This window comes from Streptomyces sp. NPDC102278, from assembly GCF_044766345.1.
GTDB lineage: Bacteria > Actinomycetota > Actinomycetes > Streptomycetales > Streptomycetaceae > Streptomyces.
In genome coordinates this window covers 1-99,987 of the sequence record NZ_JBIWLV010000019.1, presented here as the reverse complement: position 1 = coordinate 99,987, position 99,987 = coordinate 1, and the positions used below count along the sequence as shown (strand labels likewise).

The window sequence follows — 99,987 nt, the reverse complement described above, 5'->3', positions numbered from 1 at the left end:
GCGGGGCGGGGCCCCCCCCCCCCCCGCGGCGGCCGGGGCGGGGGGGGGGGGGCGGCCCCCCCCTGCCCGGCGGAGCCGGGGTTCCCTGGGGCTCCGCCCCAGACCCCGCGCCTCAAACGCCGACGGGGCTGGATTGGCCCGGCAAGGCGGGACGGCCCGGGGAAACCCCCGGTAGGGGTCAGGCGAAGACGACCGTGCGGGTGCCGTTCAGGAGGACGCGGTGCTCGCTGTGCCACTTCACGGCCCGGGCCAGCGCCTGGCACTCCACGTCCCGTCCGATGGCCACCAGCTGGTCGGGCGTGACCTCGTGGCCGACCCGCTCGACCTCCTGCTCGATGATCGGCCCCTCGTCGAGGTCGGCCGTCACGTAGTGCGCGGTCGCGCCGATCAGCTTCACGCCCCGGGCGTGCGCCTGGTGGTACGGCTTGGCGCCCTTGAAGCTCGGCAGGAACGAGTGGTGGATGTTGATGATCCGCCCGCTCAGTTCCTTGCACAGGGTGTCCGACAGCACCTGCATGTACCGCGCGAGGACGACGAGGTCGACGCGCTCGGCACGCACCAGCTCCAGCAGTTCCGCCTCGGCGGCCGCCTTCGTGTCCTTCGTCACCGGGATGTGCACGAACGGCACGTTGTACGAGCCGACCAGCTCGGCGAAGTCGGTGTGGTTCGACACGACGGCCGCGATCTCGACCGGCAGCGCCCCGATGCTGGACCGGAAGAGCAGGTCGTTGAGGCAGTGGCCGAACTTCGACACCATCAGGACGATCCGCATGCGCTCGTCGGAGCGGTGGATCTGCCAGTCCATCCGGAAGGAGTCGCCGATCGCGGTGAAACTGGCCCGCAGCTTCTCCACCGTGACCGGCGAGTCCGCAGTGAAGTGCACCCGCATGAAAAAGAGACCGGTGTCACGGTCGCCGAACTGCCGGCTGTCCTCGATGTTGCACCCGGTCATGAAGAGGTAGCTGGACACGGCGTGCACGATGCCCTGCTTGTCCGGGCAGGACAGGGTCAGGACGTACTGCTGGGGCTGCTGCTGCGGGTCTGCGCTCATGACCCCACAGCCTTTCACACCGCGCGGGTGAGGATCCTCAGCACGTCGAGCGACGTCGGAGGCACGTCGGGGTCGTCCGCGTCCGCCGCGGCGAGCCGTACGTGGGCCTCGCGCGCAGCGCGCACGGCCTCGGGCCAGGCGTGGTGTTCCAGGTACGCCGACACCGGCGCGTCCGGTCCGACCTGGTGCAGGATCCGCAGCACGCGCAGTACCGCGAGGTCCACGACGGCCGCCTCGGCGGAGTCGCGGAAGATCGTGCCGACGTACTTCTCGGCGGACCAGCTGTCGAGCCAGGTGTCCTCGACGAGCCGGTACACGGCGTCGGTGACGTCGCCGTACCCGTCGACGCCGGTCGACCAGACCTCCTCCTGGAAGGCCGGGTCGGAGAGCATGTGCAGCGCCGAGCGCACATTGGCGCGCCAGCGCCACCACGGCATGTCGTTGAGGGGCATGCCGCCCATGGTGGAGGAGCGGCCGCCGCGGCGGGAAGAGTTCTTCGAACCTTGGGCGAATGTCACGCTTTCGATCGTACGTTCCCCCCACCTGCGATCTTGAGGCGCCCGGGGGCGCGGGAGCCCCCCGGCAATTCACCCGGGCGTCACCGAATGTTGTGTACACCTCACTCTCCAGTTCCCCGTGGGGCGGAATGGTGCGTGGACATGACCAATTGGCGACGCACGGCGACCCTGACCCGCACCTTCCTGGCCACGGCGATGGGCGCGTGTCTCGTCGCGGGGTGCGGGACGCTCCCCGGGGACCCGGGCGAATCCGGGGGCACCCTCACGGTCATGACGTTCGCCCCGATGGGCACCAAGGCGACCAACATGCCGGGCATGCCGGGCATGGCCAAGGCGTACGAGCGCTGGGTGAACGCCAAGGGCGGCATCAACGGCCACAAACTGCGCGTCCTGACCTGCAACGAGAAGAACACCCCCACCGGCGCCGCCGACTGCGCGCGCGAGGCCGTCGCCGAGAAGGCCGTCGCGGTCGTCGGCTCGTACAGTCAGCACGGCCGCGCCTACATGGCCCCCTTGGAAGCCGAGGGCATTCCCTTCATCGGCGGCTACGGGGTCTCCTCGGAGGAGTTCCAGAGCCCCCTGTCCTACCCCGTCAACGGCGGGCAGCCCGTCCTGCTCGCCGGCGCCGGCCACCAACTGGGCCGCGCCTGCTCCAAGGTGTCCCTGGTGCGTCCCGACACCCTCGCCGGCGACGTCCTACCGGTGCTGCTCAACGCCGGGCTCAAGGCCAACAACGTGCCCGCGGCCGTCGACATCCGGGCCGCCGAGGACTCCGCCGACTTCGCCCCGCAGGCCCGCGAGGCGCTCGCGAACGTCTCCACCGGCAAGGACCGCAGCTGCGTGGCGGCCGTGCTCGGCGAGCGCACCGAGACCTTCTTCGACGCCTTCCGCCGCTCCGACGGCCGGCACGCCAAGGCGCAGATCTCCTCCGTGCTCGGCAGTGTCAGTCAGTCCCTGGTGGACCGCACCGGCGGCAAGGAGAGCCCCTTCGAGGGCGCCTACCTCACCAGCTGGTACCCGGTGTCCACCGACCCGCTGTGGGAGCCCATGCGCAAGGTCATCTCCGAGCGGGCCTTCGGCGAGGACGCCCTCGACCCCGACGACAGCGGCGCGCAGACCACCTGGATCGCGTACTCCGTGCTGAACGAGATGGTGCGGCGGCTCGACCCGGGCGAGGACATCACCGCGCGCAAGCTCACCCACGCCCTCAACCAGGCCGAGCACGTCGAGACCGGCGGCCTCACCCCCGACCTGAGCTGGCGCTACCAGGACCTGCGGGCCGTCGCCGGCTTCCCCCGGATCTCGAACGGCCGGGTCACCTTCCAGATCGTCCGGTCGGGCCGGCTCGTCGCCCAGCCCGGCGAGCAGACCCTGGACATGACCTCGACGCTGGAGCAGGCCCCCCGGGCGACCTGATCCCGGTGCGGGGGGCCGGGCTCAGAGCTGGGACTTGTCCCGCTTGGTGAGCTCGTACTTGCCCGCGATCGAGTTCCACATGCTTGCGGCCGACTGCTTGGCCTTCGTCGCCTCACCGCTCGACGCGTTGCCCTTGCCGGCGTTGGGGGTGGTCTTGGCCTTGCCGTCCTTGCAGTTGCCCTTGTCGCGGCCCACGTCGTCCGCCCAGGCCGCGTAGCTGTTGTCGGCCTCCGCCGATGCCTGCCAGGCCTTGGTGAGGGAAGCGGCGAGCTTCACGTGGTTCGGCAGCTTGTCCAGCTTGAGGTCCTGGAGCTTGGTGACCAGCTGCTCGCGCTGGAGGGCCGCGGCGCGCAGGTCGTCGGCGGCCTGCCCGAGGTTGGCGCAGCCCTTGATGTCCTCGACCGCCTTGATCACGGCGGCCCGGCTGTCGTTGCTCTCGGCGAGCAGCTTGTCGAGTTGTACGGCCTGGGGGCGGGCCGGGTCGACCGGCGCCTCCCCGGCGGCCGCGGCCGACCCTCCCGCAGTGCCGGTCGGGGCGGCGGGCTCCGCGCCCGGGTCCGTGTTCTGCGCCTTGCCGTCCGACAGCAACGCGCCGACGCCGAGGCCGACCACCACGAGGCCCGTGATCACGGCGGCGATCACCACCGGCGACACCTTGCGACCGGCCGGCGGCGGCGGGGGCGGCGCGTACTGGGCCTGCGGCGGGTGCGGCTGTTGCTGCTGCTGGTACTGCGGCGGCATCGGACGGCCGGGACCCGCCGGGCCCTGCCCGTGCGGCGTACGGGGCCGGGGCGGCTGCCGACGCAGCACCGGCTCCTGGATCGGCGGCATGTGCTGCGTGTGCCCGGCGCTCTCGTCGTCGCCGCGGAACAGCCCGTCGAAGCCCTCGGCGGCGTTGGGCGCCGGGCCGGCCGGGACGGGCGGGATGAACTGGGTCGCCGCCTCGGCGTGCGGGGGCGCGGTCGGCCCCGACGGAACGGGCGGAATGTACTGCGTCGCGTCCTCGCCCGAAGCGGGCACGGGCGGGATGAACCGGGTCTCCGCCTCGGCGTGCGCGGGCGCGGTCGGCCCCGACGGAACGGGCGGAATGTACTGCGTCGCGTCCTCACCGGAAGCGGGCACGGGCGGAATGTACTGCGTCGCGTCCTCGCCGGAGGGGGGAACCGGCGCCATGTACTGCGTCGCGGCCTCGTGCAGCGGCGGCGGATAGCCGTAGCCGGGCTCCCCGGCCCGCTGCCCCGGCTCCTCCTGCGGCGGATACCCGTAGGCAGGCCCGGGCTGCTGCTGCTCGTACTGCCGCGGATACGGCTCCTGCCCGTACGGCTGCTCCTGCGGGTACCCCTGATACTGCTGGGGCTGCTGGGGCTGCTGGGGCTGCTGGTAGCCCTGGTAGTCCTGGTACGGCTGCTCGGGCTGCTGTTGGGGCTGCCGGGGCTGCTGTCGGGGGTCCTGCCCCGGTTGCGGCTCCGGGTCCTGGAGCGCGTAGTCGTCCTGCTCGCGGTACTCCGGCTGCCCCGGATATGCCGGATCCGGACCCCACGGCGCCCCTGACCGGGGGGCGCCCCCTCGTCCGTTCTGCGTCACCGGGAGACTCCTTCTCCGACTTGTCCGAACCTACGGAACCGTCGGGTCACGCTACCCGGTCATCCGCCGTCGCCGGCAGGCCCACCCGAACCTTCCGCGTCACCCGCCCCGCCCGGGGCCGGTCCGTCAGGCCGGTTGCACCGCCGGCCGGGCCCCGAACTCCCGCACCGACGCCTCGTCGCGGTACGGCTCCAGCCTCGTCCGGAAGTCCTCCAGGTACTCCATCCCGCGCCGCGACCGCAGCGACCCCAGGAGGTCGGCGGCCTTCGCCGCCGTCTGGCAGGCCTGTTCCACCTCCCGCTGCTGCACCTGCGCCGCGGCCAGCAGCAGCATGCCGATGGCCCGGCGCCGGGCCTTGGTCTCCGGAAGGCCCCGCAGCGCCTCCTCCGCCCGCCTGACCGCCGCGTCGGCCTGCCCCAGGTCCCGGTGGCAGTGCGCCAGTTCGTCCGCCAGATAGGCCTGGTCGAAGTGCCGGATCCACGAAGGGTCGTCGCCCGTCTCCGGCTCCGCCCGTTCCAGCGCCGTCACCGCCCGCCCGGACAGCACCGCCGTGGCCCGGGTGTCGCCCATCAGCGCGTGCCCGCGCGCCTCGGCCGCGTAGAACATGGCCTCCACCCTCGGGGTGACCTGCCCCCGCGTGCCCTCCTGGGCGGCCCGCGCCAACTGCGCGATCTCCCGGGGGTTGCCCAGCTCGGCGGCGAGGTGGCTCATCGAGGCGGCCAGCACGTACCCGCCGTACGCGCGGTCGCCCGCGGCCTGGGCGAGGCGCAGCGCCTGGATGTAGTACCGCTGGGCCAGGCCGGGCTGGCCGGTGTCCACCGCCATGTAGCCCGCGAGTTCCGTCAGCCGCGCCACCTCCGCGAACAGCGCCCGCCCGACCGGTTCCCGGTAGGAGCCGCCGATCAGCCCCGACACCACGGAGTTGAGGTAGTGCACGACGACGGGCCGCACGTGCCCGCTGCCGAAGCGGTGGTCGAGTTCCTTGAGGGCCTCGGTGGTCGCCCGTACGGCGTCCACGTCGGACATCCCGACGCGCGAGCCGCCGCTGCGGGCCACCTGCGGGTCGGCGCCGGTGATCAGCCAGTCGCGGCTGGGTTCGACGAGCGCGGACGCCGCCACGCTCGATCCGGAGAGGAAGTCGCGCCGGCCCACGTCGCTGCGCCACAGCTCGCAGACCTGCTCGATGGCACCGATCACGGTCGGGGAGAACTGGAGGCCGACGCCGGAGGCGAGGTTCTTGCCGTTGGCCATGCCGATCTCGTCGATGGTGACGGTCCGGCCGAGTTTGCGCCCGAGCGCCTCGGCGATGATGCCGGGCGCCCGGCCGCGCGGTTGCTGGCCGCGCAGCCACCGGGCCACGGAGGTCTTGTCGTAGCGGAGATCGAGGCCGTGCTCGGCCCCGCACATGTTCACGCGCCGGGCGAGCCCGGCGTTGGAGCACCCGGCTTCCTGGATGAGCGCCTGCAACCGTTCGTTCGGTTGACGGGCGACGAGAGGCCTGGCTGCCATGAAAAACCCCCTGAAGCCGCGGGAGAGCGTAGGAATGATCACTTCCCGCCTGATGTGCGGAGAATCTTCCCCTCTGCGTTGCGTGGCTACCCGCGGACCGCGCCCCGACCTCCTACGCGCCCCCGCCCGTGCACCGGTGCGCCCCGTATGCAGGATCGATGCTCCGTCCACGGGCCGGTTTACGCCCGTAACCCCCGGTGACCGCAAGAGTTGTGATGGGCGTGGAAGAGACCATCGGAGTCACGGAGACCGCACCCATCCCCAAGCAGCGCGGCGAGCAGCTGCTGGACCATGCCGTGCGGTACGCGGAAGAACGGCACTGGGATGTCTTCGCCGGCACCTGGTTGGAGGCGGCCGACGGCCGGGAGATCTGCTCCTGCGGGGCCTCGGACTGCACGGCGCCCGGCGCCCACCCGACGGTGAAGGACTGGGCCGCACAGGCCACCGGGAGCGCGGTGCAGGTCCGGCGGATCTGGGCGAAGCAGCCGTTGGCCTCGATCCTGATGCCGACGGGGCGCACCTTCGACGCGCTGGACGTGCCGGACGCCGCCGGCTTCCTGGCCCTGGCCCGGCTGGAGCGCATGCAGCGCACCCTCGGGCCGGTCGCCCTCACCCCCGACCACCGGATGCTCTTCTTCGTCCTGCCGGGCGCCGGCGCGAAGATGCCGGACCTCGTACGGAAGTCGGGCTGGTCGCCCGCCGCGATCGACCTGGCCGCGCGGGGCGAGGGCGAGTACGTGGCCGCGCCGCCCACCCGCTTCGGCGGCCGGGGCTCGGTGCAGTGGGCCCGCAAGCCCACGCCCGCCAACCGGTGGCTGCCGGACACCGAGGAGCTGATCGACGCCCTCGCGTACGCGTGCGGCAGCCACGCCCGGGACCTGCGCACCGTCTGAGGGACCGCCGCGGGTCCGGCGCGCCGGCCGTTGGGCCGGTCCGGCAGGACGGATCCGCCGAGAAGTCCATGACATAAGTAACTGCCGGCGCCTCTCCCCCTCCTCCTATGGTGAGGAACGTACGACCACGGGGAACGGACGAGAGGCAGGCGCATGCCCGACCAGGCTGACGCTATGACGAGCATGACGGACGGCGGGACGGGTGGCGCGCGACCCGCGCCGTCCGCCGCCGTACGCATCGAGGGACTGTGGAAGCGGTTCGGCGAGCAGGTGGCCGTCTCGGGCATCGACCTGGAGATCCCGGCGGGCCGGTTCATCGGGCTCGTCGGCCCCAACGGCGCGGGCAAGACCACCACCCTGTCGATGATCACGGGCCTGCTCCGTCCCGACGCGGGTCGCGTCCTCGTCGCCGGGCACGACGTCTGGGCCGACCCCGTCGAGGTGAAGTCGCGGATCGGCGTCCTGCCCGAGGGGCTGCGCCTGTTCGAGCGCCTCTCCGGGCGCGAACTCCTCGGCTACATGGGCCGGTTGCGCGGGCTGCCCGGCGAGGAGACCGACAAGCGGGCGACGCAGCTGCTGGAGGTCCTGGACCTCGCCGGCTCCCAGCACAAACTGGTCGTGGACTACTCGACGGGCATGCGCAAGAAGATCGGTCTGGCGGCCGCGCTGCTGCACAACCCCGAAGTGCTCTTCCTGGACGAGCCGTTCGAGGGGGTGGACCCGGTGTCGGCGCAGACCATCCGCGGGGTCTTGGAGCGCTACACCGGCTCCGGCGCCACCGTGATCTTCTCCTCCCACGTGATGGAACTCGTCGAGTCGCTGTGCGACTGGGTGGCCGTCATGGTCGCGGGCCGGATCCGCGCCGCGGGTCCGCTGGCCGAGGTACGGGGCGACGCGCCGTCCCTCCAGAGCGCCTTCCTCGGACTCGTCGGCGCCCAGGACCGTGCCGCCGGCGATTCCCTGGACTGGCTCGGCGGCGCCCGATGACCGCCATCGCCTCCGTCACCGCGCCCACCGCCGCGGCGGCCCCGACCGTCTCCCTGACCCCGGTGTTCGTGCGGCTGAAGCTGTCCCTGCTGAAGAACGGCCTCAAGGGCTCCTCGAAGCGCAAGGCCGTCTGGATCTCCAGCCTCGTCTTCGCGCTGGTGGTCGCCTTCTTCATGACGCTGGGTCTGTCCCTGCTGCACGGACACGCGCACGCCGGCACCGTCGTGGTGCTGCTCGCCGCGATCCTGGCGCTCGGCTGGGCCTTCATGCCGCTGTTCTTCCCGACCGGTGACGAGACCCTCGACCCGAGCCGGCTGGTGATGCTGCCGCTGCGCCCGCGTCCGCTCGTACGGGCCCTGCTGGCCTCCTCGCTGGTGGGCATCGGGCCCCTGTTCACGCTCTGCCTGGCCATCGGTTCGGTGGTCGCGGTCGCGCGGGGAGCCGCGGGAGTGGTGGCCGCCGTGGTGGCCGTCCCGCTGCTGCTCGTGGTCTGCGTCGCGCTGGCCCGCGCGGTGGCGACGGCCAACGTGCGGCTCCTGTCCAGCCGCAAGGGCCGCGACCTGGCCCTGCTCAGCGGCCTGCTGATCGCGATCGGGGCGCAGTTGGCGAACTTCGCGAGCCAGCGGCTGTTCCAGGCCGGTGGGCTGACGCAGTTGGAGCCGGCCGAGGCCGTGGTGCGCTGGCTGCCGCCGGCGACGGCCGTCGGCATGGTCGACTCGGTGAGCGACGGCGACTACGCGGTCGCCGCCGCCCAACTGGCCCTCACCCTGGTCGCCCTGGCCGCGCTGCTGTGGTTCTGGGAGCGCAGCCTGACCGGGCTGATGGTGACCCCGGACGGCTCCACGATCGCGGCGGCCAAGCCGCGGAAGGACCGCGGCGACGGCGGAGTCCGGGCGTTCTTCCCGGCGGGCCGCACGGGCGCGGTCATGCAGCGCAGCCTGCGCTACGCGGTCCGCGACCCGAAGACGAAGGCGTCGTGGGCGTCGGCGCTGGCCATCGGCCTGATCGTGCCGGTGTTCAACGCCCTCCAGGGCACCGGATCCGTGTACCTCTCCTGCTTCGGCGCGGGCATGCTCGGCGTCCAGATGTACAACCAGTTCGGTCAGGACACCTCCGCGTTCTGGATGGTCGCCCAGACCATCTCCTCGCCGCGTGACGCGTTCGTCGAACTCCGGGCCCGCGCCTACGCGCTGGCCCTGATCACCGTCCCGTACACGGCGCTGGTCACGGCCGTCACCGCCGCGCTGCTCGACGACTGGGCCGCTTTCCCGGCCGGTCTGGGCATGTGCCTGGCCCTGGTGGGTTCGATGATGTGCACGGGCTCGCTGGCCTCGGCGCACTTCGCGTACTCCATCCCGACGGACGGCGCCTTCAAGAACGTCGTCCCCGGCCAGGCCGGGCTGGCCTGGATGGGGATCTTCGTCGGCATGCTGGTCTCGGCCGTGATCTGTGCGCCGATGATCGCCCTGACGATCTACCTCGGGGCGACGGACCAGCAGTCCCTGACCTGGATCCTGCTGCCGCTGGGCATCGCCTGGGGCACCCTGGCCACATGGGCGGGCCTGCGCATCGCCGCCCCCGCGGTGTCCCGCAAGCTCCCGGAGATCCTCGTCGCGGTCAGCAAGGGCTGACGCGCCGCTCCACACTTCGAAGGCCCCGCCCGGTCCGCCGTCGGGGCCTTCGGCGTGCGGGAGGCGGGGCGGGTGGCGAGGCACCGGGGCTTGTCGGCCTAGGGTCCGCACTCGACCCAGAGCAGCTTGCCGCGGTGCGCGCCGTCGAGCCGGTACGCGCCGTAGCGCTCCGCGCAGAGCCGTACCAGGAGCAGCCCGCGGCCGTCCTCGGCGGCGGTGTCGGTGTCGTCGGCGTCGGGCGGGCCGGGCGCCTCCGTGAAGGGCGCCGGGATGGCCGGGTTGGTGTCCCAGACGCCGACCCGGACCCGTTCGGGGGCCATCGCGCGGAGCCGGAGCGCGCAGGGGCCGCGGGAGTGCCGGTAGGCGTTGGAAACCAGCTCGCTGGTCAACAGCTCGGCGGTGTCGGTCAGCCGGTCCATCCCGTGGCCCCGCAGCACGGCGCGCAGGGTACTGCGGGCGATGCCGGCGGACCGCGGATCGTGGGGAAGTCGGAGGGTGTAGGCCCAGGACGGAGTTACGGTGGTGTACATGGAAGTCTCCGATCAGGGAGGACAGTTGGACCGTGTACGTGCGGTGCCCGGTGACCAGGTCGCTCCGTCGAGCGGGGTACTTCCGGGCGGCGGCCTGAGGCCCAAAGTATCGGTCCGCCGTCATGTGTTTCACGGATTCCACGTAATGCATGTCATCGCCACTCCTGTGGGTGACACGACCCGCGAGGAGGCGCGTTGAGCGCCGTGACGGCCCGCCAGATCCGATTCGGGAGCGAGCTGCGCAAACTGCGCGAGAAAGCCGGTCTGAACGCGACCGAAGCCGCCAGGCGACTGGGCATCCGACAGACCCAGATCAGCAACCTGGAGGCCGGCCGCATCGGCGCGAGCCCCGAGCGGGTGCACGCGCTCGCCGGGCTCTACGAATGCAAGAACCAGCCGTACATCGAGGCGTTGATCGGCATGACCGGCGAGCGTAGGGGCGGAGGGTGGTGGGAGGGCTACCGCGACCTGGTGCCCGCGTCCTGGCTGGACCTGGCCGAATTGGAGCACCACGCCCGTGAGCTGCGCGACGCGTTCATCGTGCACATCCCGGGACTGTTGCAGACCGCCGAGCATGCCCGCGAGATCTTCCGACAGGCCGTCCCCGCCCTGCCGCCGCCCGACATCGAACATCGCGTCTCGTTCCGCGTGAAGCGGCAGGCGATCCTGTTCCAGGACAGCCCGACCCCCTACCAGGCGATCATTCATGAGGCGGCGCTCCGCATCACCGTCGGGGGACCGACCATCGCCGGAGCCCAGTTGAAGCACCTGCTGGCCATGAGCGAGCGGGACGGCGTGAGCATCCGGGCCGTCCCGTTCTCGGCGGGCGCGTTCCCGGGTTCCGGGCAGTCGATCTTCTACGCTCGCGGGCCGGTGCCGGCGCTCGATTCGGTCCAGCTCGACCAGTCGCACGGCGTCGTCTTCCTGGACGCGGAGGCACAGTTGGCGAAGTACCGCACCTTGCTCGATCGACTCGAAGCGGTCTCAATGTCCCCGGAACGCACACGCGACTTGATCGCGACAGTCGCCCGGAACCTGTGAAGGGAACAGCCATGCCCCACCACACCTGGCACCGGTCCTCCTACTGCGCCGAGGGCAATGCCTGCGTGTACGTCGCCGTCGCCCCCGACGGCCGGGTCCTCGTCGCGGAGCGCGGAGACCCCGGCGAACCGGGCGATCCCGGCCACCGCGTCCTGCGGACCAGCGCCGCCGCGTGGACGGCGCTGGTCGCGGAGGTCAGGACGACGCCTTGACCCCCGCCAGGAACGGCTCCAGGACTGCCCGCCAGGCGTCCGGCTGGTCGTAGTGGAGGTAGTGGCCGGCGTCCGGGATCTCCGCGTACTGGCCCTCCGGGAGGACCCGGACCATCTCCTGGGCCTCGGCGCGGCCCAGTTCGCCGTCCAGCCCGCGGACGACCAGGGTCGGGCAGCGGACCTGGGCCAGTTCCTCCCAGTGCGCGTCGTGGACCCACGTCTCGCGGGCCGTCAGCATCTGGCGGCGGGAGAAGACCGGGCGCCAGCCGTCGGAGGCCTGCTGCATGACTTCGGCGAAGAACGCGCCGCGCCCCGGATCGGGGCGTTCCACCCGGGGGTCGTCCTCGCCGAACCAGCGGCGGGCGGCGTCCTGGGTGGGGAACGGCAGGGGCCAGCGGCGGAACCAGTCCTCCCACTCCTGCTGCGAGGCCTCCCCCAGCGCCGAGGCGCGCATGTCGCAGATGACCAGGGCCGCCACCAGGTCGGGCCGGCGGGCGGCGAGCTGCCAGGCGGTGAGCGCTCCCATGGAGTGGCCGATCAGGGTCACGGGGGCGAGGCCGAGCCGTTGGACGACGGCCTCGGCGTCGGCCACGAAGGCCTCGCGCCCGAAGGGGGTCGGGTTGCCGGGGTCGGCCGCGGGGCCGGCGCTCTGGCCGTGGCCGCGCTGGTCGAGGGCGATCACTCGGTGGCGTTCCGCGAGCCAGCGGGCGGTACCGGCCCAGTGCAGGGCGCGGCCCATCAGTCCGTGGAGTAACAGGACCCCGGGCCGCTCCCGGTCGGTGGGCGCGTGGGGGTCCGCACCCGGCTCGCGGGCCGGCTCGCGGAACTCCCAGGCGGCCAGGCGTACGCCGTCGGCCCCAGTCACATCGATGCGCTGTACCACCGCAGATGCACCCCCTTCGCTCCCGGCCAGAGTATCGAACCCGTATTCGAGAACGGGTCTCTCGCCGACAACACCGCTCTTTCGAGTGACCTTGCTCAAGGATTGGCCGCCACTGCCGATGGAGATCCTTTCAACAGGGAGGCGGGCCGCTCGGGGAAGACGGTCCGAAGGGGATGACCTTGAGAGCTCGGGGCTCCAGGTCAGCAAGGGGAGGATCGGTCCCGGCGCCGCAAGGCGCCGGGACCGCCCACGTCCAAGGTCATCACAGACTCGTCGCGTCCGGGCGGTCATGCGGTCAGAGCGCGGCCACGGTCACGCCCATGGCTCTGTCCTACCTCGTACCGACCAGTACTACGCCCGTTCGGAGGTCCCGCCAAGGGTTCGCGCCGAAGGTCGGCGCCGACGGATCAGCGCTTCGCCACGAAGACGTGGGAGGCGACCTCGGAGTCGAGCTCCGCCGCCTCGCCGCCGCTGCCGACCAGCACCCCGCCCGGGGACTCCGTCACGCTGACCACGGAGCCGGGCTGCACGCCGGCGCGCCGCAGCGTGTACATCAGCTGGGCGTCCGTCTGGATCGGCTCGCCGATCCGGCGCACGACCACCGTCTTGCCCTCGGTGCCCGGGTCCAGTTCGGCGAGGCTGACCATGCCGTCCTCCAGGAACGGGTCGGCCTCGGCCTTCTCGCCCAGTTCCTCCAGCCCCGGGATCGGGTTGCCGTACGGCGACTCGGTCGGGTGACGCAGCAGTTCCAGCACCCGCCGCTCCACCGCCTCGCTCATCACGTGCTCCCAGCGACAGGCCTCGGCGTGCACCTGCTCCCACTCCAGGCCGATGACGTCGACGAGGAGGCACTCGGCGAGCCGGTGCTTGCGCATCACGCGCGTCGCCAGCCGGCGCCCCTCCTCGGTCAGCTCCAGGTGCCGGTCGCTGGCGACCGCCACCAGGCCGTCGCGTTCCATCCTCGCGACCGTCTGGCTCACCGTCGGGCCGCTCTGATCGAGCCGCTCGGCGATACGGGCGCGCATGGGGACAACACCTTCCTCTTCCAGTTCGAGGATGGTGCGGAGATACATCTCCGTGGTATCGATCAGTCCGGACATTCGTGCCCCTCGGATTGCGTGCGCTGGCCCTGCCCCCAATTCTGACGCATCGCGCCGACAACCGTCCCGTCCCGAGCGTCAAGGGCCGTACTGGACATCTCGGGGCGCGGTCCCGTACCCCACTCGGGAGCGCTTTCGTCCCTCCATTGACGTTCGTATTGACACGCCCTTGGTCCAGACCGCACGGTGAGCGGCGAACACGGACGCACCTCACCCCTGGAAGGGCCTTCGGCGTATGAGCGAGAGCAAGTTGGCCGGGCAGTTCTTCGACGCGGCCATCGGCCTGCTGGAGCGGGTGCGCGACGAGGAGGCGGGGCGGATCGCCGAGGCCGGCGTGATCATCGCCGACGCCGTCGCCCACGGGAAGCGCCTCTTCGCCTTCGGGGCCGGGCACTCCTCGCTGCCCGCCCAGGACGTGGTCTACCGGGCCGGCGGACTCGCCCTGATGAACTTCCTCGCCGTCCCCGGCACTGCCGGCATCGACGTCATGCCCGCCACCCTCGGCAGTGCCCTGGAACGCGTGGACGGCCTCGCCGGCGCGGTCCTCGACAGCAGCCCGGCCTCCGACGGCGACGTCCTCGTGATCATCTCCCTCTCCGGGCGCAACGCCCTGCCCGTGGAGATGGCCATGAACGCCCGCGCCATCGGGCTGAAGGTCATCGGGGTGACCTCGGTGGCGTACGCGACCGAGACCAAGTCGCGGCACGTCTCGGGCACCTTCCTCAAGGACCACTGCGACATCGTCCTGGACAGCAAGATCGCGGTCGGGGACGCCGAGTTGAGCATCGACGGCATCGACGCGCCCTTCGCCCCCGCCTCCACCGTCGTGACCAGCGCGATCATGCAGGCCGTGATGGCGGCAGCCGCCGGCGAACTCGCCGCGCGCGGGGTCGAACCCCCGCTGCTGCGCTCGGGCAACGTGGACGGCGGGCACGAGTGGAACGGCCGCGTCATGCAGGAGTACGGCGACCGGATCTTCTTCCGGCACTGAGGGCGCGGCGCGCCCCGGATCACGCCGCCCTGACCGTCCTGATCCGAAGACAGGCCCTCAGCCGCCGGTCTCGGAGAAGTGCTGGTAGTCCGGGTTGCTCCAGCGTCCGCCCCAGTGCCAGCCGACCTCCCGGAAGGCGCGGGTGACGACGTCGCCCGCGCGGATCACGCCCGGGGCGGGGTGGTCGCGGTCGAGGTGGGCGCTGGCCGCGGGCGGGTGGACGTCGCCGTCGCGGTCGACGTACGGGTTCTCGACGGGGTTGATGTCGACGGCGTCGCCGTAGGAGTGCCGGGAGAGCCGGCCCGGGTCGCCGGTGACCCGGCGACAGTTGAAGGCGGAGGTGTTGTCGGCGGCCATCGACGCGTCGTCGTCGCCGGCGTACGCGGCCGTCACCCGCATCCGCCGGATCGGGAACTTGGCCTCGAAGGCCTTGTCGAAGACGTGCAGCAGCGGGCGGACGACCCGCTCGTGGGCGACCATTTCGCCTCGGTGGACCTTGCCGTCGAAGCCCCAGTGGTTCATCCGGATCAGCCGCAGCCGGTCGACCGGCACGGGACAACCGGCCCGGTGGGTGACGCCGAGCGCGCCCGGCGGGACGGCCGTGACGCGCGCGCCGAGTTCCGGGCTCGGGGCCTTCGGCCGCGGGGCGGGCGCCGGCCCCGGTGAGGTGCAGGACAGGGCGGTGGCGCACAGTACGGCGACCGCTGCCGGGACGGGCACGGTGGAGGTGTGGCGCACCGGATCACGGTAGGCGGGCCCTCCGCTCGGCGCCGTCCGCCACGCGGACGCGGGCGGCCCGGGGCCGGGAGTGCCTCAGTACCGGTCGCGGGCCCGCCCCGCCAGGTCCAGGTCCGCGGCCACCCGGGCCGCGACCTCCTCCGCGTACAGCGCGTCGGCCCGCTCGAAGGCGGCCCGGGACGCCCCGCGCAGGAAGGTCAGCGCGCCCAGGGTGCGGCCCCTGCTGCGCAGTACGGTGCACAGCGCGTGCGCGGCGTCCTCGGGCCAGTGGCGCGCCTTGGCCCAACCGTCGACCGGCTCCCCGCCGGGGGCGCTGGTCCGTACCGGGCCGATCCGGTCCAGGGCCTGGAGCGCCGGGTGCATGGGCGCGTACCGCAGGGGGATCGCACCGGGTCCCGGCAGCAGCAGGGTCTGGCCGGACGCCGATGCCGCAGCCCGGACGAGTCTGCGGCGGCGACCGGGGTCCGCGCCCGGCTCTTCGAGCACGTCGACCAGGGCGTGTTCGGCGAAGCCGGCGAGGGCGAAGTCCAGTCGGATCGCGGCGGCCTCGGCGGGGTCCTCGCATTCGGCGGCGGCCCGGCCGGCCCGGTAGAGCTGGTTGGAGCGGAACCGCGACTGTCCGGTGTCCAGCGCGGCCCGTCGGGCCTCGGTGACGTCCTGGAACAGCCAGCCCACCCCGAGCGGCACGGGCTCCTCCGCGAGCGGCGAGGCCAGCCGCAGGAACCCGCAGCGCCAGCAGCGTCGGCGCACCCCCTCGGGCGTGCGGACCGACACCCACAGCTCGACGGGGGACGGCGGCGCCCCCTCGGCCAGGACGTGCTGAAGGGCGCCCTCCAGTTCCTCGACGCCCTGGGTGAGCAGTTCGCCGAGCGGCCGGCCGAGGAGCGCGGTGCGACCGGATCCGAACGCGCGCGCGGCGTGGGTGTTCACCACGGCCGGGCGCAGGTCCACGTCCACCAGGACGACGCCCCAGGAGGCGTCCTCCATCAGGGCCTCGCTGAGGGCGATGGAACGTTCCAGGTCGATCTGCGCGTGGACCTCGCTGAACGCGCAGTAGACGCCGGCGGGTTTGCCGTCCGCGCCCGGGACCCCGGCGGACTGGGTGCGGACGAGGACCCGGCCGCCGTCCTTGGTCAGCAGCGCGAACTCGTTCACCTGCCGTCCCGGCGCGTCCTGGGCGGACATGAGCCGGTCCTCCACGTCGTGCGCGTCGGCGGCGCGCACCGCCCAGCCCGCGAACCCGCGCCGGCCCACGGCCTCGGCGGCCGACCAGCCGAGGATCCGTTCGGCCTCGCGGTTCCAGTGGGTGATCACGCCGTCGGAGTCGAACGCGCAGAGCGCGGCGTCCATCCCGTCGAGCAGCGCTGCGAGCAGATCGTCGGTGGTCTCGTCACGTCCGGAAGCACTCACCTGGCACCCCCTGCAGGTGTTCGCGTGTGCGGCACGTCGGATCATTCAACTGGAACGTGACGCACCCCACACCCGCTTCCCCGAATTACCCGGGTATGTACCTGTGAGGCGGGCCGCTCAGTCGGCGACCAGCGACACCATCGCGACCACGAAGACCACCACGATGACCATGACGGTCCAGAAGTAGGTCTTCCGTACGCGTCGGTCGCGGACGTCGTGCCGGGCGATGCGGCGCAGCGCCTGCGGGTCCTGCGCCCAGTCCGGCCCGCGCAGCTCCTCCCAGGCGGCGCGCAGGGCGTCGACCTCGCGGGCGACGTCGACGTGGTTGTCGTCGACGTACATCAGCCGGACGCGGCGGCCGGCGTCGTCGTAGGCGTAGGAGACGACCGTGGGCTGGTTCTTCGCGGTGTGCGCGCTCGGGTTCGGGGCGGCGCGGATGTCCTGGACCTCCTCCCAGGCCAGCGTGCGGGTCCCGGTGAAGCGGCGGACCCGGATCCCCTTGAGGTCGGCGGAGGTGGAACAGCGTTTCGCGGCCACGACCAGCCAGCCGAAGAAGACCAGCACCACGCCGATGACCAGGGCTTTCACCCACGCCGGGGTGTCCTGCATGTTCAGCACGGTCAGCAGGACGCCCGGCGCGCCGATGCCGACGGCGATGTAGACGCCCGTCATCTGCTCGGACCGGACGCGATAGTCCCTGGGCAGCGGTCGCGCGCTCATGACACCCTCCCCCGATTCCCGGTGCGGGACGGCCAGTGTAAGGAGCAACTCGCACCCCAGTAAGGGGAGTTGTGAGGCCCGAATTAATAAGTTGAGGGACCCGGGAAGGGGTCGTAGGCTCTGCGGTACACGAGAAGGGAGGTGGTTCCCGCAATGTACGGAAACCGGACGCGTGAGGTGGCTGCGGGCTAAAGCGCCCGTCGTCGCACGCACCCAGTGCGGTGCCCGGCGGGAACGCCAGGCGCCAATCCCAAGCAGTCACCCGACCCGCGGGCTCGCCGGTACGTCCGGCCGGCTCCTCTCACTGCAGGAGAGGAACCAGAGCCCGCGGGTCGCCTGCGTTCTCGGCCCGCTCGCGCCGGGCCCCGGCGGCTACGGGCAGAGCCGCTCGACCCGCCACTTCCCGCCCTCGCGGACGTAGCGCAGCCGGTCGTGCAGCCGGTTCTCGTGGCCCTGCCAGAACTCCACCGCGTCCGGGACCACCCGCAGGCCGCCCCACTCCGGCGGCACCGGGACCTGCTCCCCCTCCGGATATCGCTCCGCCAGCTCCGCGTAGCGCCGGTCCAGCTCGGCGCGGGAGCCGATGACGCGGGACTGCTCGCTCGCCCAGGCGCCCAGCTGGGAGCCGTGCGGGCGGGAACGGAAGTAGGCGGCCGTCTCGTCCCGGCCGATGCGCGCGGCCGTGCCCGTCACGATCACCTGGCGGGCGATGGGGTGCCAGGGGAACAGCAGCGAGGCGTACGGGTTCGCGTCGAGCTCGCGGCCCTTGCGGGAGCCGTGGTTGGTGAAGAAGACGAAGCCCCGCTCGTCGAACTGCTTCAGCAGCACCGTGCGGGAGCTGGGCCGTCCGTCGGGGGTCGCCGTCGAGACGACCATCGCGTTGGGTTCGAAGAGGTTCGCGTCGGCGGCCTCCTGGAACCACAGGGAGAACTGCGCCATCGGGTCGTCGGCGAGGCCGTCCACGTCGACGAGCTGCGAGCGGTACTGCTTGCGCATGGCGGCGGGGTCAAGGTCCTGATCGGTCACGCCGGCCATCCTGCCGCAGTACTCCCCCGCCGGCTCCCCCGTCGACCGTCGGGAGGCGTCCTCCCGACGGAGGTGTGCCGTATGTCACGCTTCCGAACGACAAGCGGAACGGACAAAATCTTGGGGCCGGTCCGAGGGTCCCCGTGAGGGTGACCGACGACCGTGCCGGGCATCAACGGGGATGACCGCGCCGGACCGCGAATCACGCCGGGAGCCGCGCGTGTTCGCACTATCTGAGGAGCCGCCTGATGTCCGACTTCGTACCCGGGCTCGAAGGGGTCGTCGCGTTCGAGACGGAGATCGCCGAGCCCGACAAGGAGGGCGGATCGCTCCGCTACCGGGGGGTGGACATCGAAGACCTGGTCGGCCACGTCTCCTTCGGGAACGTCTGGGGCCTGCTGGTCGACGGTGCGTTCAACCCCGGCCTGCCGGCCGCCGAACCGTTCCCGATCCCGGTCCACTCCGGTGACATCCGTGTCGACGTGCAGTCCGCGCTCGCCATGCTCGCCCCCGTGTGGGGCCTGAAACCGCTGCTCGACATCGACGAGCGCACCGCCCGCGACGACCTGGCGCGCGCGGCCGTGATGGCCCTGTCGTACGTCGCCCAGTCCGCCCGCGGACAGGGCCTGCCGATGGTCCCGCAGAAGGAGATCGACAAGGCCGGATCCGTCGTCGAACGGTTCATGATCCGCTGGCGGGGCGAGCCGGACCCGCGGCACGTCAAGGCCGTCGACGCGTACTGGACCTCGGCCGCCGAGCACGGCATGAACGCCTCCACCTTCACCGCGCGCGTCATCGCCTCCACCGGCGCCGACGTCGCGGCGGCGCTGTCGGGCGCGGTCGGCGCCATGTCGGGCCCGCTGCACGGTGGGGCGCCCTCGCGCGTCCTCGGCATGATCGAGGAGATCGAGCGCACCGGCGACGCCGAGGCGTACGTGAAGAAGGCCCTGGACAAGGGCGAGCGCCTGATGGGCTTCGGGCACCGCGTCTACCGCGCCGAGGACCCGCGTGCCCGTGTGCTGCGGCGCACCGCCAAGGAGCTGGACGCCCCGCGCTACGAGGTGGCCGCCGCGCTGGAGAAGGCCGCGCTGGAGGAACTGCACGCGCGCCGTCCCGACCGGGTGCTCGCGACGAACGTGGAGTTCTGGGCCGCGATCATGCTGGACTTCGCGGAGGTGCCGGCGCACATGTTCACCTCGATGTTCTCCTGTGCCCGCACGGCCGGCTGGTCGGCGCACATCCTGGAGCAGAAGCGCACGGGTCGCCTCGTGCGTCCGTCGGCCCGCTACACCGGTCCGGGCGCGCGCAACCCGCGCGAGATCGCCGGTTACGCGGACATGGCCGAGACGGCCTGATCCGAGGAGGACCGACGCGACGGCGCCGCCGCACCCGGGACGGGGTGCGGCGGCGCCTTCGTGTTCGAGGTGGCGGCGCGCGGCCGCCTCAGGCGAGCGCGGAATCCAGGATCCGGGCCCACTGGGCGACGACGCGGGCCCGGCGGGCCGTGTCGTCGGTCAGCACGTTCGCCAGCCCGAGGCCGCGCGCCATGTCCAGGAGCCCCTGCACGGTCTCCCGTACGCCCGGTACCGACTCGTCCGCGCCCAGCAGTTCGACGGCGATGCGGTGGGTCTCGCGGCCGACCCGGGCTTCCAGCTCGCTCACCCGGGGGCGCAGCTGCTCCTCGTTGGAGGCGGCGACCCACAGTTGGAGCGCGGCCCGGAAGAGGGTGCCGGTGTACATGTCCACCAGGGCCTCGACCACCACGGGCCGGGCCGCCGGTCCGGCCTGGAAGAGGGTCCGCACGGCGGTGGAACGCTCCTCGGCCACGTACTCGACGGCGGCCGTGAACAGGTCCTCGCGGGTCGGGAAGTGGTGCTGGGCCGCGCCCCGCGAGACGCCGGCGCGCTCGGCGACGACCGCGACGGTGGAACCCGCCCAGCCGTGCTCGGCCAGGCAGGAGACGGCGGCCTCCAGGAGGTGGCGGCGGGTCACCCGGCTGCGGGCCTGCTTGGGGCCGGTCACAGTGCCCACGAGGGGTCCCGGCGTTCGAAGCGGGCTCCGATGCCCTCGCGGGCCTCGGCGGAGCCGAAGTGGCGGGCGGACAGCTCGGTGAGCGCCGCCCCGTCCCGGGCCAGGGCGGCCCGGACCGGGGCCGTGACCAGTTCCTTGGTCGCGGCGAGGGCCTCCGGGCCGGCCTTGCGCAGCCCCGCGAGCACGGGGGCGAGCAGCTCGTCGACGTCCTCGCCGGCCGCGCCGTGCAGGCTCAGCAGGCCGATCCGGGCGGCTTCGGCCGCGTCGAACGCCTCGGCGGTCAGGAAGTAGCGGGAGGCGGCGCGCGGGTCCAGGCGCGGCAGCAGCGGCGCCGAGATGACGGCCGGGACCACGCCGAGGTGCGTCTCGGTGAAGGCGTACGTGGAGCCCGGTCCGGCCGCCGCGATGTCGCAGGCGCCGAGCAGGCCCAGGCCGCCCGCCCGGACGTGTCCGGTGACGCGGGCGACGACCGGCTTGGCCAGCTCGGTCAGCTCGGTGAGCAGGGCCACGAAGTCCGCCGGGTCGCACGGGGACCGCAGGTCGGCGCCGGCGCAGAAGGTGGTGCCGGTGTGGGTGAGGACGACGGCCCGGGTCGCGGGGTCGGCGCCCGCCTCGGCGAGGGCCGCGCGCAGAGCGGCGACGAGGTCCGCGGAGAGCGCGTTGCGGTTGGCCGGGGAGTCGAGCGTGAGCGTGGTGATGCCACGGTCGTGGGCTGCGCCGACGAGGGGGGTCATGCCGTTCCTCCGGTGGGGCTCGTGCCGGTCCTGGCGCCGACCCTCCCGCGGGGGGCCGGCGCCCGGTGCGGTCCTAGTACGACTTGGGCAGGCCGAGGGTCTGGTGGGAGACGAAGTTGAGGATCATCTCCCGGCTGACGGGGGCTATGCGGGCGACCCTGGAGGCGGTGATCAGGGAGGCCAGGCCGTACTCCCGGGTGAGGCCGTTGCCGCCCAGGGTGTGCACGGACTGGTCGACCGCCCGTACGCAGGCCTCGGCGGCAGCGTACTTGGCCATGTTGGCGGCCTCTCCGGCGCCCATGTCGTCGCCGGTGTCGTAGAGCCGGGCGGCCTTCTGCATCATCAGGCGGGCCAGTTCCAGTTCGATGTGGGACTGGGCCAGCGGGTGGGCGATGGCCTGGTGGGCGCCGATGGCCTCCTTCCACACCCGGCGGGTCTTGGCGTAGTCCACGGCCTTGGCGAGCGCGTACCGGCCCATGCCGATCGCGAAGGCGGCGGTCATGATCCGTTCGGGGTTGAGTCCGGCGAAGAGTTGGAGGAGTCCGGCGTCCTCGTCGCCGACCAGGGCGTCGGCGGGCAGCCGCACCTCGTCCAGGACCAGTTCCCACTGCTTCTCGGCGGCCTGGAGTTCCATGTCGATGAGGGAGCGGGAGAAGCCGGGGGTCTCGCGCGGGACGATGAACAGGCAGGGCTTGAGGCTGCCGGTCCGCGCGTCCTCGGTGCGGCCCACGATGAGCGTGGCGTCGGCGATGTCCACCCCGGAGATGAACACCTTGCGGCCGCTGAGCACCCAGTCGTCGCCGTCGCGGCGGGCGGTGGTGGTGATGCGGTGGGAGTTGGAGCCCGCGTCGGGTTCGGTGATGCCGAAGGCCATGGTGCGGGTGCCGTCGGCGAGGCCGGGGAGCCAGGTCCGCTTCTGGGCCTCGGTGCCGAAGCGGGAGATCACCGTGCCGCAGATGGCGGGTGAGACGACCATCATCAGCAGCGGACAGCCGGCGGCGCCGAGTTCTTCCAGGACGATGGAGAGTTCGGCGATGCCGCCGCCTCCGCCGCCGTACTCCTCGGGGAGGTTGACCCCGAGGTAGCCGAGCTTGGCGGCGTCGGCCCACAGTTCGTCGGGGTGGCCGCCCTCACGGGCGACCCGGGCCAGGTACTCGCGGCCGTACCGCTTTCCGAGGGCGGCGACGGCGGAGCGCAGGGCCTGGTGTTCTTCGGTCTCTACGACGGTGCTCATGCGGGTGTTTCCTCCTGGACTACGGCGAGCAGGGCGCCGAACTCGACCTGTTGGCCGGTGGCGGCGTGGAGCGCGGTGAGCGTGCCGGAGGCGGGCGCGACGATGCGGTGTTCCATCTTCATCGCCTCCAGCCAGAGCAGGGGCTGCCCGGCGGTGACGGGCGAGCCGGGGGCCAGGCCCTCGGCGACGCGGACGACGGTGCCGGGCATGGGGGCGAGCAGGGAGCCCGGTTCGGTGTGGTCCCGGGGATCGGAGAACCGGGGCAGGCGGGTCAGGGTGTGGGCGCCGAGCGGGGAGTCCACCCAGATCTCGGCGGGCCCCACACCCCCCTTGTTCGATTTGTGTTTCACGTGGAACACCCGCCGGACCCCGTCGACTTCGAGGGTGACCAGCTCGGGCGCGGCGGCCAGGACGCGGACGCCGGGATGGCCCACGGGGACCGGGGGGCCGCTGCGGGCCGGGTGGTAGCCGACCTCGTACGGGGCGCCGGCGATCTCGTAGCGGCGGGTCTGCGGCTGGGAGACGAGGTTGCGCCAGCCGCCGAGGCGGGCGGCGAGCGGGGCCCCGGCCGCCGGCGCCGCGTCGGCGAGGGCCGCGGCGAGCGCGGCCAGGGCCGGGGCGTCGTCGTCGGGGTCCTCGGCGGTGAGGGCGGCGAGGTGGCGTCCGTAGAAGCCGGTGTCAAGCCGGCCGGCGGTGAACTCGGGGTGGCGCAGGGACCGTACGAGGAGATCGCGGTTGGTGGTCAGGCCGTGGACCCGGGCGCCGGCCAGGGCGTGGGCCAGGATCCGTACGGCCTCGGCGCGGGTCGGGGCGTGGGCGATCACCTTGGCGAGCATCGGGTCGTAGTGCACGCCGACGGTGTCCCCGTCGGTGAAACCGGTGTCCACGCGGATGTCGCCCGGGACGGCCAGGGTGTGCAGGACGCCGGTCTGCGGGCGCCAGTCCCGGCCCGGGTCCTCGGCGTACAGCCGGGCCTCGACGGCGTGACCGGCCGCCGCCGGGGGCTCCGCGGGCAGGGCCGCGCCCTCGGCGACGCGCAGTTGCAGGGCGACCAGGTCGAGATCGAAGACGGCCTCGGTGACCGGGTGTTCCACCTGGAGGCGGGTGTTCATCTCCAGGAAGTACGGGCGGCCGTCGGCGGTGACGAGGAACTCGACCGTGCCCGCGCCCTGGTAGGAGACGGCCCGGGCGGCGGCCACGGCGGCCTGGTGCAGGCTCTCGCGCAGTGGCGCCGGGAGTCCCGGGGCCGGGGCCTCCTCGATGACCTTCTGGTGGCGGCGTTGCAGGGAGCAGTCGCGGGTGCCCAGGGCCCAGACGGCGCCGTGGGCGTCCGCGAGGATCTGTACCTCGACGTGCCGGCCGCGCTCCACGTAGGGCTCGGCGAAGACCTCGTCGTCCCCGAAGGCGGACCGGGCCTCGGCGCGGGCGCCCTCCAGTTCCTCCTTGAGCAGGTCGAGGTCCCGTACGACGCGCATCCCGCGGCCGCCGCCGCCCGCGGCGGCCTTCAACAGCAGGGGCAGGTCGGCGGGGCCGGCCTGCGCCGGGTCGACGGGTTCCAGGAGCGGCACCCCGGCGGCCCGCATGAGGTCCTTGGCCCGGGTCTTGGAGGCCATGGCCTCGATGGCCTCGGGCGGCGGGCCGATCCAGGTCAGCCCGGCGGCCCCCACCGCGCGGGCGAAGTCGGCGTTCTCGGAGAGGAATCCGTAGCCGGGGTGGACGGCGTCGGCGCCCGCCGCGAGGGCGGCCCCGATGACCAGGTCGCCCCGCAGATAGGTGTCGGCGGGGGCCGCGCCCGGCAGCCGGACCGCCGCGTCGGCGGACCGGACGTGCAGGGCGTCGGCGTCGGGGTCGGAGTGCACGGCCACGGTGGCCAGGCCCAGGGCGCGCGCGGTGCGGAAGATCCGTACGGCGATCTCGCCCCGGTTGGCGACGAGCAGGGAGGTGATGGTCATCTGCGGGCTCACATCCGGAAGACGCCGAAGCCGCCACGGGCGCCCTCGACGGGGGCGTTGTGGACGGCCGACAGGCACAGGCCGAGGACGGTACGGGTGTCGCGCGGGTCGATGACCCCGTCGTCGTACAGCCGACCGGACAGGAACATCGGCAGGGACTCGGACTCGATCTGCGCCTCGACGAAGGCGCGCATCCCCGCGTCGGCCTCCTCGTCGTAGGGCTGCCCCTTGGCGGCGGCCGACTGGCGGGAGACGATCGACAGCACCCCGGCGAGCTGTTGGGCGCCCATGACGGCGGACTTGGCGCTCGGCCACGCGAAGAGGAAGCGCGGTTCGAAGGCGCGACCGCACATCCCGTAGTGGCCGGCGCCGTAACTGGCGCCGACGAGGACGGACAGGTGCGGTACGCGGGAGTTGGAGACCGCGTTGATCATCATCGAGCCGTGCTTGACGATGCCGCCCTGCTCGTACTCCTTGCCGACCATGTAGCCGGTGGTGTTGTGGAGGAAGAGCAGCGGGATGTCCCGCTGGTTGGCGAGCTGGATGAACTGGGTGGCCTTCTGCGACTCGGCGCTGAACAGGACGCCCTGGGCGTTGGCGAGGATGCCGATCGGATACCCGTGCAGGGTCGCCCACCCGGTGACCAGGCTGGTGCCGTACAGGGGCTTGAACTCGTCGAAGTCGGAGCCGTCGACGAGGCGGGCGATGACCTCGCGGGGGTCGAAGGGGGTCTTCAGGTCGGCCGGGACGATGCCGAGGAGTTCCTCCGGGTCGTGGAGGGGCTCCTCGGCGCGGGGCGGATCGAGGTGCGGCTTGCGGTGGTTGAGGCGGGCCACGACCCGGCGGGCCTGCCGGATCGCGTCGTACTCGTCGAGGGCGTAGTGGTCGGCGAGGCCCGAGGTCCGGGCGTGCATGTCGGCCCCGCCGAGGGACTCGTCGTCGCTCTCCTCGCCGGTGGCCATCTTGACCAGCGGCGGACCGCCGAGGAACACCTTCGACCGGTCTTTGATCATGATGGTGTGGTCGGACATGCCGGGGACGTACGCGCCCCCGGCGGTGGAGTTGCCGAAGACGACGGCGATGGTCGGAATGCCCTCGGCCGAGAGCCGGGTGATGTCACGGAAGATCGCGCCGCCCGGAATGAAGATCTCCTTCTGCGACGGGAGATCGGCGCCACCGGACTCGACGAGGCTGATGCAGGGCAACCGGTTCTGCCGGGCGATCTCGTTGGCCCGCAGGGCCTTCCTGAGCGTCCAGGGATTGCTGGCACCGCCGCGCACGGTCGGGTCGTTGGCGGTGACCAGGCACTCGACGCCCTCGACGGTCCCGATGCCGGTGATCATCGAGGCGCCGACGGGATGATCGCTGCCCCAGGCGGCGAGCGGGGACAGCTCCAGGAACGGGGTGTCCGGATCGAGGAGCAGCTCGATGCGCTCCCGGGCGGGCAGTTTGCCGCGGGTCCGGTGCCGGTCGGTGTACTTCTCCCCGCCGCCGAGCAGGGCCTTGTGGTGCTCGGCGTCGAGTTCGGCGAGGCGGGCGAGGGCGGCGGTACGGGCGGCCGTGTGCTCGGGGGCGTACGGATCCACGGTGGTGCCGAGGCGGGTCATGGGCGGGTCCCCTCCGGGGCGGGGTCGGACGACAGGAGGTGCGTCGGGATGTCGACGTGGCGGGCGCGCAGCCATTCGCCGAGGGCCTTGGCCTGCGGGTCGAAGCGGTGGCCCGAGGCGACGCCGGCGCCGAGGATGCCGGTGACGGTGAAGTTCAGGGCCCTCAGGTGCGGGAGTTCGTGCCGGGCGACGGGCAGGCCGGCGGTCTCGGGGAGCAGCGTGGTGAGGGCGTCGGCCGTGAGGGTGTCGTGGAGCCACTGCCAGGCGGCGTCGCTCTCGGCCCAGACGCCGATGTTGGCGTCGCCGCCCTTGTCGCCGCTGCGGGCGCCGAACAGGGCGCCGAGCGGGGCGCGGGTGGTGGGCGGGTGCGTGGGTGGGTGCGTGGGTGGGTGCGTGGGTGGGGCCGGTGCGGGGGGTTCTGCGGGGCTGTTCCCGGCGCCGGCCCCGGCCGTTCCCGGGGCCGGGGTCGCGCCCCGGGCCCCTTCGGGAGCTCCGCCCCCGGACCCCCGCGCCTCAAACGCCGGCGGGGCTGCAATGGGCGGGGCCGGGACGGGCGGGGCCGCGATGGACGGAGCCGGGACGGGCGGGGCTGCAATGGGCGGGGCCGGGACGGGTGGGGCTGAGATCGACGGGCCCGGGACGATCGGGGCCGCGATGGGCGGGGCCGGGACGATCGGGTGGCGGGTGGTGTCGGGGAGGACCGCCACGTGGGGGACCGTCGCTGCCGGGACCAGGGACGAGGTGAAGACCCCGTACGGCTGGGCCGGGCCGGGAGGGGTGCTCACGTGGAAGCCGGGGTAGCTGCCCAGGGCCAGTTCGATCGCGGCGGCGGTCAGGCCCCGGCCGACCCGGTCCGGGGACGGGTCGCGGACCACCAGGCGGAGCAGGGCGCTCGCGCTCTCCTCCGTGTCCGGGTCGGCGTGGTCGGTGCGGGCCAGGGTCCACGTCACGGTGGCCACTCCCGAAAGGGCCTGCGCGAGTTGCGCCTTGACCAGGTCGGCCTTGGCCTCGACGTCGAGGCCGGTGAGGACGAAGACCACCTCGTTGCGCCAGCCCCCGATCCGGGTCACGCCCACTTTGAGGGTGTCGGGCGGGGCTTCGCCTCGGACGTCGGAGATCGCGACCCGGTCCGGGCCGGTCTGGGCGAGCCGCACGGTGTCGAGGCGGGCCGTCACGTCCGGGCCCAGGTAGCGGACGCCCTGTGTCTCGTAGAGGAGTTGGGCGGTCACGGTGCCGACGGTGATCGCCCCGCCCGTGCCCGGGTGTTTGGTGACGACCGAGGAACCGTCCTCGGCGATCTCGGCGAGCGGGAAGCCGGGGGTGCGGACGTCGTGCCGGGTGAAGAAGGCGTAGTTGCCGCCGGTGGCCTGGGTGCCGCACTCCAGGACGTGGCCGGCGACCACCGCCCCGGCCAGGCGGTCGTACGCGTCCGGCGCCCAGTCGAACCACCAGGCCGCCGACCCGCTGACCAGCGCCGCGTCGGTGACCCGGCCCGTGACCACCACGTCCGCGCCCGCCCGCAGGCAGGCGGTGATCCCCGCGCCGCCGAGGTAGGCGTTGGCCGTCAGCGCGCCTTCCGAGAAGGGCATCAAGTCGTCGCCCTCGACGTGCGCCACCGAGACGGGGACACCCAGCTTGTCCGCCAACTCCCGCAGGGCGTCGGCGAGTCCCGCCGGGTTCAGACCGCCGGCGTTCGCGACGATCCGTACGCCCCGCTCGTGCGCGAGCGCGAGGTTCTCCTCCAGTTGGCGCAGGAAGGTCTTGGCGTAGCCGAGGTCCGGGTTCTTCAGGCGGTCGCGGCCCAGGATCAGCATGGTCAGTTCGGCCAGGTAGTCCCCGGTCAGCACGTCGATCGGGCCGCCGGTGAGCATCTCGCGCACGGCGGCGAACCGGTCCCCGTAAAAGCCGGAGGCGTTGGCGATCCGCAGCGGGCGGCGGGTCACCGGGAGCCCTCCGGCGCGCGCCCGGGACCCGCCGGGCCCGCGAAGGCCTGGGCGATGTCCAGCCAGCGGTCGGCGTCGGGGCCGGTCGCCGTCAGGGCGGTGTCCGCGCGGTGTACGCGCTGGGTCACCAACAGGCAGAAGTCGAGGGCGGATCCGGTGATCCGCTGGAGGGCGTCGGCGGGCCCGTACGTCCACGGCTGCGCCCCGTCGGGGGCGGTGAGTTCCACCCGGAACTCCTCCTCGGGCGCCGGCAGGCCCCGGACCGCGTACGCGTAGTCGCGCGCCCGGATCCCGATCCGGGCGACGTGCCGCAGTCGGGCCGTCGGGGTCCGGCGGACGCCGAGGGCGTCGGCGACGTCCTGCCCGTGGGCCCAGGTCTCCATCAGGCGGGCGCTCGCCATGGAGGCGGCCTTCATGGGCGGCCCGTACCAGGGGAAGCGGGTGTCGGGCGAGGCCACCGCGAGCGCTTCGTCGAGGGCGGTGCGGGTGGTCCGCCAGCGGGCGAGCAGTTCGGCGGGCGCCAGCGCGGCGCCTTCGTCGGCGCCCTCGTCCACGAAGGAGTCGGGGGCGGCGAGGGCCTCCTCGATCATCCGTCCGAAGCCGGCCTGGTCGGTGAGGGACAGCAGCGCGACGCGGTCGGTCCAGTACAGGTGGGCGATCTGGTGGGCGACGGTCCAGCCGCTCGCGGGGGTGGCCTTCGCCCAACCGGGCTCGGACAGCTCCCCGACCAGGCGATCGAGGTCCCGACTCTCCTCTCGGAGATCGGCGAAGACGGCGACGGCGGACGGATCGGGCACGGTGCGCTCCCCTCTCGGCGTGGGGGAAGCCTGGCAGGGCTCCTCAAAACAATCAAGCACGCTTGCATGATTTTCTCGTCGACTGACGCGTTCCCGCCGGCCCCGTCAACTCGCCGGATGCGCAGTGGACTTGGCGCCCGCCTGGTCCGGCGAGGGACACGTCGGGGGCGAGCGACGCACCGGCCGGGGGGCGAATCCGGCCGTACGCCGGCAACGCGCGGAAACTCTCCGCTGTCGTGTCGATACTGAGTGCTTCGCTCCGGGCCCAGAGCGCGCATCCGTTCATGTCATGCCACTCGACGAAGAGGATGAACTGACGTGACGTACGTGACCTCAGCCGACTTCTCGCTCTACCCCGAACTCGACGCGCACGCCCTGCACGCCTTCGTCACCGCCCTCGAAACCGGTGACGTCACCGGCCTGTCCCCGGCCCGCGCCGCCGACGTCGTGGAGGTCCGGTCCGTCGCCGTGTTCAGCCGCGGCAAGGTGACCGGCGCCGACGGGGACCTGCTCGACGCCGCGCTGTGGCGCCACACCGGGTCCGAACCCCGGCCGGTGATCGTGATGCCCTCGCCGTGGACGAACCTGGGCTGGCTCGCGTACGCCGTCCAGGGCGCGCTCTTCGCGGCGCGCGGCTACGACGTCCTCGCCTACACCGCCCGCGGTTTCGGAGGGTCCGAGGGACAGGTCGACGTGGCGGGACCGCTCGACGTCGCCGACGGCAGTCACGCCCTGGACCACCTGGTCGAGCGGACCGCGGGGCCCGTCACGAGGATCGGGTTCCTCGGCGACTCCTACGGCTCCGGCATCAGCCAGCTCGTCGCCGCGCACGACACCCGCGTGGACGCGGTCGTCGCGCTCAGCACCTGGGGCGACCTCGGGGAGGCCTTCTTCGAGAACTCGACCCGGCACGTCGCCGCCGTGCGAGCCCTGCTGAGCGCGGCCGCGCAGGCCCGACTGAGCCCCCGGACGCGGAGCGTCTTCGAGAACGTGCTCGCCGACCGCGACATCGAGGGGACCCTGCGGTGGGCGGAGCGGCGCTCGCCCCTCACCCACGTCAAGGAGCTCAACCGGCGCCGGGTCCCGATCCTCTTCGCGCAGGCCTGGCACGAGACGCTCTTCCCGGGCAACCAGAGCGTGCGGATGTTCAACGAACTGACCGGCCCCAAGCGCCTGGACCTCTCCATCGGGGACCACTCCGGGCCCGAGGCGTCCGGCATGCTCGGTCTGCCCAACCGGATCTGGACGGACGCCCACCGCTGGTTCGACCACCACCTGAAGGGCCTCGACAACGGCGTCGCCGACGAGGGCGAGGTGGTCAGCGAGGTGATGTGGGGCAAGGGCCTGGAGCCGCGCGCCACGTGGTCGGCGCTCACCGAGCGGACCCGCCGCGTCCACCTGACGGGCGGCGGGGAGCTGGCGCACGAGCCCGAGGCCGGGTGGACGGCCGGCGTGGTGTGCGGGGTGGACACCCCGGCGACCGTCGCCGACGCGATCGTGACGTCCGGCCACGCGGAGATGGCCGGCCGGCCGAAGGTCTACCCGACCGGCGCCATCGACCGCGGCGTGGCCGCCGTCTGGGCCGCGCCGCCCGAGGAGGAGACCGCCCGACTGCGGGGCACGCCCCGCCTGCGGGTGACGTACCGGGCGGCGAACCCCGGGTCCACCTTCGTCGCGTACCTCCTGGACTCGGCGCCCGACGGGAGCGCCCACCTCGTCACCCACGCCCCGTTCAGCGACCTCGACTCGCCCCCGGACAGCCTGATCCGCGCGGACGTCGAACTCCAGGCGACGGCGTACGACGTCCCGGCCGGGCACCGTCTGCTCCTGGTGATCGACGGCCGCGACCCCTTCTACGGCGACGCGAACCTGCCGCGCGCCACGCTGGCCTTCACCTCCCCGGAGGCCACCCCGTCCTTCCTGGACCTGCCGCTCGGCTGAGCCGGAGCGGCGCGAGACCGTCCGCCTCCCCGCGGGTACGGAACCGCCCCGCCGCCCTCTCGTGGGGCGGCGGGGCGGGAGGCGTCCCGGGAAGGGGTGAGGGGGAGACGGCTCAGGAGGTCGTCAGGGCCCGCTTGCCGATCTGGGAGCGGACCGCGCCCATGCTCGCCGCGATCACCAGGGCGATGGCGAGGGCGTCCAGCGCGGACAGGGCCTGGTGCAGCACCAGGAAGCCGGCCGTCGCGGCGATCGCCGGTTCCAGGCTCATCAGGATCGCGAAGGTGGGGGCGGGCAGCTTGCGCAGGGCCAGCAGTTCCAGGGTGTAGGGCAGGACCGAGGACATCACCGCGACGCCCAGACCGAGCGCCAGCGTGCTCGGGACCAGGAGGTCGGAGCCCGCCTCGACGATGCCCAGGGGCAGGCAGAGGACCGCGGCGACCGCCATGGCCAGGGCCAGGCCGTCCGCCTGCGGGAACCGGCGCCCGGTACGCGCGCTGAAGACGATGTACGCGGCCCACATCCCGCCGGCTCCGAGCGCGAAGGCGGCGCCCAGCGGATCGAGGCCGCCGAAGCCGCCGCCGCCGTGGCCGGCGAGGAGCACGACCCCCGCCAGGGCCAGGCCGGCCCACAGGACGTTGACCAGGCGGCGGGAGACGACCACCGAGAGGGCGAGGGGGCCGAGGACCTCCAGGGTCACGGCCGGGCCGAGCGGGATGCGGTCGATGGCCTGGTAGAAGAGGCCGTTCATGCCGGCCATGGTCACGCCGAACCACAGGACGGTGGTCCAGTCGGCGCGCTTGTACCCGCGCACCTTGGGGCGGCACAGGACCAGCAGGACCAGCGCCGCGGCCGCCAACCGGAGCGTGACCACGCCCGCCGCCCCGGCCCTCGGCATGATCATGACCGCGAGGGCCGCGCCGAACTGCACCGAGACCCCGGCCGAGACCACCAGCGCGACCGGTCCCAGACGGGCGCGGGCACCACCGGACGCGGCCGTCTCGGCGGGGTTCGGGGCGGGCGCGGTCGCGGGCTGGGAGGCGCGTGGGGACACGGGCGGAGTGGACGCGGTCATCTCCCCAGGCTAAGGCGTCTGTAACGGGTGGCAAGCCGTGCTCCGCCTTACACGGGTCACACCACCGCACCGCCCGACCGAAGCCCCGGGCCGCGCGTTCCCCGAGGTGGTGGGCCCCGCGGCCACCCCGGACACCGTCCGGACCGAACGCCCGGCCCCGCACCCGCCCTCCGGGACACCGCGTCTCACCGAATGGACGCGCCTCCGAGACGGCGTCCGGGACCCGATACGCTCCGCTCGTGGCTGAGATCCAGATTCCCGCTGACATCAAGCCCGCCGACGGACGCTTCGGCGCGGGCCCCTCCAAGGTGCGGACCGAGGCGCTCGACGCCCTGGCCGCCACCGGTACCTCCCTGCTCGGAACCTCCCACCGCCAGGCCCCGGTCAAGAACCTGGTCGGCTCGGTGCGACAGGGACTCCGGGACCTCTTCTCCCTCCCCGAGGGCTACGAGGTGATCCTGGGCAACGGCGGCTCCACCGCCTTCTGGGACATCGCGACCGCCGGGCTCATCGAGAAGAAGTCCCAGCACCTCACCTTCGGTGAGTTCTCCTCCAAGTTCGCCACCGCCGCGAAGCTCGCGCCGTGGCTGGACGCGCCGTCCGTGATCTCCTCGGAGCCGGGCACCCACCCCGAGCCGGTCGCCGAGGCCGGTGTGGACGTGTACGCGTACACGCACAACGAGACCTCGACGGGTGTCGCGGCGCCGATCAAGCGGGTCGCGGGCGCCGACGCCGGTTCACTCGTCCTGGTGGACGCGACCTCGGGCGCCGGCGGTCTGCCGGTGGACATCACCGAGACCGACGTCTACTACTTCGCCCCGCAGAAGTCCTTCGCCTCGGACGGCGGCCTGTGGCTGGCTGCGTTCTCGCCGGCGGCGCTGGAGCGGGCGGCGCGCGTGCACGCGTCCGGCAGCCGGCACATCCCGGAGTTCTTCTCGCTGCCGACGGCGATCGACAACTCGCTGAAGAACCAGACGTACAACACCCCCGCGCTGTCCACTCTCTTCCTGCTGGACCAGCAGTTGCAGTGGATGAACGGCCAGGGTGGCCTGGAGTTCACGACCGGCCGCACGGCGGCCAGCGCGCGCAACCTCTACGGCTGGGCGGAGGCGTCGAAGTACGCGACCCCGTTCGTCACGGACGCCGACAAGCGCTCGGCGGTCATCGGCACGATCGACTTCTCCGACGACATCGACGCGGCGGCGGTCGCCAAGGTGCTGCGCGCCAACGGCATCGTGGACACCGAGCCGTACCGCAAGCTCGGTCGCAACCAGCTGCGCGTGGCGATGTTCCCCTCGATCGACCCGGCGGACGTGCAGGCGCTGACCGCGTGCATCGACCACGTGATCGAGAAGCTCTGATTCGTCCTTTCCCCGTTCTCCCCGAGGCCCCCGGTGACGTTCGCGTCGCCGGGGGTCTCGGCGTTCGCGGCCCCCGCGGCGGCTTCCGCACCGGGACCTTCGTCCCAAAAATCGGGACAAAGAGCCGGCAAACGGAACATCCCGCGGGCCCTCGCGGCCTGCGGTTTCCCGCCGCGGGACCTTCGGCCGGGCCCCCTGGGAGCCCGCGCCACCCCTGCAACCAAAGTGCCCCGGATGTCCCTCATGTCTGGTGTGCCGGGAACGAACCCCGGCCCCTTCAGGAGGAAATCCATGCGCAAGGCATTCACCATCTCGGGCATCGTCCTCGTCTCGTCGATGGCCCTCGGCGGCGCCGGCACGGCCTTCGCCGCCGACGCACCCCACCCGACCCACACGGCCGGCACGACCGCCGCGACCAGCGCGAGCACCGGCACCGGAACCGACAGCGGCACCGGAACCGGCACCGGCACCGGCACCGGCACGAAGACCGGCAGCACCGACGCGAGCCTGAAGCTCTCCGCCTCGACCGCCGAGCCGGGCGCGAGCGTGGAGATCGGCGTCACCGCCCCCGAGGGCTCGACCTCGCTGTCCGTCTCCTCCGCCGCGCTGGGCGACGTCGTCCTGACCGAGGGCAAGAGCGGCACCACCTGGACGGGCAGCGCCAAGGTCGCCGACGTCAAGGACGGGAACTACGGCGTCGCCCTCACCGGTTCGGCGCCCGGCGGCACGGTGCGGGCCACCGCGCAGCTGACGGTCAAGGCCGGCGCGCCGGACCCGAAGCCGCAGTCCCCCACCCTGCGGCTGTCCAAGGACTTCGGCCGCCCCGGCGACAAGGTGGCCGTCACCGTCACCACGGGCGCCGGTGACAAGAGCGCCCAGGTGAAGTCGGGCGCCTTCGCCGGCGGCCGGGTCGACCTGAAGGGCGACGGCAAGGGCACCTGGACCGGCACCGCCGTCGTCGCGAACGACGTCAAGACCGGCTACTACGGCGTGGACGCCTTCGCGGGCGGCAAGAAGTTCGACACCGTGAAGTTCTCCACCGAGGCCGCCGGTCACGACAAGAAGCCCGACGCGAAGCCGGTGACCCCCGTGCAGCCGGTGACCCCGCTGAAGCCGAGCGAGCACAGGAAGCCCAAGGGCTCCGTGAACACCGGCCAAGCCCCCCTCGCCGCCACCGGGACCACCACCGGGACCGCGGTCGCGACCACCACCGGCCCCGACGCCGGAGCCGCTCAGGGCGCGACCCGCGATGCCTGACCTGCCCACCCTCCGTCGGGGTGGCCGCGCACGCCGCGCGGCCGCCCTGGCGGGCACCGCCGGCCTCGCCGTCCTCCTCACCTCCGGCTGCTCCGCCGCCGCCACGGGCACGGACACCGCGTCCGCGCCGATCGCGGCCGGCGCGCTGCCGCCCTCCGTCCCGGACCGCGTCGCGATCCCCGACATCAAGGTCGACGCCCCGCTCGACACCGTCGGGCTCGACGCCGAAGGGGTGATGGTGGAGCCGGACTTCGCGAAGCCGAAGGACGCGGCCTGGTACAAGGACGGTCCGACGCCGGGCGAGGCCGGAGCCGCCGCCATCGTCGGCCACATGGACACCCCGCAGGCGCCCGAGGCCGTCTTCTTCAACCTCAGGAAGCTGAGGAAGGACCAGCCGATCCGGGTCCACCGCACCGACGGCAGCACCGCCGTCTTCGCCGTCGACGAGGTCGACACCTACAAGAAGGACGCGTTCCCCACCGACAAGGTCTACGGGAACACCCGCGGCAGGGCCGAACTGCGCCTGATCACCTGTGGCGGAGCCCTCACCGCGGACCGTCACTGGGACTCCAACGTGGTCGTGTACGCGCACCTCACCGGCCGGGAGTAGCCCGGCACGCGATACCTTCAGGAGTTCGGCCCGGTTCGGCTCGGCAATTCTTGGAGGCAGCGGCGTGAGCGTGCGAGTAACGGCGGCCCAGGGTGGCGTGGACCCCTTCGGCACGGCCCGGCTGCGGCGCGGAGTGCTCGACGCCTGGGGCGCGGGCCCCTCCCGGTTCCGCGAGGACGCCAACGCCGAGGAGGACCTGGCGCTCGGCGGCTACCGGGACCGGCTCGTCGTCGAGCTGGCCCAGAACGCCGCCGACGCGGCGGCCCGCGCCCGGGTCCCGGGCCGGTTGCGGCTCACCCTGCACCCGGGCGAGGGCGGGCACGCGGTGCTCGCCGTCGCCAACACCGGCGCCCCGCTGGACGCCACGGGCGTGGAGTCGCTGAGCACCCTGCGCGCCTCCGCGAAGCGGGAGCCCGCCGGTTCGGGCGCGGACGCGGCGAACGGGGCGGCCGGTTCGGCGGAGACCGTCGGCCGCTTCGGCGTCGGCTTCGCCGCCGTCCTGGCGGTCTCCGACGAGCCGGCGGTGCTCGGCCGGCACGGCGGTGTCCGCTGGTCCCTGGCCGAGGCCCGCGAACTGGCCCGGGACGCCGCCAACGGCAGCCCCGGACTCGGCGACGAGCTGCGCCGCCGCGACGGCCACGTACCGTTGCTGCGCCTGCCGTTGCCCGCCGAGGGCACCGCCCCCGAGGGGTACGACACCGTCGTGGTGCTGCCGCTGCGCGACGGCGCCGCCGAGGAACTGGTGGAGCGGCTGCTGGCCGGCATCGACGACGCACTGCTGCTGACCCTTCCCGGGCTGCGCGAGGTCGTCGTGGAGACCCCCGCCGGCGGACACCGTGTGCTGTACCGGCGCGCCGAGGGCCCGTACACCGTCATCGAGGACTCCGCCTCCGGCACCCACCGTTGGCGCACCGTGCGCCACCACGGCCCCATCGCCCGGGAGTTGCTCGCGGACCGGCCCGTCGAGGAACGGCTGCGGCCCACCTGGACGGTCACCTGGGCCGCACCCGTGGACGCCGACGGCGCGCCCGTGCACCCGCGCACCGCGCCGGTGGTGCACGCGCCGACGCCGACCGACGAGCCGCTGGGCATCCCCGCCCTGCTGATCGCCTCGCTGCCGTTGGACACCAGCCGCCGGCACCCCGCGCCGGGGCCGCTGACCGACTTCCTCGTGCAGCGGGCCGCCGACGCGTACGCCGAACTCCTCGGCTCCTGGGACCCGGTGAGCACCGCCCTCGTGGACCTGGTGCCCGGCCCGCTCGGCAAGGGCCCGCTGGACGGGGAGCTGCGCGCGGCCGTGATCGAGCGGCTGCCCCGTACGGCGTTCCTCGCGCCGGCCGCCCCCGCCGAGGCCCCCACCACCGAGACGGCCGAGGAACGCTCCGCGCTGCGACCCTTCGAGGCCGAGGTGGTGGAGGGCGCCGGGTCCGACACCGTGAACGTCCTCGCCGAGGTGCTGCCGACGCTGCTGCCCGCCGGGCTGGAACGCCGCGCCGAACTGCGCACCCTGGGCGTGGGCCGGCTGCCGCTGGGCGACGCCATCGAGCGGATCGCGGGCATCGAGCGGGCCCCCGAGTGGTGGTACCGGCTGTACGACAGCCTCGCCGGCGTGGACCCCGACCGGCTGTCGGGGCTGCCCGTGCCGCTGGCCGACGGACGCACCGCGATCGGCCCCCGGCACATCCTGCTGCCCGGCGCCGACACCCCGCCGAGCCTGGCCCGGCTCGGCCTGAAGGTGGCGCATCCGGACGCGGCGCACCCGCTGTTGGAGAAGCTGGGCGCGCTCCCGGCCTCCCCGCGCTCGGTCCTGACCACCCCGCAGGTCCGGGCGGCCGTGGCCGCCTCCATGGACGCCGGCGAGATCTGGGACGAGGACGCGCCGGACTCCGACGAACTCGCCGAGATCGTCCTGACCCTGGTGCGCGAGGCCGATCTGGCGCCCGGCGACGAGCCCTGGCTGGGCGCGCTGGCACTGCCCGACGAGGACGGGGAACTCACCCCGGCGGGTGAACTCCTGCTGCCCGGATCACCGTTGGCCTCGGTCATCCGCGAGGACGAGGTCCCCTTCCTGGAGGCCGAGCTGGCCGAACGCTGGGACGCCGACACGCTGACCGCCGTCGGGGTGCTGGCCACGTTCCAGTTGGTGCGCGCCACCGACGTGGTCCTGGATCCCGACGAACTGGAGCCCCGTGACGGGGACTTCGCCGAACCGGACGACGCGGGCCTGCTCGACGCGGTGGACGTGTGGTGCGAGGACCTGCTGGACCAGCTGCCGGACACCCCGCTGCCGCCGGTCGCCACCGAGCTGATCGCCGTACGGGACCTCGACCTGGTCGACGACGACCGCTGGCCGCAGGCGTTGGCCATGCTCGCGCAGCCCCCGCTGCGCGACGCCCTGACCCAGCCCGTGCGGGTGCTGCTCCCGGACGGCACCACCCGCTCCGTGCGCTCGTACACCGCCTGGTGGCTGCGCGACCACCCGGTGCTGGACGGCCGCCGCCCGGCGGGACTGCGGGCCGCCGGCGGCGACCCGCTGCTGGCGGGCCTGTACACCTCGGCGGACGCCACCGGGTTCGAGGACGAGCAGGTGCTGCGCGCCCTGGGCGTACGGACCACCGTGGCGGCCCTGCTCGACGAGCCGGGCGGCGCGGCCGAACTCCTGGGCCGCCTCGCCGACCCGGACCGCGAGGTCTCGGACCGGCAGCTGCACGCCCTGTACGGGGCGCTGGCCGACCTGGACCCCGAACAGGTCACCCTCCCCGACGACCTGCGGGCGGTGGTGGACGGGGAGATCCGCGTGGTGGACGCGGCCGACGCGGTGATCGCGGACGCCCCCGACCTGCTGCCGCTGACGGCCGGGCTGCCGCTCCTGCCGGTCGCCCCGGCGCGCGCCGCCGACCTGGCGGAGCTGCTCCAGGTACGCCGGCTGTCGGACACCGTTCCGGCCGAGGTCAGCACGCCGGGCGAGGAGCACGAGGTCCCGGAGTCGGTGCTCCAGCTGCTCGGTCCGGCCACCCCGCTCAGCTACGTCGAGCACGGGGAACTCGTCGCGGGCGGCACCGAACTCGACTGGCGCCGCACCCCGGACGGCACCCTGCACGCCTCGACCCTGGAGGGCGTGGCGGCGGGCCTGGCCTGGGCGGCGGGTCAGTGGCCGCGCCGTTTCGAGGTCGCCGCCCTGCTGGAGGATCCCTCGCGCACGGCGGAACTGGCCCGCGACCGCTGGTTCGACTGACTCCGCGGGTCCCTTCGGGTGGGTCAGGCCGGGAACCTCCGGTCGACCCACCGGAAGGTGACCTCGATCAGGGCCGCCGCGATCACGGCGATGCCGACGGCCGTCCACGGCATCACGGCGCCGACCAGCTTCAGCTCGAAGAACTCCTGGAGCCAGGGCACGACGAGGACGATCAGGAAGGCCGCGCCCATCGCGCCGACCAGGGCGACCCGCCACCAGGTGTAGGGGCGGGCGATGATCGCCAGGACCCACATGGAGGTCAGGAACAGCGCCAGGGTCGCCGCGCTGGTCTCGGCTTCCAGGGCGTTCGGTCCGGAGTAGTGGTGGCGGGCGATCAGGTACGTCACGAAGGTGGCGACCGCGGCGATCACGCCGCCGGGGATCGCGTAGCGCATCACCCGTTTCACGAAGTGCGGCTTCGCGCGTTCCTTGTTCGGCGCCAGGGCCAGGAAGAAGGCCGGGATGCCGATGGTGAGGGTGGACAGCAGCGTCAGGTGGCGGGGCAGGAACGGGTACTCGACCTGGGAGCAGACCACGAGGACGGCCAGCAGTACCGAGTAGACCGTCTTCGTGAGGAAGAGGGTGGCGACCCGGGTGATGTTGCCGATGACCCGGCGGCCCTCCGCGACCACCGAGGGCAGGGTGGAGAAGCTGTTGTTGAGGAGCACGATCTGGGCCACGGCCCGGGTCGCCTCGGATCCGGACCCCATGCTCACGCCGATGTCGGCGTCCTTGAGGGCGAGCACGTCGTTGACGCCGTCGCCGGTCATCGCGACCGTGTGGCCCTTGGACTGGAGGGCGGCGACCATGTCCCGCTTCTGCTGCGGGCTGACCCGCCCGAACACGGCGTTCTCGTCGAGGGCCCTGGCCATCTCCGCCTGGTCGGTCGGCAGCTTGCGGGCGTCGACCGTGTTCTGGGCGCCCGGCAGGCCGAGTTTGCCGGCGACCGCGCCGACGGAGACCGCGTTGTCACCGGAGATGACCTTGGTCTTGACGTCCTGGTCCTCGAAGTAGCGCAGGGTGTCGGCGGCGTCGGGGCGCAGCCGCTGTTCCAGGACGACCAGGGCGGTGGGTTTGACGCCGGTGGCCACGGCCGGGTCGTCGAGTTCGCGTCCGGAGCGGGCCAGCAGGAGGACGCGCAGCCCCTCTTCGTTGAGGGCGTTGATCTCGTCGAGGGCCGGGTCCCCGGCCGGGAGGAGGACGTCGGGGGCGCCGAGCAGCCAGGTGTTGTTCTCGCCGTCGCCCTCGCTGAAGCCGGCGCCGCTGTACTTGCGGGCGGAGGAGAAGGGCAGCGACTCCGTGCACCGCCACTCGGCGCTGTCGGGGTAGGCGTCGATGATGGCCTGGAGGCTGGCGTTGGGGCGGGGGTCGGATTCGCCGAGCGCGCCGAGCACTTTCTGTACGTAGGCGGGATCGGCGCCGCCGAGGGGGCGCAGTTCGGTGACGTCCATGCCGCCCTCGGTGAGGGTGCCGGTCTTGTCGAGGCAGACCACGTCGACGCGGGCGAGGCCCTCGATGGCGGGGAGTTCCTGGACGAGGCACTGCTTGCGGCCGAGTCGGATGACGCCGATGGCGAAGGCGACGGAGGTCAGCAGGACGAGGCCCTCGGGGATCATCGGGACGATGCCGCCGACGGTGCGGGCGATGGCGTCCTTGAGGTTGTTGTCCTTGACGACGAGCTGGCTGATGATCAGGCCGATGGAGGTCGGGATCATCATCCAGGTGACGTACTTGAGGATGGTGGAGATGCCGGAGCGCAGCTCGGAGTGGACGAGCGTGAAGCGGGAGGCCTCTTCGGCCAGCTGGGCGGCGTAGGCCTCGCGGCCGACCTTGGTGGCGGTGAAGGCGCCGCCGCCGGCGACGACGAAGGAGCCGGACATGACCGGGTCGCCGGGCTTCTTCAGCACCGGGTCGGCCTCGCCGGTGAGGAGGGATTCGTCGATCTCCAGTCCGTCGGCCTCGCCGACGACCCCGTCGACGACGACCTTGTCGCCCGGTCCGAGCTCGATCACGTCGTCGAGGACGATCTCGGAGGTGGAGATCTGGCCGGCGCCGCCGTCACGGCGGACGCTGGGTTTGGCCTCGCCGATGACGGCGAGTCCGTCGAGGGTCTTCTTGGCGCGGAGTTCCTGGATGATGCCGATGCCGGTGTTCGCGATGATCACGAATCCGAACAGGCTGTCCTGGATCGGGGCGACGACGAGCATGATCACCCAGAGGACGCCGATGATGGCGTTGAAGCGGGTGAAGACGTTCGCGCGGACGATCTCGGAGGTGGACCGTGAGGACCGGACGGGGACGTCGTTGACGTCTCCGCGCGCGACGCGTTCGGCGACCTCGGCGGTGCTCAGTCCGCCCGGCTTGAAGCGGGGAGCGGGCGGCTTCATCGGGTGGACCGGATCCAGCTCGGCTCCCGCGTCGATGGCCGTGCCGACCGGGGCGCGGCCCGCGGCGCCGCCCCGCGCGCCGCCCCCGCCGGCCGGCCGCGGTCCCTCGGATTCGGTCTCTGCCCGCTGCGTCATGCTTTCGACGGTAAAGGGCCTTCGAACGCTTCACCCGCCGAGCAGGACGAAGATCCGACTTCGGGATGACCCGAATCCTCCCTCGGGACTCCCCTCACCCGCGCCCCGGGAGTCGAAGGGGGCTGGACGTCGGGGCCCTACTGTGCTCCGGCCGCGCCGGTCCCTTCGGCTCCGGCGGCCTGCTGTTCCTTGTGGCGCTTGATCGCCGCCTCGCGGCCGCGGGCGTACCAGATGCCGATCAGGCCGAGGGCCGCGCCGGCCAGCGGGGTCCAGACCCACCACAACATGTCCCGGTCGGCGAACCACCCGTAGAAGGGGAGCTGAACGAGGAAGAGGACGAACCAGATGACGGTGCCGCCGACGACGGTCGCGACGACGGGGCCCTCCAGGGGCTCGGGGGCCTCGTGCTGTGCGGTCCATTTCGCCATGTGTCCAAGTCTAGGCGGCGCGAATCGCGGTCTACGCGCGGAGATGGACGCCCCCTCGCTCATGTGTTCATACTGAAACGGTTTGCCTGCGACCGGATTTACTCGTACGAAACACCAAATGACCCCTTGAGGACCGCATGAGCACCTCGGCACCCGCCGCGGCCCCCACCAACGCCCTGGACCGCCACTTCAAGATCTCGGAGCGCGGTTCGTCCGTCGCCCGCGAGGTCCGGGGCGGCCTGGCGACCTTCTTCGCGATGGCCTACATCATCGTGCTGAACCCGATCATCCTGGGCAGCGCGAAGGACATGTACGGCAACCAGCTCGACGGCGGCCAGCTCGTCACCGCCACGGTCCTGACGGCCGCGTTCTCCACCCTGCTCATGGGGGTCATCGGCAACGTCCCCATCGCGCTCGCGGCCGGCCTCGGCGTCAACACCGTCGTGGCCCTCCAGCTCGCCCCCCGGATGAGCTGGCCCGACGCCATGGGCATGGTGGTGCTGGCCGGCTTCGTGGTGATGCTGCTGGTCGCCACCGGCCTGCGCGAGCGCGTCATGAACGCCGTCCCGCTGGGCCTGCGCAAGGGCATCGCGATCGGCATCGGCCTGTTCATCATGCTGATCGGCCTGGTCGACTCGGGCTTCGTCACCCGCATCCCCGACGCCGCGCACACCACGGTCCCGCTCCAGCTCGGCGGCAACGGCCACCTGGACGGCTGGCCCGTCCTGATCTTCGTGCTCGGCGTGCTGCTCACGCTCACCCTGCTGATCCGCAAGACCCCCGGCGCGATCCTGATCTCCATCGTCGTCATGACCGTGATCGCGGTCGTCGTCCAGCTGGTCACCGACCTGCCGGACCTCGCCTGGGGGCTGACCGTGCCGCAGTGGCCGGGCAACCCGGTGGCCGCGCCCGACTTCGGGCTCGTGGGTCAGGTCAGCCTCTTCGGCGGCTTCGAGAAGGTCGGGATGCTCACCGGCGTCCTGTTCGTCTTCACCGTGCTTCTGTCCTGCTTCTTCGACGCCATGGGCACCATCCTGGGCGTCGGCGACGAGGCCAAGCTGACGCGGCCCGACGGCACCTTCCCCGGCATCAACCGGGTGCTGCTGATCGACGGACTCGCCGTCGCCTCGGGCGGCGCGACCTCCTCCTCCGCCACCACCTGCTTCGTGGAGTCCACGGCCGGCGTCGGAGAGGGCGCCCGCACGGGCCTGGCGAACGTCGTGACCGGCGGCCTCTTCGCCGTGTCGCTGTTCCTCACACCCCTGGCGACCATGGTCCCGTCCCAGGCGGCGACCCCCGCGCTGATCGCGGTGGGCTTCCTGATCCTGGCCGGATCGATCAGGGACATCGACTGGAGCGACTTCACCATCGCCGTCCCGGCCTTCCTGGCCATGGTGATGATGCCCTTCACCTACTCGATCACCAACGGCATCGGCATCGGCTTCATCAGCTTCTGCGTCCTGCGCCTGACGACCGGCCGGGCCCGCGAGGTCCCGACCGCCATGTACGTGGTCGCGGCGGTGTTCGTCTTCTACTACGCGATGCCCGCCCTCGGCCTCACGTAGCCCGGACGGACCAACCGGTCCGGGCATCCTCACGAGAGTCACGGGACACCCTCAGGTGAGCCCGTAGAACTTCTCCGTCTCGTCGACGGCCGTCTTGAAGCGCTCGTCGAAATCGTCGCGAATGAGCGTCCGGACCACATAGTCCTGGACGCTCATTCCGCGTTTGGCCGCATGAGTCCGGAGGCGGTCGAGCAGCTCCCCGTCTATGCGCATGCTCAGCACATGTGTCCCCATGCCGAAAGAGTCGGGGCAGGGGCCGTGGACGCGGGTCGCTTTTCGGCGCCAACTCACCCTTACGAGTGACACCGCCGCAACCCGTGCGCGGTGTGAGGTGTGACGCCTGAAACCGGGTGTTCCTTAGGTAGGGTAATGAGTTATTCTAAGGAACATGCACGACCTTTCCCATGGTGACGACGCCGCCGCCGTGAACGATCTCCGCTCCGCCGTCATGCGGCTGGGCCGCCGACTCAAGCACCAGCGGGTCGACGAGTCACTGAGCCCGACCGAGATGTCGGTGCTCGGCACACTCGCCCGCTGCGGACAGGCCACCCCCGGTGAGCTGGCCCGGCGCGAGCACGTCCAGCCGCCGTCGATGACCCGCATCGTCGCGCTGCTGGAGGCCAAGGGACTGGTCAGGCTGGAGCCGCACCCCGACGACCGCCGCCAGAAGGTGGTCAGCCAGACCGAGGAGGCCGAAGCGATGCTCGAAGAGAGCCGTCGCAAGCGCAACGCCTTCCTGGCCGGGCTCGCGGCCGAGCTCACCGAGGACGAATGGGCCAAGCTCCGCGAGGCCGCGCCCGTCCTGGAGAAGCTCGCGCACCTGTAACCGCAGACGCCAGGAGGCGACACTTTTGAGTACGGGAACCGGAGCAAACTCCGCACCCGGCCACATATCCACCACCAACGACGCGGCTGAGCACAAGCAGTCCATGTTCAGCTCGCTGAAGATCCGCAACTACCGGCTCTTCGCCACGGGACAGGTCGTCTCGAACACCGGCACCTGGATGCAGCGCATCGCCCAGGACTGGCTCGTCCTCTCCCTCACCGGCTCCGCCTCGGCCGTCGGCATCACCATCGCCCTGCAGTTCCTGCCGATGCTGATGTTCGGCCTCTACGGAGGCGTACTCGCCGACCGGCTGCCCAAGCGGCCGCTGCTGCTGGCCACCCAGAGCGCCATGGGCCTGACCGGCGTCGCACTCGCCGCGCTCACCCTGGCCGGCAACGTCCAGGTCTGGCACGTGTACCTCGCCGCCTTCCTGCTCGGCCTCGTCACCGTCGTGGACAACCCGGCGCGCCAGACGTTCGTCTCCGAGATGGTCGGCAAGGACCAGGTCGCCAACGCGGTCAGTCTGAACTCCGCCAACTTCCAGTCCGCGCGGCTGGTCGGCCCGGCGATCGCCGGCGTGCTGATCACCGCCGTCGGCTCCGGCTGGGCCTTCCTGCTGAACGGGCTGTCCTTCGCCGCCCCGATCGCCGGCCTGCTGATGATGCGGACGAGCGAACTCCGCCCGGTGGTGCCGCAGCCGCGCGCCAAGGGGCAGCTGCGCGAGGGCCTGCGCTACGTCGCGGGCCGGCCGGAGCTGATCTGGCCCATCGTGCTGGTCGGGTTCATCGGGACCTTCGGGTTCAACTTCCCGATCTGGCTGTCGGCCTTCGTCAGCGACGTCTTCCACGGCGACGCCGGCACGTACGGCCTGTTCAACACCCTGATCGCGGCCGGCTCCCTGGCCGGCGCCCTGCTGGCGGCCCGACGCGGCCACTCCCGGCTGCGGGTGCTGGTGGCGGCCGCCGTGCTGTTCGGGCTGCTGCTCACCGTGACCGCGTTCGCGCCGGGGTTCTGGCTGTTCGCGGCGCTGCTGGTACCGATCGGGATGTTCGGCCTGACGGTCAACGTCACCGCGAACTCCAGCGTGCAGATGGCCACCGACCCCGAGATGCGGGGCCGCGTCATGGCCCTGTTCATGATGGTGTTCACCGGCGGCACCCCCGTGGGGGCACCGCTGGTCGGCTGGATCACCGACACCCACGGGGCGCGCGCCGGCATGGCCGCCGGCGGACTGGTCTCCCTGGCCGCCGCCCTCGCCATCGCGATGGTGCTGTCCCGTGTCGGCAACCTCCGACTGCGCGTGAGCCGGCGCGGGGTGGCGTTCGTCCCCTCGCACCGCACCCGCGAACTGGTCGCCGCGGCCTGAGTCGCGCTGCCTCCGCCGCCCCGATCCGGCCGGCGGAGGCACCCCGCGCCGGCCCGGCCGCGCTACCGTCGGGGCATGAGGCTGTTCGCCGCCGTGATGCCGCCCCCGCCCGCCGTCGCCGCACTGCGCGACGCCGTACGGGCCCTGCCGCACGAACCGGGCCTGCGCTGGACCGCGGAGGCCGGATGGCACTTCACCCTCGCCTTCATGGGTGAGGTCCGCGACACGGTGCTCCCCGACCTGCACGCCCGCCTGGCCCGCGCCGCCGCCCGCACCGAGTCGTTCTCGCTGCGGATCCACGGCGCGGGGCACTTCGGGGAGAGCACCCTGTGGGCCGGGGCCGCCGGCGGGCTCGACGGGATGCGGATGCTCGCGGAACGCGCGGACGCCGCCGCCCGACGCGCCGGGGTGCCGATGGAGCAGCACCACCGGTACACGCCCCACCTGACCCTGGCCCGCGGTCGCACCGGCGGCGGCGTGGACCTGGGCCCCCTGCTGGAGTCCCTCGCCGGCTTCGAGGGCGCGCCCTGGCGGGTCGACACCCTCAGCCTCGTGCGCAGCGACCTGCCGGTGAGCGGCATCCCGGGCGAACAACCCCGCTACGAGGTCGTCGGCGCCTGGCCCCTGGCCGCGGCCCCCTGAGCCGGGCGGGCCGGCCGGCATGACGCACGTCTCGCAGCCCCCGGCCCGAAGGCCGGGGACTGCCGCGTTAGTCTCGACGGGTGGATCCGAAGACCAGAAACCGTGTCATGGCCGGTGTGCTCGTGTTGATGTTCGTCGTCGTCGCCGTGGCGGCGGCCGTCGGCCAGTAGCCGCCCGCCCCCTCCACTACCAGGCGAAGGCCTCCGGCGAGGCTCCCGGACCCGGGAAGATCTCGTCGAGGCCCGCCAGGACCTCCTGCGAGAGCTCCAGTTCCACCGCGCGCAACGCCGACGCGAGCTGCTCGGGCGTGCGCGGGCCGACGATCGGCCCGGTGACCCCCGGACGGGTCAGCAGCCAGGCCAGGGCGACCTCGCCGGGCTCCAGGCCGTGCTTGTCCAGCAGGTCCTCGTACGCCTGCACCTGCGCCCGCACGGAACTGTTGGACAGCGCGTCCGCCGAACGGCCGGACGCGGTCCGGCCCGACTCCGCGGACTTGCGGATGGCCCCGCCCAGCAGCCCGCCGTGCAGCGGAGACCACGGGATGACGCCGAGCCCGTACGCCTCGGCGGCCGGGATGACCTCCATCTCGGCGCGCCGCTCGGCGAGGTTGTAGAGGCACTGCTCGCTGACCAGACCGAGCCGGCCGGAGCGCGCGGCGGTCTCGTTGGCCTGGGCGATCTTCCAGCCGGGGAAGTTCGAGGAGCCCGCGTAGAGGATCTTCCCCTGCTGGATCAGGACCTCGACGGCCTGCCAGATCTCCTCGAAGGGGGTCCGCCGGTCCACGTGGTGGAACTGGTAGACGTCGATGTGGTCGGTGTTCAGGCGCTTGAGGCTGGCGTCGACCGCCCGCCGGATGTTCAGCGCCGAGAGCCGGTCGTAGTTGGGCCACGACTCGCCCTCCGGGGCCATGGAGCCGTAGACCTTGGTGGCGAGGACCGTCTTCTCGCGACGGCGGCCGCCCTGGGCGAACCAGGTGCCGATGATCTCCTCGGTCCGACCCTTGTTCTCGCCCCAGCCATACACATTGGCCGTGTCGAAGAAGTTGATGCCGGCGTCGAGGGCCGCGTCCATGATGGCGTGGCTTTCGGGCTCCCCGGTCTGGGGGCCGAAGTTCATGGTGCCGAGTACAAGTCGGCTGACCTTGAGGCCGGTGCGTCCGAGCTGCGTGTACTTCATGGGTCACCACCCAACTGCCTGGAGTGCGCTCCAGGCAAGCCCCTCTCGTGAAGGGCGTGTTACAGGCCCTGGTAGGGGCCGCCGATGCCCCACGCCTGGTGCAGCACCGCGGCGAACTCCCCCGCCAGCCGGTGCTCGCCGGAGGCGTTGGGGTGGGTGCCGTCGTAGGTGTCGCGGTGGATGTCGTACGCCTGGGGGCGGGCGGCCAACAGGATCGGGGAGGCGTCGGTGGACAGGTCGGCGACCGCCTTCGCCAGCAACTCGTTGAACCGCTCGACCTCGGCCGCGAACGGCGCGTCCGACTCGGCCCGGACGTTGGGGATGACGGGCAGCAGGACCATCCGGACGCCGGGGCGGGCGGCGCGGGCCCGCGCGACGAAGCGGCGGACGTTGTCGGCGGTCTGCTCGGCCTTCGTGTAGAAGCCGAGGTCGATGAGGCCCAGCGAGACCAGCAGGACGTCGGCCCGGCCCTCGCGGACGGCCGGCCCGATGAGCGGGGCCATGTGCTGCCAGCCCTCGCCCCAGCCGGCCAGGTGCCGGCGGGCGGACGAGGGAAAGCCCGGGTCGGCGTACTCGTGGCTGGTGGGCGCGTCGGTGAGGGTGTCGTACACCTCACCGCGCGGGCCGACGATCGCGTACGGCCCGCCCATGGTGGCGTTCAGGTGCTGCCACATCCGGTAGCGCCAGGTGTAGTCGCCGGCGCGTCCGATGGTCATGGAGTCGCCGACGAACATGAAACGCATCCGGTCATCATCGCGGATCACGCGACGGGTACCCCTGTGATGCCGGACACGCGGCGCGGGCCGGCAGGCTTGGGGGATGCGCCTGCTGCCGACGTCGACCGCCTGCTCCGCCGCCCTCGTCCTCGCCGTGTCCGCGGGACCCGCCGCGGCGGCCGACACCCCCTCCGGGTTCACGATCGCCGACCCCCGGGTCAAGGAGTCCAGCGGGCTGACGGCCAGTCGGATCCACCCGGGCGTGTACTGGACGCACAACGACAGCGACGACGGGCCGTACGTGTACGCCGTGGACTCCGCGAGCGGGAGGACCGTGGCCCGGGTGACGCTCACCGGGATCGGCCGGCCGCGCGACGTCGAGGCGATCTCGCTGGGGCCGGACGGACGGCTGTACGTCGGGGACATCGGGGACAACAAGGACGGCACCTGGGACCACGTGTGGATCTACCGCTTCCCCGAGCCGAAGGTGCTGGCCGACGCGACGGTCGGGGCCGAGCAGTTCACGGTGACGTACGCCGACGGGCCGCGGAACGCGGAGGCCCTGATGGTGCATCCGGTGACGGGGCGGGTGTACATCGCGAGCAAGCACGAGGACAAGGGCGGTCTGTACGAGGGACCCCGGCAGTTGAGCGCCGGTGGGCCGAACGTGTTCCGGCGGGTCGCGGACCTGCCGTGGGTGACGGACGGGGCGTTCTCGCCGGACGGCGGCGCGCTGACGCTGCGCGGGTACTTCTTCGCGCGGACCTGGACGTGGAAGGACGGGCGCCCGGTGGGCTCCGGCGAGGGGGTGGCCGCGCCGTGGCAGGGGCAGGCGGAGTCCGTGACGTACACGGCGGACGGCTCGGCGCTGATGTTCGGGGCGGAGGGCGCGGGCAGCCGGGTGGTGGCGGTACCGGTACCGGCCCGGGCGGGCGCCGCCCCGGCCCCCTCCGGCGGCACCCGGGCGCCGGCCCGATCCGGCTCGCCGGCCGCGGCGACGCAGGCGCAGGGCCCGCAGGACGAGGGCGGCTTCGCGAAGGGCGCCCTCGTGCTGGCGGCCGGGACGATCCTGGTCATGGCGGGACGGCGGCTGGTGCGCCGCCGGACGCCCAAGGCCTGACGCCCAAGGCCTGACGGGCGGCGCGGGCCTGACGGCGGCGTGGGCCTGACGGCCCGTTCGAGGCGGGGCAACGTCCGGCCGTCACCGCACCGTTCGACGCCCGCGGGGAGCGCTCACCCGACCGGGCGAACGCCCCCGCGACGGCACGGGGCCGGGTCGCCGGGCGGGACGCGTCAGGAGTGGCCGAGGTCCGCCGGGGTGAGGTCCCCGGTCGGCACCGAGCCGGTGTCCCGGGACGGCCGCAGGGGGAACTCGTCCGAGGCCATCGAGTCCAGCACCGGCGGCGCGGGACGCAGCGGCTTCGGCATGACCGCGGCCTCCGAGTGGCCGCCGCAGCCGTAGGACAGGGAGACCAGTCGGCCGTCCGCGGGACCGAACTCGTTCGCGCAGACGCCGAAGGCCTGGCCCAGCGAGCCGCCGATCGCGACGAGGAACCCGCACGACACGCAGGAGGCGGGCGCCGCCTGGGCCATCGGGGTCTTCGCGCCGAACGCCTCGTCCCAGCGGTCCGCCGCGCTGTGCAGTCCGTAGCGGGAGAGCACCCGCGCCCGGCGCATGCCCAGTTCCTCGGCGACCGAGGTGATGGAGCCGCGCACCGGCACGACGGTGCGGTCGGTGACGTCCGCGTCCTCGGCCTCGACCAGTTCGGCCATCTCGGTGGACACGACCGAGTTCGGCGGCGGCGCGTCCTCGCCCGACCAGCCCGACTCCAGCCGCAGGTCCTCGGCGTCCGTGGGCAGCAGGTCCCCGGGGCCCATGTCCCCGGGCCGCAGCCGCTCGCTCCACGGCACCCACTCGGGCGCCAGCAGGGCGTCGTCGCCCGGAAGCAGCACCGTTTCGTCGAGGGTGACGTTCTTGGCACGGGAGGCCCGGGTCACGGTGACGGCCCAGCGCCACCCGCGGTAGCCGGGGTCCTTGCACTCGAAGAAGTGCGTGACGACCCGGTCGCCCTCGGCGACGACCGAGAGGTGCTCGCCCACCACTCCGGGGGCGGCGGCTTCCTCGGCCGCCGCGCGGGCGAGGTCTACCGCCTCGGCGCACAGGCGGTCGGGGGTACGGCTTCGCGTCGTCGCAGCACTCACAGGTCTCGTTCTCTCCTACGCCGTCTCACGAGTGCGCCGTCCGTACTGTCGTCCACAACGACCCGTCGGCTGTCCCTACGTAGCGCGGGCGGAGCGGACCAGAGGGCCGCGTCGACGTCCACGCCCGATCGGGTCCGGGCGCACCTACCTGCGATCCATTCTGCGGGATCACGAAGAGGCGCGCGGCCAGAGCAACCGCCGGTGGCGCGCTACGCACGCTACCTCCTCCGAAGCCTTCGGCCCACATGCAAGGTCCGATTCGCGGACAACCCAGGACCGGCCACGGGGTCCGAAACGCGCCGTGGGCCGTCCGGGAGGCGTCCGAGGGGGCCGAGTGGGGCACTATTGGCCCGTGGCACCCGTACGGTCGTCCGACGACGGCTCGGGACCGGCCAAGCGGGCCGGCCGGGCTGTCGGGCGCGCCCTGCACCTGCCCATCACCGGCACGGCACGCGGGATCCGGCGGGCCACGCACGCCCACGGGGCCGGCGAGTCGGGGCTCGGCAGACTCATCGAACTGCACGCCATCAACGGCGCCGGCGACGTGATGATCACCGTGGCGTTGGCCTCGACGGTGTTCTTCTCCGTCCCCACGGACGAGGCGCGCGGCCGGGTGGCGCTCTACCTGGCCATCACCATGGCCCCCTTCACCCTGCTGGCCCCCGTCATCGGCCCCCTGTTGGACCGACTGCCGCACGGTCGGCGCGCCGCGATGGCGGCGGCGATGCTGGCCCGGGCGCTGCTCGCGGTGATGATGTCCGGCGCGGTGGCCACCGGCGGCCTGGAGCTGTACCCGGCGGCCCTGGGCGTCCTGGTCGCGTCGAAGGCGTACGGGGTCGTCCGCAGCGCGGTGGTGCCGCGCCTGCTCCCGCCGACGTTCTCCCTCGTCAAGGCGAACTCCCGGGTCACGCTGGCCGGACTGCTCGCCACGGGGGCCGCGGCGCCGGTGGCGGCCGGACTGCACACGATCGGTCCGCCCTGGCCGCTGTACGGGGCGTGCGCGATCTTCGTCTGGGGGACCTTCGCCGCGTTCTCGCTGCCGCACAAGGTGGACGAGGCCAAGGGCGAGCGGCGGGCGCGGCTGTCCACGCACGAGGCGCACTCGCGCAAGCCCGGTCTGCGGACCGTGAGCCGTCCGGTGTTGTGCGGGTTGATGGCCAACGCGGCGATGCGCGGGCTGTCCGGGTTCCTGATCTTCTTCCTGGCGTTCCTGCTGCGCGACCATCCGCTGGCGGGCCAGAGCGCGGCGGTGTCGCTGGGCATCGTGGGCGTCGCGGCCGGTCTGGGCAACGCGTTCGGCACGGCGGTGGGCGCGTGGCTGCGCGCCCGGGCTCCGGAGACCATCATCGCGGCGGTGCTGTCGTTGACCCTGGGGGTCGCGGTGCTGGCGGCCGTCTTCGTCAGCGGCCTGTTCATGGCGGTGCTGGCGGCCACGGCGGGGTTCTGCCAGGCCCTGGCGAAGTTGTCGCTGGACGCGATGATCCAGCGGGACGTCCCGGAGGCGGTGCGCACCTCGGCCTTCGCGCGCTCGGAGACCCTGCTGCAGATGGCGTGGGTGTTGGGCGGCGCGATCGGGATCGCGCTTCCGCTGAACGGGGTGTTGGGGATGGCCGTCGCGGCGGCCATCGTCGCGGCCGGGACCACGATGGCGCTGCGCGGCGTACTCACCTCCCCGCGCCGGCCGCAGGGTTCCGCCCGGGCCCGGGTGGCGTAGTCGTCGTGACGCGCCGACCCCGGGGCCGACTGCCGGGGCGGCTCCCGGGCGGCGCCGTCCGGGCCGGCGGCGGAGGCACGCGCACCGCCGGAGGACCCCCGTGCGGCGACGAGGCCGGGCGGCCCGATAGCCTTCGGCTCATGACCGCACCGCTTTTCTCGGGTAGGGCCCGCCGCAGCGTCGCGGCCCTCGGAGCCGTGTCCGCCGGCCTCCTCCTCCTGTCCGCCTGCGACAAGCCGACGCCGCTCGCGACGGTGACCGTCGGCACGTCCTCGGTGTCCGCCGAGGCCGCCTGCCAGAACGGTGGCAAGGAACTCTCCGTGGACAAGGTCCAGGAGTGCCTCACCAACGTGAAGGAAGCCAAGACCATCGAGTACGGGCGCGGCGACACGCTGCGCCTCGGTGTCGAGCCCGAGGTCGTCGAGGACGGCAGGCAGTGGCAGGCCCTCCTGGACGGCCAGCCCATCACCGAGCCCTCCTCGAACACCTACCGCAGCTTCAGCGGCGCCGACGTCTTCGCGACCGGTGGCCAGGGCGAGGCGCCCACGTCGAAGATGCTCGGCTTCGTCCAGGTGGGCGACGGCGGCAAGCCGCTCGCCGTCTGGGCCTTCAAGCTCAAGCTCAAGTCCTAGCGGCTCCCCGCAGTACTCGGCGAAGGGCAGCAGGGTGCGCGCGCTCATCGTGACCGCCGTGGCCGCGGAGGCAGACTCCGTGGTCGCCGGTCTCACCCCTCATCCGGACCCGGCCACGCCGGACCCGCGCCCCCTGGCCCGCGGCGGCTACCTCGTCACCCGCCGGGACCTGCCCGGCCTCGCCGTCGACGTGCTCGTCGGCGGCGTCGGCCCGGCCGCCGCCGCGGCCGCCACGGCCACCGCGCTCGCGCTGGCCGACTACACGCTCGTCGTCTGCGCCGGCATCGGGGGCGGGTTCGCGCCCGCCGCCCCGCTCGGCACGCTCGTGGTCGCCGACGCGGTGGTGGCCGCCGACCTGGGTGCCGAGACACCGGACGGCTACCTGTCCGTCGACGCGCTCGGCTTCGGCCGGAGCGCGCACCTGCCGCCCGCCGAACTCGCCGCCCGCGCCGCCGAGGCGACCGGGGCGCTGCTCGCACCCGTCCTCACCGTCTCCACCGTCACCGGCACCGCCGCCCGGTCCGCCGAGCTCGCCGCCCGGCACCCGCTCGCCGGCGCGGAGGCCATGGAGGGCTTCGGGGTGGCGGAGGCGGCCGCCGCGCACGGGGTGCCCGTGCTGGAGATCCGCGCCGTGTCCAACGCGGTCGGACCCCGTGACCGCGCCGCCTGGCGGATCGGGGACGCGCTGGCCGCGCTGGGCGACGGCTTCCGCGCGCTGGGACCCGTACTCGCCCACTGGGGAGGACAGCATGAACAGCACAGGTGAGCCGGTCCGCATCGCCTATTCGCCGTGTCCGAACGACACCTTCGTCTTCGACGCCTGGGCGCACGGCCGGGTCCCCGGGGCGCCCGCGCTGGACGTCACCTTCGCCGACATCGACGTCACCAACGGCATGGCCGAGCGCGGCGAGCTGGACGTGCTGAAGGTGTCCTACGCCGTGCTGCCCTGGGTGTTGGAGGAGTACGCGCTGCTTCCCTGCGGCGGGGCACTGGGGCGCGGCTGCGGCCCGCTGGTCCTCACCCGTGAGCCCGGGGTGGACCTGACCGGCAAGACCGTGGCCGTGCCGAGCGAACGGTCCACCGCCTACCTGTTGTTCCGGCTCTGGGCGGCGGACGTGCTGCCCGAGGGGGTCGGCAAGGTGGTCGTGCTGCCGTTCCACGAGATCATGCCCGCGGTGCGCGACGGCCGGGTGGACGCCGGACTGGTCATCCACGAGGCCCGGTTCACCTATCAGGACTACGGGCTGCACCGCCTCGCCGACATGGGCGAGCACTGGGAGTCCACCACCGGCCTGCCGATCCCGCTCGGCGCGATCATCGCCAGGCGCTCGCTGGGCGCGGACACGCTGCGCGCGCTCGCCGACGCGGCCCGCACGTCGGTCCGGATGGCGTGGGAGGACCCCGAGGCGTCCCGGCCGTACGTGCGCGCCCACGCGCAGGAGCTGGACCCGAAGGTCGCCGACCAGCACATCGGGCTGTACGTCAACGAGTTCACCGCCGACCTGGGCGACGCCGGGTACGCGGCCGTCCGCGGGCTGCTGACCAGGGCCGCGGCCGAGGGGCTGGTTCCGGCCATCGGGCCGGACGCGTTGGCTTTCCCGTAGCCGCGAACGGTACCGAACCGACCGCGCCCCGCCGCTCTTTCGAGTGGCGGGGCGCGGTCGTGCGCGGAGTCGGCGGGGGTCAGACGTCGAGTTGGTCGGCGACCGCGCGCAGCAGGCCGGCGATCTTCCCGCCGTGCACCTTGTCGGGGTAACGGCCGCGTTCCAGGATCGGCGTGATGTTCTCCAGCAGGGTCGTCAGGTCCTGCACGATCGAGGCGAGTTCGTCGGGCTTGCGGCGCTGAGCGGCCGCGACCGAGGGCGTCGGGTCCAGTACGGTCACCGAAAGTGCCTGGTCACCGCGTTGCCCCGCGACGACACCGAACTCGACCCGCTGGCCCGGCTTGAGGGCGTCCACCCCGGCAGGCAGCACCGACGAGTGGACGAAGACGTCGCCGCCGTCGTCGCGGGAGAGGAAGCCGAAGCCCTTCTCACTGTTGAACCACTTGACCTTGCCGGTAGGCACGTCCGTCCTCTGTCCTTGTACTCGTCGGGTCCGGGGCACCGCGTGGGCGGTTCCGGATGGCAGCGCGGCGGGTCCCCTGACCCGCCACCTCCAGGCTAATGCTCCGGAATCGGGAGACAAGACGTTCCCCGGTCCTTCGCGCCCCGCCGCTTCGGCCAGGGAACTACCCTGGTGGGGTGACTGTTACTCCTCATCCCGACGACGACGCGGCCCGGCCCGGCGACGGACTGGTCAAGGCCGGCGGCATCGTGTTCATCGCCGGCGCCGTCGCCACGCTCGCGACGATGGCCCCGCTGTTCCTCGACACCGACCCGTTCCCCTCGTACGCGTGGGCCGTCTGCATGCTGATGGGCGTCGGCTTCGCCATCTCGGCGGCGGGCGTGCTCCGCTCGGCGGCGGCGCAGCGCAAGGCGGCCCGGGCGTCCCAGGCCGCCTGACGGTCCGCCCGGTCCCGCGTCGAGCCCGGAACCCGGGTCCCGCGGGTCCCGCGTCGGGCTCAGACCTCGCGCGTGCGGACGTACTCCGTGAGCCACCGCGGCAGCGCGGTGAGGTCGGGCAGTACGACGTCCGCGCCCGCCGCGCGCAGTTCCGGTTCCGGGCAGGGGCCGGTCGGCACGGTCACCGAGACCGCGCCGGCCGCGCGGGCACCGCGTACGTCGCCGACGTGGTCGCCGACGTAGACCTGTGCGCCGTACTCGCGCAGGGCGACCGCCTTGGCCTCGGCCCACAGCCAACCGACGACCGCGTCCGGCTCGATGCCCAGGTGCTTGAGGTGGAGGACCGCGTTCGGCTGGTGCTTCGCCGTGACCACGATCGCGCGTCCGCCGAGCGCCTGGACGGCCTCGATCGCCTCGCGGGCGCCGGGCATCGCCGGGGTGGGGTCGATGGCGTGTGTGGGATAGATCTCCCGGTAGCGGTCGGCCATCGCGGGGATCTCCGCCGCCGGGAACCAGTTCGCGAGCTCCTCGTCCAGCGGCGGACCGAGCCGCGTGACCGCCTGGTCCGCGTCGATGAACGTGCCGGTCTCGGCCGAGAGCGCCTGGTAGGCGGCCTTGATGCCGGGGCGCGAATCGATGAGGGTCATGTCGAGGTCGAAGCCGACCGTCAGCAGGGGGGCGGTGGGCGCGGTGGACGTGGTCTCGGAGCTCATGCCGCCATTGTGCCGATCCGGACCACGCGGGCGGGAACGCGGGCCGGGGCCCGTCTTGCGGACCCGTGAACACCGGCCTCACGGACACCGGCCTCGCGGACACCGGACCCGTGAACACCGGCCTCGCGAACGCCGGCCTCGCGGACACCGGCAGGATCCGGACGGGACGGGCTACCGCCGGCGCGCCCGCCACACCAGGTAGAGCGCGGAGGCGATGCCCGCGCCCCGGGCCAGCCACGGCCACATGTCCTGGAACGCCCCGGTCATCTGCTCGCCCGCCAACGCGTCGCCCCACCGGCCGTCGCCGCGGCCCCACAGCCACACCACCGCCCCGGCGAAGACCGCGCCGGGCACGCCGAACACCACCGCCTTGCGCTCGGTCGGCCCCAGCACCCGCGAGGCGTACGCGAGGAGCCAGCCGCCCGCGAGGAGCAGCCAGTAGCCGGTGACCGCGCCGACGACGAGCACCAGGGCGGCCAGCAGCAGGAAGGCGTGCGGCCTGGGGCGCGCGGCCACGGCGACGGCCTCGGCGGCCGGGGCCGGTCCCGCCGCCGCCTTCCGCTTCTGCCTGCGCTCGCGCAGGAAGCGCACGAGGGTCCTCGTGCGGGACTCGGGCGGCCCGGGCGGCTGCTTGGGCCGCGGCGCCGGGCCGGGCGGGTCCTCGTCCTCCTCCGGGTCCTTGAACAGGTCCGGGATCTCGATCCCGCCCGCGAAGCCCTCGACCTGCGGCCCGCCGAACCCGCCCGGGCCGCCCGGGGAGAGCCGCCACCAGTCGGGCTCGGCGTCGCCGCCGTCGCCGAGCTCGTCGAGCCCGGCCAGGTGCGGCGGCACGTTCTCGGCGGGGCGCGGCGGCGGGGCGGCCTTGCGGCGCAGGCCCGTGCGCTGGGTGGGTACGGCGGGCGCCGGTTCCGGGGCGGGCGCGGGGCGCTCCGGCGTGCCGGAGGACGCGGACGCCGGCCGGCTCAGGGTGCCCAGCGTGTCCAGCACCGCCTCCGGGCTGCCGATCCGCTCCAGGATGCGCCGTACCGCCGCCGGGGTCTCCGGTTCGTACTTGGCGCGCCGACGGTCGATCTCGTCCCGCAACCCCGACACCAGCCGCATCCGGTCGCCCGACGGCAGCTGTCGCCGCTGCGCCAAGTCCCCGACCCGGCTGAGATATTCGTAGACCAGTTGGTCGCTCTCGATGCCCACGCCCCGGCTCCTCCCGTCCCGTCTGTCCCGAAGGTAGCGCGTGCGCACGTGGAGCCGGCGCGGGCGCAGCGGATACCGTTGACCGGATGGGGACCGGCCGACGACCGGCCGACGTGACCAGGAGGCGACAGTGCCCGAGCCCAGCAACGCCGCGGGAGCTGCCGGAACCGCGGCGAGCGCCCCGCGCTCCCTCGCCGAGGCGCTGCGCGCCCGCGACGACGTGGCGCTCGCCGCGCTGCTGCACGCCCGCCCGGACCTGCTGAACCCGGTGCCGGGCGACGTGACCCAACTGGCCACCCGTGCCGGTACCCGGGCTTCGGTGGTGCGCGCCCTGGACCGGCTGGACCGGTTCGCCCTCCAGACGGCCGAGGCCCTCGCCGTGGCCCCGGACCCCTGCCCGTACCCGGTGCTGGAGGCGCTGCTGACCGGCGACACCGGGAGCGCCTGCGCCGAGGACAACGGGGCCCGCGCCGCCCTCCCCCGGGCCCTGGGCACCCTGCGCGACCAGGCCCTGGTGTGGGGCGACCACGAGCGGCTGCGGTTGGTGCGCACCGCCCGGGAACTGCTCGCCCCGGCCGCCGGCAGACCGTCCCCGACCGGGCTGGGCCCCACGGTCGCCGAGGCCACCGCGGGGATGTCCCCGACCCGGGTGCAGGAGATCGTGGCGGCCGCCGGGCTGCCCGCGACCCACGACCCGGTGTCGGCGGTGGCCGCGCTGACCGGGCTGTTCACCGACCCGCAGCGGATGTCGGCGCTGCTCGACGAGGCTCCGGCCGAGGCGCACCAGGTGCTGGGGCGGCTCGTGTGGGGCCCGCCGTACGGGGAGATCACCCCGAATCCGACGCCGCCGGTGCGGTGGCTGCGCGACCGGGGTCTGCTGCTGCCCTCCTCGGCGCGGACCGTGGTCCTGCCCCGCGAGGTGGCGCTGTACCTGCGGGGCGGGCTCGCGCACCGGGTGACGGAGCCGGTCGCCCCGGCGGTGCCCGCGCACCGCGAGCACCGTCCACAGCTTGTGGACGCGAACGCGGCGGGGCAGGCGCTGGCCGCGCTGTCGACCGTCGAGGAGTTGGTGAAGTCCTGGGAGTACGCCGGTCCGGTGGTGCTGCGCGCCGGCGGGCTCTCCGTACGGGACCTCAAGCGGACGGCGTCGACCCTGGACACCACCGAACAGTCGGCGGCGTTCTGGATCGAACTCGCCTACGCGGCAGGACTGTTGGCGAGTGACGGCGAGGCCGACGAGCGGTACGCGCCCACCCCCGCCTTCGACGGCTGGTGCGAACTCCCGCCCGCGGAACGCTGGTCGGCGCTCGCGCGGGCCTGGCTGCCCGCGACCCGCACCTCCGCCCTCGTCGGCGAACAGGACGGCAAGGGCCGCACCCTGGCGACCCTCGGCCCGGACCTCGACCGGTCCGCCGCGCCGGAGGTGCGCCGCCGGGTCCTCGACCTGCTCGCCGAACTGCCCGAGGGCGGTTCCGCCGACCCGGGGGCCCTGCTCGCCCGACTCGCCTGGGAACGCCCCGTGCGCGGTACGAGCGATCTGCGCGCCCGCCTCGCGCACTGGACCCTGACCGAGGCCGAGGTCCTCGGCGTCACCGGCCGCGGCGCGCTGGCCGCGTTCGGCCGGGCCCTGCTGGAACACCGCGACCCGGCGCCGCTGCTCGCCCCGCTGCTGCCCGAGCCGGTGGACCACGTCCTGCTCCAGGCCGACCTGACGGCGGTGGCCCCCGGGCCGCTGCGCCGCGAACTCGGCGACGTCCTGGCCACGCTGGCCGACGTGGAGTCCAAGGGCGGGGCGACGGTGTACCGCTTCACTCCGGGGTCGGTGCGCAGGGCCCTCGACTCCGGGCACACCGCCGTCGACCTGCACGCCTTCCTCGCCGAGCACAGCCGCACGCCGGTCCCGCAGCCGCTGGCGTACCTGATCGACGACGTGGCGCGGCGGCACGGACACCTGCGCGTGGGCGCCGCCTCCTCGTACGTGCGCTGCGACGACGACGCCATGCTGGGCGAGATCCTGGCCGACAAGCGCTCCGCCGGACTGGGGCTGCGCCGGCTCGCGCCGACGGTGCTGGCCGCGCAGGCCGACCCGACGGTGCTGCTCGACGGGTTGCGGGCGATGGGCTACGCGCCGGCCGCCGAGTCGCGTACCGGCGACGTGGTCGTCGCCCGGGCCGACGCGCACCGCACCCCGGCACGGTCGGCGCCGACCCCGGTGCCGGACGGGCCGCCGGTCCCGGACGCGACCCTGCTCGGGGCGGCCGTACGGGCCATCCGCGCGGGCGACCTGGCGGCGACGGCGGTCCGCAAGGAACCCGCGCCGGCCGCGGGGACCCCCGGCGCCCCGGGCGACCTCCCGCGCACGAGCGCGGCGGAGACCTTGGCGACGGTGCAGGCGGCCGCGCTGACGGGGTCGGCGGTGTGGATCGGGTACGTCAACGCGGAGGGCGCGGCGAGCCAGCGCGTGCTGGCCCCGGTGCGGGTGGAGGGCGGCTTCGTCACCGGGTACGACCACACGGCCGACGAGGTGCGCACGTACGCGCTGCACCGGATCACGGGGGTCGCGGAACTGGCGGAGGACCAGGTCTAGAGAGGACCGGGTCCACGGAGGACCGGGCCTGGAAACGACGGGGGTGCGGGAGTGGACGTGGGCGAGGGCGTGGGCGGTGGTGTGGGCCCGGGGGTGGGCGCGGGCGTGGATGCACCGGTCGTGCGGGAAGACAGCGTGGCCGTGGCGGAGTTCGGCGCGCTGGAGGACTGCGGGGGGCGGCCGGTCCGGTTCGCCGTACGGCGCGGGGCCGCGGACGGGACCTGGCTGGTGGAGATCACCCCGCACCTGCTCGGCGTCGCACGCGCCGAGGACCTGCGGCACTTCGCCCACGGCATCCTCGACACCCTCTCGGCCGGGGCCGGCGAATCCGACTTCCTGCCCCTGTACGAGGACGGCCGCTCCGAGGTGACGGCGGTCGTCGGCTTCGACGAGGGCCTGCCGTACCTCATCGTCGACGCCTACACCCACGTCTTCCCCGCCGCCCGGGATCGGACCGGCACCCCGCCGAGCGGTGGGCCGCCGCACGCGGACCCGCCGCGCACCAACCCGGTCGCCACCGCCCACCTGGAGGCCGTCAGCCTCTCCCGGGCCGACCCGGCGGCCCTCGAATCCGGCGCCCGCGCCCTCCTGGCCGCCCTCGACGCCTGAGCGGACCCGGCGGACCCGGGCGGGGCCGGGCGGACCCGGGCGGGCCCGGGCGGACCCGGCGGACCCGGCGGACCCCAGGCGGCCGGGCGGGCCCGCCCCTCCTGCCACCCGCAGGCGCCCCGCCCGGCGCGGTTCTCGCGCCGCGTTCCGGTTCCGTGGGCCACAGAACCACCGCGCCGCGTTCCGGTTCCGTGGGCCACAGAACCACCCCGCCCGCGGGGCGATGCGGCAGACTGGAGGTTTGGCCGTCCGCGTTCGGGCGGTCGCCACCACCGGAAGGGACCTCTGTGAACGGGCCTCTCATCGTCCAGAGCGACAAGACACTCCTTCTAGAGGTCGACCACGAGCTCGCCGGAGCGGCGCGCCGGGCCATCGCCCCCTTCGCCGAGCTGGAGCGGGCCCCCGAGCACATCCACACCTACCGGATCACCCCGCTCGGTCTGTGGAACGCCCGCGCCGCGGGGCACGACGCCGAGCAGGTCGTCGACGCCCTCGTGGAGTTCTCCCGCTACCCCGTCCCGCACGCCCTGCTGGTCGACGTCGCCGAGACCATGGCCCGCTACGGCCGGCTCACCCTCTCCAAGCACCCCGTCCACGGTCTGGTCCTGACCAGCACCGACCGGCCCGTGCTGGAGGAGATCCTGCGGTCCAAGCGGATCATCCCGCTCGTCGGCGCCCGACTCGACCCCGACACCGTGGCGGTACACCCCTCCGAGCGCGGGCAGATCAAGCAGACCCTGCTCAAGCTGGGCTGGCCGGCCGAGGACCTCGCCGGGTACGTCGACGGCGAGGCGCACCAGATCGACCTGGTCGAGAACGGCTGGGCGCTGCGCCCGTACCAGCAGCAGGCCGTCGAGGGCTTCTGGCACGGCGGTTCCGGCGTGGTCGTGCTGCCCTGTGGCGCCGGCAAGACGCTGGTCGGCGCCGGCGCCATGGCGATGGCCAAGGCGACCACGCTGATCCTGGTCACCAACACCGTCTCCGCCCGCCAGTGGAAGCACGAACTGATCAAGCGGACGTCCCTGACGGAGGAGGAGATCGGCGAGTACTCCGGCACCCGCAAGGAGATCCGGCCCGTCACGATCGCCACGTACCAGGTACTGACGACGAAGCGGAAGGGCGTCTACCCGCACCTGGAGCTGTTCGACTCCCGGGACTGGGGCCTGATCCTCTATGACGAGGTGCACCTGCTGCCCGCGCCGGTCTTCAAGTTCACCGCCGACCTCCAGGCCCGCCGCCGCCTCGGACTGACGGCGACGCTGGTGCGCGAGGACGGACGCGAGTCGGACGTGTTCTCGCTGATCGGGCCCAAGCGGTTCGACGCCCCCTGGAAGGAGATCGAGGCGCAGGGCTACATCGCCCCGGCGGACTGCGTCGAGGTGCGCGTCAACCTCACCGACTCCGAGCGACTCGCCTACGCCACCGCCGAGACGGAGGAGAAGTACCGCTTCTGCGCGACGACGGCGACGAAGCGGAAGGTCACCGAGGCGCTCGTGCGCAAGCACCAGGGCGAGCAGACGCTGGTCATCGGCCAGTACATCGACCAGCTCGACGAACTCGGCGAGCACCTGGACGCGCCCGTCATCAAGGGCGAGACCTCCAACGCGCAACGCGAGAAGCTCTTCAACGCCTTCCGTGAGGGCGAGATCAGCGTGCTCGTCGTCTCCAAGGTCGCGAACTTCTCCATCGACCTGCCCGAGGCCACGGTCGCCATCCAGGTGTCGGGCACGTTCGGCTCCCGGCAGGAGGAGGCACAGCGCCTCGGCCGCGTGCTGCGTCCGAAGGCGGACGGCCACGAGGCGCGCTTCTACTCGGTCGTCGCCCGCGACACGATCGACCAGGATTTCGCCGCTCACCGCCAGCGCTTCCTCGCCGAACAGGGCTACGCCTACCGGATCATGGACGCCGACGAGCTGCTGACCACCGACTGAAGGGAACGTCCTGCCCCCCGAGGGCCGGCCTCGGGGAGGGCATCCGGTCCGCCGCCTCACCCGGGACCCCACCCGGGGCCTCATCCCGGACCCCACCCGGGGCCGCGCCCCGGATTCCGTCCGGGAACGCGCCCGGATTCGTGCCCAGGCCCTCGCCGGGGGCCCCGCCCGGGGTCCGCTCGGCGTGTCCCGGGGCGGGGTCCCGGCGGTCGTGGGCCCGGGGGCGCCCGGCGCGGCGGGCCCGGCGTTCACGGTGGGCCCGGCGGACCGCGCGCGCGACGCAGGCCAGCAGCGGGACGCACCACACCCACAGGGGCGGCCAGTCCGGCAGCAGGGCCCGGCCGGGCGCGGGCAGGTGGCGGGCCCAGAACTCGGCGGAGGCCTGCGGGAGCACGAGCAGGCCCAGCAGGCCGGTGCCGGCGAACGCGGCCAGCGCCGTCAGGCCGGTCCGGACGCGGCCCGCCAGCAACAGGTACACGATGAAGACCGCCGGGGTCAGGGTGATCCCCGCGGCGGTACCCAGCGCGAACCCCCGGCCCAGCGCGGCGCGGGGACGGCTCAGGTCCCAGACGGCGAGGCAGGCCAGCGCCAGGTTGATCTGACCGGGCAGCGGGGCCTGGAACAGCGGCTCCAGCCACAGCCCGACGATGGTCGCGGCCAGCACCGGACCCGGCCGCGCGCGCAGTCCCGCGAGGCGGCACGACAGCAGGATCAGCAGGGCCAGCAGGCCGGCGCTGCCGAGGAGGAGCACGGCCCTCAGCACGGCGGTCGGCAGCCAGGCGGCCGGGGTGAACAGGATCGCCGCGAACGGCGGATAGGCGGCCGGCGGATGCCACTCCGCGGCGGAGAAGCCGCGTACGAGCGCATCGGCCATCGGGACGCGCGAGGCGATGCAGAGCACGCCCAGCGCGAGCAACGAGCCCGTCACCAGCACGCCGGCGGGGAACGACGGCAGGCGGTCGGGGGCGGGACTGCGGGTCACGAAGCGTGACCCTAGTGGATCAGCGGTGGACCGCAGTCGGATCAGGCCACGGCCTCGGTGCGGGCGAGCCGTCGGAGCCGGGCCGAGGGGACGGGGACACGGACGCGCCGGCGGCGCGCGACGCCCTCGTCAGCGACGTATGACGCCGGCGTCCTCGGCGTACTCGCCCAGGACGACGACGCTCACCGCGGTGGCGGCGAAGACCTTGGCGGCGCGCAGGAGGCTGCCGACGCCGAGGCGTGGACGCGAATCGGAAGTGGCGGTGGCCCCGCTCGGGAGGCCGCCCCGGATCGGTGTGAAGGTTGCGGTGCTCATGTATCCATGATGCGTTTTCGCCCCGGATGTCACATCGGCCGTGGGACGGAACCACCAGGGCTTCCGTGTCCTCCTCAAGGCGCAGGTCACCCCCGAGTCCCCCTACCCGAGGTCTGACACACGCGGGTATGACACCCGGACGGGGGTCCCCGGCGGGGAACCTCCACCCCGCAAAACCCGTTCGCGCACCACCCCGGCCATGACTAGAATCTCCGCTCTTGCCGCCTCCCGCCGCACCGGGGAGAGCCGCCCGCCGCACGGAAACCGGCGGGCATCTGTCCGTTCCGATCGCCGCAGATCAGCAGTTGGAGGCAGTCCCGTGCCCGCGCACGCCCCCGAGCCCGCCACCGTCACCGGCGGGGCCCCCGTCGCAACCGACCCCGCGCACCCCCTCGCCCGCGAACAGGCGCACCTCGCCGCCTCCCGCTCCGCGCTCCGCGCGATGCGCGAGGACGTGGAGTCCCTCGACATCCGTGACGTCACCGCGAACTGGGTCAACGCGATCGTCCTCCAGGCCCAGATCGACGACCGCGTCAAAGCCCTCGCCGACCTCGCCCACACCCCGCTCTTCTTCGGTCGCCTGGACTACCTGCACGCGCCGGGCGCCGAACTCGCCGAGGGCGCGGAGGGCGAGCAGTTCTACATCGGCCGCCGGCACGTCCACGACGCCGACGGCGATCCGATGGTGATCGACTGGCGCGCGCCCGTCTCGCAGCCGTTCTACCGGGCCTCCAAGGCCGACCCGCAGGACATCGCCTTGCGCCGCCGCTTCGGTTACACCGGCGGCTCGCTGACCGCGTACGAGGACGAGCACCTCTGCGACCCGGCCGAGGCGGCCTCCGTCAGCAAGTTGCTCCAGCAGGAGATCGAGCGGCCCCGCGTGGGCCCCATGCGGGACATCGTCGCCACGATCCAGCCCGAGCAGGACGAGATCGTGCGCTCCGGCCTGTCCGGCTCCGTCTGCGTCCAGGGTGGCCCCGGCACCGGGAAGACGGCCGTCGGCCTGCACCGTGTCGCGTACCTCCTGTACGCGCACCGCGACCGGCTCGCCCGCACCGGAACGCTCGTCATCGGCCCGAACCGGTCCTTCCTGCACTACATCGAGCAGGTGCTGCCCGCCCTGGGCGAGCTGGAGGTCAAGCAGGGCACGGTCGACGACCTCGTCTCCCGCGACGGCCTGGAGGTGCGCGCCACCGACGGCGCGGCCACGGCCGTGGTCAAGGGCGACGCCCGGATGGCGTCGGTGCTGCGCCACGCGGTCCACTCCCACGTCAGCCATCCCGAGGAGCCGCTGATGGTGGTCCGCGGCTCGCGCCGGTGGCGGGTGCCGACGTACGAGCTCACGGAGATCGTCGAGGAGCTCCAGAAGCGGGAGATCCGCTACGGCGCCGCCCGCGACGCGCTCCCGCAGCGGATCGCGCACGCGATCCTCGTACGGATGGAACAGGCGGGCGAGGCCCCGGACGACCGGGTGCAGGACGCGGTCGCCCGCAACGCGGCCGTCAAGGCGGCGGTGAAGGCGATCTGGCCGCTGGTCGAGCCGGCGAAACTGGTGCTGCGGCTGCTCTCCGACCCGAAGTTCCTCGCGGAGCACGCCGCCGGGATCCTGTCGGACGACGAGCAGGAACTGTTGCTGTGGTCGAAGCCGTACCGCAGCGTGAAGTCGGCGAAGTGGTCGGCGGCCGACCTGGTCCTGATCGACGAGGTGGCCGACCTGGTGGAGCGCACGCACTCGCTCGGCCACGTCGTGCTCGACGAGGCCCAGGACCTCTCCCCGATGCAGTACCGGGCGGTCGGACGGCGCTGCACCACGGGCTCGGCGACCGTGCTCGGCGACCTCGCGCAGGGCACCACCCCGTGGGCCACGCGCAGTTGGGCCGAGGCGCTGACCCACCTGGGCAAGCCGGAGGCGGTGCTGGAGGAACTCACGGCGGGCTTCCGCGTGCCGCGCGAGGTGATCGCGTACGCCTCACGGCTGCTGCCGGCGATCTCCCCCGGCCTGGCTCCCGTCTCCTCCGTCCGCGAGACCCCCGGTTCACTGGTGATCGAGGAGAGCGCCGATCCCGCCGGCCTCACGGCCGCCGTCCTGGACGCCTGCCGCGCCTCCTTCGCACACGAGGGATCCATCGGCCTGATCGCGGCGGACGCCCGTGTCCCGGAACTCGCGCAGGCCCTGCGGACGGCGGGCATGCCGTACCTGGATCCCGGTGAGGAGACGACGGCGCAGTCGCGGTTGACGCTGGTACCGGCGTCGCTGGCCAAGGGCCTGGAGTACGACTACGTGGTCCTGGACGAGCCGGGGGCGGTCGTCTCCGGCGAACCGGACGAGCGGACGGGGCTGCGGCGGCTGTACGTGTGCCTGACCCGCGCGGTCTCGGGGCTCCGGGTCATCCACACGGCCGACGCCCTCCCGGAGGCCCTGACCGAGCGGTGACGACCGCCCTCCGGGCGGTACGGACCGGCCGAGGCGCGGGGCCGAGGCGGGGCGCCGGGCCGAGGCGGGGCGCCGGGCCGAGGCGGGCCTCCGGGCCGGGCCGAGGCGGGGCGCCGGGCCGGGGCGAGGCGGGCCGGGCCTCCGGGCCGGGCCGAGGCGGGCCGAGGCGGGGCGCCGGGCCGAGACGCTGGGCCGAGGCGGGCCGGGCCTCCGGGCCGAGGCGCCCGGCTACGGCCCCGCGACCCCGCCCGACCCCGCGACTCCACCCAACCCGGCGACCCCGCCCAACCCCGCGACCCCCGCGACCCCGACGCCCCCGCGCCCCCGGCGCCCCCGGCGGTCAGCCCAGTGCCGTGCGCCACTGTGCGACCGCCGCCGGGGAGACCGGACGGTCCCACCCGGAGGGACGGGCCGCGCCGCCGATGTGGAAGGCGTCGACACCCGCCTCGCGGAGCACCGGGAGGTGGGCCAGGGTGAGGCCGCCGCCGACCAGGATCCGGGCCCCGTACCCCGGCTCGCCGCCGCGCGCGGCCTCCGCCAGCAGCGTCGGCAGGCCGGCGTCGACGCCCGTCGCCGAGCCGGCGGTGAGGTAGGTGTCCAGGCCCGGCAGATCGGCGAGCGCCTTGCGCAGGTGGTCCCGGTCGGCCGCCCGGTCGATGGCCCGGTGGAAGGTCCACGGGCAGCCGTCCAGCTCCGCGACCACCGCTTCCACGGCGGCGAGGTCGGGGCTGCCGTCCGGGTTCAGGAAGCCGAGGACGAACTCCCGGGCCCCTTCGGCCCGCAGCGCCCGCGCCTGCTCGACGAGGAGGTCGACCGGTCCGGCCGCGAAGCCGTCCGTGCGGCGGATCATGACGCGCAGCGGGATGTCGACCGCCGCCCGGATCGCCGCGAAGGTCTCGCGCGGCGGCGTGAGCCCGTCGGCGGCCATGTCGGTGACCAGCTCCAGTCGGTCCGCCCCACCGGCCTGGGCGGCGATCGCGTCCTCCGCGTCGAGGGCGATCACCTCCAGGAGCGCACGGTTGCTCATTCGATTCCATCCATCCTTCGGAAAACTGCCCGTATGGGACCCGTGTGTGACCCGTATGCGACCCGTATGGGAATAGGTCTAGTCCAATATCCAGGGTACGGGCCTCGGCCCGCGCTCCACCAGCACAATCACGCCACCCGCACAATGTGCGCATGACCCCTGACCCGGCGCACGACACCGCGCCGTCCGACGCCGCCCCGCTCCGCGCCCGCTGGCAGGCCACCGTCACCGCCGCCGGCGCGGCGCCCGACACGGACCCCGCCCCGTACGCGAAGCGCCTCCTCGACGCCTGGGCGGAGCCGCAGCGGCGCTACCACACCACCGCGCACCTGGCCGACGTACTCGGGCGGATCGACGTCCTCGCACCGCACGCGCGGGACCTCGCCGCCGTGGAGCTCGCGGCGTGGTTCCACGACGCCGTCTACCGCCCCGACCGCTCCGAGAACGAGGAACGCAGCGCCGTCCTCGCCGAGCGCGCCCTGCCCGAGCTGGGCATCGACGCCGGCCGCACCGCCGCGGTGGCCCGCCTGGTCCGGCTCACCGTCACCCACGACCCGGCCCCCGGGGACGCCGACGGCGAGGTCCTCTGCGACGCCGACCTCGCCGTCCTCGCCGGGGAGCCCGACGCGTACGCCGCGTACGTCGCCGCCGTGCGCGCCGAGTACGGGTTCGTGCCGGACGACGCCTTCCGCGAGGGCCGGGCCGCCGTCGTGCGCCAGTTGCTGGGCCTGCCCCGGCTCTTCCGCACCCCGTACGGCGCCGCGCACTGGGAGGCACCGGCGCGCCGCAACCTGGCCGCCGAGCTGGCCACCCTCACCGACCTCGGCGACCCGGGCTGAGGAGCCGACGGAAGGCCGGCGCGAAGAGTCGGCGGGGGGCGAGGGGAGGCCGGGGAATGCGAGCACGTTCGCGGTGGTTTGTGACTGTCATGCCCGCAGACTCCACACGATCCCGCATGCCCGTCGCCGTCTACGTCCTCGGCCTGTCCGTCTTCGCCCTCGGCACCAGCGAATTCATGCTCTCCGGGCTGCTGCCACCCATCGCGCGGGACATGGGCGTCACCATCCCGCAGGCGGGCCTGCTCATATCCGCCTTCGCGATCGGCATGGTCGTCGGGGCGCCCCTGCTGGCCGTCGCCACCCTGCGCCTGCCACGCCGCACCACCCTCGTCTCCCTGATCAGCCTCTTCGGCCTCGGTCAGGTCGCGGGCGCGCTGGCCCCCTCGTACGAGCTCCTCTTCGCCTCCCGCGTGGTCTCCGCCCTCGCCTGCGCCGGCTTCTGGGCCGTGGGCGCGGCCGTCGCGATCGCCATGGTCGACAAGGACCAGCGGGCCCGCGCGATGGCCGTCATGATCGGCGGCCTGTCCATCGCCAACGTCCTCGGCGTGCCCGCCGGCGCCTTCCTGGGCGAGCACCTGGGCTGGCGCTCCGCGTTCTGGTCGGTCGGCGCCGCCTCCGCGGTCGCCCTCGTCGGCATCCTGACCCTGATCCCGAAGATCCCGCTGCCCGCCGAGAGGCCGCGGATCAAGAGCGAGCTGCGGATCTACCGGGACCGCCAGGTGTGGCTGTCCATCGGCATGACCGCCCTCGCCGCCGGCGGCGTCTTCTGCGCGTTCAGCTACCTGTCGCCGCTGCTCACGGACGTCGCCGGGCTGGACTCCGGGTGGGTGCCGTGGATCCTGGGCCTCTTCGGGATGGGCGCGCTGATCGGCACCACCATCGGCGGGCGGGTCGCCGACGCGCACCTGTTCGGCGTGCTGATCTGGGGCATCACCGCCTCGACGGTCTTCCTCACGGCCCTGGCCCTGCTGGCCTCCGCGCAGGTGGCGGCGATCGCGCTGTCGTTCCTGCTCGGCTTCTCGGCCTTCTTCACCGCCCCGGCCCTGAACGCCCGCATGTTCAACATCGCGGGCGCCGCCCCCACCCTGGCGGGCGCCACCACCACCGCCGCGTTCAACCTCGGCAACACCGGGGGCCCCTGGCTCGGCGGCACCGTCATCGACGCCGGAATGGGCTTCTCCGCCACGGCGTGGGCGGGGGCGGCGATGACGATCACCGCGATCGGCCTGGCCGTGGCCGCCCTGCGGCTGGACCGCCGGGACCGTCGGGACGGGGGCACGCCGGCCCGCGCGTCCCGGGTCGTCGCGTCCGCCGGCGGCGGCGTCACGCAGTCGCAGCCGGCCCGGACCCACTGAGCGCGTGGCGCTCGGCACGACGGCCTCCGCCCGCCCACGAGGGGCGGAGGCCGTCTCACGTTCCTTCCCGGGCCGCTTCGGCCACAGGAGCTAGAACAGCAGGTTGAACGTCTGCCAGCCGGTGCCGATCTTCACGCGCGAGGCGTACGGCTTCGCCGCGACACCCGTGCCCGCGTAGGACCAGAGCCCACCCGCGGCGTCCCGCGCGACCAGGTCGGCCTTGCCGTCCGAGTTCAGGTCGCCCGGCGCCAGCACGGTGTTGTAGATCTGCCAGCCGGTGCCGATCTCGGCCCGGGGGCCGAAGGGCCGCGCGCCGACACCCGTGCCCGGGTACAGCCACAGCTTGCCCGCCGTGTCCCGCGCCAGCAGGTCCGGCTTGCCGTCACCGCTCACGTCGGCGCCGCCGACCAGCGAGTTGAAGATGTTCCAGCCCGCGCCCATCTTGATCCGGTTGCCGAACGGCGCCGCGGTGTTGCCGGTGCCCGGGTACAGCCACATCGTGCCCGCGGTGTCCCGCGCCAGCAGGTCGGCGTTCTTGTCGCCGGTCAGGTCCGAGGCGCCCGTCAGCGAGTTGAAGGCGTTCCAGCCCGCGCCGAGCTTCAGCCGGTCCTTGAAGATGCCGCCGTCACCGGACATCCGGTAGAACCACAGCACGCCGGCCTTGTCCCGGGCCACCGCGCCCGGACCGGTGCTCTGCACGGTCAGCGGACCCAGCCGGGTGATCGCCGAGTACCGGTTCCAGTCCGGGGCGCCGCCGACCAGCTCGGACGAGGCGAACGGCTGCGCGCCCCTGCCCGTGCCGCGGTAGTCGTACAGATCGCCGTCCGCGCTGCGGCCCACGACCCGGAAGCGCTCGGACACCGGGATCGAGCTGCCGATCGTGAAGTCGGCCGCCTTCTCCGGGTTGCCCGTGCCGAACGTGTACACCTCGTAGACGGCGGTGTTGCGCAGTCGCCACGCCGGCGCGCCGGCCGCGGCCTTCAGCCCGTAGGTGACCGTGTAGTCACCGGGCTTGGTGATGTCGCAGCGGATCTCGTTGCCCCAGCCGGGCTCGCCGAGCGAGTGGTCGCACTCGGCGCCCGCGGCGCCGCCCGCGCCGACCCCGTCGACGCCGACCTTCAGCTCGCCCTCGTCCCAGCGCCGGAAGCCCGGGGCCGCGCTCAGGCTCATCTGGAGGCGACCCTTGTCGACCGCGTGCAGCTTCACGGTGTGCGTCACCGTGCCGCCGGCCGGCAGCTGCGGCACCGTCAGCGCCATGGTGTTCTGCGCGACCTGCGCCTTGGTCTTCGCCGTGATCGTCGCGTGCGCCTGGCGCGGACCGACGGGCTTGGAGCCGGCGGTCTGCGCCGCCTTGATGCCCGCGTCGACGCTCGCGCCGCGCGGCACGTAGACGAGGCTGAAGTAGGCGGTCGTGCCGTTCGCCGTGGTGCTCGGCGCCGAGACCTCGGGGCCGGGGTTGTTCCAGCCCTTCAGGTCACACAGGTAGACACCGGCGATCCCGGTCTTCGGCTCACAGCCGTCCGTCGGGTCCACCTTCAGCCCGGCCGGCGCGCCGCCGCCGGACCAGCCGGCGTCCGTCAGCGGCTTCTTGCTCAGCGCGTACACGTACGTGCCGTCGGGCTCCCCGGAGTTCTGTCCGCCGGTGCTCTGCGGCGACAGCCAGGTCCAGCCCCCGCCCGGCATGAGGACCTTGTCCCCGACGCCGTGGAACTCGAACGTCGGGTCCCCGGCCGCCACGGCCGTCCCCGCCCCCACGACGCCACCGGTGACGAGCAGCGTCGCCGCGATCCCGGCGCCCAAAAATCTTCGCAAAGTTCCCCCCAAGAGATTGGTTGATCGGCGGACGCTAACACGCCGCTCCGACAGCCCGAACGCCCGGGGTTCCGGGAGCCCGCGACACCACCAAGCCCTGGTCGGGGCGGGGTTCTACGCCGGGCGCCCCTTCGGGCGGCGCAGGCCCGCGGACGTCAGCCGGCGGACGAGTTCCTTGCTGCCGATCTCCACCGCGCCCGCCTCGACCGCGTCCGCGTACCGGTACGAGGGCACGTCGTAGTGGTCCCGTTCGAAGGCCCGCGGCGGGCAGCCGATCGCCGCCGCGAAGGCGTGGAGTTCCTCATAGGAGACGTCGCTGACCAGGTGTGACCACATCCGGCCGTGCCCCGGCCAGGTCGGCGGATCTATGTACACCGTCACCGGCGACTCACCGCCGGCCGAGGACGGGGGCGAGCCCGCCGACGGCCGCCACCCTGACGCCCGCCTCGGAGCACACCCAGTGCGGGTCGGGCCCCAGTTCCGGTTCGACGTCCAGGGCGTGCGGCTCCCCGTGCGCGCAGACGGGGCACACGGGCCAGCGCCCGTACTTCTCCAGCAGCGCGTCCTGGACGTCCTGGGCGACGAGTCCGGCGAGGAAGTCGACCCCCTCGGGCCACTGCTCCACCCACCAGCGGCGGTGCGTGACGGCGTCCTCCACGAGGGAGACGACATCGGCCTCGGCGACGTCGCCCGCGACGAGATCGGTCAGTACGAGGGCACGGGCGGCGTGCAGCGCCTGCTCCAGGGGGGTCGCGTGGTCCATGCGCCCATTGTGAACCCGTCACGCCGGGAGAACGAAGGGCCCCGGGTGAAGACGGACCGCCGACCTCGGCGCCGGGCCCGAAAGTCCCGCCGGATCGGCGCCTCATGGCGTCTTGACCCGCCCCCTCGGTTGAAAATAGATTTCACACGTGAGCGAGAACGTGAAAGAAACTTCCACCGCCGGAGGGCGCGCCAGGGCCGGCGCCGGCGCCGCCACGGACTCCGGCGCCCCCGCCCCGGCCCTCCCCGTCGAGGCCCCCGCCCCGGCCGCCCTCCGCGCCCGCGTCCGCAGCCTCGGCCCGCACATGACCCGCTCCATGCACGCCGTCGCCGAAGCCGTCGCCTCCGACCCCGCCGGCTGCTCCCGGCTCACCGTCTCCGCCCTCGCCGCGCACACCGGCACCAGCGAGGCCACCGTCGTGCGCACCGCCCGCCTCCTCGGCTACCCCGGCTACCGCGACCTGCGCCTGGCCCTCGCCGCGCTCGCCGCGCAGCAGGAGTCCGGCGCCGCCCCCGCCGTCACCGTGGACATAGCGGTCGACGACCCCCTCGCCGACGTCGTCGCGAAGCTCGCGCACGAGGAGGCGCAGACCCTCGCCGACACCGCCGCCGGCCTGGACCTCGGGCAGCTGGCCGAGGCCGTCGCCGCGCTCGCGACCGCCCGCCGCATCGACGTGTACGGCGTCGGCGCGTCCTCCCTCGTCGGCCAGGACCTCGCGCAGAAGCTGCTGCGCATCGGCCTCATCGCCCACGCGCACACCGACCCCCACCTCGCCGTGACCAACGCCGTCCTGCTGCGCCCCGGCGACGTCGCGGTCGCCATCACGCACTCCGGCACCACCGGCGACGTGATCGAGCCGCTGCGCCGGGCCTTCGAACGCGGTGCGACGACCATCGCCGTCACCGGCCGCCCCGGCGCGCCCGTCGCGCACTACGCCGACCACGTGCTCGCCACCTCCGCCGCCCGCGAGAGCCGGCTGCGACCGGCCGCCATGTCCAGCCGCACCAGTCAACTGCTCGTCGTGGACTGCCTGTTCGTCGGCGTCGCGCAGCAGACGTACGAGAGAGCCGCGCCCGCGCTGGCCGCCTCCTACGAGGCCCTCGCGCCCCGGCACTCCGCCACCGCCCCCACCAGCCGGCGAACCACCCGCCAGGAGCCCCGCCCATGACCGCGTACGCCGAACTCCGCGCCCAGCTCGACACCTTGACCACCGAGGCCTTCCGCCCCGAGCTGGCCGAGATCGACCGGCTGTCCACCCTCGAGATCGCCCGTGTGATGAACGCCGAGGACGCCGGCGTCCCGGCTGCCGTCGCAACCCAGTTGGAACGGATCGCCGCGGCCGTCGACGCGATCGCGCCCCGGATGGCCCGCGGCGGCCGGCTGATCTACGCGGGCGCCGGCACCGCGGGCCGACTGGGCGTCCTGGACGCCGGCGAGTGCCCGCCCACCTTCAACACCGACCCGTCCCAGGTCATCGGCCTGATCGCGGGCGGCCCGTCCGCGATGATCAAGGCCGTCGAAGGCGCCGAGGACTCCAAGGAACTGGCCGCGGAGGACCTCACCGCCCTCGCGCTGACCGCCGACGACACCGTCATCGGCATCTCCGCCTCCGGCCGCACCCCGTACGCGGTCGGCGCCGTGGAGTTCGCCCGCGCACGCGGCGCCCTCACCGTCGGACTGTCCTGCAACGCCGGCTCCGTGCTCGCCGCGGCCGCCGAGCACGGCATCGAGGTGGTCGTGGGACCCGAGCTGCTCACCGGCTCCACCCGCCTCAAGGCGGGCACCGCGCAGAAGCTCGTACTGAACCTCGTCTCGACCGTGACGATGATCCGCCTGGGGAAGACCTACGGGAACCTCATGGTCGACGTGCGCGCCTCGAACGAGAAGCTGCGCGCCCGCTCCCGCCGCATCGTCGCCCTGGCCACCGGCGCGTCCGACGCGGAGATCGAGGCCGCGCTGAGCGCCACGGACGGCGAGGTCAAGAACGCCATCCTCGTCATCCTGGGCGGGGTCGACGGCCCTACCGCGGCCGCGCTCCTCAGCACCTCCCGGGGCCACCTCCGGGCCGCCCTCACCCAGACCCGCTGACCCCCGGCAGCAAGGCGAACCCACGATGTCCACTGACAAGAACCGCGCCACGGCCGCCGCGATCCTTCCCCTGGTCGGCGGCCCGGACAACATCACCTCCATCGCGCACTGCATGACGCGCCTGCGCATCGGACTGCGCGACCGTTCCCTGGTCCGGGACGAGGCGCTCAAGGCCGTGCCCGGCGTGCTGGGCGTGGTCGAGGACGACACGTACCAGATCGTCCTGGGCCCGGGCACCGTCGCCCGCGTGACGCCCGAGTTCGAGGCACTGGTGGAGGAGGGCCGCTCGGCGGCCGCCCCGGCCGCCCCCGTGACGGCGGACGAACTGGCCGCCCAGGGCGCGGCGCTGAAGGACGCGCGCACGGCTCGGAACTCCACACCGTTCAAACTGTTCCTGCGCCGGATCGCGAACATCTTCGTCCCCCTGATCCCCGCGCTGATCGGCTGCGGCATCATCGCCGGCCTGAACGGCGTGCTGACGAACGCGGGATGGCTCCCCACCGTCGTCCCGGCGCTGGCGGCCATCGCGTCCGGGTTCATGTCCTTGATCGCGGTGTTCGTCGGCTACAACACCGCGAAGGAGTTCGGCGGCACCGCGATCCTCGGCGGCGCGGTCGCCGCGATCATCGTCTTCCCGGGCGTCGCGAAGATCGACGCGTTCGGCCAGCAGCTCTCCCCCGGTAAGGGCGGCGTGCTCGGCGCGCTCGCGGCGGCGCTGCTCGCCGTCCAGGTGGAGAAGTGGTGCCGCAAGTGGGTCCCGGAGGCACTCGACGTCCTGGTCACCCCGACGCTCACGGTGCTGGTCTCCGGCCTGGTCACCCTCTTCGGCCTGATGTTCCTCGCCGGCGAGGTCTCCACCGCGATCGGTTCCTTCGCCAACTGGCTGCTGGCCACCGGCGGCGCCTTCGCCGGCCTCGTCCTCGGCGGGCTCTTCCTGCCGCTGGTGATGCTGGGCCTGCACCAGGCCCTGATCCCGATCCACGCCACCCTCATCCAGCAGTCCGGGCACACCGTCCTGCTGCCCATCCTCGCCATGGCGGGCGCGGGCCAGGTCGGCGCGGCCATCGCGGTCTACTACCGGCTCCCGCGCAACCGGTCGATCCGCACGACCATCAAGTCGGCGCTCCCGGCCGGCTTCCTCGGCGTCGGCGAGCCGCTGATCTACGGTGTCTCGCTGCCGCTGGGCCGCCCCTTCGTCACCGCCTGCGTGGGCGGCGCGGCCGGCGGGGCCTTCGTGGGCCTCTTCAACCAGCTGGGCTCCCCGTTCGGCTCCACCGCGATCGGCCCGTCCGGCTGGGCCCTGTTCCCGCTGCTCGACGGCGCGGCCGGAATGGGCGTGACCATCGCGCTCTACGCCGGCGGACTGGCCGTGGGCTACCTGGTGGGCTTCGTCGCGACGTACTTCTTCGGCTTCACCCGGCAGATGCTGACCGACCTGAACACCTCCGGGGAACCCGACACCGAACCGGCGTCCGCCCCGCAGGAAGCACCGACGCCCGTCCCCGCCCCCACCCACTGACCCGACCGGGGCCCACCCGACGGCCGGGGCCCACGGGCGGGCCCCGGCCGGGCGGCATGATGGACCGATGATCCAATCGATACCGGCCGTGGTCCCGCCCGGCCGCCTGCGCGAACTGCCCCAGCCCTCGTTCGAACTGCCCGGCGCCCTGCGCCTGCGCCCTTGGGAACCGTCGGACGCGCCCGCCCTGACCGCCGCCGGTCTGGACCCCGCCATCGTGCACTGGAACCGGACCGTCCCCATGACGCGAGTGGAAGCCGTGGCGAAGGTCGCCGTGTTCCGGTCCCGTTGGCAGAACGAGCAGGCCGCCATCTGGGCCGTCGCCCCCGAGGACGCCCCGGCGGTCGGCCTGATCGGCATCGGGGACCTCGACCTGGCGGGCGGAAGCGGGGAGATCCTGTACTGGCTGCTGCCCGAGGGCCGCGGCAAGGGCGCCATGGTCCCGGCGACGGAACTCGTCGGCCGCTGGGCCTTCGAGGAACTCGGCCTGCACCGCCTGCGCATCACCCACTCCGTGGCCAACCCGGCCTCCTGCCGCGTCGCGACCGGGGCGGGCTTCCCCCTGGAGGGCACCATGCGCGGCGCCCTCCTCCACGCGGACGGCTGGCACGACGAGCACCTGCACGCCCGCGTGCGCACGGACCCCTGATCCGAAAGACAGGCCCTAGCCCCGGTACACCCGCAGTTGCGACACCTCGTACGACATCTCCCTGACTCCGGGGTCGGGCGCCGGGTGGTACCGGCCCGCGCACACCGAGAGGTTGACGATGAGGTACGCGCGCCAGGAGCGGCCCACGCCCCGGCCGTCGCTGAAGACGCGGGCCCCGTTGACCCACCAGACGACCGAGTTGCGTCCGAACTCGACCTTCAGGTCGAGCCACGCGCCGGGCCGCACCGACGGATCCCGGTGGTAGCGGTGCGCGTCCCGGACGTGGTTGGACAGTTCCAGCAGGTCGGGGTTGTCGGGGTGGTACTCGAAGACGTCGATCTCCTGGCCGCCGTCCCGCCAGGTCCAGATGGCGGGCCAGGCTCCGCGCTCCGCGGGCAGCCTCACCCGCGCCTCCAGCACGTCGCCGGTGCGGACCATGAAGCCTTCGTCGCTGCCCTCCGTGGTGAGCAGCCCGGCGTCCCAGTTGCCGTCGGCGCGGCGGGTGGCCCGAAAGACGCCGCCGCGACTGTAGGAGGGGTCGGAGACGAGGTGGTCGAGCTTGTTGTCGCCCGGATTGACCGGGCCGCCGTTGGGATAGGCCCAGGAGCGGCCGGCGATCCACTGGGTGGGCGAGGCGAAGTCGGCGGTGAAGGCGGGGGCCCGGCGCGGTGAGTACACCGCCGTGCCCCCGCCACCGTCCCCCGGGGCGAGGCGGCGGGTCAGGCGCCGCAACCATCCGAACATGTCCGTGTCCATGCCTGTGGCATGCCCATCCGACCTGTACCCGCACACATGAAATCTCGCCGAGAGTAATCACATGACTTCATTCGGCTACGGTCTGCGCCGGAGTGCGCCGCCTCGGTCAGCCCCGCGCGGCCTCGATGAACTCCCGGATCAGTTCCGGGGACTTGACCCCGCGCTCCCGTTCCACCCCGCTGGACACGTCCACACCCCACGCCCCGGTGGTCTCCAGGGCCTCGCGCACGGTGCCGGGGGTCAGTCCGCCCGCCAGCAGCCAGCGGCCCTGGGGCGCGGTGAACTCCGCCGAGGCCCAGTTCCACGGCTTGCCCGACCCCGGGTCCGGGGCGTCGATCAGCAGCAGGTCCTCGCCGTACTCCCCGGCCGCGGCGACGGCGGCGGCCGTGGCACGGATCAGCGTCCGGCCCTCCGCGCGCAGTTCCGCGTAGTACTCGGGCCCCTCGTCGCCGTGCAGTTGTACGGAGCGCACCCCGCTCTCCCGCGTCAGCCGCCCGACCTCCTCCACCGACTGACCGCGGAACACCCCGACCGTGAGGACCCCGGCCGGCACCCGGGCGGCGAGCTCGCGCGCGGTGGCGGCGTCGACGGTACGGGGACTGCCGGGTGCGAAGACGAACCCGACGGCGTCGGCCCCGGCCAGGGCGGCGGTGTCGACGTCCCGCGCGGTCCGCAGCCCACAGATCTTGATGAACACCTCAGTCGTCCGTCCGCTCATCCGTCCAGTCAACCACCCGGGGCACCTCCGGCGCCCCCGCGTGCGCCCCCCGGACCCGCGCGCAAACCCCAGGCCACGAGGACGTGTACCTCCTCAAGCGGCTCGACCCGCTCGACTGATCCGCGTCGCCGGGCCCCGGGCGCCCGGGAACGCCCGAAGGCGGCACCCCCGGTGGGGGCGCCGCCTTCGGAACGCGAACGGAACAGCCGATCAGCCGGGGCCGATCAGAAGTCCATGTCACCGCCCGGCATGCCGCCGCCCGCGGGGGCACCGGCCTTCTCGGGCTTGTCGGCGATGACGGCCTCGGTCGTCAGGAACAGCGCGGCGATCGACGCGGCGTTCTGCAGCGCGGAGCGCGTGACCTTCGCCGGGTCGATGATGCCCTCGGCGATCATGTCGACGTACTCGCCGGTCGCGGCGTTCAGGCCGTGACCGATGGGCAGGTTGCGCACCTTCTCGACGACGACGCCACCTTCGAGACCACCGTTGACGGCGATCTGCTTCAGCGGGGCCTCCAGGGCCAGGCGGACGGCGTTGGCGCCGGTCGCCTCGTCACCCGTGAGCTCCAGCTTCTCGAAGACCGCGGAGGCCTGGAGGAGGGCCACGCCACCACCGGCGACGATGCCCTCTTCGACGGCCGCCTTCGCGTTGCGAACGGCGTCCTCGATGCGGTGCTTGCGCTCCTTGAGCTCCACCTCGGTCGCGGCGCCGGCCTTGATGACGGCCACGCCGCCGGCCAGCTTCGCGAGGCGCTCCTGGAGCTTCTCGCGGTCGTAGTCCGAGTCGGAGTTCTCGATCTCGGCGCGGATCTGGTTGACGCGACCCTGGACCTGGTCGCTGTCACCGGCACCGTCGACGATGGTGGTCTCGTCCTTGGTGATGACGACCTTGCGGGCGCGGCCGAGCAGGTCGAGACCGGCGTTCTCCAGCTTGAGACCGACCTCCTCGGAGATGACGGTGCCGCCCGTGAGGATGGCGATGTCACCGAGCATGGCCTTGCGACGGTCACCGAAGCCCGGGGCCTTGACGGCGACGGACTTGAAGGTGCCGCGGATCTTGTTGACGACCAGGGTCGACAGGGCCTCGCCCTCAACGTCCTCGGCGATGATCAGCAGCGGCTTGCCGGACTGCATGACCTTCTCCAGGAGCGGCAGCAGGTCCTTGACCGAGCCGATCTTGGAGTTGACGATCAGGATGTACGGGTCGTCGAGGGACGACTCCATGCGCTCCATGTCGGTGGCGAAGTACGCCGAGATGTAGCCCTTGTCGAAGCGCATGCCCTCGGTGAGCTCGAGCTCCAGACCGAAGGTCTGCGACTCCTCGACGGTGATGACGCCTTCCTTGCCGACCTTGTCCATCGCCTCGGCGATGAGCTCGCCGATCTGGGTGTCGGCGGCGGAGATGGAGGCCGTGGAAGCGATCTGCTCCTTGGTCTCGACGTCCTTGGCCTGCGAGAGCAGGGCGGCGGAGACGGCCTCGACGGCCTTCTCGATGCCACGCTTGAGGGCCATCGGGTTGGCGCCGGCGGCCACGTTGCGCAGACCCTCGCGTACGAGAGCCTGGGCGAGCACGGTGGCGGTGGTCGTACCGTCGCCGGCGACGTCGTCCGTCTTCTTGGCGACTTCCTTGACCAGCTCGGCGCCGATCTTCTCGTACGGGTCCTCGAGCTCGATCTCCTTGGCGATGGAGACACCATCGTTGGTGATCGTGGGGGCGCCCCACTTCTTCTCAAGGACGACGTTGCGACCCTTGGGGCCAAGGGTGACCTTGACGGCGTCGGCGAGCTGGTTCATCCCACGCTCGAGACCGCGCCGGGCCTCCTCGTTGAACGCAATGATCTTGGCCATCTGAAGTGGTCCTCCCGGACAGGGGTGGATTGCTCCGGACCGCGCCCGCGCCCGCGACGGACGGTCGGCGAGCCCGGCGGTTCCTTCCCGCCGGACCCTGCGGACCTCGCAGGCCCGGTCCTCGTTGAGTAGCACTCTCACCTGGAGAGTGCTAACGCCAATGATTAGCACTCGACCCCCGCGAGTGCAAGCGGCTTGGGGCAACACCCCGCGAACGCGCCGGTCGGACGGGGGTACGCACGAGGGGCCCGCATCCCTTGTCCGGGATGTGGGCCCCTCGTTGTCTGTACGTCGGTGGTCGATCGCGCCGGGACTAGCCGAGTGCGAGCTTGACCATGTCCGCCTGCGGACCCTTCTGGCCCTGCGAGATCTCGAACTCGACCCGCTGACCCTCTTCAAGGGTGCGGTACCCGTCCATCTGGATGGCGCTGTAGTGGACGAACACATCCGCACCACCGTCGACCGCGATGAAGCCGTAGCCCTTCTCCGCGTTGAACCACTTGACGGTGCCCTGAGCCATGCCTAACTCCCCTATTACTGGCCCTTGCGCAGGACCGCACTTCGCGGACCCGGGTCAGAACTTGCGCCGGAACGCCTCGACCGCGGCTGAATGTATCCGCACCAGTGCTGTGTGCAACAGGTCATTCCGACGAGAATTCCGGACACGAGGAAACATTGAAATAGAGTGAAAATTTGGCATATGGCCGGGCAACTCGGGCCTGACATCCGGTGCCAAAGACCCATATCGCGCTTGCATGTTGACTCAATGTCAACCATCCGGCGGCCCGCTCATATGCGGCGGGCAAGTTCGGCGGAGGGGACTTCCCCAACTCTACCGCGCCCAATCAACCAGAATTGCCCCCTCCGCTTATCGGCGGAAGGGGCAATTCAGTTTGCTCATTTCAACGGACGGCCGCCGATGGACACCCATCGGCGCACACCCATCGGCGGACACCCGTCGACGGATGCCCGTCAGTGAACGGCCGGAGCGGGCTCAGCAGCCGCCGGCGACCGCGGGGATGATCGAGATGCCGGCGCCGTCGGGCGTCGCCGTCTGCAACCCACCCTCGAAGCGCACGTCGTCGTCGTTGACGTAGACGTTCACGAAGCGGCGCAGCCTGCCCTGGTCGTCCAGGACGCGGGCGGCGATGCCCGGGTGGCTCTTCTCCAGGGACTCGATGACCTCGGAGAGGGTCGCGCCCTCGGCGGACACCTCGGCCTGGCCGCCGGTGTAGGTGCGCAGGATGGTGGGGATGCGGACGTTGACGCTCATGGCGCTACTGCCTTTCCGGAGTACGAGGGGAGGGTCAGGCCAGGCCGGCGGCGCGGAACGCGTCCAGGCTCGGGCGGATGGTGGCGGTCTGGCCGCTGTCCGCGGCCACCGCCTCCAGGGTCTTGAGACCGTCACCCGTGTTCAGGATGACCGTGGTCAGCGCGGGGTCGAGCTGCCCGTTGTCGATGAGCTTCTTCGTCACGCCGACGGTCACGCCGCCCGCGGTCTCGGCGAAGATGCCCTCGGTCTGCGCGAGGATCTTGATGGCCTCGACGACCTGCTCGTCGTTGACGTCCTCGACGTAGCCGCCGGTGCGGCGCGCGATGTCCAGCACGTACGGCCCGTCCGCCGGGTTGCCGATGGCCAGCGACTTGGCGATGGTGTTCGGCTTCTGCGGGCGGACCACCTCGTGACCGGCCTTGAAGGCGGTCGAGACGGGGGAGCAGCCCTCGGCCTGGGCACCGAAGATCTTGTACGGCTTGTCCTGGACCAGACCGAGCTTGATCAGCTCCTGGAGGCCCTTGTCGATCTTCGTCAGCTGCGAGCCGGACGCGATCGGGATCACGATCTGGTCGGGCAGCTCCCAACCGAGCTGCTCGCAGATCTCGTACGCGAGGGTCTTGGAGCCCTCTCCGTAGTACGGGCGCAGGTTGACGTTGACGAAGCCCCAGCCCTCGCCCAGCGGGTCGCCGATGAGCTCGGAGCAGAAGCGGTTGACGTCGTCGTAGTTGCCCTCGATACCGACCAGGTCGCCACCGTAGACACCGGCCATGACGACCTTGCCCTGCTCCAGGTCGTGCGGGATGAACACGCAGGACCGGAAGCCGGCGCGGGCGGCGGCGGCGCCGACGGCGCCGGCCAGGTTGCCGGTGGAGGAGCAGGAGAGGGTGGTGAAGCCGAAGGCGCGGGCGGCCTCGACGGCGATGGCGACGACGCGGTCCTTGAAGGAGTGCGTCGGGTTGCCGGAGTCGTCCTTGACGTAGAGCTTGCCGGTGACGCCGAGCTCCTTGGCCAGGTTGGCCGCGTCCACGAGCTTGGTGAAGCCGGGGTTCAGGCTCGGCTTGGAGGCCACGTCCGCCGGGACGGGCAGCAGCGGCGCGTAGCGCCAGATGTTGTTCGGGCCGGCCTCGATCGCGGCGCGCAGCGCCTCGGGGTCGCCGGTCGGCAGGTCGTAGGCGACTTCGAGCGGTCCGAAACACTCGGCGCAGGCGAAGATCGGGCCGAGTTCGAAGCGGGTGGCGCACTCGCGGCAGGAAAGGCCGGTGGCGGGTCCGAGATCGACGGTTCCGGCAGAGGTGGCGACAGTCTGTGCAGCCATGATGGCGAGGCCCTTTCTCCTCATCTTCCCCATGGCGCACTTCGCCATGAGACGGAATTGGCACCTTCCCTAGCCGGGGACCTCGCTGACGCAACGGATGTGCGTGATCGCGAGACCGACTGGAGGGTTGCCGGGGCTTCAACGGGCCGTGTCCCTCTGCCCCTCTGGATGAGCGGTATGGCACCGGGTGAGCACTCCATGGCGCGCCCGGGCGTTTGTGCACGCGGACCCCCGGCATGCGGTGGTCCGTCGCGTTGTTCAAGACTGTAACCGAAGCCCCGGGCGGTTGAGACAGCCGTCCGAACGGCGAGATGGATCACATTTCGCCCGAAACGCCGACGATCGATCGACCCATCAGGGAGTGCCGAACGTGCTGGAAGAGGTGGAGCGCTGGCTGGCCGACCGCTCCTGGTCCGCTGCCGATCGGCCGCTCGACCGGCTGCTCGACCGCAAACGGGCGGCGGGCACCACGGTCAGCGTGGTGCTGCCGGCGCTCGACGAGGAGGCCACGGTCGGCGAGATCGTCGAGGTGATCCGACGGGAGCTGATCGAGGGGTTGGCGACGCCGTTGGTGGACGAGCTGGTGGTCGTCGACTCTGGCTCCCGCGACCGGACGGCCGAGGTGGCCGCGAAGGCCGGCGCCCGTGTGGTGCACCGTGACGAGATCCTGCCGCGGCTGCCGGCGCTGCCCGGCAAGGGCGAGGTGCTGTGGCGCTCGCTGTTGGCCACGACCGGCGACGTCGTCTGCTTCGTGGACGCCGACCTGCGTGACTTCTCGGCCTCCTTCGTGTCCGGGATCGTCGGTCCGTTGCTGACCGATCCCGAGGTGCAGTTCGTGAAGGCGATGTACGACCGTCCGCTCGGCGACGCGCCGGGGCAGGGCGGGCGGGTGACCGAGCTGGTGGCCCGCCCGCTGCTCAACCTGCACTGGCCGCTGTTGGCGGGCTTCGTCCAGCCGCTGGGCGGCGAGTACGCGGTGCGCCGTTCGCTGCTGGAGCGGCTGCCGTTCCCCGTCGGCTACGGCGTCGAGCTGGGGCTGTTGGTGGACGCGCTGCACACGGTCGGGCTGGACGCGCTGGCCCAGGTGGACGTCGGCGTTCGGCTGCACCGGCACCAGGACGGTCAGGCGCTCGGCCGGATGGCCGCGGCGATCTACCGGACGGCGCAACTGCGCCTCTCGCGCGGGCACCTCGTACGGCCGGAGCTGACGCAGTTCGAGCGGGGTCCGGACGGCTTCGTACCGCGGACGTACGCCGTCGACACCGAGGAGCGGCCGCCGATGATCGAGGTCAAGGAGTACGCGGGCCGCCGGGTGGCGTGACGAACCGGACGTTTGAGCGGGTTGCGACCGGGCTAGGTTCGGCGCATGGCTTCTCAGGTACTCGTCGCCGCGAATCGCGGCCCGCTCTCGTACTCCCTCGCCGACGACGGCACGCTCGACACCCGGCGCGGCGGGGGCGGTCTGGTGTCCGGGCTCTCCGCCGCCCTCGCGGAGCAGCCGGAGGCGGTGTGGATCTGCGCGGCGCTGTCGGACGCGGACCGGGAGGCGGTCCGGCGGGGCGTGTCCGAGCCCGGCGTCCGCATGCTGGACATCGATCCCGCCGTCTACGACGACGCCTACAACGGCATCGCGAACTCGGTGCTCTGGTTCACCCACCACCACCTGTACGACATCCCGCGCGAGCCGGCCTTCGACGCGGAGTTCCGGCGGCTCTGGGAGTCCTACGGCGCCTACAACCGGGCGTTCGCGGAGGCGCTCGCCGAGGAGGCCGGCGAGGGCGCTTCGGTGCTGGTGCAGGACTACCACCTGGCGCTGGTGCCGGGCATGCTGCGGGTCCTGCGGCCGGACCTGCGGATCTCCCACTTCACGCACACCCCGTGGGCATCGCCGGACTCCCTGCGGATCCTCCCCCAGTACGTGGTCGAGGAGCTGTCCTGGGGCATGCTCGGCGCGGACCTGCTCGGCTTCCACACCGAGGAGTGGGCGGCGGCGTTCCTGGGGGCGATGGAGCTCGACGACGCGTGGGGCCTGGCCCGGGTGCACGGCACGCGGGTCGAGCACCGCCGGTACTCGATCTGGCCGCAGCGCAGCACCGAGGTGCGGGTCTTCGGGCTGGGCGTGGACGGTGAGGAGCTGCGGGCGCTGGCCCACCGCCCGCAGGTGGACGAGAAGCTGGCGGCGCTGCGCGCGGAGGTCGGCGACCTCAAGACGATCGTGCGGGTGGACCGCACGGAGCTTTCGAAGAACATCCTCCGCGGCCTGCTGGCCTACCGGGAGCTGCTCGCCACCCGCCCCGAGTGGGTGGGCGAGGTGGTGCACCTGGCGTCGGCGTACCCCTCGCGGCAGGACCTCGCGGTGTACCGGTCGTACACGGAGGCGGTCGCGGAGCTCGCCGCGGAGATCAACACGGAGTTCGGCACGAAGGACTGGACGCCGGTGCTGGTGTCGGTGGAGGACGACTTCGCGCGCTCCCTGGCGGCCTACCGGCTGGCGGACGTCGCGCTGGTCAACCCGGTGCGGGACGGCATGAACCTGGTGGCGAAGGAGATCCCGGTGGTCTCGGAGCGGGGCGTCGCCCTGGTCCTGTCCACGGGCGCGGGGGCGTTCGGGGAGCTCGGCGACGACGCGCTGACGGTGAATCCGTTCGACGTCACGCAGACGGCGCAGGCGCTGCACCTGGCGCTGACGATGCCGAGGTCGGAGCGGACGGAACGCACCAAGCGGCTGGCCGCCGCCGCGACGGCCCTCCCGCCGGCGCGCTGGTTCCGCGCCCAGCTGGAGGCCCTGCGGGACCTGTGACGGGGCCCGGCGGCCGGCGGGGGTCCCCGCCCGGCCGCCGGGGCCGTCAGGCGCGCAGGGTCGCGGCGAGTGCGGCCAGGAAGGCGGCGACCTGCCCCGGCCCGGGAAGGACGAGGTCGGCGCGGGAGGCGAGTTCCGGCACCTCGGAGCCGCTGGCCACCAGCAGGCCCGGCAGCCCGTCGGCCCGGCGCTTCTCGACGGCGGCGTAGGCGGCGAGGTCCCCGAGGTCGTCCCCGGCGTACAGCACCGCCTCGGCGCCCACCTCCGCGAGGTACTCGGTCAGGGCGACGCCCTTGTCCATGCCGGGCGGCCGCAGCTCCAGCACGGCCCGTCCCGGCTCGACCATCAGCCCGTGCCGTGCCGCCAGGTCCGCGAGGGGTTCGCGCAGCGCGGCGAAGGCCGCTTCGGGGTCGGCGGCCCTGCGGGTGTGGACGGCCAGCGCCTGGCCCTTCTCCTCGATCCAGGTGCCGCGCCAGGCCCCGATGGACTCCAGGAAGCCGGGCAGTTCGGCCCGTACGGCCGCGACCCCGGGGTGTTCGGCGGGCGCGTGCACGATGCCGGTGACGGCGTCCCACCGCTCGGCCCCGTAGTGCCCGAGCACCACCAGGTGTTCCAGCCCCGGGACGCCGGCGAAGCCCCCGTACCGGACGGCGACCCCGGCCGGCCGGCCGGTGACCACGGCCACGGCGGCCACCTCGGGGGCGAGCGCGGCCAGCGCCGGTAGGGCGTCCGGGTGGGCGCGGGCCTGGTCGGGGTCGGGAACGATGTCGGCGAGGGTGCCGTCGAAGTCGAGGGCGACGACGGACCGGCGCGGTGCTCGGAGCAGGGCTTCGAGTCCCTCGCGTCCGGCGGCTGTGGCGGGCACGGGCATCGGCAGATCGTGCGGGTGGCTCCCCATGGGGACGACCCTAACGGTCCGCTCGTACGAGGGCTATCGCCGGGCCCGCTGTGCTTCGCGGATCCGGCGGAGCCGGTTGACCGTGCCCGGGGCGTGCTCCAGTGCCCGTGGGTCGTCCATCAGGGCGTTGAGCAGCTGGTAGTACCGGACGGGGGGCATGCCCAGTCCTTCGCGAATGGCCCGTTCCTTGGCGCCGGGGCCCGACCAGGTACGTCCCTCGTACGCGAGCACGGCGGCCTCGGTGGCCGTCAACCGCCCGTCGTCCGTCATACGGCCAGATTAACGCCGGCCACCGACACCGCCCCGGCGACCCCGGGGCGGTGCGGGTCTCACTGGTCCTCGTCCGCCTTGCGCGCGGCCAGCGCGATCTCGTTCAGGACCTTCTCGGGCTGTCCGCCGGGCTTGACGGTCGAGCCGATGTTCTTCTTGACGTCCTCGCTGACGCCCGCCCAGGACTTCTTGCCGACCGGGTACAGCTTGGAGTTCGGCAGCGCCGCCAGGAAGGTCTTCAGCTGCGGGGCGGAGCCGCCGGTGGCGTTCTGCATGGCCCGGTAGCCGCTGGTGGTGACGGGCAGCAGGCCGTACTGGTTGGTGAAGGCGGTCACATTGTCGGCCTGGTAGAGGAAGTCGAGGAACTGCCCCGACTCCTTCTTGTGGCCGTTCTTGAAGGCCATCACCCAGTCCGCGACGCCCATCGCGGAGTGCTCGGTGCCGTCGACCGTGGGCATGGGCACCATGCCGAACTTGAGGCCCTTCGCGGTGGCCTGCTTGATCAGCGTGGGGTGGCCGTTGAGCATGCCGACCTCGCCGCGGGTGAAGGCGTCGAAGGCGCCCTGGCGGTCGTACTTGCCCGGCTCGACGGAGCCGGTCAGGCCCTGGCCGACCAGCTTGTCGCGCAGGAACTCCAGCGTCTTGACGTTCTCCGCGGAGTCGATCGAGTAGTTCTCCTCGTTGTCGGTGTAGCCGCCACCGCCCGCGAGCAGCCAGTTCATCGTCTCGGCCTGGGCCTCCTCGCGGCCGAGCGGCAGCGCGAAGGGGGTGGGGACGCCGTTGCCCTTGAGCTTCTTGGCGGCCGCCTCCAGCTCCGCCCAGCTCTTCGGCTGCCAGCCGCCCTTGGCGTCCTTCGGCAGCACGCCCGCGTCCGTGAGCAGCTTCTCGTTGTAGAAGAGCAGTCGGGTGCTGGCCACGAAGGGCAGGCCGTACTGGGTGCGCTTGTGCTTGCCGGCGTCGGCGAGCGGGGCGAGGAAGTCGGCTTCGGTCTGCACGGAGAGCAGCTCGTCGGCGGTGTAGAGCTTGTCCGCCTCGGCGTAGTCGGCGTAGGCGCCGATCTGCGCGATGTCGGGGGCCTTGTTCGCCTTGACCATCGCGGCGACCTTCGCGTCGACCTCGGTCCAGGAGTAGACGTCGACCTCGACCTTGACGCCCGGGTGGTCCTTCTGGAACTTCTCGGCGAGGCCCTTCCAGTAGCCGGTCGAGGAGTTCTGCGGATTGTCGCCGTAGTCGGCCGCCACGACCCGGAGGGTCACCTCGTTGTCCCCGGTGAGCGCCGACACGGATCCGCAGCCGGTCAGCGTCGTGGTCAGGCACAGCGCGGCCCCGGTCGCGGCCAGGCTCAGGTAACGGCCCTTCACAGTTCTCCATCCACCCCTTGTTGTACGTACGATTCGACGTAAGGTCTACACCACTTTGGCGACGCGTCCACATCCTGGAGCGCCCCGCGCCCGGACCGTGTCCGGACTGTTGCCGGACCAGGGTCCCGAATTTGTATGGCCGCTCAACAATCCTCCCCATTGGACTAGACCTTTGCCTCTCCAGCACGCGAGACTGTCCCCGTGAAACCCGTGAAACACGTCATTGCCCTCGATGTGGGCGGCACCGGGATGAAGGCCGCCCTCGTCGCGGAGGACGGCACCCTGCTGCACGAGGCGCGCCGCGCCACCGGCCGCGAGCGGGGCGCCGAGGCCGTCGTCGAGACGATCCTGGACTTCGCCTGCGAACTGCTCGACCTGGGCCGCGCCCGCTTCGCCACGGCCGCCTCGGCCGCCGGCGTGGCCGTGCCCGGCATCGTCGACGCCGAGAACGGGATCGCCGTCTACGCGGCGAACCTGGGCTGGCGCGACGTACCCATGCGCGAGCTGCTCGGCAGACGCCTCGGCGGCATCCCCGTGGCCCTCGGCCACGACGTGCGCACGGGCGGACTCGCGGAGGGCCGCATCGGCGCGGGCCGGGACGCGGACCGGTTCCTCTTCGTCCCCCTCGGCACCGGCATCGCCGGCGCCATCGGCATCGCCGGGCGCATCGAGGCGGGCGCGCACGGCTACGCCGGCGAGATCGGTCACATCGTGGTCCGCCCCGGCGGCCCCGCCTGCGGCTGCGGGCAGCACGGCTGCCTGGAGACGCTCGCCTCCGCCGCCGCCGTCAGCCGCGCCTGGGCCGCCGCCTGCGGCGACCCCGAGGCCGACGCGGCCGACTGCGCCGAGGCCGTCGCCTCCGGCGACGAACGCGCCCGGGCGGTGTGGCAGACCGCCATCGGCGCCCTCGCCGACGGCCTGGTCACCGCGATCACCCTGCTGGACCCGCGCACGCTGATCATCGGTGGCGGGCTCGCCGAGGCGGGGGAAACCTTGTTCACACCACTTCGGACGGCCGTGGAGGAGCGCGTGACGTTCCAGCGGCTGCCCGAGATCGTTCCGGCGGCCCTCGGGGACACCGCCGGATGCCTGGGCGCAGGGCTGCTCGCCTGGGACCTACTCGCCACGGAGGTACCTGCCTGATGTCCGGAAGCGCGCACAGCACTGTTCTCTCCGGCGCCAAGGTGGTGCTGCCCACCGGGATCGTGGCGGGCGGGCGCGTCATCGTCGACGGCGAGCGCGTCGCGGGCAGCGCCCGCGAGGACGCCCGCGTCGTGGACCTGACCGGCCACTGGATCGTCCCGGGCTTCGTGGACATGCACAACCACGGCGGGGGCGGCGCCTCCTTCACCTCCGGCACCGCCGACGAGGTCCTCAAGGGCGTACGCACCCACCGCGAGCACGGCACGACCACCGTGATCGCCTCCACCGTCACCGGCGACCTCGACGAGCTGGCCCGGCGCGCGGGCCTGCTCGCCGAGCTGACGCAGCAGGGCGAGATCGCGGGCATCCACTTCGAGGGGCCGTTCATCAACCCCTGCCGCAAGGGCGCCCACAAGGAGGACCTGCTCCGCGACCCCGACCCGGCCGAGGTCCGCAAGCTGATCGACGCCTCGCACGGCGCCGCCCGGATGTTCACCCTGGCCACCGAACTGCCGGGCGGACTGGACTCCGTACGGCTGCTGGCCGAGCACGGGGTCATCGCGGCCATCGGCCACACCGACTCCACGTACGAGCAGACGCGCCAGGCCATCGACGCGGGCGCGACCGTGGCCACCCACCTCTACAACGCCATGCCCGGCCTGGAGCACCGCTCCCCCGGCCCGATCGCGGCGCTGCTGGAGGACGAGCGGGTCACCGTCGAGCTGATCAACGACGGCACGCACCTGCACCCCGCGATGCTGGAACTGGCCTTCCACCACGCGGGCGCCCACCGCGTCGCGCTGATCACCGACGCGATGGACGCGGCCGGGTTCGGCGACGGCACCTACCACCTCGGACCGCTGGAGGTCGAGGTCAAGGAGGGCGTGGCCCGCCTCGTCGAAGGCGGCTCCATCGCCGGTTCCACCCTGACCCTGGACACCGCCTTCAAGCGGTCGGTGACCGTGGACCAGCTCCCCGTCGAGTCCGTCGTCCAGGCGATCTCCGCGAACCCGGCCAAGCTCCTCGGCCTGTACGACGAGGTCGGTTCGCTGGAGCCCGGCAAGTACGCCGACCTGGTCGTCCTGGACGCGGAGTTCGAGGTCAAGGCAGTCATGCGGCGCGGCGAATGGATCGTCAACCCCGTTGCCTGACCCGCCCGGTCGGCTGCGAGGGACACGGCGGTTCGACCGGTGGGACCGGGCGAACGGGCCGGTGGGACCGGTCGATCGGCCGGTAGGACCGGGGCAATCGTCCGGTGGGGCCGGGCGCTCGGCTGGTGGGGCTGGGCGATCGGCCGGTGGGGCTGGGCGGGCCGCCTTCCGTTTGGCATGATCCCGGCATCCACCGAGACCGGGGCCTGCCATGATCCTCACCGTGACGCTCAACACCGCACTCGACGTCACCTACCGGGTGCCGCGACTGCGCCCGCACACCTCGCACCGGGTCACCGGCGCCTGCGAACGCCCCGGCGGCAAGGGCCTCAACGTGGCCCGCGTCTTGGCGGCCCTCGGCCACGAGGTCACCGCCACCGGCTTCGCGGGCGGCCCGGCGGGCACGGTCGTACGCGAGCTCCTGGCGGGCTCGCCGGGCGTGCTGGACGCCCTGATCCCCTGCGCCGGCGGCACCCGCCGCACCCTGGCCGTGGTCGACGAAACCTCCGGCGACACCACGCAGTTCAACGAACCGGGCCCGCAGATCGCCCCCGCCGAGTGGACCGGATTCCTCTCCCGCTACGGCGAACTCCTCGCCGGCGCCCGCGCGGTGGCCCTGTGCGGCAGCCTGCCTCCCGGCGTTCCGGTGGGCGCGTACGCGCTGCTCATACGGACGGCCCGCGCGGCCGGGGTCCCCGTACTGCTCGACACCGGCGGCGAGGCACTGCGCCGGGGCATCGCCGCCCGCCCCGAGATCATCAAGCCGAACGCGGCCGAACTCGCCGAACTCACCGGCTCCCGCGACCCGCTGCCCGCCACCCGCGACGCCCGCCGGCGCGGCGCCCACGCCGTGGTCACCTCGCTCGGCCCGGGCGGGCTGATCGCCGACACCGCCGAGGGCACCTGGCGGGCGACCCCGCCCCGCGCACTGAGCGGCAACCCCACCGGAGCCGGTGACTCCGCGGTGGCGGGGCTGCTGTCGGGCCTGGCGGAGGGACTGGACTGGCCGGAGCGGCTGACCCGCGCCGTCGCCCTGTCGGCGGCCACCGTCCACGCACCGGCGGCCGGCGAGTTCGACGCGGACACCTACGAGGAGTTCCGCGGCGCCGTCCGCGTCACGGGAGCCGGTCGGACGGCCGGCCCGCCGGAGCCCCACCGGGGCGCCCGCCCGCACAACCCCCGCGTCGCACGCCGGATCTGACGCGAAGGCCGGCACGACCGGACGCGAACGAACGGGCGGGGCGCCACTCCTGTGGCGCCCCGCCCGTTCGTCGCTTGTGCCGCGCCCGGTCAGCGCTCGTGCCGCGTCCGGTCAGCGCTTGACGTGCCCCCGGCCCAGGTTGAGCTGGTCGAAGATCGCCTCGCACTTGTCGCCGGCCTCACACGAGATCTTCATCGTGTTCGTGCCCTTCTTCAGGTTTATCCACGCGAAGGTGGTCGTCCACCCCTTGTCCCAGGCGCCCTCGGACGCCTTGGCGAAGTTCGCCAGGTTCAGGCTCTGGTTGGGGCTCTGCCCGTTGATCGTCAAGGTCGCCTTCGCGTCCTTGCCGGGTACCCCGTAGTTCACGAAGAGCGTGTACTTGCCGTCCTCCGGCAGGTCGACCGTCCAGGTCAGCGCGGCGCCCTGGTGGTTGAACTCGCCCACGTACTGGCCGCCGGTGCTCTTCGACCCGGGCACGGCGCTCTGCAACTTCGCCCCGCCCGACAGGAACATGCCGGCGCCCGCCGCGTCGCCGTTCGGCAGCGGTGCCTGCGAGGGCTCGGGGGAGCCGCTCGGCTCGGGGTCCGCCGACTTGTTCGGGGCAACCGGCTGCTGCGACTGACCGGCCGCCTGCCCCTTGTCGTCCTTCTCCTTGCCGTCGTCGCCGAAGACGAGGGCCGCGCCGATGCCGATCACGACCGCGCCGACCACCGCGACCGCCGCGATCAGCAGCCCGCGGCGGCTGGAGCCGCCGCCACCGCCGCCGTGCCCGCCGTGTCCGCCGGGAGCCGTGGCCGCATGGGTCTGCGTCTGCGCGGACTGGTGCTGCGGCGGGACACCGTAGCCGCCCGCCTGGAGTGCCTCGGGGGCCTGGTACTGGGCCTCGTAGGACTGCGGGGGCTGCTGGTAACCCTGCTGGTACGGGACGGGACCGCGCTGGCCGCGAGACGTCCGCTCACCGACGGTCCGCACCTGGTTGTACGAGGTCCGGGGGACACCGGGCTGTGCTCCGGCCTGGCCCCCGCCCGTCGGGCCGGGGTAGCCGTACCCACCGCCCGACGTGGGCGGGGTGGCTCCGGCGGCCTGGCCGTCCGCGTAGAGGTAGCCGAACGGGTCGTCGTCCTCGGGCTTGTTCGCCCCACTGTTCGGGCCGTTGTTCGCGGGCGTCGTCATCGCAGGTCACTCCTTTCGACCCACGGGAGCCTACCCCGAACACGTGCGCCCACGGGCGGCCGATCGGCTCAGCCGGCCCGGCGGTGCGCCTTGGAACGGGACCTCTTCTCGATGTACATCCGCTGGTCGGCGGAGCGCAGCACCTCGTCCGCGGACATCCCGCACCCGGCCCAGCCGATGCCGAAACTCGCTCCCACACGGACCGCCCGGCCGTCCACCCTGATCGGCGGGATGATCGCATTGCGCAGCCGGACGGCCAGGTCGGCGGCGTCGGCCGCCCCCAGCCCGTCGGCGAGGACGACGAATTCGTCACCACCCAGCCGGGCGACGGTGTCACCGTCCCTGACGCCCGTCGTCAGCCGCCGGGCGACCTCGATGAGGACCGCGTCGCCCGTGTGGTGCCCGAACCGGTCGTTGATCGACTTGAACCCGTCGAGATCACAGAAGAGGACGGCCAGGCCCTTCGTTCCGTCGTCGACCTCCGGATCGGGCGCGACCGCGTGCACGTGGTGGTCGAACGGGCCCGCGTCCCCCGCGCCCGGGGCCCCGCCCACCGCGGCGCCCGGGAACTCGAACGGGTCGGGCACCGCGAAACCGTGCGAGCCGTCGGGCCGAAAGCCGTGCTCGACGGCACCACCCGCCTCGGGCCGCCCCTCGTAGGCCGCGTCCAGCGCCTCCACGGCCGTGGCGCGCACGGACTGCGGCCTGCGACAGAGCCGCGACCCCAGGCGGGAACGCAGCTCGGCGCTGTTGGGCAGGCCGGTCAGCGAATCGTGGCTGGCCCGGTGCGCGAGCTGGAGTTCGTGCCGCTTGCGCTCCTCGATGTCCTCGACGTGCGTGAGCAGGAAGCGCGGCCCGTCGGCCGCGTCGGCCACCACGGAATTGCGCAGCGACACCCATACATAGGTACCGTCGCGCCGCCCCAGCCTCAGCTCGGCCCGGCCGCCCTCGGCGGAGGTCCGCAGCAGGGTGCCGATGTCCTCGGGGTGCACGAGGTCGGAGAAGGAGTACCGGCGCAGCACGGAGGCCGGCCGACCCAGCAGCCGGCACAGCGCGTCGTTGGTGCGCAGCAGCCGACCGTGCTGGTCGCCGCCCATCTCGGCGATGGCCATGCCGCTGGGCGCGTACTCGAAGGCCTGGCGGAACGACTCCTCGCTGGCGCGCAGCGCCTGCTGCTCCCTTTCGAGCCGGACGAGGGCCCGTTGCATGTTCGCGCGAAGGCGTGCGTTGCTGATCGCAATCGCCGCCTGGAAGGCGTACATCTGGAGCGCCTCGCGCCCCCACGCGCCCGGGCGGCGCCCGTTGCGCGGTCTGTCCACCGAAATGACACCCAGAAGTTCCCCGCCCGACGCATACATGGGGGCGTAGAGCCGGTCCTCGGGGTGCCACTCGTCCTCGAAGCGCGGATCGGGGCCGTCGGTGTGCCACTGGGGGACGTCGTCCTCCATCAGGACCCAGCCCTCGGTGTGCGGGATGAAGCGGAGCCCGTCCCAGTTCTCACCCATCGTCAGCCGGCGTTCCCAGGCGGGGCGGGAACCGACCCGACCCGTGATCAGCGCCTCGGCGGCGGGGTCGCCGGCGAAGGCGGCGACGACGAGATCCCCGTCAGGACGTACGAGGTTGACACAGGCGAGTTCGTAGCCGAGGCCCACGACGATGCCGTCGACGACGGTCTGCAGGGTGTCCGCGAGGCTCCGGGCCGTGTTGAGTTCGGCCACCACCCGATGCAGCTGTCGCAGGGTCGCAAGACGGACGTACGGCTCCGACTCGGTCTCCATTGTTCGCTCTCCCCGAGACCTCGACAGCAACTCCAGGTTTGTCATCGGCGTTTCGTTGCGGTGTCCCGTCCACTGAATCACAGTGAGCTGTGCGGCAGGTACACAGGGTCAACAAATCTTGCCCTCTGTGACTCAAGTCACATGAGATGAATAACGATGCCCCCGGGTCGATCCCCGGGCCGCGCGGCGCCTGGGAGCGCTCCCCCGCCTTTCCGGGAGCAAACGTGAAGTGATGGCCTAGGCCAAGCGGCGGGGACGCGGCTCGGACCAGCGCCCGATGTGCGCCCCTGGACGGCGGGGATAGCGTTCCAAGCGTGCCGAACACGACCTCCGTACCTCCCGCCCCGTCCCCGACCCCGCATCCTGAGGGGGTGAGCAACGACGAGTTCCGCGCGGCCATGTCCCGGCTGGCCGCGGGTGTGTGCCTGATCACCGCACACGAACCCGCCCTGACGGCGGACGGACCGCGCGGCGAGGACGTCGGCATGACGGCGACCGCCTTCATGTCCGTCTCCCTGGACCCTCCGATGGTCCTGGTGAGCCTGCGCGAGGGCTCCCGCATGGACGACCTGCTGGCGGAGCAGCCGCTGTGGGGGGCCTCGATCCTGGCGGACGGCCAGCTCCAGATCGCGGGCAGGTTCGCGATGAAGGGCCGGATCAGCGATCGTCTGCTGTTCGAGGGCCTGCCCCAGGTCCGCGGCGCCGTCTCCGGAGCCCTGCTGCTCACCGGCGCCCTGGCCACCCTGGAGTGCCGTACCGAGTCCCGCGTCGAGGCCGGCGATCACACCCTGGTCCTCGCCCGCGTCCTGACGACCACTCTGCCGGCCCCGGACTCACCGCCCCTGACCTACTTCCGCGGCCGCTACCGCCACCTGGCGGGCTGACGCGGGAGGCCGCGCCGGTCGGCGTTCCCGGCCGCGAGTGCCGGTCGGCGTTCCCGGCCGCGCCGGCGGACGGGGCGTGGGGCTCCTTGGCTCCGGAGCGCCCGGGGGCCGCTACCAGTCGCGCGCGGTCCGTCCCCGCTTCGTCTCGCCCCGGGCCTTCTTCTCCCGCAGCCGCCGCTCGTTGATCCCCCGGGGGATCCTCGTCGCCCGCCGGGCCTTCGGCGGCGGCGCCGTCGCCTCCGCCAGCAGCGCGGCCATCCGTACCAGCGCCATCTCCCGGTTGCGGAACTGCGAGCGGTGCTCGGACGCCCGTACGGTCACCACCCCGTCCACCAGCCGCGAGGCGAGCCGCTCCAGCGCCCGTTCCTTCCACACGTCCGGCAGCGCCTTCGTCGCCGCCACGTCGAACAGCAGCTCGACCCGCGAGTCCGAGGTGTTCACGTGCTGACCACCCGGCCCGGAGGAGCGCGAGAACCGCCAGCCGAGCTCGCCCTCGGGCAACACGACCGAACCACGAATGACATAGGGACCAGGCATGCCCCCAATGATCCCGCCCCGGCCCGGCCCCGTCACCCATTTTTCGCCGGTCGCGGGGCCTGGAACCTACGGACCCCCTCCCCGCGTTATGAAGGTCAGCGGTAACTTGGCCACATCTCGCGGTCATGTGACGAGGAAGGGACACCAGTCAAAATGGCAGTAAGCCTGTCCAAGGGCGGCAACGTCTCGCTCACCAAGGAGGCCCCGGGCCTCAGTGCCGTCACGGTCGGCCTCGGCTGGGACGTCCGTACGACGACCGGTGTCGACTTCGACCTGGACGCCTCCGCCATCGCCGTCAACCCGACGGGCAAGGTCGTCTCCGACGGTCACTTCGTGTTCTTCAACAACAAGTCCACCCCGGACCAGACCATCGTCCACACCGGTGACAACCGCACCGGTGAGGGTTCGGGCGACGACGAGGCCATCAACGTCAACCTGGCCGGCCTGCCGGCCGATGTCGACAAGATCGTCTTCCCCGTCTCCATCTACGACGCCGAGACCCGCAGCCAGAACTTCGGCCAGGTCCGCAACGCGTACATCCGCGTCGTGAACCAGGCCGGCGGCGCCGAGATCGCCCGCTACGACCTCTCCGAGGACGCGGCGACCGAGACCGCCATGGTCTTCGGCGAGCTCTACCGCAGCGGCGCCGAGTGGAAGTTCCGCGCGGTCGGCCAGGGGTACGCCTCCGGCCTGACCGGCATCGCCCAGGACTTCGGCGTCAACGTCTGATCTCCGCGGCATCGCCGCCGGTGAAGCCCCCTCCCCCCGTCCGGGGAGGGGAGCTTCGCTACCGTTCGCCAGGTGATCCTGCAACCGCTCGTTCCCGTCGACGGCGCCCTGCCCGGCCCGGTCCTCACCGAGATCGCCACGCTCTACGCGACCAACCACGCGTTCTTCGAGCTCAGCGGCGACTTCCCCGACCCGGCCCGCATCACGGTCGAACAGGTCGCCGAGGCCCTCGCCGACGAACTCGCCCACGAGGGCGCCGAAGTACTGATGGCCCGTTCCGCCGGCCGTCTCGTCGGACTGGCCGCCACCCTCGCCCACCGCGACGGAGCCTCCCCGGGCGACCCGGACTCCACCGACCCGGACCCCTGGATCGGCCTGCTCCTCATCGACGCGACCGCGCACCGCGCGGGCCACGGCAGCGCCCTCGCCGGCCTCGTCGCGGACCGCTTCCGCGCCGCGGGCCGTACGGGCCTGCGGATCGCCGTGCTCGACAACAACCCCGGCGCCCTTGCCTTCTGGCGCGCCCAGGGGTACGCGGTCCTGCGCCAGGCCACCGACCGCGAACTCGGGCGCCCCTGCACGGTCCTGCGCAAGGCCCTGTGAACCGCCGCGTGAACCACGCGCGTGATCACTGCACCGAGGCCCTGTCGGCTCAGGTCTCGGGACGGTCCTCGCCGTACAGCCAGACGTCCCAGACCTCCTTCAGGTCGTGGCCCGTCTTCTTCTGCGCGTAGGCGGTGAAGTCGGCCGTACTCGCGTTGCCGTGCCGGTGCTCCGCGGCCCAGCCGCGCAGCAGGGCGAAGAACTTCGCGTCCCCGACCTCCTGCCGGATCCGGTGCAGCACCATCGCGCCCCGGGCGTACACGGGTGCCTCGGAGATGTCCTCCGGGCCGGGCGGCGCGGCCGGCGGGAACGCGTCCCAGTCGGAGTCGGCGGCCGGGTCGACCTTCGTGTCACCCGCGAGGAACGCGTCGAACCGTTCCTGCGCGCCGGCCCCGCCGTGCTCCTCCGCCCACAGCCACTCGGCGTAGGTGGCGAAGCCCTCGTTGAGCCACATGTCCTTCCAGGACTTCGGCGACACCGAGTCGCCGAACCACTGGTGGGCCAGCTCGTGCACGATCAGCTCCTCGTCGGGAGCGCCCGAGTAGACGGGTTTGGTCTGGGTCTCCAGCGCGTAGGTGAGGGTCCCGTCCGGCACCACGATCGTCCCCACCGTGCCGAAGGGATACGGCCCGAACTTGCCGCTGCCCCACTCCACGACCTCGGGGATCCGGGCCAGCGCGGCCGCGCTGTCCTGTGCCTCGTCCGGCGACACGGCGTTGTAGACGCCGATCCCGGAGGGCGTGCGACCGGTGGACACCTTGAACTTCCCGACGGCGGCGGTCGCCAGATAACTCGCCATCGGCTCCGGGTTGTGCCACGCGAACTCGGTCCGACCGTCGCCGACGTCGGTGCGCGAGCGGAGCTCGCCGTTCGACACGGCCTCGTAGCCGTCCGGCACGGTCAGCCTGATGTCGTAGGTGGCCTTGTCGCTCGGGTGGTGGTTGCCGGGGAACCAGCCCATCGAGCCGACCGGCTCCCCCACCGCGACGGATCCGTCCTCGGTGGTGATCCAGCCCTCTTTGGAGCCGTCCGGGTCGGTGAGGGGCTTCGGCGTACCCGTGTAGTCGATCTCGGTACGGAAGACCTCGCCCTTCCTCAGGTCCTCGGGCGGGCGCACCGTCAGCTCGGTGCCCGACCGGTTGAAGCGGGCCGCCTCGCCCTCGACGGTGACGTTCTCGACGCGCAGGCCCGCGAAATCGAGGTTGAAGGAGCTGAGGCCCTGCTCGGCGCGGGCCGTGATGACGGCCGTGCCGTGCAGCTGCCTGTCGGCCGGGTCGTAGGCCAGGTCGAGGTCGTAGTGCTCCACCTGGTAGCCGCCGTTGCCGGCCTTGGGGAAGTACGGGTCGCGGACCCCGGACGCACCCGGCCGCCCCTGCACGGTGTCGCCCGTACAGCCCGCGGTGAGGGCGAGCAGGGCGGCGAGGGCGGGGGCGGCGAGGCGGGAGAGAGCGCGTGGGTCCACGCGTTCGATCCTAGGTGGGCACCCGGCGGGGCACGGTGTCGACGACAGGGCCGGGCGGGGTCAGTTGGTGAGGGAGTCCGCGCCGACCTTGGCGAACTTCTCGTCCAGGTCACCGCTCGGGGCGCCGGCCACGCCGATGCCGGCGACCGGGGCGCCCTTGGCCTGGACCGGGGTGCCGCCACCGAGGAAGAGGGTCCCGGGGATGTCCTTCAGGTTCGGGGTCTGGGCGAGCCGACCGGCCAGCACCGAGGTCGGGGCGTTCCAGGACACGGCCGTGTAGGCCTTGCGCTGCGCCGACTCGTAGGACTGCGGGCCGGCGCCGTCGCCGCGCAGGGTGACCAGGGTGTTGCCGTTGCGGTCCACCACCGCGACCGTCACCTTCTGGCCCTCCTTCTCGGCGGCCTCGAGCGCGGCCTGGGCGGCGCGGGAGGCGGCGTCGACGGTGAGGTGGGTCGAGGTGGTGAAGTTCCTGTCGTCGTCCTTCTTCGAGGAAGCGGCCTGGGCGGCGGCCGGGGCGGACTCGCTCTGCGCGGCGCTCGCGCTGACGGCGCCGAAGGTCCCGGCGCCGAGCGCGACGGCGAGAGCGGTACCGGTGAGAACGCGGGTGCGGGTGTTCATGTCTGCTCCTGGATGCGTCGGACTCGTTTCCCTGCTGCTCCAAGCCTCGGCCCGGGAAGCCGGCCCACCCGTCGCCGTACCGGCTCGCGACGGCCGGCGCACCGGTTGACCCGAGGGTCAACCGATCGGTCGATGCGCGCCGGGTACGCGGGAGGATTGGCTGGTCAGAGCGCGTCCGCGAGCGACGCGCTCGCCGGAGTCCCCGCCCGTAGGCCGCCCGAAGGCCCGTCCGAGAGCCTCGTCCGAGGGCCCCGTCCGAAGGCGCCGCCGCCGCGTCAGGCCTCAGGATGGACGTACGCACCACCCCACCCCAGGAGCACCCCGTGAGCCCCGCACCGCCGCGGAACCCCGACACCCGCGCCCTGGCCACCGTCATGCACACGGCGTTCTTCCTGCTCCTGGGCGCCTCCGTGGCCCGCTTCCTGCTGCGGCACCCCGGCGAGCCCCGCACCCCGTGGATCATCGCCCTCAGCATCGTCCTCGCCCTGCTGTACGTCCTGGGCCCCGCCCTCGGCGCCGCGCCCACCGTGCGCAGGCTCCTGTGGCTCGGCCTGGTGGTGGCCACCTGGGTGGTCCTCGTCGTCCTCGCGCCGAGCTTCGCGTGGTGCGCCGTACCGCTCTTCTACACGGGGCTGCGCACCCTCCCGCCCCGCGCCGCCATCGTGCTCGTGGCCCTGCTCACCGTGTTCGTGGTGGCCGCCCAGCTGAAGCTGTCCCAGGCCTTCGACCCGAACCTGCTGCTCGCCCCGCCCGCCGTCGCCGCGCTCGCCACGGCCGTCTTCGTCCACACCGAACGCCAGGCCGAGGCCCAGCGCGCCCTGATCGACGACCTGATCCGGACCCGCCGGGAACTCGCCGCCACCGAACGTCGGGAAGGCACCCTCGCGGAACGCCAGCGCCTGTCGATGGAGATCCACGACACCCTGGCCCAGCACCTGTCGAGCCAGCAGATGCTGCTCCAGGCCGCCGACCGCACCTGGGACAGCGATCCCGGCACCGCCCGCGCGCACGTCCGTACCGCCACCGACATCGCCGCGCGCGGCCTCGCCGAGGCCCGCCGACTGGTCCACGACCTGGCCCCGCCGGAACTCGCGGGCGGCGCCGGCCTCGCCGACGCCCTGCGCGCCCTCGACGCGGGCCCCGACATCGAGGTCCGCTTCCACCTGGAAGGCACCCCGACCCCCCTCCCGGACCGGGCCGAATCCGCCCTCCTGCGGATCGCCCAAGGCGCGCTGGCCAACGTCCGCGAACACTCCGGCGCCCGCACCGCCGCCCTCACCCTGAGCTTCCTCGGCGACCAGGTGGTCCTGGACGTCGCGGACGACGGCCACGGCTTCCCCCGCCCCCCGGAGCCGGTGCCTGGTGGGGGGCCGGTGCCTGGTGGGGGCGTGGGTGGGGGGTCGGTGGGCGGCGGGCCCGTACCTGGCGGGGGCGTGCGCGGAGGAGCGGTGGGCGGCGGGCCCGTGACCGGCAACCGCGGCCACGGGCTCCCGGCCATACGCGCCCGCGTCAGCCAGCTCGGCGGCGACCTCACCGTCGAATCCACCCCGGGCGAGGGCACGGTCCTCTCCGCCTCGATCCCCCTGGAGCCCACCGGATGACGACGATCCTGCTCTGCGACGACCACGTGGTGGTCCGCGCCGGCCTGCTCGCCCTGTTGGGCAGCGAGCCCGACATCGAGGTCCTCGGCGAAGCCGGCAGCGGCGAGGAAGCCGTCGCGCTGGCCGTGAAACTCCGCCCCGACGTGGTCCTGATGGACCTCCAGCTCGGCGAGGGCATCGACGGCGTCGAAGCCACCCGCCGCATCACGGCGCTCGCCGACCCGCCGCACGTACTGGTACTGACCACGTACGACACCGACGCCGACATCACCCGGGCCATCGGCGCGGGCGCCACCGGCTACCTCCTCAAGGCGGAACGCCCCGAGGAGCTCTTCGCCGCGATCCACTCCGCGGCGGCCGGCCGCACCACGCTCTCCGAGCCGGTGGCCAGCCGGGTGATGGCCCACATGCGGGGCACCCGGCCCACCCTGACGGACCGTGAACTGGACATCCTGGGCCAGCTGGCCCGCGGCCTCGGCAACCGCGACATCGCCCGCGCGCTGTTCATCAGCGAAGCCACGGTCAAGACCCACCTGGGCCGCATCTACGACAAGCTCGGCGTGGAAACGCGCGCGGGGGCGGTGTCGGTGGCCAAGGAACAACGCCTGCTGCCTTGATGGGGGCCGGTCCCTGCGGGTCCCGCCGGGTGGTTGCGGTTGGTTGCTGCCGGTCCCGGCTGCGCCGGGCGCCTCAAGCGCCGGCGGGGCTGGGTGGTGGGGGTGGGGCGGGGGGGGGGGGGGGGGGG

91 protein-coding genes, 1 pseudogene and 1 riboswitch are annotated in these 99,987 nt (G+C 73.0%); of the genes and pseudogenes, 44 read left to right on the top strand and 48 right to left on the bottom strand.

Going from position 1 to position 99,987, the window contains the following annotated elements; genetic code table 11:
- Window positions 1-178 precede the first annotated feature (178 nt).
- Both purU and ACIRO3_RS31765 read right to left on the bottom strand, forming a co-directional pair.
- The gene (gene purU, locus ACIRO3_RS31770; protein WP_361777409.1) at window positions 179-1,051 is read right to left on the bottom strand and encodes a formyltetrahydrofolate deformylase; all 873 of its coding nucleotides are present in this window, start codon (window positions 1,049-1,051) and stop codon (window positions 179-181) included.
- Window positions 1,052-1,065: 14 nt separating this feature from the next.
- Window positions 1,066-1,512: a hypothetical protein gene (locus ACIRO3_RS31765; RefSeq protein WP_361777422.1), complete on the bottom strand. Its 447-nt coding sequence runs from the start codon at window positions 1,510-1,512 to the stop codon at window positions 1,066-1,068.
- Between the two features lie 198 nt (window positions 1,513-1,710).
- On the opposite strand from ACIRO3_RS31765, the gene ACIRO3_RS31760 reads away from it, so the two are divergent.
- The gene (locus ACIRO3_RS31760) at window positions 1,711-2,985 is read left to right on the top strand and encodes an ABC transporter substrate-binding protein (protein WP_404142571.1); all 1,275 of its coding nucleotides are present in this window, start codon (window positions 1,711-1,713) and stop codon (window positions 2,983-2,985) included.
- Window positions 2,986-3,006: 21 nt separating this feature from the next.
- Here the strand turns inward: ACIRO3_RS31760 and ACIRO3_RS31755 are convergent, their stop codons facing one another.
- Window positions 3,007-4,569: a hypothetical protein gene (locus ACIRO3_RS31755; protein ID WP_404142568.1), complete on the bottom strand. Its 1,563-nt coding sequence runs from the start codon at window positions 4,567-4,569 to the stop codon at window positions 3,007-3,009.
- Window positions 4,570-4,695: 126 nt separating this feature from the next.
- Window positions 4,696-6,078 carry a transcriptional regulator gene (locus ACIRO3_RS31750; RefSeq protein ID WP_361777403.1) on the bottom strand — a complete coding sequence of 461 codons (1,383 nt, stop codon included), beginning with the start codon at window positions 6,076-6,078 and terminating at the stop codon, window positions 4,696-4,698.
- Between the two features lie 215 nt (window positions 6,079-6,293).
- Here ACIRO3_RS31750 and ACIRO3_RS31745 point away from each other — a divergent pair, with 215 nt between their 5' ends.
- The 3 genes from ACIRO3_RS31745 to ACIRO3_RS31735 all read left to right on the top strand — a co-directional run bounded on the left by ACIRO3_RS31745 (window position 6,294) and on the right by ACIRO3_RS31735 (window position 9,589).
- Window positions 6,294-6,971 carry a bifunctional DNA primase/polymerase gene (locus ACIRO3_RS31745; protein ID WP_404142566.1) on the top strand — a complete coding sequence of 226 codons (678 nt, stop codon included), beginning with the start codon at window positions 6,294-6,296 and terminating at the stop codon, window positions 6,969-6,971.
- Between the two features lie 153 nt (window positions 6,972-7,124).
- On the top strand, window positions 7,125-7,958 hold the full coding sequence (locus ACIRO3_RS31740; protein ID WP_404142563.1) for an ABC transporter ATP-binding protein: 834 nt from the start codon (window positions 7,125-7,127) through the stop codon (window positions 7,956-7,958).
- On the top strand, window positions 7,955-9,589 hold the full coding sequence (locus tag ACIRO3_RS31735; RefSeq protein WP_404142561.1) for a transporter: 1,635 nt from the start codon (window positions 7,955-7,957) through the stop codon (window positions 9,587-9,589). The genes ACIRO3_RS31740 and ACIRO3_RS31735 overlap by 4 nt, the downstream gene beginning before the upstream one ends.
- Window positions 9,590-9,687: 98 nt before the next feature.
- On the opposite strand, the gene ACIRO3_RS31730 is transcribed toward ACIRO3_RS31735, so the two are convergent.
- Window positions 9,688-10,119 carry an ATP-binding protein gene (locus tag ACIRO3_RS31730; RefSeq protein WP_404142558.1) on the bottom strand — a complete coding sequence of 144 codons (432 nt, stop codon included), beginning with the start codon at window positions 10,117-10,119 and terminating at the stop codon, window positions 9,688-9,690.
- A 195-nt stretch (window positions 10,120-10,314) separates the two neighbouring features.
- On the opposite strand from ACIRO3_RS31730, the gene ACIRO3_RS31725 reads away from it, so the two are divergent.
- A complete protein-coding gene (locus tag ACIRO3_RS31725; protein ID WP_404142555.1) occupies window positions 10,315-11,160 on the top strand; it encodes a helix-turn-helix domain-containing protein in 846 nt (281 codons plus the stop codon).
- 11 nt (window positions 11,161-11,171) lie between these two features.
- Window positions 11,172-11,372, top strand: a complete 201-nt coding sequence (locus tag ACIRO3_RS31720; protein WP_404142552.1) for a DUF397 domain-containing protein — start codon at window positions 11,172-11,174, stop codon at window positions 11,370-11,372.
- On the opposite strand, the gene ACIRO3_RS31715 is transcribed toward ACIRO3_RS31720, so the two are convergent.
- Both ACIRO3_RS31715 and ACIRO3_RS31710 read right to left on the bottom strand, forming a co-directional pair.
- On the bottom strand, window positions 11,356-12,255 hold the full coding sequence (locus tag ACIRO3_RS31715) for an alpha/beta fold hydrolase (RefSeq protein ID WP_404142549.1): 900 nt from the start codon (window positions 12,253-12,255) through the stop codon (window positions 11,356-11,358). The two genes, ACIRO3_RS31720 and ACIRO3_RS31715, sit on opposite strands and share 17 nt — an antisense overlap.
- A gap of 407 nt (window positions 12,256-12,662) precedes the next feature.
- Window positions 12,663-13,355: a metal-dependent transcriptional regulator gene (locus ACIRO3_RS31710; protein WP_361777381.1), complete on the bottom strand. Its 693-nt coding sequence runs from the start codon at window positions 13,353-13,355 to the stop codon at window positions 12,663-12,665.
- A gap of 235 nt (window positions 13,356-13,590) precedes the next feature.
- Between ACIRO3_RS31710 and ACIRO3_RS31705 the strand changes: the two genes are divergently transcribed.
- Complete coding sequence (locus ACIRO3_RS31705) at window positions 13,591-14,346, top strand: SIS domain-containing protein (protein WP_404142546.1); 756 nt, start codon at window positions 13,591-13,593, stop codon at window positions 14,344-14,346.
- 57 nt (window positions 14,347-14,403) lie between these two features.
- Here the strand turns inward: ACIRO3_RS31705 and ACIRO3_RS31700 are convergent, their stop codons facing one another.
- From ACIRO3_RS31700 to pdxH, 4 genes are all read right to left on the bottom strand, one after another.
- Window positions 14,404-15,084 carry a M15 family metallopeptidase gene (locus ACIRO3_RS31700; protein ID WP_404142543.1) on the bottom strand — a complete coding sequence of 227 codons (681 nt, stop codon included), beginning with the start codon at window positions 15,082-15,084 and terminating at the stop codon, window positions 14,404-14,406.
- A gap of 75 nt (window positions 15,085-15,159) precedes the next feature.
- A complete protein-coding gene (locus tag ACIRO3_RS31695; RefSeq protein ID WP_361777373.1) occupies window positions 15,160-16,494 on the bottom strand; it encodes a PAS domain-containing protein in 1,335 nt (444 codons plus the stop codon).
- A gap of 117 nt (window positions 16,495-16,611) precedes the next feature.
- Window positions 16,612-17,214, bottom strand: a complete 603-nt coding sequence (locus ACIRO3_RS31690; RefSeq protein ID WP_404142541.1) for a PH domain-containing protein — start codon at window positions 17,212-17,214, stop codon at window positions 16,612-16,614.
- 372 nt (window positions 17,215-17,586) lie between these two features.
- Window positions 17,587-18,249 (bottom strand): pyridoxamine 5'-phosphate oxidase, encoded by a 663-nt coding sequence (gene pdxH / locus ACIRO3_RS31685; protein ID WP_234350186.1) that lies wholly within the window; start codon window positions 18,247-18,249, stop codon window positions 17,587-17,589.
- Window positions 18,250-18,488: 239 nt separating this feature from the next.
- Between pdxH and ACIRO3_RS31680 the strand changes: the two genes are divergently transcribed.
- Window positions 18,489-19,595: a citrate synthase 2 gene (locus ACIRO3_RS31680; RefSeq protein WP_361777365.1), complete on the top strand. Its 1,107-nt coding sequence runs from the start codon at window positions 18,489-18,491 to the stop codon at window positions 19,593-19,595.
- Between the two features lie 88 nt (window positions 19,596-19,683).
- On the opposite strand, the gene ACIRO3_RS31675 is transcribed toward ACIRO3_RS31680, so the two are convergent.
- From ACIRO3_RS31675 to ACIRO3_RS31645, 7 genes are all read right to left on the bottom strand, one after another.
- Window positions 19,684-20,271: a TetR/AcrR family transcriptional regulator gene (locus ACIRO3_RS31675; RefSeq protein WP_361777362.1), complete on the bottom strand. Its 588-nt coding sequence runs from the start codon at window positions 20,269-20,271 to the stop codon at window positions 19,684-19,686.
- Complete coding sequence (locus ACIRO3_RS31670) at window positions 20,259-21,005, bottom strand: enoyl-CoA hydratase family protein (protein ID WP_361777359.1); 747 nt, start codon at window positions 21,003-21,005, stop codon at window positions 20,259-20,261. The genes ACIRO3_RS31675 and ACIRO3_RS31670 overlap by 13 nt, the downstream gene beginning before the upstream one ends.
- Window positions 21,006-21,078: 73 nt before the next feature.
- On the bottom strand, window positions 21,079-22,239 hold the full coding sequence (locus tag ACIRO3_RS31665; RefSeq protein ID WP_361777356.1) for an acyl-CoA dehydrogenase family protein: 1,161 nt from the start codon (window positions 22,237-22,239) through the stop codon (window positions 21,079-21,081).
- The gene (locus tag ACIRO3_RS31660) at window positions 22,236-24,191 is read right to left on the bottom strand and encodes a biotin carboxylase N-terminal domain-containing protein (RefSeq protein ID WP_404142535.1); all 1,956 of its coding nucleotides are present in this window, start codon (window positions 24,189-24,191) and stop codon (window positions 22,236-22,238) included. The genes ACIRO3_RS31665 and ACIRO3_RS31660 overlap by 4 nt, the downstream gene beginning before the upstream one ends.
- Before the next feature lie 8 nt (window positions 24,192-24,199).
- Window positions 24,200-25,798 carry an acyl-CoA carboxylase subunit beta gene (locus ACIRO3_RS31655; RefSeq protein WP_404142533.1) on the bottom strand — a complete coding sequence of 533 codons (1,599 nt, stop codon included), beginning with the start codon at window positions 25,796-25,798 and terminating at the stop codon, window positions 24,200-24,202.
- Window positions 25,795-27,669, bottom strand: a complete 1,875-nt coding sequence (locus tag ACIRO3_RS31650) for an acyclic terpene utilization AtuA family protein (RefSeq protein WP_404142602.1) — start codon at window positions 27,667-27,669, stop codon at window positions 25,795-25,797. Before ACIRO3_RS31650 ends, ACIRO3_RS31655 begins: the two co-directional genes overlap by 4 nt.
- Before the next feature lie 68 nt (window positions 27,670-27,737).
- On the bottom strand, window positions 27,738-28,538 hold the full coding sequence (locus ACIRO3_RS31645; RefSeq protein WP_361777344.1) for a TIGR03084 family metal-binding protein: 801 nt from the start codon (window positions 28,536-28,538) through the stop codon (window positions 27,738-27,740).
- A 318-nt stretch (window positions 28,539-28,856) separates the two neighbouring features.
- On the opposite strand from ACIRO3_RS31645, the gene ACIRO3_RS31640 reads away from it, so the two are divergent.
- Window positions 28,857-30,479, top strand: coding sequence for an alpha/beta fold hydrolase (locus ACIRO3_RS31640; RefSeq protein ID WP_404142530.1), 1,623 nt, complete (start codon window positions 28,857-28,859; stop codon window positions 30,477-30,479).
- 112 nt (window positions 30,480-30,591) lie between these two features.
- Here ACIRO3_RS31640 and ACIRO3_RS31635 read toward each other — a convergent pair whose 3' ends face one another.
- Complete coding sequence (locus ACIRO3_RS31635; RefSeq protein ID WP_365998451.1) at window positions 30,592-31,551, bottom strand: EamA family transporter; 960 nt, start codon at window positions 31,549-31,551, stop codon at window positions 30,592-30,594.
- Window positions 31,552-31,790: 239 nt separating this feature from the next.
- Here ACIRO3_RS31635 and serC point away from each other — a divergent pair, with 239 nt between their 5' ends.
- The 4 genes from serC (at window position 31,791) to ACIRO3_RS31615 (ending at window position 38,014) form a co-directional block, all read left to right on the top strand.
- The gene (serC, locus tag ACIRO3_RS31630; protein WP_361777335.1) at window positions 31,791-32,912 is read left to right on the top strand and encodes a phosphoserine transaminase; all 1,122 of its coding nucleotides are present in this window, start codon (window positions 31,791-31,793) and stop codon (window positions 32,910-32,912) included.
- Between the two features lie 291 nt (window positions 32,913-33,203).
- The gene (locus ACIRO3_RS31625; protein ID WP_404142525.1) at window positions 33,204-34,169 is read left to right on the top strand and encodes a hypothetical protein; all 966 of its coding nucleotides are present in this window, start codon (window positions 33,204-33,206) and stop codon (window positions 34,167-34,169) included.
- Entirely contained in the window at window positions 34,162-34,779 is a 618-nt protein-coding gene (locus ACIRO3_RS31620) for a class F sortase (RefSeq protein ID WP_404142523.1), read from the top strand. Before ACIRO3_RS31625 ends, ACIRO3_RS31620 begins: the two co-directional genes overlap by 8 nt.
- Window positions 34,780-34,843: 64 nt before the next feature.
- Window positions 34,844-38,014, top strand: a complete 3,171-nt coding sequence (locus ACIRO3_RS31615; protein ID WP_404142520.1) for a sacsin N-terminal ATP-binding-like domain-containing protein — start codon at window positions 34,844-34,846, stop codon at window positions 38,012-38,014.
- Window positions 38,015-38,037: 23 nt separating this feature from the next.
- Here the strand turns inward: ACIRO3_RS31615 and ACIRO3_RS31610 are convergent, their stop codons facing one another.
- A complete protein-coding gene (locus tag ACIRO3_RS31610) occupies window positions 38,038-40,536 on the bottom strand; it encodes an HAD-IC family P-type ATPase (RefSeq protein WP_404142519.1) in 2,499 nt (832 codons plus the stop codon).
- 137 nt (window positions 40,537-40,673) lie between these two features.
- Window positions 40,674-40,964 carry a DUF2530 domain-containing protein gene (locus ACIRO3_RS31605; protein WP_361777320.1) on the bottom strand — a complete coding sequence of 97 codons (291 nt, stop codon included), beginning with the start codon at window positions 40,962-40,964 and terminating at the stop codon, window positions 40,674-40,676.
- A gap of 137 nt (window positions 40,965-41,101) precedes the next feature.
- On the opposite strand from ACIRO3_RS31605, the gene ACIRO3_RS31600 reads away from it, so the two are divergent.
- A complete protein-coding gene (locus tag ACIRO3_RS31600; RefSeq protein ID WP_404142516.1) occupies window positions 41,102-42,529 on the top strand; it encodes an NCS2 family permease in 1,428 nt (475 codons plus the stop codon).
- A gap of 51 nt (window positions 42,530-42,580) precedes the next feature.
- On the opposite strand, the gene ACIRO3_RS31595 is transcribed toward ACIRO3_RS31600, so the two are convergent.
- Window positions 42,581-42,763 (bottom strand): ribbon-helix-helix protein, CopG family, encoded by a 183-nt coding sequence (locus ACIRO3_RS31595; protein ID WP_150519118.1) that lies wholly within the window; start codon window positions 42,761-42,763, stop codon window positions 42,581-42,583.
- 154 nt (window positions 42,764-42,917) lie between these two features.
- Here ACIRO3_RS31595 and ACIRO3_RS31590 point away from each other — a divergent pair, with 154 nt between their 5' ends.
- From ACIRO3_RS31590 to thpR, 3 genes are all read left to right on the top strand, one after another.
- On the top strand, window positions 42,918-43,355 hold the full coding sequence (locus ACIRO3_RS31590) for a MarR family winged helix-turn-helix transcriptional regulator (RefSeq protein WP_266574971.1): 438 nt from the start codon (window positions 42,918-42,920) through the stop codon (window positions 43,353-43,355).
- Between the two features lie 25 nt (window positions 43,356-43,380).
- A complete protein-coding gene (locus ACIRO3_RS31585; protein WP_404142511.1) occupies window positions 43,381-44,721 on the top strand; it encodes an MFS transporter in 1,341 nt (446 codons plus the stop codon).
- A 75-nt stretch (window positions 44,722-44,796) separates the two neighbouring features.
- On the top strand, window positions 44,797-45,363 hold the full coding sequence (gene thpR, locus ACIRO3_RS31580) for an RNA 2',3'-cyclic phosphodiesterase (protein ID WP_404142508.1): 567 nt from the start codon (window positions 44,797-44,799) through the stop codon (window positions 45,361-45,363).
- Between the two features lie 186 nt (window positions 45,364-45,549).
- On the opposite strand, the gene ACIRO3_RS31575 is transcribed toward thpR, so the two are convergent.
- Both ACIRO3_RS31575 and ACIRO3_RS31570 read right to left on the bottom strand, forming a co-directional pair.
- A complete protein-coding gene (locus tag ACIRO3_RS31575; protein ID WP_361777306.1) occupies window positions 45,550-46,539 on the bottom strand; it encodes an aldo/keto reductase in 990 nt (329 codons plus the stop codon).
- A 59-nt stretch (window positions 46,540-46,598) separates the two neighbouring features.
- Entirely contained in the window at window positions 46,599-47,282 is a 684-nt protein-coding gene (locus ACIRO3_RS31570) for a GDSL-type esterase/lipase family protein (protein WP_404142505.1), read from the bottom strand.
- A 76-nt stretch (window positions 47,283-47,358) separates the two neighbouring features.
- On the opposite strand from ACIRO3_RS31570, the gene ACIRO3_RS31565 reads away from it, so the two are divergent.
- Window positions 47,359-48,375 carry a WD40 repeat domain-containing protein gene (locus ACIRO3_RS31565; protein ID WP_365998437.1) on the top strand — a complete coding sequence of 339 codons (1,017 nt, stop codon included), beginning with the start codon at window positions 47,359-47,361 and terminating at the stop codon, window positions 48,373-48,375.
- 173 nt (window positions 48,376-48,548) lie between these two features.
- Here the strand turns inward: ACIRO3_RS31565 and ACIRO3_RS31560 are convergent, their stop codons facing one another.
- On the bottom strand, window positions 48,549-49,457 hold the full coding sequence (locus ACIRO3_RS31560) for a DUF3027 domain-containing protein (protein WP_361777297.1): 909 nt from the start codon (window positions 49,455-49,457) through the stop codon (window positions 48,549-48,551).
- A 334-nt stretch (window positions 49,458-49,791) separates the two neighbouring features.
- On the opposite strand from ACIRO3_RS31560, the gene ACIRO3_RS31555 reads away from it, so the two are divergent.
- The 4 genes from ACIRO3_RS31555 (at window position 49,792) to ACIRO3_RS31540 (ending at window position 53,407) form a co-directional block, all read left to right on the top strand.
- Complete coding sequence (locus ACIRO3_RS31555; protein ID WP_404142502.1) at window positions 49,792-51,171, top strand: MFS transporter; 1,380 nt, start codon at window positions 49,792-49,794, stop codon at window positions 51,169-51,171.
- 140 nt (window positions 51,172-51,311) lie between these two features.
- Window positions 51,312-51,803, top strand: coding sequence for a DUF2771 domain-containing protein (locus ACIRO3_RS31550; protein WP_361777291.1), 492 nt, complete (start codon window positions 51,312-51,314; stop codon window positions 51,801-51,803).
- Between the two features lie 34 nt (window positions 51,804-51,837).
- A complete protein-coding gene (locus ACIRO3_RS31545) occupies window positions 51,838-52,569 on the top strand; it encodes a futalosine hydrolase (protein ID WP_404142498.1) in 732 nt (243 codons plus the stop codon).
- Window positions 52,553-53,407: a 1,4-dihydroxy-6-naphthoate synthase gene (locus ACIRO3_RS31540; protein WP_361777285.1), complete on the top strand. Its 855-nt coding sequence runs from the start codon at window positions 52,553-52,555 to the stop codon at window positions 53,405-53,407. Before ACIRO3_RS31545 ends, ACIRO3_RS31540 begins: the two co-directional genes overlap by 17 nt.
- 79 nt (window positions 53,408-53,486) lie before the next feature.
- Here the strand turns inward: ACIRO3_RS31540 and ACIRO3_RS31535 are convergent, their stop codons facing one another.
- Window positions 53,487-53,870: a cold-shock protein gene (locus ACIRO3_RS31535; protein WP_361777282.1), complete on the bottom strand. Its 384-nt coding sequence runs from the start codon at window positions 53,868-53,870 to the stop codon at window positions 53,487-53,489.
- 176 nt (window positions 53,871-54,046) lie between these two features.
- On the opposite strand from ACIRO3_RS31535, the gene ACIRO3_RS31530 reads away from it, so the two are divergent.
- Window positions 54,047-54,307 (top strand): hypothetical protein, encoded by a 261-nt coding sequence (locus ACIRO3_RS31530; RefSeq protein WP_053681074.1) that lies wholly within the window; start codon window positions 54,047-54,049, stop codon window positions 54,305-54,307.
- 59 nt (window positions 54,308-54,366) lie between these two features.
- On the opposite strand, the gene ACIRO3_RS31525 is transcribed toward ACIRO3_RS31530, so the two are convergent.
- Complete coding sequence (locus ACIRO3_RS31525) at window positions 54,367-55,020, bottom strand: HAD family hydrolase (RefSeq protein WP_404142494.1); 654 nt, start codon at window positions 55,018-55,020, stop codon at window positions 54,367-54,369.
- Between the two features lie 65 nt (window positions 55,021-55,085).
- Between ACIRO3_RS31525 and ACIRO3_RS31520 the strand changes: the two are divergent.
- A pseudogene (locus tag ACIRO3_RS31520) lies at window positions 55,086-55,175 on the top strand (hypothetical protein); the annotation flags it as partial.
- Window positions 55,176-55,191: 16 nt separating this feature from the next.
- On the opposite strand, the gene ACIRO3_RS31515 reads toward ACIRO3_RS31520, so the two are convergent.
- Entirely contained in the window at window positions 55,192-56,211 is a 1,020-nt protein-coding gene (locus ACIRO3_RS31515) for a hypothetical protein (RefSeq protein ID WP_404142491.1), read from the bottom strand.
- 130 nt (window positions 56,212-56,341) lie between these two features.
- Between ACIRO3_RS31515 and ACIRO3_RS31510 the strand changes: the two genes are divergently transcribed.
- The 3 genes from ACIRO3_RS31510 (at window position 56,342) to ACIRO3_RS31500 (ending at window position 61,338) form a co-directional block, all read left to right on the top strand.
- Entirely contained in the window at window positions 56,342-58,798 is a 2,457-nt protein-coding gene (locus ACIRO3_RS31510) for a helicase C-terminal domain-containing protein (protein ID WP_404142489.1), read from the top strand.
- A gap of 120 nt (window positions 58,799-58,918) precedes the next feature.
- Window positions 58,919-59,407: a hypothetical protein gene (locus ACIRO3_RS31505; RefSeq protein WP_404142487.1), complete on the top strand. Its 489-nt coding sequence runs from the start codon at window positions 58,919-58,921 to the stop codon at window positions 59,405-59,407.
- Window positions 59,408-59,694: 287 nt separating this feature from the next.
- Window positions 59,695-61,338, top strand: coding sequence for a DNA repair helicase XPB (locus ACIRO3_RS31500; RefSeq protein ID WP_404142485.1), 1,644 nt, complete (start codon window positions 59,695-59,697; stop codon window positions 61,336-61,338).
- Here ACIRO3_RS31500 and ACIRO3_RS31495 read toward each other — a convergent pair.
- Together ACIRO3_RS31495 and ACIRO3_RS31490 are read right to left on the bottom strand one after the other, a co-directional pair.
- Window positions 61,304-62,320 (bottom strand): glycosyltransferase family 87 protein, encoded by a 1,017-nt coding sequence (locus ACIRO3_RS31495; protein WP_404142482.1) that lies wholly within the window; start codon window positions 62,318-62,320, stop codon window positions 61,304-61,306. The genes ACIRO3_RS31500 and ACIRO3_RS31495 overlap by 35 nt on opposite strands.
- Before the next feature lie 129 nt (window positions 62,321-62,449).
- A complete protein-coding gene (locus ACIRO3_RS31490; RefSeq protein ID WP_053681097.1) occupies window positions 62,450-62,635 on the bottom strand; it encodes a hypothetical protein in 186 nt (61 codons plus the stop codon).
- A gap of 319 nt (window positions 62,636-62,954) precedes the next feature.
- Here ACIRO3_RS31490 and ACIRO3_RS31485 point away from each other — a divergent pair, with 319 nt between their 5' ends.
- Complete coding sequence (locus ACIRO3_RS31485; protein ID WP_404142480.1) at window positions 62,955-65,069, top strand: HelD family protein; 2,115 nt, start codon at window positions 62,955-62,957, stop codon at window positions 65,067-65,069.
- Between the two features lie 340 nt (window positions 65,070-65,409).
- Here the strand turns inward: ACIRO3_RS31485 and ACIRO3_RS31480 are convergent, their stop codons facing one another.
- A complete protein-coding gene (locus tag ACIRO3_RS31480) occupies window positions 65,410-66,096 on the bottom strand; it encodes a copper homeostasis protein CutC (protein ID WP_366149168.1) in 687 nt (228 codons plus the stop codon).
- A 152-nt stretch (window positions 66,097-66,248) separates the two neighbouring features.
- On the opposite strand from ACIRO3_RS31480, the gene ACIRO3_RS31475 reads away from it, so the two are divergent.
- Entirely contained in the window at window positions 66,249-66,935 is a 687-nt protein-coding gene (locus ACIRO3_RS31475; protein WP_404142478.1) for a hypothetical protein, read from the top strand.
- A gap of 116 nt (window positions 66,936-67,051) precedes the next feature.
- Window positions 67,052-68,290, top strand: coding sequence for a Cmx/CmrA family chloramphenicol efflux MFS transporter (locus tag ACIRO3_RS31470; protein WP_404142476.1), 1,239 nt, complete (start codon window positions 67,052-67,054; stop codon window positions 68,288-68,290).
- Window positions 68,291-68,380: 90 nt separating this feature from the next.
- On the opposite strand, the gene ACIRO3_RS31465 is transcribed toward ACIRO3_RS31470, so the two are convergent.
- The 3 genes from ACIRO3_RS31465 to ACIRO3_RS31455 all read right to left on the bottom strand — a co-directional run bounded on the left by ACIRO3_RS31465 (window position 68,381) and on the right by ACIRO3_RS31455 (window position 70,865).
- Window positions 68,381-70,102 (bottom strand): FG-GAP repeat domain-containing protein, encoded by a 1,722-nt coding sequence (locus ACIRO3_RS31465; protein ID WP_404142473.1) that lies wholly within the window; start codon window positions 70,100-70,102, stop codon window positions 68,381-68,383.
- A 114-nt stretch (window positions 70,103-70,216) separates the two neighbouring features.
- Window positions 70,217-70,483 (bottom strand): DUF4031 domain-containing protein, encoded by a 267-nt coding sequence (locus ACIRO3_RS31460; RefSeq protein ID WP_361777242.1) that lies wholly within the window; start codon window positions 70,481-70,483, stop codon window positions 70,217-70,219.
- A 7-nt stretch (window positions 70,484-70,490) separates the two neighbouring features.
- Complete coding sequence (locus ACIRO3_RS31455) at window positions 70,491-70,865, bottom strand: hypothetical protein (protein WP_361777239.1); 375 nt, start codon at window positions 70,863-70,865, stop codon at window positions 70,491-70,493.
- Window positions 70,866-71,013: 148 nt separating this feature from the next.
- On the opposite strand from ACIRO3_RS31455, the gene ACIRO3_RS31450 reads away from it, so the two are divergent.
- The 4 genes from ACIRO3_RS31450 to ACIRO3_RS31435 all read left to right on the top strand — a co-directional run bounded on the left by ACIRO3_RS31450 (window position 71,014) and on the right by ACIRO3_RS31435 (window position 75,121).
- Entirely contained in the window at window positions 71,014-72,033 is a 1,020-nt protein-coding gene (locus ACIRO3_RS31450; RefSeq protein WP_404142469.1) for a MurR/RpiR family transcriptional regulator, read from the top strand.
- Window positions 72,030-72,953 carry an N-acetylmuramic acid 6-phosphate etherase gene (murQ, locus tag ACIRO3_RS31445; protein WP_404142466.1) on the top strand — a complete coding sequence of 308 codons (924 nt, stop codon included), beginning with the start codon at window positions 72,030-72,032 and terminating at the stop codon, window positions 72,951-72,953. The genes ACIRO3_RS31450 and murQ overlap by 4 nt, the downstream gene beginning before the upstream one ends.
- A 25-nt stretch (window positions 72,954-72,978) precedes the next feature.
- Window positions 72,979-74,472: a PTS transporter subunit EIIC gene (locus ACIRO3_RS31440; RefSeq protein WP_404142463.1), complete on the top strand. Its 1,494-nt coding sequence runs from the start codon at window positions 72,979-72,981 to the stop codon at window positions 74,470-74,472.
- A gap of 67 nt (window positions 74,473-74,539) precedes the next feature.
- Entirely contained in the window at window positions 74,540-75,121 is a 582-nt protein-coding gene (locus ACIRO3_RS31435) for a GNAT family N-acetyltransferase (RefSeq protein ID WP_404142461.1), read from the top strand.
- 15 nt (window positions 75,122-75,136) lie between these two features.
- Here ACIRO3_RS31435 and ACIRO3_RS31430 read toward each other — a convergent pair whose 3' ends face one another.
- The 6 genes from ACIRO3_RS31430 to thrC all read right to left on the bottom strand — a co-directional run bounded on the left by ACIRO3_RS31430 (window position 75,137) and on the right by thrC (window position 81,033).
- Entirely contained in the window at window positions 75,137-75,877 is a 741-nt protein-coding gene (locus ACIRO3_RS31430) for a beta-glucanase (RefSeq protein WP_365998417.1), read from the bottom strand.
- A gap of 106 nt (window positions 75,878-75,983) precedes the next feature.
- Complete coding sequence (locus ACIRO3_RS31425) at window positions 75,984-76,595, bottom strand: phosphoribosylanthranilate isomerase (protein ID WP_404142458.1); 612 nt, start codon at window positions 76,593-76,595, stop codon at window positions 75,984-75,986.
- Window positions 76,596-76,819: 224 nt separating this feature from the next.
- Window positions 76,820-78,442 carry a chaperonin GroEL gene (gene groL / locus ACIRO3_RS31420; protein ID WP_053681120.1) on the bottom strand — a complete coding sequence of 541 codons (1,623 nt, stop codon included), beginning with the start codon at window positions 78,440-78,442 and terminating at the stop codon, window positions 76,820-76,822.
- A 313-nt stretch (window positions 78,443-78,755) separates the two neighbouring features.
- A complete protein-coding gene (locus ACIRO3_RS31415; protein ID WP_030009783.1) occupies window positions 78,756-78,962 on the bottom strand; it encodes a cold-shock protein in 207 nt (68 codons plus the stop codon).
- A 474-nt stretch (window positions 78,963-79,436) separates the two neighbouring features.
- Window positions 79,437-79,715 (bottom strand): MoaD/ThiS family protein, encoded by a 279-nt coding sequence (locus ACIRO3_RS31410; RefSeq protein ID WP_385640201.1) that lies wholly within the window; start codon window positions 79,713-79,715, stop codon window positions 79,437-79,439.
- Between the two features lie 34 nt (window positions 79,716-79,749).
- The gene (gene thrC / locus ACIRO3_RS31405) at window positions 79,750-81,033 is read right to left on the bottom strand and encodes a threonine synthase (protein ID WP_365998415.1); all 1,284 of its coding nucleotides are present in this window, start codon (window positions 81,031-81,033) and stop codon (window positions 79,750-79,752) included.
- A 17-nt stretch (window positions 81,034-81,050) separates the two neighbouring features.
- Window positions 81,051-81,208, bottom strand: a riboswitch (SAM riboswitch).
- Window positions 81,209-81,403: 195 nt separating this feature from the next.
- Here thrC and ACIRO3_RS31400 point away from each other — a divergent pair.
- Window positions 81,404-82,354, top strand: a complete 951-nt coding sequence (locus ACIRO3_RS31400) for a glucosyl-3-phosphoglycerate synthase (RefSeq protein WP_404142454.1) — start codon at window positions 81,404-81,406, stop codon at window positions 82,352-82,354.
- Window positions 82,355-82,399: 45 nt separating this feature from the next.
- The gene (locus ACIRO3_RS31395; protein WP_404142451.1) at window positions 82,400-83,833 is read left to right on the top strand and encodes a trehalose-6-phosphate synthase; all 1,434 of its coding nucleotides are present in this window, start codon (window positions 82,400-82,402) and stop codon (window positions 83,831-83,833) included.
- Between the two features lie 46 nt (window positions 83,834-83,879).
- On the opposite strand, the gene otsB is transcribed toward ACIRO3_RS31395, so the two are convergent.
- From otsB to ACIRO3_RS31380, 3 genes are read right to left on the bottom strand one after another with little or no spacing between them, the layout of a single operon-like run.
- Entirely contained in the window at window positions 83,880-84,731 is an 852-nt protein-coding gene (gene otsB, locus ACIRO3_RS31390) for a trehalose-phosphatase (RefSeq protein ID WP_404142448.1), read from the bottom strand.
- A 33-nt stretch (window positions 84,732-84,764) separates the two neighbouring features.
- A complete protein-coding gene (locus ACIRO3_RS31385) occupies window positions 84,765-85,001 on the bottom strand; it encodes a DUF3263 domain-containing protein (protein WP_053681130.1) in 237 nt (78 codons plus the stop codon).
- 59 nt (window positions 85,002-85,060) lie between these two features.
- Window positions 85,061-86,362 (bottom strand): extracellular solute-binding protein, encoded by a 1,302-nt coding sequence (locus ACIRO3_RS31380; protein WP_404142445.1) that lies wholly within the window; start codon window positions 86,360-86,362, stop codon window positions 85,061-85,063.
- 210 nt (window positions 86,363-86,572) lie between these two features.
- On the opposite strand from ACIRO3_RS31380, the gene ACIRO3_RS31375 reads away from it, so the two are divergent.
- The 3 genes from ACIRO3_RS31375 (at window position 86,573) to ACIRO3_RS31365 (ending at window position 89,857) form a co-directional block, all read left to right on the top strand.
- Window positions 86,573-87,505, top strand: a complete 933-nt coding sequence (locus tag ACIRO3_RS31375; protein WP_361777419.1) for an ROK family protein — start codon at window positions 86,573-86,575, stop codon at window positions 87,503-87,505.
- Window positions 87,505-88,656 (top strand): N-acetylglucosamine-6-phosphate deacetylase, encoded by a 1,152-nt coding sequence (gene nagA / locus ACIRO3_RS31370; protein ID WP_404142443.1) that lies wholly within the window; start codon window positions 87,505-87,507, stop codon window positions 88,654-88,656. The genes ACIRO3_RS31375 and nagA overlap by 1 nt, the downstream gene beginning before the upstream one ends.
- Before the next feature lie 211 nt (window positions 88,657-88,867).
- Complete coding sequence (locus tag ACIRO3_RS31365) at window positions 88,868-89,857, top strand: 1-phosphofructokinase family hexose kinase (RefSeq protein WP_404142440.1); 990 nt, start codon at window positions 88,868-88,870, stop codon at window positions 89,855-89,857.
- 111 nt (window positions 89,858-89,968) lie between these two features.
- Here ACIRO3_RS31365 and ACIRO3_RS31360 read toward each other — a convergent pair whose 3' ends face one another.
- Both ACIRO3_RS31360 and cdgB read right to left on the bottom strand, forming a co-directional pair.
- Window positions 89,969-91,030 carry a CBM35 domain-containing protein gene (locus tag ACIRO3_RS31360; protein ID WP_404142438.1) on the bottom strand — a complete coding sequence of 354 codons (1,062 nt, stop codon included), beginning with the start codon at window positions 91,028-91,030 and terminating at the stop codon, window positions 89,969-89,971.
- 68 nt (window positions 91,031-91,098) lie between these two features.
- Window positions 91,099-92,808 (bottom strand): diguanylate cyclase CdgB, encoded by a 1,710-nt coding sequence (gene cdgB / locus ACIRO3_RS31355; RefSeq protein WP_404142435.1) that lies wholly within the window; start codon window positions 92,806-92,808, stop codon window positions 91,099-91,101.
- A 314-nt stretch (window positions 92,809-93,122) separates the two neighbouring features.
- On the opposite strand from cdgB, the gene ACIRO3_RS31350 reads away from it, so the two are divergent.
- A complete protein-coding gene (locus tag ACIRO3_RS31350; protein ID WP_404142434.1) occupies window positions 93,123-93,692 on the top strand; it encodes a flavin reductase family protein in 570 nt (189 codons plus the stop codon).
- A gap of 111 nt (window positions 93,693-93,803) precedes the next feature.
- On the opposite strand, the gene arfB is transcribed toward ACIRO3_RS31350, so the two are convergent.
- Entirely contained in the window at window positions 93,804-94,229 is a 426-nt protein-coding gene (gene arfB / locus ACIRO3_RS31345; RefSeq protein ID WP_361777185.1) for an alternative ribosome rescue aminoacyl-tRNA hydrolase ArfB, read from the bottom strand.
- Window positions 94,230-94,382: 153 nt separating this feature from the next.
- Here arfB and ACIRO3_RS31340 point away from each other — a divergent pair, with 153 nt between their 5' ends.
- Both ACIRO3_RS31340 and ACIRO3_RS31335 read left to right on the top strand, forming a co-directional pair.
- Window positions 94,383-94,958, top strand: coding sequence for a TerD family protein (locus ACIRO3_RS31340; RefSeq protein ID WP_267825476.1), 576 nt, complete (start codon window positions 94,383-94,385; stop codon window positions 94,956-94,958).
- Between the two features lie 72 nt (window positions 94,959-95,030).
- Window positions 95,031-95,561 (top strand): GNAT family N-acetyltransferase, encoded by a 531-nt coding sequence (locus ACIRO3_RS31335; RefSeq protein ID WP_361777181.1) that lies wholly within the window; start codon window positions 95,031-95,033, stop codon window positions 95,559-95,561.
- A 49-nt stretch (window positions 95,562-95,610) separates the two neighbouring features.
- Here ACIRO3_RS31335 and ACIRO3_RS31330 read toward each other — a convergent pair whose 3' ends face one another.
- Together ACIRO3_RS31330 and ACIRO3_RS31325 are read right to left on the bottom strand one after the other, a co-directional pair.
- Window positions 95,611-97,023 carry a M1 family metallopeptidase gene (locus tag ACIRO3_RS31330; RefSeq protein ID WP_404142431.1) on the bottom strand — a complete coding sequence of 471 codons (1,413 nt, stop codon included), beginning with the start codon at window positions 97,021-97,023 and terminating at the stop codon, window positions 95,611-95,613.
- Window positions 97,024-97,083: 60 nt separating this feature from the next.
- Window positions 97,084-97,641 carry a heme-binding protein gene (locus ACIRO3_RS31325; protein WP_404142428.1) on the bottom strand — a complete coding sequence of 186 codons (558 nt, stop codon included), beginning with the start codon at window positions 97,639-97,641 and terminating at the stop codon, window positions 97,084-97,086.
- A gap of 287 nt (window positions 97,642-97,928) precedes the next feature.
- Here ACIRO3_RS31325 and ACIRO3_RS31320 point away from each other — a divergent pair, with 287 nt between their 5' ends.
- Together ACIRO3_RS31320 and ACIRO3_RS31315 are read left to right on the top strand one after the other, a co-directional pair.
- A complete protein-coding gene (locus tag ACIRO3_RS31320; protein WP_404142425.1) occupies window positions 97,929-99,242 on the top strand; it encodes a sensor histidine kinase in 1,314 nt (437 codons plus the stop codon).
- On the top strand, window positions 99,239-99,859 hold the full coding sequence (locus ACIRO3_RS31315; RefSeq protein WP_404142422.1) for a response regulator: 621 nt from the start codon (window positions 99,239-99,241) through the stop codon (window positions 99,857-99,859). The genes ACIRO3_RS31320 and ACIRO3_RS31315 overlap by 4 nt, the downstream gene beginning before the upstream one ends.
- Window positions 99,860-99,987: the final 128 nt, after the last annotated feature.

What these genes read in the sequence shown, in the direction of transcription:
- ACIRO3_RS31315 (WP_404142422.1), top strand. Translation starts at nt 99,239, where the DNA reads ATGACGACGATCCTGCTCTGCGACGACCACGTGGTGGTCCGCGCCGGC.
- ACIRO3_RS31435 (WP_404142461.1), top strand. Translation starts at nt 74,540, where the DNA reads ATGATCCAATCGATACCGGCCGTGGTCCCGCCCGGCCGCCTGCGCGAA.
- ACIRO3_RS31440 (WP_404142463.1), top strand. Translation starts at nt 72,979, where the DNA reads ATGTCCACTGACAAGAACCGCGCCACGGCCGCCGCGATCCTTCCCCTG.
- ACIRO3_RS31710 (WP_361777381.1), bottom strand. Translation starts at nt 13,355, where the DNA reads ATGTCCGGACTGATCGATACCACGGAGATGTATCTCCGCACCATCCTC.
- pdxH (WP_234350186.1), bottom strand. Translation starts at nt 18,249, where the DNA reads ATGGCCGGCGTGACCGATCAGGACCTTGACCCCGCCGCCATGCGCAAG.
- ACIRO3_RS31665 (WP_361777356.1), bottom strand. Translation starts at nt 22,239, where the DNA reads ATGAGCACCGTCGTAGAGACCGAAGAACACCAGGCCCTGCGCTCCGCC.
- ACIRO3_RS31550 (WP_361777291.1), top strand. Translation starts at nt 51,312, where the DNA reads ATGACCGCACCGCTTTTCTCGGGTAGGGCCCGCCGCAGCGTCGCGGCC.
- ACIRO3_RS31705 (WP_404142546.1), top strand. Translation starts at nt 13,591, where the DNA reads ATGAGCGAGAGCAAGTTGGCCGGGCAGTTCTTCGACGCGGCCATCGGC.
- nagA (WP_404142443.1), top strand. Translation starts at nt 87,505, where the DNA reads ATGTCCGGAAGCGCGCACAGCACTGTTCTCTCCGGCGCCAAGGTGGTG.
- ACIRO3_RS31750 (WP_361777403.1), bottom strand. Translation starts at nt 6,078, where the DNA reads ATGGCAGCCAGGCCTCTCGTCGCCCGTCAACCGAACGAACGGTTGCAG.
- ACIRO3_RS31540 (WP_361777285.1), top strand. Translation starts at nt 52,553, where the DNA reads ATGAACAGCACAGGTGAGCCGGTCCGCATCGCCTATTCGCCGTGTCCG.
- cdgB (WP_404142435.1), bottom strand. Translation starts at nt 92,808, where the DNA reads ATGGAGACCGAGTCGGAGCCGTACGTCCGTCTTGCGACCCTGCGACAG.
- ACIRO3_RS31590 (WP_266574971.1), top strand. Translation starts at nt 42,918, where the DNA reads ATGCACGACCTTTCCCATGGTGACGACGCCGCCGCCGTGAACGATCTC.
- ACIRO3_RS31455 (WP_361777239.1), bottom strand. Translation starts at nt 70,865, where the DNA reads ATGGACCACGCGACCCCCCTGGAGCAGGCGCTGCACGCCGCCCGTGCC.
- arfB (WP_361777185.1), bottom strand. Translation starts at nt 94,229, where the DNA reads ATGCCTGGTCCCTATGTCATTCGTGGTTCGGTCGTGTTGCCCGAGGGC.
- ACIRO3_RS31650 (WP_404142602.1), bottom strand. Translation starts at nt 27,669, where the DNA reads ATGCTCACCGGCGGCCCGATCGACGTGCTGACCGGGGACTACCTGGCC.
- ACIRO3_RS31735 (WP_404142561.1), top strand. Translation starts at nt 7,955, where the DNA reads ATGACCGCCATCGCCTCCGTCACCGCGCCCACCGCCGCGGCGGCCCCG.
- ACIRO3_RS31670 (WP_361777359.1), bottom strand. Translation starts at nt 21,005, where the DNA reads ATGACCCCCCTCGTCGGCGCAGCCCACGACCGTGGCATCACCACGCTC.
- ACIRO3_RS31635 (WP_365998451.1), bottom strand. Translation starts at nt 31,551, where the DNA reads ATGACCGCGTCCACTCCGCCCGTGTCCCCACGCGCCTCCCAGCCCGCG.
- ACIRO3_RS31765 (WP_361777422.1), bottom strand. Translation starts at nt 1,512, where the DNA reads ATGGGCGGCATGCCCCTCAACGACATGCCGTGGTGGCGCTGGCGCGCC.
- ACIRO3_RS31620 (WP_404142523.1), top strand. Translation starts at nt 34,162, where the DNA reads ATGCCTGACCTGCCCACCCTCCGTCGGGGTGGCCGCGCACGCCGCGCG.
- groL (WP_053681120.1), bottom strand. Translation starts at nt 78,442, where the DNA reads ATGGCCAAGATCATTGCGTTCAACGAGGAGGCCCGGCGCGGTCTCGAG.
- purU (WP_361777409.1), bottom strand. Translation starts at nt 1,051, where the DNA reads ATGAGCGCAGACCCGCAGCAGCAGCCCCAGCAGTACGTCCTGACCCTG.
- ACIRO3_RS31720 (WP_404142552.1), top strand. Translation starts at nt 11,172, where the DNA reads ATGCCCCACCACACCTGGCACCGGTCCTCCTACTGCGCCGAGGGCAAT.
- ACIRO3_RS31575 (WP_361777306.1), bottom strand. Translation starts at nt 46,539, where the DNA reads ATGAAGTACACGCAGCTCGGACGCACCGGCCTCAAGGTCAGCCGACTT.
- ACIRO3_RS31565 (WP_365998437.1), top strand. Translation starts at nt 47,359, where the DNA reads ATGCGCCTGCTGCCGACGTCGACCGCCTGCTCCGCCGCCCTCGTCCTC.
- thpR (WP_404142508.1), top strand. Translation starts at nt 44,797, where the DNA reads ATGAGGCTGTTCGCCGCCGTGATGCCGCCCCCGCCCGCCGTCGCCGCA.
- ACIRO3_RS31605 (WP_361777320.1), bottom strand. Translation starts at nt 40,964, where the DNA reads ATGGCGAAATGGACCGCACAGCACGAGGCCCCCGAGCCCCTGGAGGGC.
- ACIRO3_RS31415 (WP_030009783.1), bottom strand. Translation starts at nt 78,962, where the DNA reads ATGGCTCAGGGCACCGTCAAGTGGTTCAACGCGGAGAAGGGCTACGGC.
- ACIRO3_RS31480 (WP_366149168.1), bottom strand. Translation starts at nt 66,096, where the DNA reads ATGAGCAACCGTGCGCTCCTGGAGGTGATCGCCCTCGACGCGGAGGAC.
- ACIRO3_RS31365 (WP_404142440.1), top strand. Translation starts at nt 88,868, where the DNA reads ATGATCCTCACCGTGACGCTCAACACCGCACTCGACGTCACCTACCGG.
- ACIRO3_RS31690 (WP_404142541.1), bottom strand. Translation starts at nt 17,214, where the DNA reads ATGAGCGCGCGACCGCTGCCCAGGGACTATCGCGTCCGGTCCGAGCAG.
- ACIRO3_RS31385 (WP_053681130.1), bottom strand. Translation starts at nt 85,001, where the DNA reads ATGACGGACGACGGGCGGTTGACGGCCACCGAGGCCGCCGTGCTCGCG.
- ACIRO3_RS31475 (WP_404142478.1), top strand. Translation starts at nt 66,249, where the DNA reads ATGACCCCTGACCCGGCGCACGACACCGCGCCGTCCGACGCCGCCCCG.
- otsB (WP_404142448.1), bottom strand. Translation starts at nt 84,731, where the DNA reads ATGGGGAGCCACCCGCACGATCTGCCGATGCCCGTGCCCGCCACAGCC.
- ACIRO3_RS31660 (WP_404142535.1), bottom strand. Translation starts at nt 24,191, where the DNA reads ATGACCATCACCTCCCTGCTCGTCGCCAACCGGGGCGAGATCGCCGTA.
- ACIRO3_RS31320 (WP_404142425.1), top strand. Translation starts at nt 97,929, where the DNA reads ATGGACGTACGCACCACCCCACCCCAGGAGCACCCCGTGAGCCCCGCA.
- ACIRO3_RS31625 (WP_404142525.1), top strand. Translation starts at nt 33,204, where the DNA reads ATGCGCAAGGCATTCACCATCTCGGGCATCGTCCTCGTCTCGTCGATG.
- thrC (WP_365998415.1), bottom strand. Translation starts at nt 81,033, where the DNA reads ATGGCTGCACAGACTGTCGCCACCTCTGCCGGAACCGTCGATCTCGGA.
- ACIRO3_RS31730 (WP_404142558.1), bottom strand. Translation starts at nt 10,119, where the DNA reads ATGTACACCACCGTAACTCCGTCCTGGGCCTACACCCTCCGACTTCCC.
- ACIRO3_RS31610 (WP_404142519.1), bottom strand. Translation starts at nt 40,536, where the DNA reads ATGACGCAGCGGGCAGAGACCGAATCCGAGGGACCGCGGCCGGCCGGC.
- ACIRO3_RS31360 (WP_404142438.1), bottom strand. Translation starts at nt 91,030, where the DNA reads ATGACGACGCCCGCGAACAACGGCCCGAACAGTGGGGCGAACAAGCCC.
- ACIRO3_RS31760 (WP_404142571.1), top strand. Translation starts at nt 1,711, where the DNA reads ATGACCAATTGGCGACGCACGGCGACCCTGACCCGCACCTTCCTGGCC.
- ACIRO3_RS31425 (WP_404142458.1), bottom strand. Translation starts at nt 76,595, where the DNA reads ATGAGCGGACGGACGACTGAGGTGTTCATCAAGATCTGTGGGCTGCGG.
- ACIRO3_RS31595 (WP_150519118.1), bottom strand. Translation starts at nt 42,763, where the DNA reads ATGGGGACACATGTGCTGAGCATGCGCATAGACGGGGAGCTGCTCGAC.
- ACIRO3_RS31600 (WP_404142516.1), top strand. Translation starts at nt 41,102, where the DNA reads ATGAGCACCTCGGCACCCGCCGCGGCCCCCACCAACGCCCTGGACCGC.
- murQ (WP_404142466.1), top strand. Translation starts at nt 72,030, where the DNA reads ATGACCGCGTACGCCGAACTCCGCGCCCAGCTCGACACCTTGACCACC.
- ACIRO3_RS31430 (WP_365998417.1), bottom strand. Translation starts at nt 75,877, where the DNA reads ATGGACACGGACATGTTCGGATGGTTGCGGCGCCTGACCCGCCGCCTC.
- ACIRO3_RS31745 (WP_404142566.1), top strand. Translation starts at nt 6,294, where the DNA reads ATGGGCGTGGAAGAGACCATCGGAGTCACGGAGACCGCACCCATCCCC.
- ACIRO3_RS31570 (WP_404142505.1), bottom strand. Translation starts at nt 47,282, where the DNA reads ATGCGTTTCATGTTCGTCGGCGACTCCATGACCATCGGACGCGCCGGC.
- ACIRO3_RS31410 (WP_385640201.1), bottom strand. Translation starts at nt 79,715, where the DNA reads ATGAGCGTCAACGTCCGCATCCCCACCATCCTGCGCACCTACACCGGC.
- ACIRO3_RS31525 (WP_404142494.1), bottom strand. Translation starts at nt 55,020, where the DNA reads ATGAGCTCCGAGACCACGTCCACCGCGCCCACCGCCCCCCTGCTGACG.
- ACIRO3_RS31395 (WP_404142451.1), top strand. Translation starts at nt 82,400, where the DNA reads ATGGCTTCTCAGGTACTCGTCGCCGCGAATCGCGGCCCGCTCTCGTAC.
- ACIRO3_RS31740 (WP_404142563.1), top strand. Translation starts at nt 7,125, where the DNA reads ATGCCCGACCAGGCTGACGCTATGACGAGCATGACGGACGGCGGGACG.
- ACIRO3_RS31470 (WP_404142476.1), top strand. Translation starts at nt 67,052, where the DNA reads ATGCCCGTCGCCGTCTACGTCCTCGGCCTGTCCGTCTTCGCCCTCGGC.
- ACIRO3_RS31655 (WP_404142533.1), bottom strand. Translation starts at nt 25,798, where the DNA reads ATGACCCGCCTCGGCACCACCGTGGATCCGTACGCCCCCGAGCACACG.
- ACIRO3_RS31340 (WP_267825476.1), top strand. Translation starts at nt 94,383, where the DNA reads ATGGCAGTAAGCCTGTCCAAGGGCGGCAACGTCTCGCTCACCAAGGAG.
- ACIRO3_RS31680 (WP_361777365.1), top strand. Translation starts at nt 18,489, where the DNA reads ATGTCCGACTTCGTACCCGGGCTCGAAGGGGTCGTCGCGTTCGAGACG.
- ACIRO3_RS31490 (WP_053681097.1), bottom strand. Translation starts at nt 62,635, where the DNA reads ATGAGCACCGCAACCTTCACACCGATCCGGGGCGGCCTCCCGAGCGGG.
- ACIRO3_RS31325 (WP_404142428.1), bottom strand. Translation starts at nt 97,641, where the DNA reads ATGAACACCCGCACCCGCGTTCTCACCGGTACCGCTCTCGCCGTCGCG.